Consider the following 115,343-nt stretch of genomic DNA (forward strand, 5'->3'; position numbering starts at 1 on the left):
GTCGGTTTGATGGTGCTGCTGAACCCGCTGAGCGGGCTTGAAACGATCGGTTGGCTGCTGGGCATTTTCCTGCTGTGCTACGGCGCGTTTCTCTGCATGCTCTCTTCGGTGCTGTTCAGGGTGCGCAAATAGGCTGTCGGCGTGCGGGATACGATTTTTGCCTCCGGAGCGCCGCCGGTCCGTTTTCAATTCGATGAGCAGGTGGCCGGTGTCTTCGACGATATGATCCGGCGTTCGGTGCCGGGGTATGAATACGTGGTGGCGATGTGCGGGCTGTTTGCCGGCCGTCTGGCTCAGGCCGGAGCGAACTGTTACGATCTGGGTTGTTCGCTCGGGACGACGACGTTGGCGATGCGGTCGCGGATTGCGGTGCCGGACTGCCGGATTGTCGCGGTGGACAATTCGGCGGCGATGGTGGAGCGCTGCCGGTTGAAGGTGGCGGCAGACGCCAATCCGGTGCCGGTGGAGGTGGTGGAGGCGGATATCCGCGACATCGATTTCGAACGCAATATTCTGACCGTTTCCAATTATACGCTGCAATTCCTGGCGCCGGAAGACCGGATGCCGCTGCTGCAGCGAATCTGGGACAGCATGTTGCCGGGAGCGGCGCTGATTCTGTCGGAGAAGGTGACTTTCGAAGCGTTGGCCAACCGGGAGTTGTTCCGTGAAATCTATCACGACTGGAAAGCCGGCAACGGTTACAGCCGCCTGGAAATCAGCCGCAAGCGCGACGCGTTGGAAAATGTTTTGATTCCCGATACGATCGATTGTCATCTGCGTCGTTTGCAGTCGATCGGTTACCGGCAGGCGGAAGTCTGGTTTCAGTCGTTCAACTTTGTTTCCATCGTCGCCTTCAAATGAACCACGTCCACTATGAGGATTTTCTGGCTGCCGCCCGGAACAGTAGACTGGCCCCCTGGGCGGAGGAGCTCTATTCCCACGCCTCGAAAGGATTGTTGGCGGCGAATCACGGCGATTTTCCCCGTTGGCTGAGCGCCTTCGAGGCGCTGCCGGAAATCCATTTCAGCGAGTATGCGCTGGACAGCGCCGTAGTCCGGGCCGGCCGGCCGGGCGATTTATCGCCGGAACAGCGGAACGTTCTGACGGCCGCGCTGCAGAAACTGCACCCGTGGCGGAAGGGGCCGTTCGAGATCGGCGGCGTTCTGATCGATACGGAATGGCGTTCCGACTGGAAATGGGAACGACTGCGCCGGCAGATTCAACCGCTGGCCGGACGGATGGTGCTGGATGTCGGCTGCGGCAGCGGTTACCATGCCTGGCGAATGGCCGGCGCCGGCGCGGAATGGGTGGTCGGCATTGAGCCGGCGCTGTTGTATGTCATGCAATTTTTCCTGTTGCGCCGCTGGTTGGAGCCGCGGGAAAATGTCCAGGTATTGCCGTTGGGCATTGAAATGCTGCCGCCGCGGATGCGGGTTTTCGATACGGTCTTTTCGATGGGAATCCTGTATCACCGGAGGTCGCCGCTGGATCATTTACTGGAATTGCGGCAGCTGTTGCGGCCGGGGGGAGAACTGGTGCTGGAAACCTTGGTCGTCGAAGGGGATGACGATCGGGTGCTGGTGCCGGAGGAGCGTTATGCCAGGATGCGGAACGTCTGGTTCATCCCGGCTTTGCCGCTGCTGGAACGCTGGTTGCGGCGCTGCGGCTTTTCGGCGGTCCGGACGGCGGATATCAGCGTCACCAGTGTCGAAGAACAGCGCTCCACCGCCTGGATGCGTTTCGAATCGCTGGCCGATTTTCTGAATCCGGAAAATCCGGCATTGACGGTGGAGGGGTATCCGGCGCCGCGGCGGGCGGTGCTGTTGGCCCGAGCCGATTAACCTGAATATTGATGTACAACAGAAACGGGAGGATGCAAGCATGGAAGGAACGAAAGCAAGTATTTGGGCCGGATTCGATGTCGGCAAGGCGAATTTTTCAGTCGCGCTGGATCAATTTACAGACAACAAGGCAAAGATTACCTCGAAATTTTAAACGCACGCCGGAAGGCGTCAAGCAATTCTTTCTGTGGGCAAAGAAAACCGTTCCGGAATATGATATTCGGATCGTAATGGAAAACACCGGCTGTTATTCGCAGCATTTGAGCGACTGGATTAATCAACTTCATAAAGTCTGAACTTGCCGCACAAAAGATAAGCTTGATGCATAAGCCATAGCCCGGTTCGGTACGGAACGCCGGCCCAAGCCTACGAATCGCCCGTCAAAAACGCTTCTGACCATTCGCGAACTTTCCCGCGAACGAACTGCTTGATTAAAGCTCGCGTCAATCTTCAAAGCCGCAGGATACGCTGACTTCTCCGATCGTTCGCAAAATCAATGCCCAGACGTTGGCGACTCTGACTGTTCAGATTGAAAAAATCGACAAAGAAATCAAGGACTGTGTGGTTCAAGATGAAGAGTTGTTTGTCGAAGTCCACATCATGACGACCATGCCGGGCGTGAGCTTCATTTCCGCCTGCAGCATACTCGCTGAAATCGGCTCGCTGAGACAGTATTCGGCGAAGGAACTTTCCTCTTTATCCGGCTTGGCGCCTCGAATTGTGGAATTCAGTTCAAGCGTTCATTCCTCTTATTTGAGCCGAAGATCATCAGGACGACTTCGGCAGATCCTTTATCGGGATTTGGTTCCCGGAGTTCCTAAAATTCCGCTTCTTCAGGAATTTCATCAGCATTTGATCGCCAAAAGCAAGAAAAAAATGACCGCTCGGTGTGCTTGCATACGGAAGATGCTTCTGATGCTTCGCTCAATGGTTGTTCATAAGACGCCATTCGATGAAGATTTTTCAAAAAATCATCAAAGAGCCCTTGACTTTGGATACACTATCTTTTGTCTGGAATACCGATGTTCAAAAAAATACCGGCCGGATGGAAGAAATCAAAAACAATACTGGATTTTTTTAAATAAAAAATAGTGGAATAAGCAATTTTTTTCAGTTTTTTTAGTGAAAAATAGTCGAAAAATACAAAAAACGCTCAGGAAAAATCCCTGAGCGTTTCAGTCGAAATACTTTTATCTTTTTTCGAGAACGGCCTGCAGCACTTCCGTCGGCACTTCGCTCAGCGCTTCGATTTTTTCCTGCAGATCTTTCTGTTTGCCAAGGTCGCTCAGCAACTGCTCACGATACTCCCGGAATTTCTTTTTGTTTTCCAGGGATAAGCCGGCCAGCATCGACGTAAAGGCCTTGTTACGGAAAGCCGTCTGTTCCTCACTGGACAACTCTTTGTAAGCGGCAAAAGCTGTTTTCAACGCTTCCGACTCTTTGACTCGTTTTCCTCTCGGCATGATTCATTCTCCTTTTGAAGGTTTAAGCTGATTTACTAATATCACTGAAACGAAATTTTTCAAATTTTCTTTTTCAGATTGAAAAAAATAATTGATTTGACAGGATTGCATAATCTATAAACGGCATCAGGTTCCGTCAATAAAATTTGCCGTTTAACAACATTATTTTTTTCTTTTGCCGCTGCAAGCAGGACCGGTTATCTGCGGACAACGGCAAACCGACTGAAACTTGCGTTGCCGCAAATTTTCCGGGCTGTAAAAGAGAACCGGCGTACACGTCCGACCATCAAAAGAGGCGATTATTCAGACTTGTTCCAGCCAAAGAGAAGAGACTGCGTTCACCGAACCAAGCGGAGCTTTGACCCGGAAATCAGAACTGCATCAGCAATGTTATCCAAGCTTTTTCCCGTGGCTATCGCTACAAATTTTATCAGGACTGCCGAATTATCGGCGAGGTGATCTTTTCGGGTGCGATGTCTCAAGCTCCGCGATATACAGGATAACGGTATTTGTCCTCTTCCGTGATTTTTCTCATCACTCTGCAAGGAACGCCAACGGCAACGACATTGGCCGGGATGGATCTGGAAACCACGCTTCCCGCTCCGATTACGGAATTGTCTCCAATCGTTACGCCGGCAAGAACAGTTGTTCCGGCTCCAATCCAGACATTATTGCCGACGGCAATCGGTTTGGCGATTTCCAGGCCCATCCTGCGCTGTTCCGGATCAATGGCGTGTTCAGCGGTCGTAAAGCAACAGTTCGGGGCAATGAAAACATTGTCTCCGAATGATACTTTTGCCCCGTCCGTGATGATCAGATTGTGGTTTGAATAAAAATAATCGCCTACAAAAATGTTATATCCGTAATCGCACCAGAACGGCGGAGTGAAGATGACGTTTTCTCCCATTTTACCCAATATTCCGGCAAGCATCTGGCGTTGAGTTTCCCGATCGTTGGGATTCAGTTGATTATAGCTGTAGCATTTATCTTTGCATTTACTGATTTCCGCTTCGAATTCAGGATTATAGCACCCCTGGAACAAACAATTTACAGGAACTTGGACTTTCATCATTTATCTCCTTGTGGCGAACTTGGTTTGGTCAAAACCTTATGTGTTAAATTGTTGTTATTGAAAGAGAAAGATCAAAATATCACCTTCGCCTTAAAAATTTTCAAAAAAAACGGGATAAAAAGTTCAAGTGAGGCATTTTTATTATTCGCAAAAACCCACAAAAATGGAAATTCACTTGAAAAAATCATTGATTACTATATCATACGGCGCCGGAAGAAGCAAACCGCCGCTTGCCACGGATGACTGACGCATGCAAACCAGCCGCCGAAAGCATAATTTCCGACAGCGGGTGAATCGTTTAGGCCAGTGATCCGGTTTCGCTTATTTGATAAGACAAACCGTTTATTCTTGAAATAGCAAATATGTAATGCTATTTTAGTGTAGGGAACAGATGCTTATGTAATACTGTATCTGATTGACTGCAAAATTATTGAAAAGAGAAATTTGTAGCTCGTTTTTAGAATTGCAGAACTCAGTTATGGCCACTCATGATACCGGTAATGGAATATTTTTGAGCTGTTATATGAATGTAGCGCAGGGCAGACATTGAATGACAGGCCATAGAACAAAGATTGCAGAGGAAAAGCGACAGTTCAAGCGTAAAATCTTCATGACAACCTTTAGGTTGTTGTGTATCGTAACTGTGCATTGTCTTGCCGTTGAGGCAGAGGAGGAGTTGTCACAGGAGAGAAATTTCATGACAGATTGAAGAATATTTTTCTTTTGTTCGAGAAACGATTGATAAACATTTGGCTGCGGTGGAATATTCTGCGGACTATGAAGTTTATGTTGCAGGAATGATGGTCGCTTCTGTCGTATGGGGGTATGATTTTGACAATGAGACCGGAGATACCCCGGCGGAACGCGGGAATCGCTTATTGGGTTGACTGATGAAATCCCCGAGTCTTACAATGCCCGGAAAGTAAAGGTCTTGTGCGATCACGGCAATCGCGAATTATTAACCGGTCTGATGAAAAAATACGGCAATCAGGCCGAATGGGGGAAAAACTTTTTTGAAAATGAATTTAAAAGCTATTATAATAAATGATTTATGGAGATAATTAACGTGGTTGAATTTATTTGCAGAATTCTGTTTATTGCGTTAATTGGAAATCTCTTTCTCCAAGCGAACGCATATGATCAACTCCAAGAATATAAACCATATTTGAAACAGTTGCAAGAATACAAGTATGCCTTTCAACAGATTCATGGAATTGATGATTTTAATTTGCGGATAATTAATATATCTGTGCCGCAAGGCAGAGAGAAAGCAAAACTTTTATATGGAAAAGAAAGAGAAATAATATTTGGAGGATACGAACTGAATTGCTACTTGATTGATTTACCAAAATCTCTTGTACAAGAATATATAAAGCAGAGAGATTTTGATGAAGATCATCGTAAGTGTATGACATATGACCCAGAATATCAAGAGCATCTTGATGCTTTAAAAATTCCGTTCTATTATATGGATTTTTTAGAAATAAATTATTCTTTTGATCGTTTTATCGCATGGAGTAAGGGGTATTATGAAAATACTGATAATTCATTCTATACCTATCTGTTGATGAATTACTTATGTTCGGCAACCCGTGCTTTTGAATTGCCAAATGATTTTGCCGGGAAAGAAGCATTGCTTCAGAATTCTCCGGACCTATGGTGGAGCCGTTGGTCAGAGATCAAATTACAACTGTTGGATAACGATGGAGGATATATTGGACAGAGTGCCCGTTTTTTATTTTTGGTTAATTTCCCTCAAGAATTGCAAAGTCATTTATTTGATGATAATGAAGCAGATGACTTATTCCTAAGTGAATTTTGTCAATTGGATGGTCGTGTTTTATCCGGTATTGAGAAAGCAGCCAATATTGAGCCATTAGAAGTTAAACTATTATTTGCTTACTTGTTGAGCGATTATATCTTTGAAAGAGACTATCACTATTCAATGCCTTATAATCGAAAAATAAATATGGATCGTTCTTTGAAAAGAGAAATAAATCGAACACGCCCAGCTTTAAAGCTATTACCATTTAAGGATCGATTTGCTTTTGTACAGACAGTTATTGAGAAACGACTGATCGATATGGAATCTTCAGAAGAGTATGATGTATATACTGCCGGTTTGATGACTGCGTTCATAGTGTTAGGTTATGATTTTGAAGAGGAAACTGACATTTATATACCTAATGAACGGGGACAATTATTGTTAGATCTTATGATCAGATACCCGAGCACTTACAATGCCCGGAAAGTAAAGCTCTTGTACGACCACGGCAATCGCGAATTATTAACCGGTCTGATGAAAAAATACGGCAAGCAGGCCGAATGGGAAAAACTTTTCGCCGGAGCGGCGTCGGAAGAAACGACGAAATAGCAAGACACTCTAAGAAATTGTCAATCAATAAATAATCATCTAAATCCTCATGACTTTCTTCATGATCATCATCGCGGCCGCCCAATGCAGCAAGTCCCGGTATGTCATGTACGTTTTCTCGTATCGGACGAGGAGTTTTCTGAAACGGTTGAACCATGAGTGTGCGACCTAAATAATCCACCTATTTGGCTTAAAGTCACGCAGTTAAATGGTTTTATTCGCTTTTTCGCAGGGGACTGAAAAAAGCCCGCAGGCGATTCTGGTTGCCGCGGGATGTGCAGAATTCTGGCCGTCTTGCCCAATGGAACGTTTTTCAACGAGTCAGTGCAGTATAAAAAACCGGAACCGGAGAATTATCCCAGGTTCCGGCTGCTGTTCTCTGCTCCCGGCGTTTACAGGGTAATTGTCCCGGAGGCCACCAGGCTGATGGCAAGTACGTCCAAGGCAAGCAGAATTGCCAAATACCATTTTTCGGAGGTTAAAAATATCGGCGTATTGTCGCCCCGGGCAATTTGCTCTTTGCGCGCCCAGAAAAACAAAGGCACGCCGACAGTCAGGAGTACTGGAACCATTGCGACATAATTGAGCCCTCCTGCGTAAAACATGAACAGGCAGAATAAAAAGCCGATGATCCCGCTGATGGTCGCCAGAATGATTCCTTTGGCGGCATATTGGCGATATTGTTCCGTCCGGCAGAGCTTGAACAGGAACAGGGTCGTGGTCAAATAAGCCGGCAGCATAACCAGTGAGCTCACGCTGTACATTGCCTGCCACGCATTGTTGGCGAAATAGACGACCAACATCGCAATTTGCATGATAATTGTACTCACCAGCAGGCCGACTCCGGCCGTGCCATTTTTGTTGATTTTGCTGAATACCTTCGGGAAAGTCCCATTCTGGCCCGCGGCCATGGGGATTTCCGCGCAGAGCAATGTCCATGCAATCCAGCTTGTCAGAACGGAAATGATCAGTCCGATGTTCATCAGCCATTCTCCCCATTTTCCAACAACAATGGCCAATACACCGGCGGTTGACGGATTCGCAATGCCTTCCAGCGTGTGCTGGGTGGTTACTCCGAACGGCAAAATGGACAGCAACATATAAAGGCAGAGAGCAATCAGGAACCCGACGGTCGTAGCTTTGCCCACATCGGTCGGATTTTTGGCTCGGCCCGACAACACGACGGCGCCTTCCACCCCAATGAAGCACCATAAGGCGACCAGCATCGGAGCTTTGATCTGCGCGGCGACCGAGCCTAAATCCTGAGAAGCGATTTTGGCTGAATTTCCCCAGAAGTTCGCATCGAAGAGAGCAAACTTGAATGAAAATATCAGAATGATGATGAACAAGAAAATCGGTAACATGTTACTGAATGTTCCAATCAAATTCACCAGGCTGGCCCGCTTCACTCCGGCTAAAACCAATATATAGTAGAACCAAATCAGAATTGATCCGCCAATGATGGAATTTAAATTATTCCCGCCGGTAAAAACACCGGGGAAAAAATAATCCAGGGCATCCATCAAAATAACGGCAAAAGCCACGTTGCCGAAGATGGTCATCAGCCAATATCCCCAGGCGGTGATAAAACCGACAAATTTACCAAAGCCTTCTCTGGCATACATATAGACGCCGGTTTTCAGATCGGGTCTGATGTCCGACAGGATTCGAAAGGAATTCGCGATGAAGAACACGCCGAAACCGACGATCAGCCACGCAATGATGACAGGGCCGGCCGCGGATGATTGCGCCGTGTTTTGAGGCAGGCTATAAACGCCGCCTCCCAGCATTGAACTGACAACAACAGTGACCAGGGCAAAAAAACCAAGTTTTGCCGTGGTACTTGTTTTGTCTTTGTTCTGATCTTTTTCTTGTGACATAAAATTACAACTTTCTTTTGAATTTTTTCAGACGGCAAGTCCCTGCCTCTCGATTGCCATACAGGACAGGACCGTTTGGGGCGGCTGCCCGCGAAGCGGCTCGCCGTTATCTGGCGAAAAATCCCCCCGAGGCTTGCCTCGGGGAACAGGCCTGGCCGGACGCGAAAATTTATTTACATCCGGCCCTTTTTAATGGCGCTGGATACCTTACGCGGCTTGAAGGAGGTTTTCTTTGACGCCGGAAGCTTTTTCGCGTCCTCGATAATTACCCTTACCCAGAAATCTCCATTTTCATCCACGTTTACCCCCTGGATTTCATGCTCAAAGCCCGGGAAGTTTTTATCAAATTCCTGCAGTGCTTCAAGATATCCGATAATTCCTTTGTCCTTCTCGGATATTCTTTCTCCGGGCATCAGCATCGGAATGCCGGGCGGATAAGGCACCAGCATGCTGGCGGCAATTCTGGATGGGTACTCTTTGAGTTTGACGTGTTCCACCTTGTACCGCACCACCTTCTGATAGGCTTCCGCCGGTGAAAGAACCGACTCCGGGTCAGCATTGGCGGCTTTATCCAAAAGATCGATGAGTCCAAGTTTGCTCATCATATCATGCATGGATTGGCACAACTCTTTCAAAGTCATCTGCGCGTATTTGGGCGAAACTTCAGCCAGGGACGGTATCGCGTCTGCAACCGGCGTCCCATTGTCATAGAGACGTTTGAACTCAAGCAAACTTTCGATCAAAGTACCCCATTTGCCTTTGGTCGTACCGACCGAGAACAAAATCAGCAAGGTGTAATCCCCGGTTCTGGCAATTTCCGTTCTTCTGTCATCCAGAAATTTGGTCATAATATAGCCGGGAATGCCCATTTTCTGATATTTGCCGTCCGGGGTGATACCGGGGCAGGTGACGGTAACCTTGACCGGATCAAGCATGCAGTCCGTATCGGCGATGTCCTCCCTGGCAAATCCATGCCACTTCGCATCGGGATCCAGCGCCCAGCAGGAAGGTTCGCGGCTCAGCAGCGAGACCGGGGCCTCTTCAAAGGAATATTTTTTGCCCGTTCCGGGATCTTCGACTTCGGTCGGCTGCAGCACGTCGAAGAACCAGTCGCCGGGGGTTTTTTCCTGAATTTTGCGTTTGATACTGACGACCGCTTTGCGGAAAGCGATGGCGTCTTCGATGGATTCCTGCACGAGATAACGTCCGGAATTGCCCTTCATCATCGATACGGCGACATCAATTGACGCGATGATGGGATAATACGGAGAAGTCGTCCCGTGCATCATGAAGGAGTCATTGAAATCGTCAAAATCAAGAGGGGCGCGATCGCTTTTTTTGACGTGAATCATTGAGGCCATCGAAAGGGCCGGAAGCATTTTATGCGTGGACTGGACTGCAAAAATGGTCGGCATATTCTTGATTTTATCGCTGACGCCCATGGCGAATCTTTCCGCATAAATCGGATGAAATTTTGCGTATGCATACCATGCCTCATCGAAATGTATGCGCGGAACACTGTCTTTCAGGGTATCGACAACTTTACTGGCATTGTAGCAGAAACCATCATAGGTGCAATTGGTTACCACCGCATAGCTGGGCTCTTGCGATACGGCGTTTTGGGTGATCCGGCTGTTTTTAATTAAATTTTTAATATGCGCTTTCGACATGCGTTTGGCCGGAATGGGGCCGATCAAGCCGTAACCGTTTCTGGTCGGCTTCATATAAACGGGACGCGCCCCGCAAAGGGTCAAACCATGATTCAACGATTTATGACAGTTTCTGTCAACCACGGTTATCTCATTGGCTCCGACGGCCCCCTGCGCAACGATTCGGTTGGAACCCGATGAACCGGCGACGGTATAAAACGTCCAATCCGCTCCGAATATTTCAGCGGCAATTTCCTCGGATTTCTTGGATGGGCCGGCGTGGATCAGATAATCGCCCATTTCCGATGTCGCCACGCCGATGTCGGCACGGAACATATTTTCGCCGAAGAAGTTAAAAAACTCCACGCCGATGGGATGTTTCAAATAGGCCATCCCTCCCATATGTCCCGGACAATCCCAGTAATAGTCGCCATCCTGGGTAAAATCCTTCAAGGTTTTGAAGTAAGGCGGCAAGAGGTGTTTGTTATATTGGAAAATAGCGGTGAAAATTCGATTGGCGGTAAACTCAGGGGTTTCGGAAAAGAGATAAATGTACTCTTTAATTTCACGGATTAAATCGAGCGGCAATGTGGAAATAAGATCTTCTCTGGTCAATGCAAAAATCGGCAATGTTTCGGATACCGCGCGAATTTCCTGGATAAGCTGCAAAGCCTCTTTTTCCGTATGGCTGTTTTCGGCATCCAAATAGATTCCGACGGCACTGTATTTGGGGCTTTCGCCCAAAAGCGTGATTCCGTTTTCCAGCGACCAGGCATAGTGCACATCGAGGTTCAGATCCGTCAACGCTTTTCCCAGGTTTTCAAGTGCTACGACAGCCGGATGCTCGTCTGCCCAATTGGCAGAGTTCGCGACAAACAGAATGTTTTTATTGATTTTCATTTTCTCCTCCTCAAGATTGTACTTGCAAATTATTATTTTATTGACTCCTCTCCTCCAATCAACAACTATCCTCTGTCAATTTTCATGTCTTCTCCTCCTTAAGCATGCAAAATATTTTTATATTGAAGCTTTTGATGCAAAGACAGTTTGCACCCCAAGACGTACAACCGCAGTCAATGGTATAGTTGAAAAAATATTAGTATTGAATTTTCGAATCAGGAATGATAGTCCCAAACCATACCGACACGATAAAAAGGCAAGAACAGGCACATCATAATTCATCCTCCTCATTTTTTGGGAAAAAAACCTGAAATACTCCTCTATAAAACAATTATACCTCTCCTTTTTCTTATTTTCAAGAGGATATATTCAATTTTTTTTCTTTAATCTTATACGCTTTCCGGTTTGTAATATTACAAATAATGACATGCGCAAAGCTTTTTCAAGGTATTCCGTGTCAACATTCGAATGGCACCATTGACAGCTTGGTAAACTTCTCCAAATTGAGCGAAGTCGGTGCCGCGCTGAATCAAAACGGCGTCAGAACGGAAATGTTCTGGGATGGATTTCTGGATAAGGCCGGACAATTCGACGGTTTCGTCTTCGGTTCTCCAGTGCATTTCGTCGCAATATCCGGCACGATGAAATCCTTTATGGACAGGGCGTTTTTCAGTCCCCTCCACGACAATCCGTTTCAGGGGAAAATCGCGGCAACTGTCGTCAGCGCCCGGCGTTCTGGAACCACGTCCGCATTGGATCAGTTGAACAAGTATCCGGTTCACCGCGGCATGCCGCTGGCATCCTGTCAATACTGGCCGAAAACAATGCCGCCAAGTGATCACTCCGCCGGAACGATGGACGGTTCTTCCAGCAGAACTTTCGGATTGCAGCGGTCCGCGCCGTGCCCGGCGAGAAGCTCTTGATAGTGCTGCTTCTTATACGCGAGAATGTCCATTTGCTTTTTCAGCATCTTGAGTTGTTCCCGCAGGACTTTCTCCTGTTTGAAGATCAGTTCGGCGCGTTCGGGAATGGTGGATTCTCCTTTGAGGCACATTTTGATGTAATGCCGGACTTCATCGATGGGCAGCCCGGTCATCCGCAGGCAATGAATGAGCTGGAGCCACGCCAGATTGTGGTCGGAGAACATCCGGATGTTGCCGCCGGTACGGTCGACGCCGGGAATCAGGCCAGCATTGTCGTAATAGCGGACCGTGTAGGTGGTCATTCCGAGCTTGTCGGCGACCTCTTTCACCGTGTATTTCGGGGTGCGGTCGGAGAGACCTTCAAAGGGTGACGGCTTTTTCACGGGCAAAACCTCAATATTAATGTTACTCTAAGTGTCACTCTAATATATGCATGATTCGTGAGGAATGCAAATTTTTTGGAAAAATCATGTTTTTTCTGCGGATCGGCATTGACTTATAGTTACTGTAACGTTTATGGTAAATAGTAAAGACGAACGGGTGAGCAAACGAATTGAAAAGTAATGGAGACAATGAATATGAACAGGCGTGAATTTCAGAAAAGCACCCTGACCGTAACCGCGCTCGGTTCGGGCGCACACCTCGCCGGAGCCGCGGAAAACCCCGGCAACATGGACAGGAAAACCGGCGAAACCGGACCGCAGGTGACGCGGCGTCCCTACAAAAATACCGGCATGACTTTGCCGTTGCTGGGTTTCGGGCTGATGCGACTGCCGCAGAAGGACGGCAAAGTCGATTACCCGACCGCCGAAGCGATGGTTGAAAGAGCGATGAAAGCCGGCTGCAACTACTTCGACACCGCCTACATGTATCACGACGGCGAGAGCGAGAAACTCGCCGGGGAGGTTCTCGCGAAGTATCCGCGCGACAGCTACTGTCTGGTCAGCAAGATGCCGATCATCATGATGAATTCCGAAGCGGACAACACCCGGATCTTCAATGAACAGCTCGCCCGCACCAGGGCCGGGTACTTCGACTTCTATTTCCTCCACTGGCTGAATGAGGCGCATTGGGAGAAAGCGCAGCGGATTAAAACACTCGAATTCATGAAGCAAATGCAATCCGAAGGCAAAATCCGCCGCCTCGGCTTCTCCTTCCACGGCGAGCCGGAAACGTTGAAAAAAATCGCGGAGGCGCATCCGTGGGATTTGGTGCAGATTCAACTGAACTATCTGGACTGGGAGCTTTGCCGCTCCGGGGAACAGTATGAAATTCTGACCCGGCTCGGCATTCCGGTCTCCATCATGGAGCCGCTGAAGGGCGGAACGCTGGTCAACCTGACGCCGGAAGCGAAAAAGGTCTTTGGAGATGCCGATCCGAATGCCAGCACCGCCTCGTGGGGGTTGCGCTATGCGGCGAGCCTGCCGAACGTGCAGGTCGTGCTTTCCGGCATGTCTGCGCCGGACCAGATGGAGGACAACCTCAAGACCTTTACCCCGTTCCGGCCGCTGACCGACGCGGAACGGCAGACCATTGCCGAGGCGCTGGCGGCCTACCGCAAATCGGGCGCGGTTCCCTGCACGGCCTGCAAATACTGCTCGCCATGTCCGGTCAGGGTGGATATCCCGCGCAACCTTGCGTTGCACAATCAGGTCAAGGGCGGGCTCGCGCTCTTCCACGCAAAACTGGTTTACGACGCGATGCCGGAAGAACAGCGCGCCTCGTCCTGCGTCCGCTGCGGCGCGTGCAAAAAGAAATGTCCGCAACAGATCGATATTCCGGCATTCATGACGGAAATCGCGGAGGAGTTCAAATGATTTACCGTGAACTCGGGAAAACCGGAATCAAGGTGAGCGCCGTCGCGCTCGGCTGCGAGGGCTTCGCCGGAAAAACGCGCCCGGACGCGCAGGCGCTGATGGATTGCGCCGTCGCCAACGGCGTCAACTTCATCGACCTCTACGCTTCCGAGCCGGAACTGCGTTCGACCATCGGTGCGGTTCTGCGCGGGCGGCGGAAAGGGTTTGTGATTCAGGGACATATCGGTTCCGTCTGGAAAAACGGCCAGTATGAACGGACGCGCGATGTAGCGGCGTCCCGGGCCGCTTTCGACGACCTGCTCGAACGTCTTGAAACCGATTATCTCGATGTCGGCATGATCCATTACTGTGACCAACTCGAAGACTTCCGCCGCATTTTCGACGGAGAATTCATTGAATACGTCAAAGAGTTGAAAGCGGCCGGGAAAATCCGTTCCATCGGAATCTCCAGCCACAATCCGGCCGTCGCCAAAATGGCGGTCGAAACCGGCCTGGTGGAAGTCCTGATGTTCTCCGTCAATCCCTGCTACGATCTGCAGCCGCCGGATGAGGACGTGGAAAAGCTGTGGGCGGACGAAGTCTACGAACAAAGCTTCCACAATTTCAATTCCGAGCGGGAAGCGCTGTATGAACTCTGCGAACGGCGCGGTGTCGGCATCGATGTGATGAAAGCCTTTGCCGGCGGCGATCTCCTGAAAGCCGACCAGTCGATGTTCGACAGGGCGATGACGCCGGTTCAGGCGTTGAATTATGCGTTGACCCGTCCGGCGGTCGCCGCGGTGATGGCCGGCTGCCGGACGATTCCGGAACTGGAGGCGGTGCTGGCATGGTGTACCGCAACCGAGGCCGAGAAGGATTATTCGACGGTGCTGGCCGGGCTGGAAAAGTGTTCCTGGTCGGGACACTGCATGTACTGCGGCCATTGCGCCCCGTGTCCGAAACACATCAGCGTGGCGGACGTGAACAAGTATTTGAATCTGGCCTTGGCGCAGGGCGAAATCCCGGAGACTGTCCGGGAACACTACCGGCTTCTGCCGCATCACGCATCGGAGTGCATTCAGTGCGGCGCATGCGAAAAACGCTGTCCGTTTCACGTCCCGATCCGGGAAAAGATGAAGCAGGCGGCGGGCCTGTTCGGGATATAGCCGGAAGTCAAAATATAAAGGACATACAACATGGCCGATGCCTTGCTGTCTCCCGCCCGCTGATGGGCGTGGCGGGAGCGTTTGTGTTTGCCGCGCAGATATCACTTTTCGATTCCGGGGACCGGATTGAGCGGTCACATCGGCGAAACGGTCCTGCTGGCGGCGCTGCGGGGGCCGTCCCCGGCGTTCATTGTGATGGCGGGCGTGCTGCTGATATCACCGCCATCGAAATTGAAATTCTGCTTTTCTGTTTGCCGGACCTTCAAAGAACGAACTTGATGCACTACATTTTATCACAGACAGATATAGAGGTTATAATGCAGCTTGTAAGCTACTACAATATAATATCTTAATCGATATTTTTGCTTCTTTGCTTTGCGAAATTTTATGCAATATTCAGGTTGAGATCTTCATGGCCGGCAACCAACCCGAAAACTCGTTGACGAAGCATGCTCAGATAGGAATGTTCAACTTTTCCGGGCTGTCGAATATCAAAAGAATCCAGCAGGCGCGCCGGGTCAAACCGGGTTTGCGGTCGAATTCTTTAACAAAAAGCAACCCGCCGTCACTGCTGATATCTCCACCGGCGAAATTGAATTCAATTTTTCTGCTTTTCGGACCTTGAAAGACCGAATTGGAAATACTACATTTTGTCATTGGCAGACCTCGGCATTATATTGTGATGTAAGATATTACAATATAATATGTTAGTCGAGAATCTGCCTCTTTGTTTTTGAAAATTTACGCAATATTCAGGCTAAAGAGGCGGAACGTCGATTAACGTATTATATTTTAACAGGTTGATTTGCATTATGGCCTCAAGGTCTGCCTCGGACAAAATGTAGTATTTCCAATTCGGTCTTTCAAGAGCCGAACCGCAAAAAAATCGAATTCAATTCCGATAGCGGCGCCATCAACCGCGACGGAGGTTTACTGGCAGTCAAGGAATTTGATCGAAAACTTGATCTGTTGATATTCGACAACCCCGGTATGCGCAGATCAATTGCTTGCAGTTTACCTGCGGTCATCAAAAATTGATGGAACCAAACATTCCTGTCCGAACTGCATTCGCATATAATTGGTTCCGGACATCTCTTGAACCATGGGAGGGACAAATTGTGCGGTGCCCCGGTGTTGTTCACTCAGTCACCGGAAACGATAAGAGCGTTCTCTCTTTTGGAGAGGAAGCCAATCGCCCGCCGGGAAAATTCCGACGATTTATATTCCCGGCGGGCGATTGGAAAGATTCCGGCATCGGTTCCGGCAGGTTGAAAAAGCGGTCTCACCGCAGTTTGTGATCCTGCGTCGTATAACCCGAATCGCTCCACTGATACACCCGGGCAGTGACCGAATCGCCTGCGACGAAGAACTTCACGAACATCTTCAAGCCGATCCACTCCTGCGCCGTGCACAGTTGCCACAGAGCGCCGTCCCTGATCAGTCCGTAGCAGTGGGTGTGGCCGCAGACATAGGCGACCACCCGTTCATCCGACTGCAGAACTTGCCAGAAGCGTTCCCGCTCGCCATCCATGCGGTCCGCCGGATCGATCGGTGCCGGATCGGCGCCGGGTTGTGCCACGCCGTCGAACGCCAGCGCCGGTTCATGGCCGAAAACGAAAATCAGCGGTTGCTTTGTCGCCGCCAGATCGGCCTCAAGCCAGTCGACCAGAGCGGGATCCGCCTGTCCCAGGGTGCGGTTTTCGAAATCCCGCGCGCTGTAGAAGTCCAGAATCACCAAATGACAATTGCTGTAGTCGAAGGAGAACGTAGTCCATTGGGCACCGTCCGGCTTGTACTCCTCCAGACTGGACCGCTCCGCTCCCGGGCCGGGCGTGATCACCGCCTCCATCTTCCGGTTGCGGGCAATGATGTCCTTGATGTTGCGGCCGGAGCCGTCGTTGTTTTCTTTCCAGTTGTTCGCTGTCCACTCCGGATCATGGTTGCCCACCGCGGCGAACCAGGGATAAGCGATTCCGCGTTCCCGCAACGGCTGCAGCAGATACTGCTCCATCGCCTTTTCGGTGTTGGGAAAATTGTCGTAATCACCGCCGGTGATGATGAATTCACCGGGTCCGTCCTGCAGCAGCCGCGCCGCCGAACCCTGCAACGCTTCCTCCGGCAAACCGGCGATGTGAAAATGCAGATCGCTCATGAAAACAAACTCGAAAGCCCCTTGGTCCGTTCCGGCTCGAAGCGTCGCTCCGACCGAAACCAGACAGAACAGGGACACCAGCCCGACAATGGTCCGATTCATAATTCGTCTCCTTCTTCTTCTTTTACCATGACGATTCGGTCGAAACGCAACGTGTTCACCGCCGGATTGCCGGCCGGAGCGACCCAGATCACGCAATAGGCGTCCAGATCATGACTACCCAGATCGAAGACCCGGTAACCGCCGCCGCAGGCGGCGGCCAGCGGCACGCCTGCCGCTGTGGTATGGCCGGTTCCGGTGTGATGGCTGCCCGCCGAGAAAGCATTCCCTTCTCCGGGGTCCCCGTCGACCGCTGCGACGGCATAAAGCCGCCATCGTCCCGCTTCCGGCACCATCGGCCAACAGAAGGAACAGCTTGCCGCCCAGCAGAAAGGGGCATTCCGCATTTCAATTGCCGCTCCGTCCGAGGCTTCGGGATCGGCGATCCGGCTCACCTCCGGTTTCTTTTCCAGGGCGAAAAAGCCGTCCTGCAAGTCAAATATCCGGTCGGGCGGCACCGCCGCGAACTCCGGCGGCAGCGGCGATACCGCTTCCGCCAACTGCCGAAAGGCGCCGACCGCTCCCGACAGGGGCGCATTTTCCCGCACCATGACACAGCCGTTGGTTTCGGCCCGGGCGATTGCCGCCTCGGCAAATGCCGCCATATCGGCAACCGGATAACGTTCCGGGGCAAAGCCCGGCTCCCGGGCAGCCCGCGGATAATTCAGAATCAGCGCGAAATCCAGAGGCAACCGGGCCAGCCGCACCCGCTCCAGCTCGACCGGGTCCTCCGCAACTGCCGCCTCGGCGCGATCGAACGCCGCCGCACACCGGATCATGCCCGGCGTCGAAAGAAAGTTGGCCGCATAATGGTAACAGGGCAACGCCGCACCCGAGGCCGCCAGTTCCGACTCAAGAATTTCCAGATATTCCGCCAGGTGGGGTGCGGCAGCGCCGTAGTACCCGTGGAGGAACTCGGCAACCAGTTCGCCGGCGTCAGCCTCCGGATTCCACAGAAGCTTCGACAATACCCAGGTTTTCAAGGCCGACAGCTCGCCGGTCCGCGGCGATTGATAATCGCCCTGTTCCAATACGCTTACTACCTGGTGCGCCGCAAACAAGCGCAGATTGGGCCCCAATACCGGCAGATTCGGGTGCGGCACCAGATAATTGCTGAAATTGGAGACGTAATCCCAGACGGCCAGTTGCGGTGCAATCCGGCTCCACTCTTCCAGGTCCCGATAGAAATCGGCATTCGCCGGATCGTCCAGCGGGCGCCCGAAGTCGCATTCAATGGAGCAGAGACGCACCAGTACGTTGCCGCGCGGCCGCACTGTCTTCGGCGCCTGCCGGGTGTACTGGTAAGCCAGCGTCTCGACCAGGACGCCGGGAAACTCCGGCTCCACCGCGGCCGCGACCTGATTCACCGTATCGATCATCAAGCCGGCGGGAGAGCCCTCGCGTGCATCGAAGGCAGCGCATTCCGGACAACGGCAATAGTGGTAATTGTCATTCTGGGAGACCGAAATCACCGTTGGATTGTCGGCGGAGCGCAGCCATTCCAAACTTTTCTCGATCAGCAGGTGCCGAACTTCGGGCCGGCTCAGGCAGAGCTGATCCGGTACCCGCCTGCCGTCGACCAGGGCGAAATATTCCGGATGGGGCTCGAAGTACTCCTCCGCCGGGATCAGTTTGCCGATGGTATGCACGAAGCCGAGCGGCGAATGATTGCCGCCCCATTCCGGTCCGACCGTGGTATTGAAGCCGTTCAGACGCAGCTTCACTCCGAATTCCGGGTGGGACGCCACATCGCAGAACATCGCATTGCGGTCCCGGATGGGCGGCGCATAACGGAGATTCAACTGCGGCAGCGCGAGCCGTTCCAGTTGCGGCACCGTACTCTCGCTTGAAGTCCACCAGCGCACCCCGAGCTTTTCGAGAAACTCCCAGACCGCGTAGAGCGTGCCGCGCGGCCGTCCTCCGGCCAGCACCAGGTCGTCCCCGACCGTGCGCAGCACGATCTCGTCGGCCTCCAGCGCGTCGAAGTCGAGGTCGGGCAGCAGCCGGCGCGCCTCCGGCCCCGGACCGACGTAAATGACATGCGGCGCTTCGCCGGACCGGGGCGGGCTTCCGCAGATCGCTTCCAGATAACGGATCAGTTCGGCGGCGGCGTTTTTCTCCGCCGGAGTCGCGTTTTCAGCCACCCGGACGGCGTAACGGCTGATTCCCTGTTCCGCCAGAAATGCCTCCGCACCCCGGAGAGAAAGAACCGTCAAGCCGATTCCGATCAGTAAGGTCGTCAGTTTCAGTTTCATTGTACGTCGTAGATCACATTGTTTTTATTGCCGTCGTTCAAGGTTTCGACATGACCGTCGAGCATTAGAATATTGTCCTTGTTGCCGTGATGCAGGTAAACCGTATTCACTTCCCATTGGTCGGCGCGTTCCGAATCGCGCATCAGGCAGGAACGCGACGGCTCCTTGACCTTGCTTGAAGCAATTGCGCAGAAACCGGAAGGTTCGTAGCCGATGTAGGCATTGTAGCTGAAGCCGGTCATCGCCTTGTCGCCCTGGAGCTGTTGCGAATAATCATCGTCCGACCAGGCAGGATTTTTGACCGGCGTGTATGCCGGACACATGAAAATTCCCGGCATCTGCTGGTTCGACGAGAAAAAATCCGGTTGAAACATGTCGGTCCCTCCGGCATATACCAGCAGATACTCGTACCACATCCGGAAGATGCCGCCTCCCGCCGGGGAATTGGTGGGCTGCCGGATCACCGCATACGGCAAATGCTCCTCGTCGTTTTCAAAGAGGACGCAGGCTACCCCCAACTGTTTCAGATTGCTGGTGCACTTGATCGACTGGGCGGCCATCCGCGCCTTGGACAAAGCCGGCAACAGCATACTGGCAAGGATGGCAATAATTGCAATCACCACGAGAAGTTCTATCAGTGTGAATTTTGAGGTGTTCATTTTTCTTCCTTTCAGTTATTTGGGTTGAGTGATGGCATATCCTCTCTGCTCCACGCCGCCGGGACGTCTCCCGGGGGCGGTTTGCGGAAATGAGGCGAAATCACGATTTCATCGGCGACGAAGCGCTCGTCCAGCAGCGCTTTCGCCGCGATCCGTCCGATCGCCGGGGTATCGAAGACCACCGACGGCAGGCACGACTCCTGGAATGACCGCTCCGGCATCAGCCAGCCGATCACCACCTTCACCGAATCGGGCAGACCTAAGGTATAGTTGAAGTAAACGCCGGAATCAGGTTCGTCGCCGTCGCGCGGACACAGCACCAGCCCGTCGAAACCGGTTTCGGCGTGGCGCCGGGACAGAATACCGGGCAGCCAGGGCCAGCGCGGCGCCGCATCGGGCAGCGGAAAAATCAACGGCTGTTTCTGCCCGAAACGGCCGGCGGCCTCGAGATAGCCGTTGCGCGGCGGGTTGTAAAGATCGTCGACATAAGCGGGTGCCGCCAGCGCTACCTTGCGGCAACCGGCTTTGTAGAGCTCGGTCGCGGCCAGTTCAAAAGCGTACCGGTCGTTGAAGATCACCTTCTTCGCCGTCGCCGGCGGCCGGGGCCGGGGCATGCCGTTCAGCAGTGGAGTTTCGACTATGTAGCCGCCGACGAAAACCATGCGGCAGTTCAGCGATTCCAAATACGGAAAGACCGGCTCAAACCACGCCGACTGGATCACTACCCGGCTCTCCGGCTCCAGATAGCGCAACTGGCGCAGATCAATGTGGCGGTTGTCGTTGTCGGCGGAAACCGCAATGGTGGAAACCCGGCAATTGCGCTGGTAGCATTCGGTCATCACCCCTTCGAAAAGCTGCCGGTTGAAAACCGGAACCACCCCGCGCCGCGACAGGAAATCGGAACAGGGCAACAGGAAATTGATCACCGGCGGCCGTTCCCGGCGCTCCGCCACGAAGGTGCCCAGACTGCGCCGGCGGTCGATCAAATTCTCCGCCTCGAGCCGTTCCAGCGCCCGGCGCAGGGTTTCGCGCGCCACGCCGAATTCGCGGCAGAAATCGCTCTCCTTCGGCAACTGCCGTCCCGGTTCCAGGCGCCCGGAGACAATCCGGGCGCGCAGTTCACGGTAAATCGTCTGACTTTTTCCCGTTTCTCGAATCATGACCTGTTCCCATATTTCCAGCTTGCTATTTTATAGTATAGGACTAGGTCTAGTTTTCTGTCAATACCCTTGAAATAAATTTGCTTAAAAAATCATTTGGAAGGATCCGGTTCCGGCCGAACTCCGTCACAACTGCCGACGCCGACGCACGATTCATTCGACGCTTCCGGCGGCATTCCCGCGGTTCCCGGCTGAAATCATTCCCGTCCGGAGCCGCGGTTCAATTCCTCGATCATCCGCCGCCGGAGCTCCCGGTAGGAGGTATTCGGGTAGTCTGCGAGCAGTTGCTTGAGGAACGCGGTGCGGCCGGCGGCCTGGAGCATCTTCAGCATGGCGAAGTCCTCGTAGGTTTCCCGGGCCGTTTCGGATGAAAAGGTCGGGACCGGTCCGCTGACACCGGGATAAAAGATTTGATAATCCAAACTGAGCCCGTCGTAATCATTCCAGGGATTGCCGTTGAACGTCGAATAAGAGTAGACGCCAAACCCGTCGAAGCCATTTTGGAATGCTTTCCAGGCCAGCCAGCGGTCCTGCCACGGGAAGAGGTAAAACGCTTTGCCTTTATGCTCCGCATCCCACAGCGGATGCGGCCGGCGGTGGGCCTGGTCGAAATAGAGCGCGAAGAGCGGAACGGAATAATCGACCAGCGGGTACCAGTCGCCGAAATTCGCGAGAATTTCTTCGTCGGACGAGTAGCCGGTATTGGTCCAGCAGGCCGGATTGCAGAAAATTTGCAGTTCCGGCCGGCCGGCTTTGATAAACTTGATGCACTCGCCCATGAAACGGGCGTTGGCACCGGTTTTCGGTTCGTCCCACAATTCGAGCATGTAGCGTTCCGGGCCGATGTGGTGGGCGGCGAGGTCACCGGTGAGGCGGTCGAGATAGGCGTCGATCTCCCGTTGCATTTCGTCGGTGAGCGGCTGGTCGGCGTCGCCTTGGAGGCTGTAGCCGAGCTGGACGAGCCGGCGCGGCAGGCCCATCAGGTGAAATTTGACTTCACGGCGGGAGGCGAGGGCGCGTCCGAACGGATTGTCCAGCGGATTGAGCATGAAAAAATTGACGCCGAGCGATTGGCAGTAATCGGCCAATTTTTCATAATAATCGGCCCGGTAAAACGGAAACTGGTGCGGCTGGTAGCCGATCCAGGCATCGAGAAAAAGATTTTCCGGCGCGGTCAGATTGACGGCTTTGACGTCGACGGCGATCGGGACGCGGTGTGATTGGCCGCCGGCGCTCAGCATCAGTTCATATCGCCCGGCGGCCTCCGTCCGGCTTTTCAGATTGACAACGACTGCGGCTCCGCCGCCGGGCGGCAGGTGCAGGCGGGGAAAATCGGCGATTTCCGGGCCGTTGACCAAATAGCGTGCCATCAATTCCGGATTCATCAGGTTGTCTCTGGAAAACAGCGGCCGCAATACCGTGCCGTCCGAACGCAGGTTGACGATGCCGGCGGCCAGGAGTTCGGCTTGCAGGCGTTCGTTGCCGCCCTGCAGCTCCAGTTCCAAATCCAGCGGCCGCGACTCGGAGGTGTTCAACAGGAAAAAGAGCAGATCTTCCTGTTCGTTGCCGAGCATAGTCAGCGATACCGGCTGGTTGAGGCGCTCCGGCGGCGGAAATTTGGCGTGTGCCGGCGTCCAGGCGTCGAATGGAACATTGGAGAAGACGAAAGGCGGGAGCGTCTTGAAGTTTTGTTTCAACTGCCGCTGCCACGCTTTGAATTCGTCCGGGGTGTAGCGGGTGGTGAAGATCCCGGTCAGAATTTCCGGCTGTGGCACCGCCGGCGGCAGACTGGAACGCAGCAGAGCGAATTGATCCGGGACATATTGCGTCCCGCCCGGAATGGCCGGAAAGGTGGTGATCCGGGTGAATTTGATCGAACCGTCGGCGTTTTTCAAATAGCGTTTGCGGCTCAACTCCAGCCGCCAGTCACAGGCGGTGAAATTGCCGTCGGCGGTCAGTTCCGCCAGCGGAATCAGAATTTCCGCGCTCCAGCCGTCGTCGTCGTCAGCGACGGCGGAGCGAATGTCCAGCGCCCGGCCGCTGCGGGTCGGATCGACGACCCGGGAGGCGTCGAATTTGACTTTTCCGTCGGAATTGAGCAGGAAATCGAAATAATGCATTTTGTACAGATCGGCCCGGTAAAACATCACTTGAACCTGGTTTTCGTACCAGTCGGCCTCGCCGCCCGGCCGGGCGATGAAACGCGCCGCCATTTCCGGTTCCCGGCAATCGAAAGCGATGTACAAGCCGTCCGGCGTCAGTGCAGCGTATGCCCTGGTCAATTCATCCGGAGTCTGGTCGTTGTAAACGTCACAGCCGGTGGTCAGCGTCAGCGGCGGCAATTGCGAAAGCAGCTCGGCGGCCGGTTTGCCGTCGATGCGCGGGGTCTCCGCCAGGACGGTGCTGGGCAACAGTTCCGGCGGCCGGGCCAGTTGAGGCGGTACGCCGGGCTGAACCGCCGGCACGGCTTCGGCTTCGCCCCAGATATACACTTCATTGCAGCCGAATTCGCCGCCGTGGTTTTCGATACGCAAATATCGTCCGGGCGCCGCTTCGGCAAACTGCCAGTGCAGCAGCGTCTGCAGTTCGTCGAGCGCCATGCCCGTGGTTCCGGCTTGAACGCGGTGGAATTGGCCGTCGTCGCCGGCAGTGAAGAATTGAACTTCCAGTGTCGTGCGGGCTTCATCGAGCAGGGCGCTCATCGATACCGCCTGAAAAGCCCCGGCCTGCCTGAGGTCGAATTCAATGATTCCCGGCGCGTCCGGCGAATAGGCCGGCAGGATGATCCGGTAATATTTGTACATTTCGCCGTTGTTCAGTTCGTCCGGCAGTCCGTAGGAACTCTGGCTGACGAGATTGCGGGTGGTGAATACGCCGTCGGTTGGAATGGCGTTTTCGTCGAGCAGGGTCGGATTGTTGGACAGCAGTTTGCCGGGCAGCGTGCCGGATTTGCTGCCGTCCGGCCAGCGGTAATCCGCCGCCCGGGCCGTTCCGCAGAACCGGCAGAGAAGCAGGCTTCCCGCCAGGAGCAGAGAGAGTCGTTTTAAGTGTCCGGGTGAACGGCGGCGGCAAACGTGAAGCATCCGGCGGACGAGGAAAGAGAGGTGTGGAGTTCGCATCGGTTAATTTTCCAGTGGTTCGGAGTTATGTCTGATGGAGAATTTTCGCAGGTCGCCTTTGAAATATTGCGTCGCCGCGCCGACCGGTCCGTTGGGGACGGTAGTTCCGCCGAAAGCGGAAGGCTTGACGGTATAGCCGCGGCTGAAAAACGGAAATGTCTTACTTTTTTCGTCGACGGAGAACTTGATTTGTTGGTGGTCGTAGTTGACTTTTATCCGGCTCCAGCGATTGCGGGGGATGGTCAGCCCGGTTGCGAACGGCTGGTTCCAGGTGCCGACCGCATAGGAGGCAATCAATTCGTTGTCCCTGGACTGAACCAGTTGCAGCGTGCCGGCAAAATCATAGGCGAAATTCCGGAAGAGCACCTGTTCGCGGTCGCCGGGCGTCCGCAATTCGATTTCCAGCGTGAAGGGGCCGCGCGGCAGCGCCGCCCGCGGAAAATTGACGTAATTCGATACTCCGTCGAAGGAGAGGTAAGCCGCGCCGTCCTCCTCCCGCCAGGCCGGGGCGAAGGACCGGTAATCGGCGGGCAACAGGCTGACGGGAGTCTTGTGCATCGGTTCCAGGTAGGAGAAACCGCCGCCAAGCTGGGCGTCATAAAACGGTTCGAAGGCGTTGCCGAGCATGGCGCCGCGGTTCGGACCGAATTGGTAATCGAGCTGCGGAATCGTTTCCGAGGCGATCTCAACCGGCACGACTTTGCCATGAAATTCCGAGAATACCGGCAGGGTTTCGACTGCTCCGGCCGGCCGACGAGGCACAATCGGCCGGGAACGGTAGATTTTGCCGCTGTCGGTAATGGCCCGCAGTTGAAAGACCGGAAAACGTTCCGGAGAGTGCAGCACCGCGTCAAGCCGCCCGTCCGGGCGGTTCAGCGGGGCTGGATAATCGACCAGCCGGTCGGCCCGCTCCAGATCCAGCCGGATATTGCGGTTCAGACTCTTGGCGAGTTTGCCCTGTTCCAAGATCTCCCGGATGGAGAAACGGTGGCAGCCGACGCCATCCGGATAATCCAGTTCGAGGATGGCCCGGTCGGCATACTGCCGGGGAATTTTCAGAATGAATGTGGAGCGCATCCACCAGAAATAGGTGTAGACCCGGGCTTCGTCCGGTGTTTTCGCCGTCACCTCGCATAAACCGTGCGCCAGGCCGTCGGAACGTACCTCCCAGTCCTTGGCGTTGAGGACCCGGAAGGTGCCGGTCGTTTTGAGCAGTAAGTCCATCGACGTGAAGGTGCCGAGAATCACCGCGCATCTGTCTTGGTTGAATTCATCGGCCGAATCGGCGGCGGCCGCCTCTTCATGCCGGTTGAGCACTTCCAGGGTCCGCAGGTTCTCGGCCGTCCGGAGATGGGCGCCGATGGTGAACGTGCCGTCCGGGTTGGCTGTCGCCTCAAAGTCATTTTGCGATGGAACGCACAGATCGCGCAACGGCTGATGCGTTTCCTTGTAGCGCCAATTTTCGGTCGGCCGCAGTTCCGTGTAATCGAAGCCGGTGTAAACCGTCGTTTGGCCGGCATTGTCAGTCACGTGCAGTTCCGGGACGACGGCGGCCTGGCCGGCAAGCGTTTCGGTCGCCACCCGGTAACTGATCGCCATCAGCTTTGCGGTTTCGACGGTTTCGGCCGGAAATTCCATCAGGAGTCCGCCGTCGGCGTCGCGCAGCAGCAATTGCACCTGCAGGGACGCGGCGGCGGTTCCGTCCGGGATATTGAGAATTTCATAATTGATCAATTCTCCGAGCCTGGCGCGCTGCCGGCTGGAAAGAACCAGATTGGGGACGGCGAGATCGTCGCCCGGCATCGGCGACGGCGGTTCCCCCCGCAACCGGCGGATATAGTAGCGTATCAGGCGGGCATAAGTATAACTGTTGGCCACCGTCGGCTGGAAACTGGTGTTCTCGTTGGCTTCATTCCATTCGAAAAATACCAGCAGATCGGGGGCGGCGCGCAGCGCTTCGTCGAAACAGAGCCGAAACTGGCGGGTGCCGTATTCACCGACGTTGTTGCCGGACATCGGGTTGATATAGGCATGCTGCAGATAGGCGCCGAGCAGTTTGCCCCGATATTCCGGCCGGTCCAGCTCGGCGAGGATGATCGGCAGCATATAATCGCGATACCAGGGCAGCACGACGGCTTCGTCGAGCATTTCACGGGACGATGATGCGATATCCTTGACCTGCAGAATCAACCCATCGGCGGCGTCCAGCATTTCCCTGACCGCGTTGCGGTACGCCGTCAGAAATTCCGGCGGCGGGGTTTGGCCGGCAGCCGCATAACGGGCGAAATCGGCATGGAATTCGTAAAACGGCATATCGCCGAACAACAGGAACCGGTCGCCGATTTCCGGATCGCTTTTCAAGCGTTCGGAGAGCTCCTTCAGCTCCTTCGGCGTAGCGGCGCCGTAACGGAAGATGACCGCCTTGCCGCCGATGCGCGGCGATTGCGGCGCATTCACCGCCACCTTGAAATATTCACGCAGCAGCGCATAGTCGTCGGGATAATAGTACATCGGCGCGACCGGCAGATGAGTCAGGCCGTACGGCTCGAACTCTTCGCGGTGCTTGGCTTCGATGGCCAGCTTGTTCCGGTAGGCGTCCAGATAATCGAGCGAAGCGAAACCGTCGATGCCGTAATTCTGCAGCAGTTTCACTTCCCGGAGGTAGCCCTCTTCGCGGCCGTCCTCGCGGCCGCGAAGGGTGACGTCGGTCAGCAGAGGCCGGTCGATCCAGTAACCCATGAAGTTCTGCATCAGTTCATACGGTTCCCACTGCGCGTAAAAGAAGGTCCTGCCGCCGGCCGGAGTGCGCGCGGGAGGTTCGTAAAAAGAATACTGGACATCGCGGCGGTAGGCCAGACTGCCGGCTCCGGCCGGGGAGAGGCAGCCGGCGAGAAGCAGCCAGAGTAGCCCGCTCCGGAGCCACCCGGCCGTCATCGGCAGCCATCCCGGGCGGACCGGGAGGCGGAATACTTCCCGGCAGACATGGGCAATTTTCGGCAGCCAATCCGGCGGAATGTTTTTCATCGCTTTTTCAATCTTCCCAGTTGGTGCTGTACGAATAACCGCGGCCGTAGTAACCTTCCTTCTGGGTGCGGCTTTCGACATGGCCGTCGAGATAGAGGACATTGGCTTTGTAAAGGCCGTGCGAACTTTCGGTGGCGCTGTCGACGGTCGGGTAATCGACCATCAACGCGCAGCCGCCGTTGTCGCTCAACCGGGCGCGGGAACCCTTGTCATAGGTCCAGGTCAGGCTGTTGTGGAAGCCGCCGAAATACAGATAGCTGGAATACCAGGTGCCTTCCCAGTTGGCATGCCAAGAGTCGACGACGCTTTCCGACAGCGGACAGAAGAACAGTTCCGTCGGTTTCTGGTCCCAGACGAACGGAATGTATTCGGCCGAGATCAGCAGTCCAAGCCCGGAGTACCAGCCGGAACCGACCCGGATGACCGAAGTGTCGACCTGGCCGCCGGCGTCGGTATTGGTGTACGGGTCGACATTGAGATTCTGGCGCTGGTGCGGAATCAGGTCGGCGTTGTCGTTGCCGTACAGATTGATATACAGCCCCAACTGCTTCTGGTTGTTGGTACATTTGATCAGTTGGGCGGTGCGTTTGGCCCGGGCGAGGGCCGGCAGCAGCATGCTGGCAAGTATCGCAATAATTGCAATTACGACCAACAGCTCGATCAGTGTGAATCTTTGCTTCATGATGGAATCCTTTCCGGTTCGTTTTAAGTTGTTCCCTGGAGAAATATTTGTTTTTCCTCGGCGATGGCGACGGTTTCGTCGACGGTCAGCAATCCGTTGGCCAACTGCTGCAGTTCCCGGTACAGCCGCGCCTGCAGTCGGTGGGCCAGCGGCTGATTGGTGAATTGCCGGTGCAGTGTGATGAATTTTTCGCATTCATCGAGCGTATATTGCGGAAAAAGCCGCTGGAATTCCGGCAGGATGCTGCGTTTCAGCGGGATGACATTCATCATCGACAGAATATTGTGCTGAATGGCATCGCTGAACAGAAAATGCAGAAATTCCTGCGCCTCTTCCCGGTGCCGGCTGAATTTGCAGATGCTCAGAAAACTTGACGCGCAAGCCGAGGCCAGATTGCCAGGTTCCGGCCAGATCGGCGTCTGCCGGAGCCGGGTCGGCAGGTTGGGCAATTTTATCAGCAGGTAGTTGCTCCAGGCCGGATACAGTAGCTGCGTGCCGTTGACGAAAGCGGCAAACTGGCTGGTCAGTTCGTTTTGGATGCCGTAGAAAATATTCTTGAAGCGGCTCAGAGCCCGGATCGATTCGCAATCGCGGCGGAAGGTATCCTTGGTATAGCCGGCGTGAAATCCGCGTCCGGCCAGGATGGCGCAAGGCGTTTCCGCCAGGAAAATATCTTCCGGCACCCGTTGGCGGTAATGCGGCAGAACCTCCAGCAGATTCTGTTCGCCGCTGTGCTCGAAATCGCCGAGGCCGCATTGTTCCCAGAGCTGGAGGTTGGCGAACAATGACCAGAAGACGATGTAAACCGGAAAGTATTTGTCGAGCAGTCCGGCCGGCGCGTTTTCCAGGCATTCGCTCCAGCAGGAGGACGGATCGGCCAGTTGCCGGACCAGCTCAGGCGGCAGCGGCGCCAGCAAAGCCGGATTGGTCAGGTGGTACGAGCAGCTCTGGACCAGGTCGCAATTCATGCTTTCCGCATAATCGGGTGCCTGCGCCAGACTCAGTGAACGCGGCAGATAGACGATTTCCGCCTGGTAGTGCCGCTGGTGATTGAACAGCCGGACGCATTCGTCCCAGAAATTTTTCTGTGACGGTAAATTTTCAAACAGCAGGATGCGCAGTTGCTGCGTAGCGCCGAATTCATAATACCCGTTGAAATTCAAAGGGTAAACTTTGGAGAAATCCAATTCCGGCAGCGGTGCTCTGGATGGCTTGTCCGGTTCGTCCGGGGCGGTGAAAGTGCCTTTCCGGCCGTTGCGGACGATCAGTTTTTTGTCCAGAAAGTAATTCAGCGCCATATTGACGGTTTGCCGGGAAATGCCGAGTTCTTCCGCCAAATCCCGTTCCGACGGCAGCCGGGTGCCGCCGGGGTTGGTTTGGATAAACTCTTTCAGACACTCCTGCAGTTGCTGGTAGATCGGGGTGATGGAATCCCGGTTCAACTGCAGACGCGCTTTGATTGCTTTTACCGACATGGTTCGTTCTTTTCAAATCTCATGGTTGATTGATGCCAATACAGTCCAATGCTTGCCAATGTGAATAGTATAGCAAAAAAATCATCAGAAGTCAACCCTTCCCGGCTTTTTTTTCCGAATTTTAATTGTAAATCAACACCAGGTGCAGATTTTGGGCCTTCTCGGCAGCGCCACTTGCCGGAATAGCCCCGCGTCCGGCCCGGAGCAGATTGGGAGAAAGTTGCCGGAAAAAACGAAATCGTCTTGATTTGTAAAGCCGGACCGAATACAGTAGAGCTTAAAAAAATGGAAAGCTATGGCCGGTGAAACTGAAAAACGCGTGAAAAATATCATTATCATCGGCGCTTCGTCCGGCATCGGCCGGGCGTTGGCGTTGCAGTACGGCCGGAATCCGGAAATCCGGCTCGGGCTGGCGGCCCGCCGGGAAGGGGAGTTGCGGGATGCGGCTGTCCGTTCGGCTGCCGGTTGTGAAATTCAAACGTTCGATCTGGAACAACGCGACCGGGCGGAACGGCTGGACGCGCTGCTGGCGCGTTTTGACAGGATCGACCTGGTGATCTATTGCGCCGGTTTTGGAGAGCTCAATCCGCAGCTCGACTGGGCGCTTTGCCGCCGGACGCTGGAAGTCAATGTCACCGGCTTTACCGAAGTGGTCAACCTGGTTTACCGCCGCCTGGCGGAGCAGAAGCATGGCCAATTGGCGGTGATTTCGTCGGTCGGCGGCTGGCGCGGGTTTGAAAACGACAGCGGTTATTCCGCTTCCAAAGCCTATATGCGTTATTATCTGGAAGGGCTGGCCCGCAAAGCGAACCGGGAAAAAAGCGGCGTACGGTGTGTGACCATCCTGCCGGGCTTCGTCGATACGGCGATGGCCAAGGGAGGCCCGTTTTTCTGGATGTGTTCGCCCGAAACTGCCGCGGCTCAAATCATTGCCGGTTTGCGACGCCGGAAACGTTATCTTTATGTGACCCGCCGCTGGCGCCTGGTCGGCTGGCTGTTGAGATTGCTGCCGTATCCGTGGTTCGAGCGTTTGTAGCCGGCAGGCAAAACTGCCGCCTCCGGGAGGAGAGTCCGGGGGCGGCGGGGAGTGAATTGGTTCGTTCGAGTTTTCTGCCGGGGAGACGTTGAATTGCCCGCCGGCGGACGCGGGGGCAATTAGTGTCCGCCGCCGGCGTGACAGGCAGTCAACAGCCGGGCGATGGCCTCGCGGGCGGCTTGCAGCTCCTGCGGATCGACGGTGTGTTCATCGAGCGACCGGGCCAGCGTTTCCGGCACCTTCAGCAGCGCCTCGGCGTTCTCCAGCCAGGCGGCATCCGGAGCGGGTGCTCCCTGTTTCACGGCGTCGACCGCCTCGGCCAGCAACCGGAAATACCAGTAGTCCTCAATTCCATCGCGGATCAGTTTCAGGCGCAGCGAAGGCACCGGTCCGGCGGCGGCGGTGTACATCAGGTTGCCGTCGCCGTTGGTGTTGAAGTAGGTTGCCGGCGCCCAGTTGGTCAACGGCGCGCCGTCGAGGAAGGCCTCTTTGCTCCACAGCAGATAATAGTAGAGGAAGCCGTCGGTTTGATATTTCCAGGCCTGCACGCCCATCAGCAGCCGTTGCGCCAGCCCCGGATTTTCGATGAAGAAGTTGTACGGCTTGTACGGGGAGGCGTAGATGTACCACCAGACCTGCTTGCCGCGGGCCCGGGCGGCGGCGATTTCGGTCGGATGCGCTTCATAAGCCGGCACATCCGGGACCCAGATGTCGATGCAGTCGTCCAGGTTGCTGTCAAGTCCGAACGAGTAATCGCGCGCCGTCGTCATCTGCGGGATATTGGGATAAGTCCGCTTGATTTCCGACAAGATTTCCCGGGCGGCCGCATAGAACTCTTCGGAAATTTCATCGAAGGAGTAAATATAACCGCGGTCGAGCACGCCGGCCGCTTCGTATTGCGGGACGAAGGTCTTCAGTTGTTCGTCCATGATCCGGTTGCGGGCCCAGGCCGGATAGTGGTTCAGATCGGCGTCGTTGCGCCACGGCTGGACGTAGGTCAGGTTGAAGCGGCCGGCGCCGTGGTCGAGCCGGAATTTGACATCCTCCGCCGGACGGGGACCTTCATAGATCGTATCCGGATTGACCCGGTGGGTCAACGCCAGTAACTGGCATTGCCGCCGGTAAGCGTCCCGCGCCGCCGGATCGGCGAAATTGTTCTCGACCGGTCCCATCGACAGTTGAGTCGCAATCGGATAGGGCGACCCGGGCGGCAGGGTGAAATCATACACTTCCACGGTCAACGCCAATTCCCGTTCCGGCATGCCTTCCGCCGACAGTTGCAGTTTGCCCCGGTAAAGGCCGGCCGGCTGATCGGCCGGAATCGTGACGTCGACATAGAAGCTCTGGAACTTGAACGGTTCCAGATCCAGTTCGGCCACCTGTTCCAGCAGCGGATCCGGCCACCAGCCCGTCCGGCTGACTTCATAGGGCGGCAATGCGCAGTTGACATAGCCGATCGGCGCGATCGCAACGGCGGCGGCCGGCAATTCCGTGCCGTCCGATGTCTTCAGGGGGCCGGCCGTTCGGATTGAGACGCGGTGCAGTGCCTGCCTCGGCAATAATATTACCTGCAAGCCTTCCGCCTCGCCGCGGGCGGCGGAAATTCGGCCGGCTTCCGTCAGCGTTCCGTGGAAGGTCGGGCCGTCGCGGTGGACTTTTTCCGTCGCGTCGGCGAACGAAGCGACGCAGATTTCTTCCGGCTGGCGGTCGTGAAAGGCGTCGAGGGCGCGTTGATCATTCAGGGTCTGCACCAATTCGCGCGCCTCTTCCAGTCGGTCGAAACTGCCGGCCGGCGGAGAGAGCCGTTCGGTTGCCGGCAATTGATTCAATGCAGCCAGGCGTTGCTGAGCCGCCTGATAATTCTGTTCCATCGCTTTCTGCAGGAGAGCCGGCCGGTCGTCCCGGTCGGTCGGCGCCGCGGCCGCCAGCCGGCCGGTCAAATCCGCCAGCGGGGCGCTGAGCCGGTCGGCGGTCTCCAGTTTCACCGGGCCGACCCAGACGGTGATGTCTTCGGACGGTTCGCAGCTGAAGATATGAATTTCATTGACATGGCGCAGGTTCTTGCGGCGCAGAAATTCACTGTCCAGCACCACCTCCTGGTAGCCGGGCTGCAGCGAAACGTCGTATTGTCCCCAGAATTCGCCATCCCGCAACTGCAGGTAAATCGGATTGGCCTTTTCGGCGTAAAACCGGAAGATGACGCGTTCCACATTGCGCCAGTCGTCGTGCCGGTTGCCGGTAAAGACGATTGCCGGCCAGCGTTCGCCGGAGCCGTAACGTTCGAACACCAGCTTGCCGCAGCAGCCACCTTGGCCGTCCGGCCAATCCGACACCGTCCAGCGGGTGTTGTCGCGCACCGTCCAGGCGTTGAAGTCATCCTGGTTGATCAAAATTTCGGCGTTGGCCGTCCCGGTCCAGCCCAACAGCCAGATGCCGAGAAAAAAACTTAGCAGCTTCAAGGTCAGTTCCTTCCGTTGTTGAATTCCAGTTGTGCCGCCGCCCGGTTCCAGCCGCTGTCGACCGCCTGGCAGGTGACGATATGCCGTCCCGGCGCCAGGGCGCGGTTGTCGATGACGAATTGCGGTTTGACATCCTGCTGAATCAGATCACCGTCGATGAACCAGTCATACCGCTGAATCGAGCGGCCGTCCCGCGCTTTGGCTTCGGCGCGGAATTCGGTTTTCATCGCCTGTTCCGTGGCGCCGTAGGCCGGTTGAGTGATGATGACCTCCGGCGCCGGCGCGACGAAATAACGCCGGGCGATCGCTTCAGCTTCGGCCATGAATTCCGGGCTGCTGCCGCCGTAGAAAGCCAGCCCCGGCATCTCCGGCGCCGCCTGCCGGAACATTTTGATCAGTTCTTCGACTTCGGCGGCGGTCAGAATCTTTTCCGGATGGAAATCCGCCGTTTTTTCGAACATGCCGATCAGCGGGATCGTCCGCTCGATGACGCCGAGCCGGCGGGCATATTCGACCCGCCGCAGCATATCCGGCGGCTCGACGCCCCAGTTGATGTTGTATATATTCTTCAAATGGGACTGGCATTCGACGATCAGCAAATCCGGTTGGCCGGCTTCGATCAGCGGTTCGATCGAATCTTCGCCGCGCCAATAGACGGCGATAAATTGTTCCGGCCTGGCTTGCTTGGCGGCCAGGATGCCGGCGACGGAGTGGTCGATCTTGGCGTTGTTTTTGACGACATTCGGGTCTTCCTGCGCATTTATTTCTGCTCCGAGGCGGGTTTTGCCCTGCCACTCGTCAACCTGCAATCCCATCGCATCGCGGTAATCAAGGTAACACTTGATAAATTCGGCTTCGGTTTCGATATACGGGTTGTTCGGGCCGTATATCCACGACAGGGTCAGGTAGCCGGCCGACGGATTGACGCCGCTGACATCGCCGGAATTGATCAGCGAGTCGCGGTGTTGCTGCGGAATGCCGTTGAAAATATGGAAAATATAAGGGACGGACACCGGCGGCAGCAAAGCGGACGGATAGTGCCGGATGGCCGGCTGCAGCGGCTGTGCCGGCGTCGGCGGCTGGCCGTTCAGTTCGATGGTCAAGGTCGGTTCTCCCAGCGTTATGGCGTAATCGCCTTCCGACGGCGTGCCGTGAACGATGCCGCCGACCCGCAGGAGCAGGCCGTAATTGGGCCGGTCCATATAAAGCCAGCGCCGCACCTCGTCGGTGATATCGATGTTGTAAGTTTCCGCCTCCGGGTCGATGGTCCAGGCGGTGCCGCCGGCCCAGTCGAGGCTGTTGTCGATGTTGTAATATTTGTTGCGGTCGAGCGGCCAGCTTGTCCGGCCGTCGCTGAATTGCCAGTCGGCCCGTTCGTTCCAGGCCTGGCGGAGCGCGGCAAGTTCCAGCGGGGGCAGCGGACCCTTGCCGCCCTTGATCCGCAGGGAGCCGGACAGCGTCGCCCGACCGACATCACCGGCCGCCGCCGCATCCAGGCCGGACAGGTCGAATCGGATCAGTCCGCGGCTGGCCCGGTCATTGGCCAGCTTGACAATTTCCAGCCGGTTGGCGGCAAACGGCGCTTGCGACGAAACGGTTCCATACAATTCCGGCTGCAGCGCGGTCCGGACGGCGTCGCCGGCCCGGCAGAGGCCGGTCATGCCCAGTAGACAGCTCAATACAATCGCTTTGCCCGTCATAATCATCCTTTCTGTAAAGCGGCGTGGGGATCATACCCGGCGGAGTACTCAAAACCATCCGGAAGAGTCGTATTTCCGGATGGCTGGTTCAGGTTCGGCCGATCAGTTGCTGGTGGTTTCCTTGTTGTAGCACCACATCGAATAATCGCCGCCGTAATAGCTCAACACATAGTGCATCCGCAGTTCTTTGTAAAAATCGACGTGGCCGTCGGCGAAACCGATGTTGGTGCCGCCATGCCGCGCCGAAGCGCCCTGACCGCCGACATCCATCTGGTCCCAGGTGTACATGACCAATGTCCAGTAGCTGGATTTGTTGACCGTTCCGTCGACGAAAACGCCTTTGGTGCTCGGACTGATGATCGACGACATCTTGTAACCGGCGTTGCCGCCACTGATATCATTCTCCGTCATATGGTTCTTGGCGTAGGAAAAGGCCGGCCGGGTGCTTTCCACCGGACAGTGGAAGATCTGGTTGTCTTCCCAGGCCATGTTGTCACCCGCTTTGCCGCTGTTCGGGTCGACCGAACCGGTATACGGCCACAGTTGCGCGGTCCACCAGTCTTCGGCCACGCCATAAGCGCCGTCGCGCCACCGCCAGGTCAATACCATGTAGTCGTCATAGTCGTTGGAATACATGATGTTGGCCAGGCCGATCTGTTTGAGGTTGCTGATGCATTTGACCTGCTGCGCCTTGGCCTTGGCCTTGCCCAGAGCCGGCAGCAACATGCTGGCCAGGATTGCAATGATTGCAATCACGACCAACAGTTCGATCAGTGTGAATTTCTTGTTCGTCATCTTTCTACTCCTTGGATTTGTGGTTGGTTCAGTGATATTGGGGATAGAATGTCGTTTCTGGTATAAATCGGCTCCAGCTTCAGCGGCCGGCATGACGAAATGGTTTCCCGTTCGTGAATCCGCAGATCGATATAGTTGATCAGGCAGAAATCCTGGCTGCTCGATTTCTGCAGCAGAAACTGCCAGCTCATTTCCGAAATGGCCTGAACGTTGTTGTCAACGAAGGTCGGCTGCGGATAGAGATTCTCGGTGCCGATTTCCTCCGAAGCGATCACCGAGACGTCCTCGCCGATTCCGATGCCTTCCTTCATGCAGTAACGGTACAGCAGCGGCAGGCAAAGCGAGTGGACGATGATCGCCGTCGGCGCGTGCCCGCTGTGAAACAAGCCGTCCAAGCGCCGGAACAACACCTCTTCCTCACAGGAATAATGAACCGCCCATTCCGGATAAACCGGCAGCGCCTGTTCGGCCATCGTCCGGTAGTAGCTTTCACGCCACAGCAGCGCGATCTGCCACGGGAACCCCAGATCCACCGCATGAATGTAGGCAATGCGCCGATGACCGCGTTCGAACAGGTATTTTAGCTGCAGTTCAATCAGGTTCGGCGGGTCGATGACCGCCGGCCCCTGCGACGGCCGGTAGCGCGGCAGGACGACGACATTGTGAACGTTGCGGCTGTTGAACTCCTTGACGATTTCGTCGTTGGCCGGCAGCAACAGAAAAGCCTGGCGGATCTTTTTTTCTTCGATCAATTGGACGTACGCCGAAATTGTCGCGTAATAATTGACGTGGTGGAGGCGCATCGCGTAATTGTATTCGGTCCCCTGGGCGATCAGATGATTGACCAGCAAGGAGGCAAACGAGCGGGGATCGCGCAGATAATTGATCTCGCTGCAGGCGACGATGTCGACAATCCGATCCTGTTCCGGCAGTTCCGCTTCCAGATCGAGGGTGGTCCGGTAGATGCCGGAACGTTTGCGCGTTTCCAGCAACTGGCGGGCCACCAGGTCGCCGATGGCGTTTTCGATGACACACCGGCCGAGTCCGCTCTCTTCGACCATGGTCCGGATCGGCGGCAGGGCTTCTCCATGATTCAATGAATGGAAAAGGCCTTGAACGTACTGTTCCGCTTTCAATCGTTTTTTTTCCCGCAAACCCATTTTTTCATCCATTTTAAACCGGATGATGTCACATCCGATCGTTCCATTTTTATTCTGTACAAGTATTATAGCAAAAAAAATCACAAAATGCAATAGCTGTGCAAATTATTTTTCAAATTTTTTACACAAGATTTTTCTTGGTCAATTTTCACTTTGAGCTTAATCTGTCGAAATGCTCACCTTTTATTGGACAATCATCAATCGAAATTGTGCTTTAATCGATTGAAATAAAAGAAAACTGGCACAAAAAAGAATAAAAAAAATCCGGATTTCCCCGCAGACGGGGAAGATCCGGAGGAAGCCGGGCCGTTTTCGGCGTCCGGTGGTTCAATTGCACCAGGGCGTGTAGTATTTCTTGTAGAAACCGAGGTTGTCTCCGACCAGTTCGTTGAGCACCGCGCTGCTGGCCGAGCCGTCGCCCAGGACGTAATTCATCCGGTTGTCGTGGCGGAAGCGGATGCGTCCGGTGGTGTTGCCGCTCGCGTCGATGTCGGTAATCCAATGCGAGTCGTCCAGGAAGGTATAAGTGCCGTCGCAGAACAGAATCGAACTTGACGCATACGGCGCGCCGGACAGCGCTGCGGCGCTTTGATAGGATTCTTCGTGGGCCGCGCAAGCCGCGCAGTGATGCCAGGTCCCCCAGACCCGCAGGGACTTCATGAACGAATGGTTGTAACCATAGCTGAAGCATGACTTCGAGTCCGGCCAACTGCCTTCGGTCCAATCATCCGGCGGGGTGTCCGAATAGAATTGCGCCTGGTTGAAATCCGAATTGCTCGGGCAGCGATAGACATCCGAACCGGACAGATACCCCGAACCGTTGAGCAGGCCGACGACGGCAGTCTGCTGCATATACTTGCTTTCCTTGTACAGTTCGACCGGATAGCTGTTGAAATCGTCGGAGTACATGATCGTCGCCAGGCCCAGCTGCTTCAGGTTGCCGAGACATTTGATGGCCTGCGCTTTCGCTTTCGCTTTGCTCAGTGCCGGCAGCAACATGCTGGCTAATATGGCTATGATAGCAATTACGACCAGCAATTCAATTAGTGTGAAACTCTTTTTCATCGTCTGCCTCCTTTGATGTTGGTTATGTCAGGTATTGATCGAATCTTTCAGCCAGGTTTCATCGTAACGGACTGCGGCGCAGTCGGACAGCCGCCGGACCGATTGCCCTTCGTGGATTTTCAGGTCGATGTAATTGATCAGACAGAAATCCTGTTTGCGGTGTTTCTGCAGCAGGAACTGCCAGCTCATTTCGGCGATGGCCTTCACGTCGTTGTCGGCGCAGGTCGGTTGCGGATAAAGATTTTCGGTGCCGATTTCCTCCGAAGCGATCACCGAGATGTCCTCGCCGATCCGCAGGCCGTGCTTCATGCAGTAGCGGTACAGCGCCGGCAGGCAGAACGAATGGGTGATGATCGCCGTCGGAACGTGACTGCTGTGAAACAACGTGTCCAGCCGCCGGAACAGCACTTCGTCCTCCCAGGAGTAATGGACCGCCCATTCCGGATAAACCGGCAGCGCATGCTCGGCCATCGTCCGGTAGTAGCTCTCCCGCCACAGCAGCGCGATCAGGTAGGGAAAACCCAGATCCACCGCATGGATATAGGCGATCTGCCGGTGTCCCTGGGAGAAAAGGTAATCCAGCTGCAGTTCGATCAGATTCGGCGGATCGATGACCGCCGGTCCCTTCGACGGCCGGTAGCGGGGCAGCACGACGACGTTGTGGACATCGCAGCTGTTGAATTCCTTGGCGATTTCCTCGTTGGACGGCAGCAGCAGAAAGGCCTGTTTCAACTGTTTTTCTTCGATCAATTGGGTGTAGGCGGAAATGGCCGCATAGTAACTGACCCGGTGGAGCCGCATCGCGTAGTTGTATTCGGTTCCTTTGACGATCAAATGGTTGACCAGTTGCGAGGCGAACGATTTCGGGTCGCGCAGGTAATCGATTTCGCTGCAGGCGACGATGTCGACGATGCGTTCGGTCGCCGCCGGCTCCCGGTTCGTATCCAGGTCCAGCGTCGTCCGGTAGATGCCGGAACGTTCCCTGGTTTCCAGCAGATGACGGGCGACCAGGTTGCCGATCGCATTTTCAAGCAAACTGCGGCCGAGGCCGCTCTCTTCGACCATTGTCCGGATCGGCGGCAACGCCTCACCGTGGTTCAGAGAACGGAACAGGCCCAGAACGTATTGTTCCGCCTTCCGTCGTTTTTCTTCCCGTAATCCCATTGGAACAAACCTTTTATTTCATTGCTTCATTGATTTGTCATGGCTTTCTGGAATATAGTATAGCAAAATTTTTCACAAAAAGCAACAGTTGTGCGAATTATTTTGCATTTTTTTTACACAAATAAAATATTTATCCGGAGCGCCATGTTCTGTTTTCGGTGGAATCGGCACAAACCGCTTGCGCCGAACAATCGGACAAATCACACACGGAACCGGAGTTAGGCGGGAAACTCTCACAGTATCCCGGCCGCCGAAATCATTTCCTGTTCCGGTCTCCCGGCCGGTCCGGCCGGGAAATCCGCGAGAAACACACGCCGCTCAGACGACGGTGAATTGTGCTTCCCCGGCCGGCACCGGCAACGTCCGCCCGGCGACGTTCAGCCTGTAAGGCCGATTGCTGCTGGTCCGGATGTGGCCGTCCTGATAGACCAGTTCGGTGACGGTGTCGCCGAACGAATAATTGGCGATGCCGAGCCGGCCGGCGATTCGGGGCGGCAGCGCCCAGTCGATTGTGTCGGTAAAGGCGTTGGCTTGGTAGATGCCGATGACGTTTTCGAGAAAGAGCGCGATCGGTCCCAATGCCGACCAGCCGCAGAAATCCGGCCGGACCAGCTCCGTGCCGTGCTGCGCCGGTTCCGGCAGATTCGGGTGGTAGCATTCCCAGACGGTATGCGGTTCATAGTCGCGGTAAGTGCGGTACATGTGGTCGAGAATCCGGCGGGCGGTGGCGTTGGCCAGGTCGAATTTGCCGTAATTTTCCAAACCTTTGATTCCCATGTAGGCGGTCGGCAGCCAGATCGAGCCGCGCCAGTAATCGCCGGTTTCGGCGTTGAAGTCGGCATCGTCGCGGGCGACGGTCACCCACGGCACCGGACCGCCGAGCTTGGCCGGGCCGGTCAGGTAACGGCACATCCGGTCGACCGCTTCCGGGGCCGGGATGCCGGACAGCAGCGGCCAGAACGACGCCGGCGTCAGGCATTTGATCTTTTCCTGCGTATCGCCATTGATATCGTAATAGATGCCGTCGGCGTCGTCCCAGTAATGGCAATTGAGTTTGGCTTTGATCGCTTCGAATTTCCCCTGCCATTCGGCGGCCAGTTCCGGCCGGTCGATCAATTCGGCAATCCGGGCGATCCGGTGTGCGGCCAATCCCTGCTGGGCGATGGCGTCGACCCAGAGCATGCGCGGATGATTCGGCCGTTCCGTTTCGGCACGGCGACCGGTCCGGCCGCGCGGCGTGTTGTCCATGCCGCTGCGGCCGCCTTCCCAGAAATAGCCGTTCTCCCGTTTGACCAGGCAGGTGCGGGCCCGGGTGAACGGGGTTTGGACGCCCGGTTCGGTCAAACTGTCGAAAAAGGCGAAATGCTTCTGCAGATACTGTTTTTCGAGCAGCAATCGCTCCAGATGGGCACGGTCGCCGGTCATCAGCGCGTAACTGTATTCCGCCCAGGCGAACAACGGCGGGTTGTCGGAAATATGGATGCGGACCGGAACGGTTTCGCCGTCGTGACAACCGCTCCAGTCCGGTGGATTGCGGGTGACGATTTTCGGCAGCGGCACCCCATCGTACAGCGGCTGGTAGAAATTGTTCAACGTTTCGATGCCGGGAAAGACATTGGCGGCATATTTGCAGAAAAACATCATGAAGCAACTGTCCCAGATCCAGATGTCGCTGTCCAGAAAGGCTTCATCCATATAAGGCGTCTGCGGCATGCCGGGAATTGCCTTGACATGGTCGTGGGCGAGCTCCCAGGCGCGTTGGTAGAAATCCAGATAGGCCGGACATTCGTCGAAGATCGGCTGCGGCAGTTCGCGTCGCCAGCCGGTGTTGCGGATATCAAAATTTTTCGGTTTCATCGCTTGTCTTTCATTGGAATGGATTGAATAAACGAATGAAGAAGATACCGCAGTTTACCGGGAACGCAAATCCTTTGCCGGAAAATCGATGGTTTTTGACGGCGGTTTTCCTGAAATGCCGCTTCCGCCGGGAGGCGTCCCGAGGCTGAAATTCCGTATTTTAGGCGGTTGAATAATACCGTATTTGGGGCGGCAAGGTCAATCTGCCCCCGGATGAAATCATTGAAAAATTGATAATTTTTCGTTATTTTTATGAAAATATTTGCAACATGTTGCAGTGATTGGCAAAATGATAACCTGCTCAATTTTAAAGGAATTAAAAAATATTCAAAATTTTTCATTGAGGAGTTGACATTGTTTTTGTTTTTTGCTATACTTTATTCAGGACACTAGTTGCATTATTTTCAAAACATGGACTGAAGAACGAATGGATATCAGAACATTTGCAAAATTGTTGAACGTTTCCGAGTCGACCGTTTCCCGTGCTTTCAGCGGCAAATCGCCGGTACGCTCCGAGACCAAGCGCCGTATCTTTCAAAAAGCAGCCGAAGTCGGTTATCGTCCGAACGGTCACCTGGCCTGCAATAATATTCCGTTTGCCCGGGATCAGGTGGTGGTCATCCATACGCTGGCCGGAACGCAGCTCGGGCTGGACTATATGTTTGCCGAGATGTTCGAGGGAATCAATGCGGTATTTCAGACGGAGCAGTGGCAGGTCAGCCCGCATCTGCTGTTCAACGACATCCCGTTGCTCGACGATTTTTATTACGATGTGTTCAAGGCGGCGAACATTCACGGCATCATCTGCGGTTGTGAAACCGATTTGTATGAGTCGCTGAAAGAACGGCTCGACTTCTGGGCGAAACCGTTCGTGCTGATCGGCAACAACAATCCCCGCCACGACAATTGCGTCCGGGTGGACATCGAAGCCGGCGGCCGCATGGTCGGCGAATATTTCCGGCGGATCGGCCGCCGTCATCCGGCGGTGGTGCTCGGCGACTACAAACGGGAGTGCTTGGTCGATCTCGAACAACCGCTGTCGCGGGGCAAGGAACGCGGCTTTCTCGCCGGCATCGGGCTGCCGCGGGAGGAGGTCATCTGGATTCCGGGCGGTTACAGTTATGCCGACGGTTTTGCCAGTTGCCTGAAGCTGCTGCATACCGGGGCGCCGTTCGACTGCGTGTTCTGCGGCAACGACATTCTGGCGACCGGCTTCCTGGCGGCGGCCCATGCCAACGGCATCAAAGTGCCGGAAGAGGTGGCGGTATTCGGTTTTGACAATGTCGAAGTATCGCAATTTACCATTCCGGCTCTGAGTACGGTCGATTTGCGGCGGCGGGAAGTCGGGCGGGCGGCGGCCACCGGCTTGCTGGATATCATCAAGCACCGGGACAACCAGGTGAATATGACGCTGAAGCCCCAGTTGATTCTGCGGGAGTCGGCGTGACCTGTCCGGATCGGGGACGCTTTTTGCTTTGCCGCATACCCTGATTCCGGAAAATATCAGTCGCTTTTCTGGGCCGGTGAACGATTGGGGCATTTGCTTTTCCGCCGTTTCCGGAGTATGGTTTCCCCGTTTCGGAAACAGGAAGACGAAAATGGCCGGAGAGCTTACTGAATCATGGAAAAGAAATTGATTTTGCAGTTGGCTTCCCCGCCCGGGGAAGCGCTGTGGGAATTGTATGAAGCGTTGAATTGGAACCGGCATGTCAAGCAGCCGGCCGCGGGGCTGGAGCTGGCGCATCGGCAGGCGTTCCGGACGGCGGCGATGTATGACGGCGAAAAACTGGTTGGTGTCGGCAGAGTGGTTTCCGACGGCGTGATTGCCGCTTTGCTGTGCGGTCTCGGGGTGCATCCGGGATATCGGCGGCGCGGCATCGGCCGGCGGCTGGTGGGGGTGCTGGCCGCCGAATGCGCCGCGGCGAAGCTTCATCTGGAGTTGCTGTGCGAACCGGAGTTGTTCGACTTTTACCGCCGTTGCGGATTCGAACCGTTTCTGGCCGGAATGCGATTGAAAATTTGACTGCAAAATGAATTTGCCGCCTGCCAAAATTGCCGATCCAGCGATCCGCGCCCGGATTCTGTTGGTCATCATCTACATCGGTTTTGTCAGCCTGGGATTGCCGGATACGGTGCTCGGCGTGGCCTGGGACTATATGCGCGTCGACTTCGGCGAACCGATTTATTACGCCGGCTTTTTGACGATGCTGCTGACGCTCTGTTCGGCGGTGTCGAGTTTCATGAGCGGGGCTGTGCTGCGGCGGGTGGGAACCGGCCGGCTGCTGATGATCTGCGGCTACCTGACCGGGTTTTCGCTGCTGGGGGATGCGCTTTTGCCGGTATTCTGGGGGTTGCTGCTGCTGACCGTGCCGCTGGGGTTTGGGCAGGGGGCGGTCGATACCGGCATGAATTTCTACGTGGCCAAGCATTATTCCAGCCGGGACATGAGCTGGCTGCACTGCTGCTGGGGGATCGGGGCCAGCGCCGGACCGACCGTGGTGACGCTGGTCATTGCCGCCGGCTGGTCATGGCGGTGGTCTTACGGACTGATCGCTTCGATTCAAATTGTCCTGGCGACGCTTTTTCTGGCCGCGTTGGGGTTATGGCGCGAGTCCGGCGGCACCGCGGCCGGCACGGTGGAAGGGCTTGCCGCGGCCGGTGAAACCGTGACGCGTGACGTGCGCTTCTGGTGCTGCGCGCTGATTTTCTGGGCTTATACCGGCATTGAAGTGTCGATCGGTTTGTGGAGCTATACGTTGCTGACGACTTTGCGGCAGGTGCCGGCGGAGGCGGCCGGTTACTGGGTGGCCGGTTACTGGGGCGCGTTGACGGCCGGCCGGTTTCTGCTCGGCATTTTTGCCGACCGGATCGGCAACCGCCGCTTGATTCGCTGCAGCACGGCCGGTGCGATGCTGGCCGGAATATTGCTGGCCGTTCCCGGGGGGCGGTGGCTGGCGCTGGCGGCATTGCTGCTGGCCGGCTTTTCGCTGGCTTCGCTGTATCCGTGCATGATGCACGAAGCGCCCCGGCGTTTCAATGACGCGACCGCCGGCATTTTGACCGGTTATCAGGGCGGAGCCGGGGCGCTCGGCATTGCGATGATCCCGCCGCTGGTCGGTTATATCGCCGCGCGGACGACCTTCGGAATTTTGCCGTACGTGGTATTCGGCCTGTCGCTGGCAATCTTTCTGATGCAGGTCCGGGTGGACGGCTGGCGTTTGGCCCGCCGCTGAAATTGGCGGCGAAGACCGTTTCCGCAGGCCGAAGGGGCGCCGGAATTATTTTTTGGCGTTTGAGCGTCGAGCTGTTTTTCGTTTTTTTAGGCAATATTCCGGCGCGGCAGTTTTTTCTTCCGGCGCCGGAGCGATAAACCGGGGTAAAAGCAGAAAATGACAAATGTCGAGGTTCCGGCGGAAAACTGGCGGAGAAAAATTGCTATTTTCCTGACTGCCCAGACCATTTCCCTGTTCGGCTCCTCGCTGGTGCAATTTGCGATTATCTGGCATATCGCCTTGTCCACGCTGTCCGGCGCGATGATGACCATTGCGACGCTCTGCGGTTTTCTGCCGCAGATCGCGATCGCGCTGTTCGGCGGCGTCTGGATCGACCGTTACAACCGCAAATGGCTGGTCATACTGCCGGATGCGGCGATTGCGCTGGCGACGTTCGGGGTGGCGATCGCCTTTCTCGCCGGCTATCGGGAACTCTGGCTGCTGTTTGCCGTGCTGGTCGTCCGTTCGGCCGGAACCGGCATTCAGACTCCGGCGGTCAACGCCTTGATTCCGCAAATCGTGCCGGCGGAAAAATTGATCCGGATCAACGGCGTTTACAGCAGCATCACTTCGCTGATGATGTTTTTGTCGCCGGCGGCCAGCGGGGCGGTTCTGATGTTCATGACGATTGAGGCGACTTTTTTCATCGACGTGGCGACTGCGGCCGTCGGCATCGGCTTGCTGTTCACTTTCCCGGTGCCGGCGATCCGGGAAGCGGCGGAAAATCGACTGCAATCCAATTGGCGGAACATCCAGCAGGGTTTGGGCTATTTGCGCGATCACGCTTTTATCCGCCGTTTGCTGCTCTTTTTGTTTGCCGTAACTATTTCGATCAGCCCGGCCGCCTTTTTGACGCCGTTGCTGGTCGGGCGTTCCTTCGGCGATGAAGTCTGGCGGCTTTCCGCCAGTGAAATGGTCTTCAGCGCCGGCGCGGCGGCCGGCGGCATGTTGATTGCCGCCTGGGGCGGTTTCCGCAACCGGCTGCATACGACGATTCTGGCCGGTTTGCTGTACGGCGCGTTGATGATCGGCCTGGGCGTCGCGCCGGTTTTCTGGAGTTATCTGTTGTTCAATTTCCTGATCGGCATTACGATGCCCTGTTTCAGCGCGCCGCTGACCGCATTGCTGCAGGAGAAAGTGGATCCGGCGATGCACGGCCGGGTGTTCAGTCTGGTGCAAATCGCCAATTGCTGCGGCCTGCCGCTCGGGATGGTGCTGTTCGGGCCGCTGGCGGACCGGATCGCGGTCGGAAGGTTGCTGGCCGGGGCCGGGGTGCTGGTGATCGCTCTGTCGTTGTTTGCATTCCGGAGCCGGGAATTTACCGGTGCAGGGATCACGGCCCGGCCGTCCGGCGGCAAAGATGGCGAGTTTTCCGGATCGCCGCGTTGACAGTGCGGCCTTTCGCCGATATAATATTTTCTCGTAGCGGAATCGTTTATGAATGACACAGCAAGGACGGAAAAATGATGCATTACAAGACGCGCCGGGGAATGGTGCTTGAATTGGAACAGGACGGAATCGCTTATGCGTTTCACCAGGCGGAGTCGCCGTGGCGTGGCCGCTGGCTGTGGCGCGTCGATGCCGGGCCGGCGGAATATATCGAATTGCGCGGCAAGGCGGATTGTTACAGCGGCGGCGCCAAAGATATGCAGTTGCAGGTGAGTTATCAGGTTTGCGACGGCGGGTTGGAGTGCCGGGTGCAGTTGACCAATGCCGCTTTGCTGGTCGGGCACCGGGTGGATTTACTGCGCTGGCAGGTCGGGGTGGATTGCCTGATGCTCTCCTATCCGGAATTTCTCGATAAATTTTCTCCGTCCGGCGCCCGGGTGGAGAACAGTCATTTCTGGTGCGCCCTGGCGACGCCCTCCGGCAAACGGTTGGCGGTGGTTTCACCCGATCGGGTGGCCGGCTGGCGGGGCTTGTACGATGACCGCCGGGCCGGGTACAGCCGGGGCGACCGGCCGTCCGGCGGCCATCAGATCGGGACGATCGCGGTCGATCTGCTCAATGCCGGGGAGAAATTGCCGGTGCGGGTGACGCCGCCGCCGGTGGAATTGGCGCCCGGCGAACAGCGGGAATGGCGTTTTTATCTGATACCCTGCCGTTCCGAGCCGGAGATGTGGGCCCGGACGGCCGAATATACCCGGGCCGCCTGCGTGGCATTTGCCGCCAGCGGCAATGAACCCGGCCGGTTGGCCGGCGGCCGGATTTTTGCGCCGGCGGGTGAAACGCTGACGATCCGCTATCCGGAGGAGAAGTCGCTGACTGCCGATGAAATCCGCATCGATGGCGAGAACAGCTGGATCGGCAGGGCGCAGCCGACGGAGATTGCCGCGGTTGCGGTGCGAGATTTTGCGCTGCGGCTGCCGGCGCGGAACGAATTCGGCAATTCCTATCAGTTCAGCATCGAGTGCGGCGCCCGGACGACGACCGGCAGCATTTACAGTTGGGCGGATTGGACGCGTTATTTGCTGAGTGCCGCCAGCTATGCGAAAAGCCGGCCGCCGCGCGGTACTCATGTCATGGAAGCGTATATGCCGGTGCTCGCCTGGATTGCGGCGGAAAAAATTGACCCGCTGCCGACCCGGCGGGCCAGGATCGAATCCTTTTTCGAAGAGGAGTTGTTCAATTGTTCCTATACGCCGGACGGCGAACCGTTGTGTTTTCCGCACCGGATTCAGAATCATGCGTTCGTCATCGATTTGTGCCGCGAGATGTACGGGCTCGACGGCGATTTGAAATGGCGGCGGCGGGCCGACCGGCTGGTCACTTATCTGCTCGGCTGCCGGGGTGCCGACGGCGGACTTTATGCGCACCACGGCCGGCAGCATTATACTTCGGTGATTTATCCGGCCCGCTCGCTGTATGAATATGCCGAATCGTTGCGGGCCGACGAGCCGAAACGGGCGGCGGAAATCATCGACGCGCTGCGGCCGGTGTTCGCCGATTTGCTGTGCCGCCGCGACAATATCGGCACGGAGGGCGCGCCCTGTTATGAAGACGGCGCGATCGCCTGTACGGCGCAGCAGTTGGCGTTTTGGGCCTGGAAGGAGAAGGCGCCGGAGTACCTGCCGGCGGCGGAAGCGGTGATGCGGGGGCACGATTGCGTCGAATGGCGCGGTCCGGATGCGACGACGCACGGCGCGTCGGTGCGTTTCTGGGAGACCTTCTGGGCGATCGGCTGGCGGAACTGCCTGAATACGCCGCACGGCTGGAGCGCCTGGACCGGCGAAGCGTATTATTTCCTCTATCTGGCTTCCGGCAAGTTGGAATACTGGCGGAAATTCCTGATGAATCTGACCGCCTGCCTGCACCTTTTCGAGCTGCGCAGTTCGACGCTTTATTTCTGTTATTCGCCGGAAAGCGTTATTTTCGACGGCGTCGACCGGCAATGGTCCGGCGAACGCTATCTGGAGATGGCTCCGACGCCGGGCAACTGGGAGGAGGGCGGTTGTGAATCGCACGAAATTACCAAGATGATCCAGGATTTTCTGCTGTATTCCGCTTATGTCTGGGAGGAAGATGGCAAGGTGCGGGCGTTGAATGCCACGGTCGAAGCCGGCGGCAAAGTCGTTGCGGCCAATGCCCGGATCAAGCAGGTTTACGTCAACCGGTCCGTGCAGAAAAACTTGACCGCGGCTTTGCCGCTGATCTATCACGGCAATCCGGCGGGAGAAGGAAAATAACCGGTTGCGAGGCCGGCGGAGCCGGGATGGAATTCCGGACATAAAAACGATTTCGCCGCCGGCGAACCTTCCCGGCGGCGAAATCGTTGGTTGTTGCAGTTTCAGCGCCGCAGGGGGCAACGCTGCCCTGCGCTGACCGGGCAAAAGATTGAAGCGCCTCCGTCACGGCTCCAGGATCTGGTTTTGCGGCGGTGCCGTCAGGGCATCGCGGACTGACCGGGGGGCAAGGGCGGCCGGTGAACACCGGTGTTTGACCGCCAGCGCCGCCGCCACGCCGGCGGCCTGGCCGATGTTGCCGACGATCGGCATCACCCGGTAGGAGCTCATGGCGATGTGCGAGCCGCTGATGATCCGGCCGGCCAGCAGCAGGTTGTCGACCCGCAGCGGCACCAGGGACCGGTAGGGAATGCCGTAACCGTTCCACGGGGCATGGCAGCGCACCTCTTCCCCCCAGATGTCCAGTTCGTATTTGCCGACCGCAACGGTGTCGTCCGGGAACTGGTTGTTCATCACCTCTTCGCTGGACAGGACGTGCAAGCCCTTGACCCGGCGTACTTCCCGCAAACCGATTTTCGGCGCCAGCGTGACGGTATAACCGTTTTCCCGCAGCAGGGCGTGGTCGCGCTCCATCAGTTGCAGGGCGGTCTGCTGGGCCCGGCCGACGGCGACGCTGTCGCGGGTATCGGCGCATTCGGTCCGGCAGCCCCAGTGCAGGTAAATGCCGTCGTTGGCGGCGACCGCCTTGGCCGGGTCGGCATGGAACCAGTAATCCTCCTGCGGCAGCACGCCGAGCCTGACATTTTCCAGCCGGGTCATATCGAACGGCGGAAAACCCGGCAGTTTCTGCGAAATATACATCCAGGTGACCTGCTGGACCTGGTTGTCGCGTTGTGCGGGCGCGTGGCGTTCCCCGAAGTCGCTGCGGGCGTCGCGGCCGTACATGATCTCGCAACCGGCCAATTCGGCGAACCAGCCGGTTCCGGTCGCTTCGATGAACATTTTAGCGGTGATTTCCCGCCGGATTGATTCGCAGTCGACTTCGATGGCGTCAATGTGACCGCCGTCGCCGCGAACGCCGGTCAGCCGGGCGCCGGTCATGATTTCCAGGTTGGTTTCCCGGCCGCAGATAGCGGCGATGGCATGCAGCCAGCCGGACGGCAGGAACCAGTTGACGCCGTGCTGAAGCGCATGACGGGAGATGCAACGGTTTAGAATTTCCAGCAAAATACCCCGGGTGGGCTGGCCGCAGAGCATCGCCACAAAGTAGTCGGTCAGCGCCCCGCCGAGCACCAGGTCTTCTTCCACCAGCAGTGTCCGGGCGCCGCTACGGGCCGCCGCCACCGCCGCGGTGATGCCGCCGACCCCGCCGCCGGCCACCACCACATCGTATTGCACCGGATGTTTGATTGTTTTCATGGATGGTTCCCTATTTGGTTTTGGACAAAGAAAGATGGATCGGGCGAAAAAATAGCATCGCCCGATTCGGTTTTCAAGGCGGGATCGCGGCGTCAGATGCAATAATCGAAAATACCGTCATCGGCATTGCGGCGGTGATACCGGCCGATGATGTCCTGCAGTGTGACGGCGGCCAGGCTCTCTTTGATTTTGGCGTTCAGTTGCATCCAGATGTCGTGGGCGGCGCATTGCAGGCTGCGTTCGCAATAGGTCGGATTCTGCACACAGTCGACCAGCCGGACCGGCCCTTCCATGATTTCGATGATCGACAGCACGCTGATTTCCTGCGGCGGCCGGGCCAAACGGTAGCCGCCTTTGGCGCCGCGGATCGATTTAACCATTCCGGCGTTCCGCAGTTCGAGGATCAGCCGGCCGATGTATTTTTCCGATAGCTGCTGAGATCGGGCGATGTCGCGAATCAGGCGCGGCGCGTCGTTTTCGTGCACTGCCAGATCGAGCAGGATGCGCAACCCGTAACGTCCTTTGGTGGAAATTTTCATATCTGCTTCCTCGACGGATAATAAATAAAATCTACTGAAACAGTAGTTAAAATGCCTCTGGAATTGTGGTTTGTCAAATTCGGTTCGGACTTTTTTATCGGGACTGCCTGGACGGTCGTCCCGGCGGCTGTCGCCGGAAGAAGGCTGGCTTCGAGCCGGTTGAGGAGTGACAGCTATTTTTTTATGTTTTTCCTCCTGCGGCGATTTGACATTTTCGGCTTGGCGCAGTAAGCTAAAGATATTAACAATACTAAAATGGTAGAGATTTTTTATTCAACAATTCGGGGAAAGGAGTCAATTATGAGTGGAATCGTCAATAACATTCTGGAAACAATCGGGGAAACGCCGCTGGTGCGGATCAATAAACTGAATCACGGCCGGGCTGAGGTGCTGGTCAAGGTGGAGTATTTCAATCCGGGCGGCAGCGTCAAGGACCGCATCGGCCTGGCGATGATCGAAGCGGCGGAAAAAAGCGGCGCGCTGCAGCCCGGCGGCCTGATCATTGAGCCGACCAGCGGCAATACCGGCATCGGCCTGGCGTTGGCGGCGGCGGTCAAAGGTTACCGGTTGATTCTGACGATGCCGGAAACCATGAGCGTCGAACGGCGCAAACTGTTGTCGGCTTATGGGGCGGAATTGGTGTTGACCGACGGCGGAGCGGGGATGAAAGGGGCGATTGCCAGGGCTGAGGAGCTGCACGCGCAGCATCCCGGTTCGATCATTCCGCAGCAATTCGAAAATCCGGCCAATCCGGCCTGCCATCGCGCCCATACCGCGGAGGAAATCTGGCGTGACGCCGGCGGGCAGGTGGATGCGTTTGTTGCCGGCGTCGGCACCGGCGGCACTTTGACCGGCGTCGGCGAGGTGCTGAAGGCACGCAATCCGCAGGTGGCGCTGGTGGCGGTGGAGCCGGACGCCAGTCCGGTCCTGTCCGGCGGCAAGCCCGGCGCGCATAAACTGCAGGGCATCGGCGCCGGGTTCGTGCCGAAGGTACTCGATACCGGGATCATCGACCGGATTGTCCGGGTTTCAGCCGAGGACGCCGGTCGAACCGCCCGGGCGGCGGCCGGAGAGGAGGGGCTGCTGATCGGCATCTCTTCCGGAGCGGCGCTTTATGCGGCGCTGCAATTGAGCGAACGGGCGGAGTTTGCCGGCAAGCGTATCGTAGCGTTGCTGCCGGATGGCGGGGAACGTTATCTTTCCACCTGGCTGTTCGACACCGGGGCGTGAAAAGAGGAGTGACGGTTTATGAGTGAAAAAAAATATCATATTGAAACGTTGGCGCTTCATGCCGGCCAGGCGCCCGACCCGGCGACCCGGGCCTGTGCGGTGCCGGTTTACCGGACCACCGCCTATCATTTCCGCAATTCCCGGCACGGCGCCGATCTGTTCGCGCTGCGGGAAAGCGGCAATATTTACGCCCGGCTGATGAATCCAACCAATGAGGTGCTGGAGCAGCGTCTAGCCGTCCTGGAGGGCGGCAAGGCGGCCCTGACTTTGGCCAGCGGCACGGCGGCGATTTATTTTGCCGTTACCAACATTTTGAAGCAGGGTGACGAGCTGGTCGCCGCCAACAATCTTTACGGCGGTACGTTCACGCAGTTCGATGCCATTCTGCCGCAGCAGGGCATTCATGTCAACTTTGTTCCGGTCAACGATTTTGCGGCGGCGGAAGCGGCGGTCACCGACCGGACCCGGGCGATTTATATCGAAACGGTCGGCAATCCGGGGCTCGATGTGGCGGATATCGAACAATACGCTTCACTGGCGCACCGGCATCACCTGCCGCTGATCGTCGATGCGACCTTTACGCCTCCGACCTTGCTGCGGCCGATTGAGCACGGCGCCGATATCGTCATCCATTCGCTGTCCAAATGGATTGGCGGCCACGGCACCGGCATCGGCGGCGTGGTGATCGATGCCGGCAAATTCGATTGGAGCGACCCGAAGTTCACTTTGTACAATGAGCCGGACCGCGGGTATCACGGCTTGCGCTTTGCGCACGATTTGGGTGAGTCGAATGCCCTGGCGTTCCTGCTGCGGCTGCGGATTGTCGGCTTGCGCAACCAGGGACCGACTCTGGCGCCGGATGCCGCCTGGCTGTTCCTGCAGGGGGTGGAGTCATTGCCGCTCCGAATGAGGCAGCACAGTGAAAATGCGCTGAAAACGGCGGAATTCCTCCAGCGCCATCCGAAAGTCGCCTGGGTACGCTATCCGGGATTGCCGGCCGATCCGGCTTTCCGCCTGGCGCAAAAATATTTACCGGACGGCTGCGGCGGCATGGTGGTTTTCGGCGTCAAAGGCGGCAGCGCCGAAGGAATCAAGCTGGTGGACAATATCGAGCTGTTCAGCCTGCTGGCCAACGTCGGCGACGCCAAAAGCCTGATTATTCATCCGGCCAGCACGACCCATTCGCAGTTGAGTGATGAGGCGCAGCGCGCCGCCGGCCTGCAGCCGGAACTGGTCCGGCTGTCGATCGGCCTGGAGCATAGCGACGACATCATCGGCGCATTGGGCGAGGCGCTGGATTCGATTTGACGGCGGTTGCCGGTGTGCGATAATGGAGACAGCCGGATTCTGAGCCGAGATGAGTTCGGTCCGGAATCCGGCTGTGATGTTTTTCCGGTTCAGACATGGCGTCCGGGCTTGGCGGATGGTTGCTCCGGTTTCGGCGATAGGCGCATCTGGTTTCATCCCTATGAGAGAAAACTTTGAAAAATGTAACTTATTTGTTGATGAGCTCTTGACAAATGAGTAATTTTGTGGTATACTGAAATAATCATTATAGCGGAATTGTGTTTGAGGGGGGACGGTAATTGCCGGTCGCGCCGTCGATTGACGCCGCGGAGGCCCGGAAACCGGTAAAAAGAACAGGATCAGTTGATTGGGTAAGGAAACTGAGCGGTGTTCTTTCTTTTTTTCGGTTTTGAATGCAGAAACACCTTTATTTGTGAATAGTTGTTAATTGCCATGAAGCGTTTTCAAAAAATACCGGCAACCCTGTCGCCGTCATTGGTGGAAAATTTCCGGGCTGGAAATGGTGGGTGGCAGTCTGACGGGTTGTGTGCGAATGGTGGCGCCGGAAGGAGAAGAACTGGCCGGCGGGGAAGAGCTGGGATATTTTTCGTTCTTCTGGCGCCGGTCTCGGTTGGGCGATCGTCCAGCGGCTGGTGATCCAGATGGGCGGGAATATTCGGGTGGAGAACGTGTTGGGACAGGGCGGTACTTTTGTCATCGAATTGCCCGGGACTGCCGTGGCGGAACCGGTTTCGCCGCTTGCGTCTGCAGCTCCGGGACACTATATTGATGAGAAGAAACTGCAAGTGCTGGTGGTCGACGATGTGGCGATGAACCGCAAGGTGCTGGCCGCCATGTTGAGGAAATTGCAGATGGCGCCGATTGTCGCCGAAGCCGGACGCGAGGCGCTGGATATCCTGCAGCGGACCAGGCCCGATCTGGTGCTGACCGACTTGTGGATGCCGGAGATGAACGGCGACGTGCTGGCGGCCGCCATTCACGGGCTGGCCGGGTGTGCCGATTTGAGCATCGTGGCGGTGACGGCGGATACCGAAGCGGAGGAAAATTTCAATACCGAACATTTTTATGATATTTTGTTGAAACCGGGGAATCTGGAAAAACTGGAAAACATGTTTGCCAGGCTCAGGGGAGAACATTTGATTGCCTCGTGAAGGCGGAACTGCAAATTGCAATTGTAAGGGAGAATGACCGATCCGTGAGGGCGGTCGAAGGCGGAATGCTGACAGATGAGGTAAGACGGAAACTTGGCGTGCCGCCGGTCGGATGGCGGAAATTCCTGGCGGTCATCCTGCTGGTGCTGGCCGGCTGGTGTGCCGGTCGGGCGGCCGGGGAGACGGAAGCGGTTGCCTTGACCACCAACAAGAATATCTTATTCATCAGTTCCTGCAATGCGTCGCAGCGCTGGACGAATGATGTGATGGCCGGTTTTCGCGAATACTTTCACCATCTCAATCTGCCGGTGGTCATCAATGTTCAGGAATTGGATGTCATGGGCAACCCCAGCCTGCAGCCGCGGGAACGGGAACTGGCGTTGTTGCGCGAGCAGTTGGCGATCGGCGGCTACGATCTGGTGGTGACGCTGGACAATCCGGCCGCTGATCTCTTTTTCGACGATGTTCTGGAGGTGCCGTCCGGAACGCCGTGGCTGTTCCTCGGCTATGACTGTCCCAATGTCAACCGGCGTTCCCAACGTCCCGGCGTGACCGGATTGAGCATGCCGTTGAGTGCGTTGTCGACCTTGGAAATTGCATTGCAATTGTTGCCGGCGACGGAGAAAGTGGCATTCGTGCTCGACGGCAGGGCGAATGGGTTCAGCATGATGCGGTGCATTCTGGAGGAATGCGACCGGGTTCCCGGCGTGGAATTGCTGCCGATCTGCGGCCGGGAATATTCTACCGAAGAAATGCTGGCCGAGATTGCCGGGTTGCCGAAAAATTCGTTGGTTATTTTCCACAGTTGGGCTTCCGTCAAGGAGCCGGTCCAGATCCGCCAGAAGCAAATCGTGGAGAAGATCAGGCAGATTTATGCCGGGCCGATTTTTTCGACGCTGGACAACGGCCTGGATGACGGAGCCATCGGCGGCGTAATTACCGTCGGCCGGCAACACGGCCGGGAAGGCGGTGCCGTTGCCGAACGCATTTTGAACGGCGAAGCGCCGGAAGCGATCGCCTTCCGCCGCGGCGGAGACCGGGCCATCTTTGATTACCGGCGTTTGCTGGCGGCCGGGTTGTCGCCGGCGTTGCTGCCGGCCGGTGCCGAGCTGCGGAACCGGCCGGTTTCTTTCTGGCAGCAATACCGCGATGAGTTGTTCTATGGCGGTTTGGGGGTGCTGCTGGCGTTCGGCGGGGTTGCCGCCGGTCTGTTTTTTTATTTCTGGCATTTGAAGCGCTTGAATATCATCTTCAAGGCGATGCCGGCCCATGCGGTGGTGGCCGACGCGGCCGGCCGCATTCACTTTTTTCAGGCTGATTTGCCGGCTGGTTCCGGTGAAATCCGTTTTTTTACTGATTTGCCGGAGGACGTGCAGCGTACTTTTGAAGAGCCCATTCGGGCCGTCCTTGCCGATGGCCGCCCGATGACGGTCGAGTACCGTTATATGAATCGCTGGCGGCGCGCCGAACTCGTCCGGTTGCCCAAAACGGTTTTCGGCGTCAGGGCCGTCATGTGGACTTCGGTGGAGATCGACGAATTGCACAATCTGGCCGAACGGTTCCGGCTGACCTTGAATTCCATCGGCGACGGCGTCATTGCCGTCGATGCCGACGGCCGGATTACGCTGGTCAATCGGGTTGCCGCCCGGTTGACCGGTTATCGGAAAGAGGAATTGACCGGGCAGTTGCTTGAGGAGAAGCTCCAGGTGCTCCGGTCGGGAAAGGCTGCGCCGCTCCGGGAGGCGCTGGCGGGGAAGTGGCCGGTTGATACCGGCGGGCCCGCCGAACTGGTGGCCAGGGATGGCCGGCGTTACCACATCGCCGACAATATCTCCCCGATCCGGGACGATTCCGGGCAGGTGACCGGGGCGGTCATCGTTTTCCGCGATGTGACCGGGGAGTTGGCCAAGCAGATTCGTCTGGAGCGGCAGAATGTCTTTTTGCAGACGGCGGCGGAAGTGGCGGAGATGACTTATTTCGCCTGGAGCGAGGATGGCACGCCGCCGGACTGGGAGGTTGGCGGCAATTGGGGCCGGCGGGAGGACGGGACGGTATCGACGACGGAAGAGTGGGTTGCGCCGAAAGATTTGGCCGCATTCCGGGCCGCCTGGGACGAAATGCTGGCGGGGAGGCGGGATACGCTAACCGTCGTCTATGCCGCCGGCAGCGAGAATAAGGATCGCATCTTTGAAATGCGTGCGGTCCGGAAACGGCTGGAAGAGGACGGGCGGGTGGAATTTTTTGGCATCATCCGGGATATTACCGCCGCGACCCGGGCCGAGCAGCAGCGCAGCAATTTATCTTTGATGTTCCAGGCTTTATTGACCAATTTGCCGTGCAGCGTTTTCGTCAAGGATATCGCCGACGACTATCGCTTGATCATGTGCAACGAGGCCAGCGGGAAACTGCTCGGCCGGCCCGTGTCGGAGTTGATCGGCCGGACTGCTTACGACCTGCTGCCGCGCCGGCAGGCCGAAGAGATTGCCGCGCAGGACTGTGAAGCGGCGGAACTGGGGACGTTGACGGAGCGTTTCGCCGAATTCACCGACCGGCAGGGGAGTTTCCATAAGGGCAAATTCCTGCGCCGGGTGGTCGTCAGGGCCGATGGCAGCAAAGTGCTGCTGAGTGTCTGCGTTGATGTCACGGCGGAAATGCGTTGGGAAAAAGAGATGCGGGAGACGAATCACCTGTTGAATCTGATCGTCAATTCACTACCCTGCATTTTATGGATCAAGGATATCAGCGATATGCACCGCTATCTGCTGATCAACAACTCTTACAGCAAGTTGATGCAGACGCCGGCGGATGACGTGATCGGCAAAACCGATTTCGATCTGCATCCGGTCGAATTTGCCCGGAAATATGTCGAAGACGACCGGGCGGTGATTGCCGCCGGCTGTCCGCAGGAATACGAAGAATATCTGCAGGGCAGGGACAGGCGGCTTTCCATTCGCACGGTGAAAATTCCGCTGCAGAATTACAAACCGGGCCGGACGCTGCTGCTGGGAATGAGTTTCGATGTCACCGAATTGATCGAGAGCCGCAATCAGTTGCGGGAAACCAACAATATCCTTCAGGGGATTCTCGACGAACTGCCGGCAATGATCATGGTCAAAGACATCAAAAACGATTTCCGCTACATCCAGTGGAACCGGATGGCGGAACGGCTGACCGGCACGTCGGCGGCGGAAGCGCTGGGACGGAACAATGCCGAAATTCCGGCTTTCGCCGAATTTGCCGAACAGTTCCGGCAAGCAGAGCAACTGGCGGCGGCCAGCGGCAGTGCCGAAAGCCTCAATACTTTCCGCGGTGGCGATGGTGCGCTTCATATGGTCAGCACCCAGCAACTGCGGATCAGCGCCGGCAACTCTTCGGACTGGCTGTTGCTGGACATGAGCATGGACGTCACCGAGGAAAAACGGCTGGAAGCGGAGCGGCAGCGGCTGATGAGCGAATTGCAGCATTACGCCGAACAGGAGCACCTGCTCAGCAGTTGCCTGGAGGCGATCATGTTGCATGAGGATGATGATACGGCGATTCGGATTGTGTTGCGCGCCGTCGGGGAGCATCTGAACGGTTCCCGCAGTTATATCATGCGCTACGACTATGAGCGGCAACTGGCGGTTCCATTCCGCGAGTGGAATGCGCCCGGAACGCAACCGGCGATTGCGGCCGGCCGGATCGCGCCGCAGCCGTTCCGACAGACTGAAAAGTGGTTCCTGAAAATCAAGCGGGAAAATTTCTGGGGTGCCGGGGATACTGCTTCGCCACAGGCTCAGGAAGAGTTGGAAAGCTGGGGGCCGGTGGTGCTGGAGTGGGACATGCGGTCGATCTATTTTTGCGCCATCCAGCTCGACAACGAGCATTTCTGGGGGCATGTCGGCGTGGTTTACGAGGATCGGCCTTATGTCTTTTCCGAACACGACACCCAGCTTTTGCAGGTGGCGGCGCATTTGATCGAGATCATTCTGGCGCGCCGGGAGAAACGCATGGAGCTGGAGCGCAGTGAGTATGAAAAGCTGCTGATCATGGATACCATTCGCATTCCGATCCTGCTTTTCGACGCGCGGATGAATCTGATCCGCTGCAACAATGCGGCGCTGGAAATCGCCGGTATTCCGGAGGAGCAGGTGTACCGCCAGGCGTGCTGGGAAAGTTTCTGCGGCGAGACTGCCCGGCCGGCGGCCTGTCCGGTTCAGTTGGCGCACGACGACCAGTTGGAACATACCCGGGAGCTGGAAGTCAAAGGCCGGCTGTTCCAGTTGCGGGCTTATCCGATTATAGTCGACGGTAAATTGCTTTACATCATGAAAACCATGGTCGATATCACGGCGCTGCATGAAACCCAGCAGCAGTTGACCCGGGCGCTGCTGGAAGCGCAGGGCGCCAGCAAGGCGAAAAGTTATTTCCTGGCGACGATGAGTCATGAATTGCGGACGCCGTTGAATGCGGTCATCGGTTTCAGCGAATTGCTGCAGAACAGCAGCCTGCCGCCGGCAGAGCAGTTGGAATATTTGAAATCGATCAATCTGGCCGGCAATTCGCTGCTCTGTTTGATCAACGATGTGCTGGATCTGTCCAAACTGGAAGCCGGCCAGACGGTGCTGGAGAGCAAGCCGACCGACCTGATGGTATTGTTGCGCGAGATTCAGTCGGTGTTTCAGTACAAGGTGCGGGAGAAAAAATTGACGTTCCTGCTGGAAGTCGAAGCGAATTTGCCGATGCTGTATCTCGACCATTTGCGGTTGCGGCAGATTTTGTTGAACTTAGTCGGCAATGCGGTGAAGTTCACCGACCAAGGCGGCGTCACGGTGTCGGCGGCGTTCCGGAAAAGCGATGCCGAACGGGGGAGCTTGTCCATCCGGGTCAGGGATACCGGCATCGGCATCAAGCCGGAAGCGCTCGATAAGATCTTTCAGCCGTTCGGCCAGCAGGACGCGGCCCGGGATACTCATGTTTATAAGGGAACCGGCCTCGGTCTGACGATCTCCCAGCGGTTGATCGTGCGGATGGGCGGAACCATCGGCGTGGAGAGTGAAGTCGGCCGCGGCAGTTGTTTTACCATCGAGCTGCCGGCGGTGAAGTTTTCCGGCATCGTGCAGGCCAACGCCCGGCCGAAGGAGCATCGGCTGATTTCGGGAGGGCAGATCCGCATTCTGGTGGTGGACGATGTGCCGATGAATCTCAAAGTGTTGTCGGCGATGCTTCGAAAACTGGACGTGGTGCCGCTGCTGGCCGGTTCCGGCGAAGAGGTATTGCGGATTCTGAGCCGGGAGGAGAAAAAACCGGATCTGGTGCTGACCGACATGTGGATGCCGGGGATGAACGGCGATGCGCTGGCGGCAGCCATTCACGCTCTGCCCGGTTGCGCCGGCTTGAAGGTGGTGGCGGTGACGGCGGATACCGAGGCCAATCAAAATTTCGCCGTCGAAGAGTTTGCCGAAATATTGCTGAAACCGATCACGCTGGAGAAGCTGACCGCTCTGCTGGCCGGCTTCCGGGATGCTTCCGGAAAAGATGAAGAATAATGCCATGCCCGATCTCGACGGGTTTCGAAAACATCTGCGGCCGGAAGCGGCGTTTCCGGCGTTGGCGGCCGCCAGCCGCCGGGAGGAAATCGAAGTCGGCGGTATCGTCGTTTCCGGTTCTTTTGCGGCCGGAGATTTCAGCGGATTAGCCTGAATGTTGCATGAAACTTTCGAATCGTCGAGAAATGTTCAGAAGATTCGGAAGTTTTTATTTTCAGAGTCGGATATTGTCGTTTTTTTGCAAATTGAGCATATTCCCCCTTTCCCCCGTTGTTGTTCGGCGAGCCGGGGACAGCTCTCCAAGGTTTTATTCCCAAGCGATGATTTTCGCAGCGATCAAGCGGAGGAGTTCCTGATTTGGACAAGCACTTGAAAGAGCAACATAAATTTTTCTGGTATTCCGCCGAATAATGGCACCGATTTTCACCAGGTATAAGCGAATGCTGCCGCAGGTAGCCTCGGCAAATTGAGTTCCTGTCAACAACAATGCCCGAAACCGTTCCATGAGAATATAAGCCAAACTTGAAAGCAGAAGCCGGAATTGATTTGCCGCAAAGTCATGGCAGCTCGTCCGATCAGCGAAAAGATCCAGCTGCTGTTCCTTGATCCTATTATGAAAAAGTCAAGAGACTGACTCTTTCTTTGTTTGTATTTTTCCTGTTATTTGTTGTTATTTGCGAAACTCCGCCTCAAAGGGCAGAGGACTTCCATCTGTAAATATTTTTACAGTCTTCCAATTAAAGATTATCTTCTGGTTGCGGTTCGGGCAAAAATCGGACACTATTATTGACGACAACTCTTGAATGAATTCAAGGTTTCGCATTTTGCTGTTCCACTCTGAAATAGCACTCGCAAACTGTTTTACATGATCCCCTCGGATCAAGGAGCAAACGAACGACGTGCTAAAAAGAACCGAATTTCACAGTCACAGCAAACAGAATCTCCGAAACTACTTAAATCTTATTCACTTGCGGATACCATGTAATCACGTTCCTGGAGCCACACGGCCCGAAGCGCATAGAGCAATTTCTTGCCGATGATCGAAATAGCCCGTTGTGGACTGGCCCCCTTATGAAGCAAGGCTCCATATCTGGCCCGAATCTCCAGATTGTACGACACCGACCTCCACGCCGACTGGATCAGGATGGCATGCAGTTGCTTTTTCTTGCGATTCCCGGCGGATTTGACGGCCTCGTGTTCGCCGCTGCCGACCAACCTCGGTGCGAATCCCACATACGACCTCAGCGAATCCTTGTCTTCAAAGCGCAGCAAGCCCCACAATTCGGCCTGCAGCATCACCGCCGTATGAAACCCGACGCCAGGTATACTCTGTAGATGCTTCTGTACTTTGTCGCGCTTCAAACGCTTCAGACACCGCCGTTCATCGCGGATCACATGCAGTTTCTCTTCTCTGAGAAAACGCAGTTCCCGCAACATGCTCTGCAAGGCATAATCGTAACGCTTTGCCGCGTCCGCATACATCATTTTCAAAGAACTTCCAGACCAACTTCCAAACTTCAACCCCATGAAATTCAGGTGTCCTTTGATCCGGTTTTTGACCCTGGTTATATTGCCGGTCAGTTTCGTTTCACGTCTGACCAGGTTTCTCAATTCCAAATTATCTTCAGGCGGAATATAGATCCCTTCCAATGTCCGGTTCTCCAGTTCCCGCGCCAATTTTCGGCTGTCCACCGCATCGTTCTTGCGGTCGCGCTCCTTGCCGCTGGTCGGCACGTCCGCCGGGTTGATTACGATATTCTCAATCCCGAGCTCACACAATCGCCGGTGCGCCCAGAATCCGCTGAATCCTGCCTCGTAAACGCTCCGGTACTCGGCGCCCGGATAGTTCATCTTCAGATACTTCGCCAACATCTCAGGGCTCGGATTCATGCTGAACTTGTCCAGTTCACGGTGGCAATGCCGCAAATTCACCACCCAACTTTCCTTGTGCACATCAATTCCGACAAATATCACTTGACCTTCGAACGATACCGTGCTACATTTTCTCATGGCTGATGTCTCCTTTTGTGATGTTTTAACTGTCTGCATGACTCTGTCCGTCAGAGCCGATGTCTTATTTTACAGTATCACATCTTTGAGAATCAGCCTCTTTCATTTCATAACCGCTACCTCATTCCTTTTTACCATAGCAACTGTTTTCCATCTCACCTCGGGCGCAATAGACTTTTTCATAAAGATATTGTCCATCATCATCAAGATTGGTGACGATAAAACGATTATTCGGTCCGGGGGAGTTGAATTCCGCTTTGGCAATCACCCGGCGCGGGTATTTCCAAGTTCCTGCCGCATATTCGAACTGAGTAAACAGTTTTGCTTTTTCATGTGTTTCGTTGTAAAGTGCTTCCGCTTTCACTTGAAGATCTTTTGATAATTCCAGCAAACGTGGATTTTTCGCCAATCCGACAATATATTTGACCTCATTTTTATCACACCAGTTCAGCATTTTCTGCCGACAAAAGCCACTGTCTCCCCGGAAAATAATCTTAACCTTCGGCCATTTCTGCCGAAAGCGCTTTACCAGTAGCGAGAGAATCGCCCAGGCATGCTTGGCCGCATCAATTTTTGATGGACGCAAATAAGCCACAAGCAATTGATCCCCGCAGAAAACATACAACGGCAAAAAGCAATAGTGGTCATAATAGCCATGAAAAAAGCGATTTTCCTGCATCCCGTAAGTGAGGTCATCGGTAGCATCGAAATCAAGAATCAATTCTCGAGGCGGCGTGGAAAAACTTTCGATAAAGAATTCGACAAACAATCGGCTCAAATCTACGCAAGCACGACGATCGATTCCATTTTCGAATCGACATAAAGTGCTTGGAGTGGCGAGTTGACGATCACGACCGACAACAGTTTGAATCAGCGGATCAGTTCGCAATTCATGATGGTCATTGAGATCTTCATGGCCGGCAACCAAACCAAAAACTCGTTGACGAAGCATGCTCAGATAGGAATGCTCAACTTTTCCGGGCTGTCGAATATCAAAAGAATCCAGCAGGTTACCGGCGCGCCGGGTCAAACCGAGTTTGCGGTCGAATTCTTTCACAAAAAGCAACCCGCCGTCACTGCTGATATCTCCACCGGCGAAATTGAATTCAATTTTTCTGCTTTTCGGACCTTGAAAGACCGGAATCGAAACATTACATTTTGTCATTGGCAGACCTCGGCGTTATATTGTGATGTAAGATATTACAATATAATACGTTAGTCGAGAATCTGCCTCTTTGTTTTTGAAAATTTACGCAATATTCAGGCTAGAATTCGCCGTTGAATTCGACTTCCAGCCACATCCGGCGGTAGATTTTCGGGTATCCCTCGTAGGCGTCCAGGCTTCGCAAATGGCGATCCGTGATGAGGTAAAGCACGCCGTCGACGCTTTCGCCCTCCGCAAAGTCAATGTCGGCGTAAAGGCGCTCCGTCAGGCGGTAGTTCGGCAGTCGCGCCGCGCCCAGTGCTCGCGCGCCGGGACATCGTTTCTGCATGCGCACCGGCTCCATGTTGCTCCCGTAGGCAAGGTACAAAATCAGGCTGTTCATCGTGGCTCCGTGTTTCGCCGGCAGGGAAATCCCCGCCGGCATGATGTTTTGATCAAAATGCAACATACTTCCAGTCGGGCGGTGGAAGCGGATTTTTCTTGAGGTCGACGAATTCGACGTTGCGCGAAAAAAGGCATCGCGGAACCTGCGCGTCGGCAAAATCGCCGTCCTCGGTGGTCGCTACGATCAGGGCGTTGCCCGCGATCACCGTCGGTCCGGCGAGCCGGAATCCCCAGGTCTGCGGCTTCAAGCGCGCTTCTTCGTCGCAGACCAAGGTGTGGTTTTCACCCAGATCCACGCACTGGATCATCTCGTATCCGATCTGTTGGTAAAAAGCGTGCAGTTCGTTTTCGAGTTGGATTTCCTCCACCTTCTGTTCCATCGCGTTGATAAAAATCGCTCTCATTTGGCACCTTTTCGATTTGGTTTTCTGAACTGTCATACATTGCCATGAAAGTCCTTGAATAGCAAGCGCATATAAAACTATAATTCTTTTATTATCAAGGCTTTTCGATTATTCCATTGGTGTCGTTGTCCGTTGTCTGCAAATCGGCGTCCTCCAGCTCGTAATGGGCGAATCCGAGGACGGTCAGCCGTTGCAGGAAAAGTTGCGCCGCCTTTGCTGGATCGGCGGGAAGTTCGTACTTTTCCTGCCCGACAAAACTCAGCGTCTGGCGCATGAACGCCACCGGCTCCAGATGGCTGTTGAACGGGTTCTGCTTCATCGCTTCGACGATTTCAAACGCGGTCGCGCCGGTGAAAAACTCGCCGGTGCATTCGACGGGATTGCCTTCAAAATCGGTGTCGTGAATTCGGATTTTCATCATTCGCTCGCTCCTTACGTTGGGCGACGTTTGCGCACATTCGCGCCTGTCGCCGCGGTTAGCTTTTTTCTGATCCAGCGGGGGTTCTGCTCGATGCATAAAATCGAACGTTACCCCTTAACTTCGCAACCGTAGTCATATTTTTTATTACCATTGCGTGCGGTTGCCTCATAAAAAATCTGCGATTTTGGCGAGTTCGACTTCAACGGCGACTTGCTATCCAAGTCAAGTCGTGCTCAGTCAAAACCGCGAGATTTATTCCAACTTTATTGTCAAACAGCGGCTTGCTTGTCAGGCAAGCCATGCTCACTGCAGAGCGGGCTTTCGCCCGCCCGCCTGCGTTCCTTTTTTACTCCGGTCTGCCGTTCTTCCAAGCGGCGCTTCCCGGCATCCGTTTCAAAAGGTGCATCCGCACGTTTTTGAACTCGTCGCCGATCATCCCGAGGCGCAGGAGGAACACCCGCGTGTCGTACTTGGCGCTTGCCTCGTTGTAAGGGCGCTGGTTTTTCGTGCTCGCCGCGCGCGCGGTTTTGGCGAGCGCCGCAATCCCGAGGCAAAGGGCGATGTGCGCCTTGACCTCGCCAGCGTGCGTCGTGCCGTTGAAAAGGCGGAACTCCACCGTGCCGGTGCGCCACACGTTGTTGAGGTTGATTGCACGGTAGCGGGCGCTGTCATAATGGCTCGGGTTCGGGTTTTCGTAACCGAATCACGCGCGGTTCAGCGCTTCGCGGCTTTGCGGTTTCGCCGCTTCGAGGCGCTCGATGAAACTGCGGTTTGTCCGGCGGGTGTAGTTGTTGATCCGGCGCTGAAGCGTTCCGGCGGCTTTCAAAATCAGCTCTTCCTACTTGTAAAAAATCCGCGCGAGGTTCGCGATCTGGCGGGCGGAAAATTCGCTGACTCCGACGTGGACGTGCTGGCTGGTGCATTCCGGTGTTTTTGCGCCCGCTTTGCGAAGCTCGCGCACCACTGCTTGGAGGGTTTCGAGGTCTTCCCATTTCAGGATCGGCGTCACCACTTCGGCGCTGGTCGCGCAGCTTCCGAGGCTACCGTCGGAAACCGCTTTCCATTCGCGCCCGTCGGGTGCGAAAACCCTCCAAGTGTCGTAAGCGCCGCCGGTGTACCGGACGCTTCCGCCGACCACGCTGTGGATCGCTTTTGCCGCGCGCTCGCGGGAAATTCCGGTGTACTCCAATTCCGTCCCGAAGGAAAGTTCCTTCGCCGTCGCCATCGTGTTGTTGCTCATTGTTGCCTCCGTTGTTAGGTCTGAGCTTTTTTCGTCGTCCCGCGCAGTTCCAAGCTCCGCACTTCGTACTATTCATAACTTACCATGGAAAGCATTTATAGCGAGTAATTTATGCAAGATAAGCCGATAATAAACATTGATAATAAAGACGTTGCATGCTTAATTTTCGGCATGTCTCCGATATGGAATTATGCAAGCGAAATCCATGAAAATATCAAAAAAAGATAATTGGCATTCTCCCGCAGAGAGGTAATAAAAATATGCCCACATTTGCGCACTAAGCCCCCAACGTTCGCTGATCTAGGGGCGGTCTGAACCGCCCTGATGCTGAGTAAAAATAAAAGCCCGGCAAAGGGCGATTGTGCGCGATTGTTGAGGGGATGACGTTGCATGAATACATCTTTTCATTGATAAGTATAGCCGAAAACAACACAACCTTTCAACAAAAAACTTGACTATTTACAAAAACACGTTACATTATTGACATGTTGGACCGACATACGGTGCTACTTTTCAGTGAAGTGAGGTATTTTATGATAATCAAACGGGATCAATATCTGCAAAAACTTATTAATCGCCAATGGAATGGTCTTATCAAGGTCATTACCGGAATTCGTCGTTGTGGCAAGTCTTACCTTTTGCGTAATATTTTCAAAGAATATCTTTTGTCCCAAGGGGTAAAACCAGAACAGATTATTCATTTGGAACTAGATTTGACCAGCAATATTCGTTACCGCAATCCGCTTGAGCTGGCGCAGTATGTTCATGATCGCATTGACGGGAAAAACGAAAAGTTTTATCTCTTTATTGATGAAATTCAGATGTCCGAACCGGTAAAAAATCCATACCTTCCTGATGGCAAGAAAATAACATTCTATGATACCTTGAATGATTTTAAAGCAATGCAAAACCTTGATGTCTATGTCACTGGCAGCAATTCAAAGATGCTTTCCACTGACATTCTTACCGAATTTCGTGGTCGTGGTGATGAAATCAGGATTCATCCGCTTTCCTTTGCTGAATTTTATTCTGCAATCGGTGGCGATAAACAGGAAGCATTCAAACAATATGCTTATTATGGCGGAATGCCGCTGGTTCTCATGCAAAAGGATGATGGGGAAAAATCAGCATATCTGACTTCGCTTTTTTCAGAGGTTTATTTGAAGGATATTATTGAGCGTAAAAAGATTGAATACCCGGATGAACTGTCGCAAATTTTAGATTTGCTCTGTTCGTCTATCGGATCGCTTTCTAATCCCTCTAAAATCGCCGATACCATTCGTTCGAGAAAAGGGGTAAAAGTCTCTGCAAATACATTAAAGAGTTACTTGGAATATCTGAAAGATGCGTTTTTGTTCTGCGAGTGCAAGCGTTATGATGTAAAGGGAAAAGCATACTTTGAATACCCCATGAAATATTATTGTGAGGATATTGGGTTACGCAATGCCAGAACTGGTTTTCGCCAAATGGAAATGACTCACATCGTGGAAAATATGATCTGTTCGGAATTACGGCAGAGAGATTTTAATATTGATGTCGGCATCGTCTACAAAAATGGAAAAAGTAAAAACGGATCCAATATAAAAATTTCGCGTGAAATCGACTTTATAGCATCAAAAGGTAATAGAAAATTTTATATTCAGTCTGCCTTTGCGATGCCAGATGAAGAAAAAAGGGTAACCGAATTAAAACCATTTTCGTTAACTGGAGATTCATTTCCGAAAATAGTTGTTCGTCAGGATATCGGAAATCCATGGTATGATGACAGTGGTTTTTTGAATATTGGGCTGATTGATTTTCTACTCGATACATCCTATCTGAATTGAAATTGGATCTATGACAAAAAAAGCGCCCGGCAAAGGGCGTTTGTGCGCGATTGCCGGGCTATGCGTTATTCGGGAACTTCGACGGCCACGTCCTTGATCGACAACTCGGTCAGCTTTTTCTGAAGCGCGTCATACGACTTCTTGGCGGCGGCTTTAAGCTGTACTGCCTGTTCGTGCGTGATTTTTCCGTCGGTCACCATAGCGTCGATTTTCTGTTCGACGAGGGTTGCGCCGCCTGCGGTGTAGGCGATGTCGAGCACCGTGCCTACGGTTTTGTGGATCGCGGCGACCTTTTCCTGCGTGAAGTAACTGCATCCGCACATGGTTCCCATGCCGAGGGCAAAGGCGATGAGGAGAGCAAAAACGGCGGTGATTTTCTGGGTTTTCGTGGTCATAAAAATTCCTTTGTTTTGAGTTAGAGACCGAAGAATGACACGGAAAACGATTTGTTGTCCGACCAATTCGGCGCTCTGATTTTGGTGGCTTCGGCTTTGACAGCGCCTACCGTTGTGCCGTTATTGCGCTTGAGTGATTTTTTTTCGTTCGGCTCGTAGAATTCGCGGTAGACGATATTCTGAGCACATCCGGCGGTGAGCAAAAAAAACACCACCCCGATTGCGGGGATGAGCCGCTTATACATCCTGAATCTCCTTCTTTTTCCGGCATACGGCACAGTCGCATGGGGCAATCCAACCAGACCAGCCAAAGTGTTGGCAGACATTCCCGAAGCGGCGCGCCTGATTCATCACGATCCAACGGCGCGGATTGTACCATCCGAACTGCGTCTTGGCGACGCGGTAGCCGTTGCGTTTGAAGCGGTCGTTGGAGGCGGTAAACTTTTCTTTGCTCTGATCGCTTTCGTGCTACTCAATGTCGTGGATGAACGCAATGACCGCGAGGCTCGGATGCAGTACGAAAATGGCGTTTCTCAGCCATTCGGGGAAAGCGTCCGGTCCGATGCCGTTGTAGATGGAGCAGAGTTCCTGCATATTGTATTTTGCGATGATTTCACGGTTTTCTAGCTGAAACTCCTCAGCAAGACGCTTCAGCTCTAAAATCTCTTTGAGTCGATTCATGAATTGATTACTCCAAGGTGAATTTGGGATCGATATAGAGGAATCCCGCCTGCGAATACCAGTTGAAATGGATTTTTACATCGATGGCGGCGGTCGTGTGGATGGTGACCGGGATTGTTAGCACGTACTGGGTCAAGCCGGAATCGTTGTTCCACGTGCTGACGGTATCCGGCGACCAACTGCCGTCGGTGGAGCTGTAATACACATCCGCGCCGTCGCCGTTGGGGACGGATAACTGCACAATCAGTTTTTTGTACAGCTCAGTTAAGTCGCTCAGATTTTTGGCGGCGGCGTAGATTTTCAACGTCTTGACACCGGTTGCCGTTGGGGTGATTTGAATTCCCTTGAACGGCGCACGTCCCAGCGACAAATCGGTGGTGGCGTTATAGCTGTTATTCCAGATTTTCAAACTCGCCGGTGCTCCGCCGGTGCGATAAACATTCCACGTGTCGCAGATGCAGTTTTCGGTGCGGTGGACGAAATGCCCATCATCAGTTTCGCTTCCGCAAATGATGCCGTAGGCGTTGTTGGTGGAGCTCGAACTGATAGTATTACTGCGAAGCGGCGCATTGGAAGCGTCAACATACAAAAAACAGTAATCGGAATAGCTGGACGCGACTCCAATATCGTTGACATCACACCGCCGCAGGCTGCGGCGTTTTCTTTGCCCAGCGTCAACTGGCGGACTCGCACGGTCGAATTGTCTTTGACATAGATAGCGTACCCCGGATACCACGTCGCCACGGAATCCAAATCCGCAACCATGCCACAACAGCGCACCGAACCCTTAAACCGGCTGTTTGCCATTTGCAAATTGCTTCCATAAAAGGCGCCGCCGCGCGGATGGTTGACAGTAATATTGTCCGCCAGCACACTCTCCGCGCCGCCGTAATAACTGGAAAAATTCAGCTCCAAAGCGGCGTAGTAATTCAGATTTGAGCTGCTTTTCAAAGTGCTGTAATACATGCCGTTGCCGGAGGAGTCCAAGCCGTTGGTTTCCGCCATTTGAATGGTCACATTCTGAATGACTTTCTCGTAACCCGGAACACTGTTGCCGCTTCCCGCCATTCCGCCGGAGGAACTGCCGCTGAAGCTGAACACGCGACCGGCACTCTCAATCAGCCAGCATTCCGGCAGATTTACAGTGATATTTTCCACGCGAAATTCATCGGCATTGGCGCAACTCATCAGGGGCGACGCCACGGATAATTTAGCCGGAGCGCTTCCGAGCTGACGCACGGTTTCAACCCGGATATTGCGCATGCACACATGGCTGTAGCCGGAACCGGAAAAAAGTTGCGGCAGATATTCATAAGTGCCATTCAAAAGCAGATTGAAGGTGATGTTTTCAAACGAGGCAAACATCCCGCTCCCCGAATTCGACATTTGAAGCGGAACACCCACGGAGCCGCTTGGACCGCCGGAACCGTATTGCGAAGTCGTCACAAAGACCTGCACATTGCTGACGGCGACATAATTTGCCGTTTCGAGGTAAACGCTGTGGATACTGCCGGAACCGTAGCCGCCCGAATTGGCAACATGGTTGATGATGGTGTTTTTCAAACTGAACACCCGTGCCGATTTGACATGCACAAAGGCGCGGCTGTAACTGGTGGTCACCGGTGTAGTATAGCTGGACAATTCAAGATTGACGCCCTTTGCGCCGAATTTACAGTGGTCAACCGAAATCGCGCCAATATTCGTTGTATTGGTGAACGCAAATACCGGTTGAGTTGCCATGGTTGCATCCCGAAAAAGGTAGATGAGGTTCAAGGCAAAGTTCTTGATGTTCGGCAACGAGAGATACTCACTGGAGGTCACCGCTTTGACATTGGCATATTCGGCACTGTCAGCGCCCCATGCGCTCTGCCCCGCCGACGGCATCAGTTTATAAAAATGGTCAGTCGCCTTGGGCATGCCGATGAAGAGTAAATTTGCTACCGAGCAAGTTCCCACCGGCAATGTCACCGCTGAAGTTTCCGCCGTGCGTCGGATCAGATAGCAGGTGTTTTCCGCCAACGCCGAAGATGTTGCCGGCAGAGTTTTCAGCGCTTTCGCCGGCGTTGTGCCATTGCCGGCAGTGGCAATCGACGGGTCGACGTAAACCACATTAAAATCAATATTGGAAAAGTACATATCACTCCTTAACTGAAAATTTGATACTGAGTTTCGGCATTGATTGGCGAGGCGATTTCAGCAGGCGGAATTTGGGTCAGTCCGTCACCGGATGAGCCTCCTGAAATGGAGCTGGAAGACTCCAGTTGATCCGAGAATACTGCATAACTGGTGGCTTCCACAGCAATGCCACTTCCTCCTGAAACGCTTCCCCATACCAATGCGCCGTTTTTAACGGTTAAGACTTCTCCCTCCGCGCCCATCGGAATCGACCGGATCACGCCGTTGATGGTATAAAGCACAGCGGGCCGGGTCGATAGCGGTATGGATTCGGCATCAAACGGACTGGAGGCAACTTGAATGCGTGAACCGTTGTGATCGACATAGATTTCACGCTGGTCGGTTACCACAATAAATTGTCCGTTTGACACCGAGGTGCTGGAGAGTTGAGCCTTCGTCCCGATTTTAGGTCTGAAGACTGCCATGAATGATCCTTACCCCAAGGTTTGCCAGGTCAATGCGGCGGCGACAGCGGCTTCGGTTGCCAGCGTCGAAACGCTGGGCGTTGCCGCGAGCGTTGCGCCGCCAATCTTTTTGCCACTGGCGGAGGCGTCGCCGGTGGCGCTTGCCACAATGATTTGTGCGCTCGCAGAGGCGGCAACCTTTGCCATTTTGCCGTTCGCCGTTGTCTGGGCGGTGTTGGCGGCAGTTTGTGCAGTGCTTGCCGCAGTTCCGGCATTGGTGGCCTTGGTGTCAATGGCACTGGTCACGGCACTTACAGCTTTGGTTGTCAGGACATCGGTATCCAGATTGGTGAGCGTCGTCACAATTTTCTTATCGATACGCACGGCGTTGCCGGTCGCATCGCCGGTCAGAAGAGTTCCGGCAGTACCGGCAACTTTACTCATCTTGGATGAAATATAGATTCGGCAATTAACATACGTGCAATATTTGCTTGATGGTGTATATTATCATCATGGAAACTCAAGATGCCCGAAAACTCGATAAGGTCGCTCTTGAAGAGCGGCGCAAGCAGGCCGTGAGATTGTATCAAAGCGGCAAATGTAATAATTGTACAGAAATCGGAAAAATCGTCGGAGCGCACCGCAACACGGTGGGCAAGTGGATAAGCAGGTGGAAAAAAAGCGGCTTGCCTGCTTTGAAAGTAAAGAAATGCGGTCGTCCAGTCGGCTTTGGACGCCGTCTGCTTCCGCATGAAGAGAGTAAGATACGGAAAGATTTGGTCGATCATTGTCCGGATCAGTTAAGATTGCCATTTGCGCTCTGGACTCGTCAGGTGGTACGGTTGCACATCAAAATTTCCTTTGGAATCGAAATACCAGTCCGAACCATGGGGGAGTACTTGAAACGCTGGGGATTTACGCCGCAAAAACCAGTTAAGAAAGCTTATCAGCGCAATGAGGCGCACGTTCAAAAATGGCTGATTGAGGAGTATCCCCGAATCAAAAAGCTGGCAAAATCAGAAGATGCGGATATCTTTTGGGGGATGAAACAGGAATTCGCAATGACGAGGCCAAGGGCCGCAGTTATGCACCGAAAGGCAACACCCCGGTGCAAGCAGTCAATCCGGTACGCGAACAAGTTAATATGATCAGCGCGATTACCAACCAGGGGAAAACTCATTTCATGTTTTACAGCGAAACGATGACGGCTCAACTCCTGATCCAATTCATGGAACGTCTGATTCGTCAAAATGAGCGGAAAGTGTATTTGATTCTGGATAACCTGCAGGTTCACCACAGCAAAACGTTGACTGGTTTTCTGCAGGAAAACGCGGCTTTCATCAAGTTATTTTTCTTGCCGAGCTACAGTCCCGACCTGAACCCGGATGAATATCTCAACCGCGACTTGAAATCAAATCTGAGCAACAAGCCCTTGGGGCGCGCCAAAGGAAAAATAACCGAACATGCCAAGCAACATATGGAAATGATAGCTGAACAGCCGGAACGAATCAAGAAATTATTCCATTCCAAGACTGTTTTATATGCAAGTTAGTTAGTTGCCGGTACAATATTGGGTAAATATCATGCCGTTTGTATTTAAAAAATCACACAAATGTTTGTTCCCGGTCACCGGACAGGAGGGCGTTTTTATCCGGTGGAGATGAAAAAGAACGCCAATCACGGACAAGGACGCGGCAAAGCTCTTTTCCAAGCCGGGGAGGCCGGGGAACATACCGGCGCCGGTGCGCTCCGGCCGGATATGAAAGGATGCAAATGCCTTTCCCTGAAAAACGGAAATTCAAAGCATCCGCATTTGAAACGGAAGATGCGCTGAAAGTCAGGCTTCAGCATTGCCGACGCTTTTTCCCGGCCTGTCTGTCGGGCTATGGCTTGTCTCCGCTCCCGTTTCCCGAGGCTTCACTGTGCGCCGGGGGCGTGATGCCGGCCGGATCGGATTTGCAGTAATGGTCGATGATCGCCTGCAGGGTACGCAGCGTGATCGGTTTCAGCAGGATATCCTGGAATTCCTCCGGTTTCTCCCCGACGATCTGCGAGTCCGCCGTTACTGCAATCACCGGAATTCCGGCGGCGCCCGGCGCCGCGTGGATTTTCTGCGCCAGCTCGTCTCCGTTCATTCCGGGCATCCAGAGGTCGGTCAGTACCAGGTCGAATTCACAATCCCGGGCCAGCAGCGCCAACGCTTCTTCACCGGACGTCGCCAATACGCATGCCGCCGGTACTTTGCGCAGCATCGCCTGCAGCACCTTCAGATTCATCACCACATCGTCGACCAGCAGTATCCGGACTCGATCAGCTCCGGTGAACTGCCCGTCCGCGGGGGAAACCGCAGGCGCAGCCGTTTCGCCTTTTTCATAGCGGATGCCGGCCAACCGGATCGTAAACGTGCTGCCCTTCTGAGGAACACTGGTCAGGTCGATGGCGCCGTTCATCTTTTTTACCAGCCGTAAAGAAATCGCCAGTCCGAGGCCGGTGCCTTCGTAAACCTGATTGCCGCGGGTGGCGTAGCTCTGGACAAACGGATTGAAAATCGCCTTCTGGTCTTCCTCGGAAATCCCGATCCCGGTGTCGGAGACCTGAATGATGAGTTCTCCGTTTTCCGCGCCGTCCGGAACAAACACCACCTTTACGCCGACCTCTCCGCGATGGGTGAATTTCACCGCGTTGCCGATCAGATTGAGCAGCACCTGACGCAGGCGCAGGGCATCCACATAGAGAACCGGGGGCAACTCGGTGCTGCTGACGTTCAGGGCGATGTCCTTCTCCTTCGCCTTGAGCCGGAACACCGCGGTCATCTCCGCCAGCAACGCCGCCACATCGGTTTTGCCGGGAATGACATTCAACTGGTCGGCTTCCAGCTTGGAAAGATCCAGCACGTCGTTGATCAGGTTCAGCAGCGCGGTTCCGGCATAGTTGATCGACTGCAAATATTCCAGTTGTTCCTCCGGAGCGACGACTTCGGTCTGCAGGAGTTCGGAAAATCCGATCACCGCATTCAACGGGGTCCGCAGCTCGTGGCTGATCGTCGCCAGGAAGAAGCTTTTGGCGCGGTTGGCGTTCTCCGCGTCTTTCAGCGCTTCGGCCAGCTTCCGCTGGATTTTATTGAATTCGGTGGTTTCCACCAGCGTCGCCAGCACATTGACCAGCTTGCCGTCGACGATGATCGGATAGGCGGTCATCTGGTAGTCGCGGCCGTGCAGTTGCATATTTTTGGCATGCTCCCGACGATCGGCGCAGCAGAGCAGGATCGGGCAATCCGGCAGCGTTTTCGGCTGGCCGCAGATGGTCAGCGAAAACGGCTGTGAATACATTTCCTCCTCGGTGGCGCCGGTCAACTCGAATGTGGCGTTGTTGACCCGGACCAGGTTGTTTTCGGCATCGAACAGCATGACCGGGATTTTCATTTTGTCGAACAGCAAAAGTTTTTCCATTTCACTGCTGCGCAGCTGTTCGCGGGTGCGGCGGCGCTCCAGGATAATCTGCACAATGTGCGCGATCGAGGTCAGGAGATTCCGTTCATGCGGATTCAACACCCGAACCTCGCCCCGAAAAGCGATGCCGATATACCCCCACAGCCGGTTATCCAGCCGGATTCCGGCGTCAACCAGTGAAGTCACTTTCGCCTGCCGCATGTATTGCGCCCACTCCGGGCCGATCGCGTCCCATTCCGCCGGATTGAAATTCGTCTTTTCATAAATCCGTTCGTTTTCCAATTCCCGGCGCCGTCCCGCTTCATCGGCCAGCCCGACTTCCGGAAGCTCCATCTCCGCTCCGGGAATCTGGTATTTCGCCGCCGGAACCGGCCGATTCGTTCCGTCGTTGAAGCGGAAAACACAGGCGCAGAACGCATTCAGCGAAGTGACGGCTTCCGCCAGCACCAGTTTCAACGCTTCTTCTTCGTCCGCTTCGGCGGAAAACCGCTCAAAAATACCGTTGAGCATACGTTCTTCTTCAGCATAAGACCGGACATCTTCCAACAGCTTCCGCATCTGAAGCTCCTGCTGCTTCTCCTCCTGAATGTCGCGGATGATGCCGAGAAATTCCGGCCGGCTCCCCGCGTCCGGCGTATATCGCTTCACGCGCATTTCATAATACCGGCAATCACTGCCGGCTCCCGCCCGGTAGCAGAGTTTGATTTCGTCGGTTTCCCGTCTCTTCAAAGACTGCCAGGCGGCATTGAATTCATCCTGGTCTTCGGGGACGATCCAGTCGCGCATCGGCAGCCATTTTCCGGCAGCGTCTTTCCCCCAATAATCCGCGAGAAGGCTGTGGTGAAGCGGCCGGCCGTCGGAATCGGCCTGGAAATACCCCATATGCACCATATCCGCCGCATGGCGCAGAAAAGCGTTTTGCGTGTCGATGTAGTCGCGTTTTTCATACTCGGCGGTCACGTCGCGAAAAATCAGCACGCCGCCGGTGATTTCCTGTTTCTGGTTGCGGATCGGGGATGCGCAGTCGGCGATATGCCGCCGGGAACCGTCCCGGGCGATCAGGTCGGTATGGTTGGCCAGTTCCCGGACTTCACCGGTGCGCAGAGCTTCCGTCAGGGGAGACGTCACTTTGCCGCCGTCGATATAGCTGACGATATTGAAAATCCCATCGAGTTTCTTTCCCCGCGCCTCGTCCAGGGAATAACCGGTCAACATGCCGGCGACCGGATTCATGAATGTCACATGTTCCTCCACATCGGTGGCGATTACGCCGTCGCCGATGGACTCCAGTGTAATGCGGAGCTCTTCGGCGATTCTCCTGACTTCCAGATGCGCTTCGTGGAGCTCGGTATTGTTGCTGCCGATCTTCAGGAACGTATCTTTGCCGAACGGGTTTCCGGACGGCAGCGGCAGCACTTCGACGTGTCTGAACTGGTTGTTCCATTCGTAATCGAATTCCACATGCCGGTTCGAATCACGGGCTTCGCGAATTGCTTCCTGCAGCCGCTTTTCCGCGGATTCCGGCCAGGCGATATCGCAATCCGAATTTTTTTTGATCTCATTCGCATACAGTTGCGTTCCGGAACCATCGTAAACCGCGATGCGCAACGGCAGATTTTCAAAAAGCGTCACCATCTTGCGCTGGGAAATGCGGCGGTAAAGCAGAAAGAGGACTCCGCCCGACAAAAGGATGAAGACGATGGCCCCGCTCCACAAAACCTCATTGCGATACCGGGTGAGAAAATCGGGAGGAATATTCACGAGTTCAACGTCTCCGGGCAAAGCGGTTTTCCGAATGCCGTGCCGTTCCAATGCTCCGTAATCGAGCATTTTGTGGGATTTGCCGGTTTGAAACGGAATATCGGAGGCGCGTTCTCCGTTCAGCAGCCTGATCGCCATCAGTGCGGCCATACGGCTGTCTTCGCGGCCGATGCTCATTACGCCGCCGTCGACTCCCATTCGCATATAGCTATCCAGCCGCCCCAGGATCAGGCCGGGAAAGACTTCCTTTATCTGCTTCATGATGGTTCCGGCAGTCCCCGCCGCCCCGTCTTTGGAAGAACTCCACGCATGGTAGATCAGAATGGAATCCGGCGGCAGAGCCGCCACTTTTTCCAGCATTTCCCCGGTGCTGAACTCGGAACCGCTGATGATCAGCGTTTTTTCCCGCAGATCTTCCGGCAGGTTGCGGAATGCCTCCAGCTGCCGCCTGCCGCTGGCGGAAGCTTCGAGCAGAACCGCGAATTGCCGGGTATTAGGCAGGAGCCGGGCGCCGAACTCGATATTGCCGAATTTCCTGATTTGGCCGAGCAGCCCGGTGACATTCATTCTCTGCTGAATATCCGCCGGAAGCGCGCCGTTATAGCGCAGCAGCAGCAGCGGCACATCCTTTTGCAGCTTGAGTTTTCCGTCGATAAACAGATCGCCGGCGTCATTGTTGGTGGCCACAACCAGATCGTACCGGCCGGAATCAAGCCGGGCCTGCAGAGCCCGGATATCTTCGGCAACCGGCTTCACTCCGGGCTGGTAGCGGACTCCCAATTGGAAGATTTCATAGTTGACCATCCGGCCCGCGTTGCTCAAGGTCTGCCGGAAAGTATGCGACAGCTCACTCACCCACGGATCGGCAAACGAATAGCTGTCGATCATCAGTACTCCCCGCGCCCGCTCCGCGGACAAGGTAAGTGTGAAGAAAAATAAGACCGCCAATATGGCCGGCAACCGGGGAATCTGTCTGGACCTTGTCATTTGTGTACGACCTTTCCGATCATTGGTTCATGGGGAATGGCGGGAAGTGGAGTCCGACGGCCTGCCGGATTCCATGTCCGGAGTAGAAATGCATAAAAAAATCGCAGGCGTTTCCGGATTTGCGGTTCCGCTTCAAAGCGAAACGGGGCAGGCAATGGAGAAAAGATTGGTGAACATGGTAACGGGAAAGTCTGCGGCTGATCGATGAATTTTTCCGTCGTGTTGCGATTATTGCAACAATGCCGCATGAACCTTCCTCATTATGATAGCCCGGGCTTCGTCCGGAGGTATTCCTCCGGATTGAAGCATTGTTTAATATACAGTCCGAATTGCGCCGGGTCAAGCGGCGCACCGCTGAACTTACGGATTGCCGTCAGACGCGCCGGGCGTAAATTCAACTTTTTCCGCTCACATGAAAATCATTCATAAAGCAGAAAAACACCCGGTTCCAGTTCCATGTATTCGACCAGGGGAAGCGATTTGATTCGCCGCGAATCATTCGAGCAGAGCGCCAAGGCGGTTTCAGCTCCCCGGCGTCCGATTTCGTGCAGACTGTACCGGCGTATGACAATGCTGGAATCCACGTCCGGGCCGTTGCCGGCCACCAAACTCCGCGACGGAAAGGTCTGCACATATTTGAACACATTTTCGGTTTCAATGGCGCACACGCTGTCGATGTGAAGCTTGCGCCGGCCGGAGTCTTTCAGCAACAAGTCTTTGATGGAGTTGATGAAAGGAATGTAGTGACAAGCCCAGACTCCCTCCGTGTCCTTATCTTCAAATGGAGCAAGCAGATCCGGCAACGCCGCCGACCAGACGGGCATTTCCCGGATATTTTCCGGCAAGACGCCGTTGTTCAGCAGTGTCTCGCGGTAGCCGCGCGCCATTTCCCGGTTCATCAAAGTGGTGTGGGAAACCATAATGATGCTGAATTTACGGCATCCCAGGGCCAGTTGGCGCAAAGCGGCTTGCCGTCCCGTTTCGTAATCATGGAAGCGGAGCTGATAAAATCCGGGAAGATCGGTTCCGCCGTACATCGTGACGACCGGCGGATGCTCCGGATATTTGGCGACCAGCTCCTGAATATGCCGGGTCGTATACGGCTGCTCATGCAAATGCAGGGAAGGAATATAGAGAATGGCGTCGACATGCTGGTACAGCATTTGCTCGAAAGCTTCCGCCTCCGCCTCGAAAGTGCTCTCGCACGGCTGGATGGAAAGACATTTGCCATGTTGCTTGAGTACTTTGGAAAGGCCGAAAAGCACCGGTTCGGTGAGCATGGGAAAACAGTGTCCGATCACGAAGCCGATGCAGCCGGAATTTTTAGAATGCAGGGCTTTGGCATGATAATTGACCTGAAAATTCACTTCCTCCGCTTTGGCGCGGATCCGGTCATAAGTGGCGCGGCTGACGTGCGCCTCCGCCTGCGGGTAATTCAACACGCGGGAAACGGCGGCATGGGAAACACCGCATAATTTTGCAAATTCACGAATATTCATCGCGCCGGGTTCTCCTGATACGACATAACTCTCCTCCCTTATATTATATTCCACAGATTTCCTGAAATCAACTCCTTTCTTTGGTATTTCGGCACAAACCATCAGCAAATCACAGGAATGAGGAAAAAATAAAAGAAATTATTGTACCGGCAACTAACTAACTTGCATATAAAACAGTCTTGGAATGGAATAATTTCTTGATTCGTTTCGGCTGTTCAGCTATCATTTCCATATGTTGCTTGGCATGTTCGGTTATTTTTCCTTTGGCGCGCCCCAAGGGCTTGTTGCTCAGATTTGATTTCAAGTCGCGGTTGAGATATTCATCCGGGTTCAGGTCGGGACTGTAGCTCGGCAAGAAAAATAACTTGATGAAAGCCGCGTTTTCCTGCAGAAAACCAGTCAACGTTTTGCTGTGGTGAACCTGCAGGTTATCCAGAATCAAATACACTTTCCGCTCATTTTGACGAATCAGACGTTCCATGAATTGGATCAGGAGTTGAGCCGTCATCGTTTCGCTGTAAAACATGAAATGAGTTTTCCCCTGGTTGGTAATCGCGCTGATCATATTAACTTGTTCGCGTACCGGATTGACTGCTTGCACCGGGGTGTTGCCTTTCGGTGCATAACTGCGGCCCTTGGCCTCGTCATTGCGAATTCCTGTTTCATCCCCCAAAAGATATCCGCATCTTCTGATTTTGCCAGCTTTTTGATTCGGGGATACTCCTCAATCAGCCATTTTTGAACGTGCGCCTCATTGCGCTGATAAGCTTTCTTAACTGGTTTTTGCGGCGTAAATCCCCAGCGTTTCAAGTACTCCCCCATGGTTCGGACTGGTATTTCGATTCCAAAGGAAATTTTGATGTGCAACCGTACCGCCTGACGAGTCCAGAGCGCAAATGGCAATCTTAACTGATCCGGACAATGATCGACCAAATCTTTCCGTATCTTACTCTCTTCATGCGGAAGCAGACGGCGTCCAAAACCGACTGGACGACCGCATTTCTTTACTTTCAAAGCAGGCAAGCCGCTTTTTTTCCACCTGCTTATCCACTTGCCCACCGTGTTGCGGTGCGCTCCGACGATTTTTCCGATTTCTGTACAATTATTACATTTGCCGCTTTGATACAATCTCACGGCCTGCTTGCGCCGCTCTTCAAGAGCGACCTTATCGAGTTTTCGGGCATCTTGAGGTTCCATGATGATAATATACACCCTCAAGTAAATATTGCACGTATGTTAATTGCCGAATCTATACAGTTATGTTGCGTGTTGGACAAATGAAAACGGAAATTTAACAATCGAGGTGTACTATGTTGGCAGTCGTGAAAACGCCCCATACTGAGATTTCGATTAATGGCGACGGGGCCGTCAGTATCTCAAAAAACAGTTTTCCGTGGAGATTCTGTGCGCGGACGAGGACGACGAACGTCTGGTAAACGTCCGGGACACGGATTACTGGAAAACGCAGGTTACTCCCGGCTCTCTGCTTATGGGTTTCCGGCTCAAGCATGATCTGACACAGAGCGATTTAGCGGAACGTTCCGGTATTTCGCAGGTTATGATCAGCGACTACGAGACTGGAAAGCGCAAGTTGACTATGAAAGCCGCGACAAAATTTGGCACGGCGTTGGGCGAAACTCCGGAAAAGTTTTTCCCGTAATCTGCTCGATTAAATCATGAATCTGCCTAATTTCTTATGCGAGGTAGGCAGATTCATTTTTTTGTGCAAAACACATCCCTCAGCACCGTCAACGGTGCTTTGATCACCGTTTTCGGCTTAATGCAGTAGGGATTGAAGTCGGCGGATTTCGCCGGTTTACTCTTCTTGGGGTTGCGGACTAAATTCACCACCAGCGCCATCAGACTTGCGGTCTGCTCCCACTCGAACCTGCCGCGCGCCTCCGCTAACGCGGCAAGCTCCCGGAGCGTCAGGGGATCGGGATTGACTCCGGCGATTCCGGCGAGTTCGAGGATGATTTCGTCAATGCTTCGAGCGCATCGTCGATTTTGCCGTCCAGTGCCGGGTCGTCCAGCAACGCTGTCAGCGCCTGTTTACCTTTCGCTTCGAAGCGCCGGGTAGCCGCCAGAATCTTTTGAAATACCCGACGCTTCACTTCGGGGAAAAAATCAATGATCTCGTCCAGCAGAGCGGAAGTCGCCAATTCAATCGCATCGCCTGCCATCGCCCGCCCGAACTCTTCGTCGGAGACATTTTTGGCGTCGGCCTCCGATTTGCACACGGCGTAAAGCACATCGACCAGCAGGACGGGATCGCTGGCAAGCCGTTCCAGCAGATCGACCTTGGGCGTTTTGCCCGGTTCCAGCGTGATGATGTTGGCGAGATCCACACCGCATAGGGCGCGCACCCGCTTGATTGTCCCGACATTGACATTGATAATCCAGGCGCGCCCGGTGTTGTCAGTAAATGACTTCATCTTTTCCTCCAAATTTTATTTCCACTGCGGGGCGCGGGTGGAGGCGGTGGGTTTCACTGTAACGTTCACGCTCAACGCCTCTTCCAAAGGCTGTTCAATCGAAAATCCGGTGATCGACCAGTCGGCATCCAAGCGCCGCCCGCGCCGTCCGTCACAAAGAGCGACAGCGCGGTATTGCCGAAATACGCCGCCTGAAACGCCTGAAAATCGGCATCCTCCGTGTCGTAAAGAATCGCAAATTCAAGCGATGCTTCTTTCAATGCCGCCACGGAAGCACGCCAGCCTTTGGTCGCCCGCGTGGTGACATCGGCTTCGCCCGACTCAAGATTCAAGGTCAAATCTTTGACGTTTTTGACCTCCGTCGCGCCGGTCGTCCCGGCGGTTCCGCGCAGAAGTTTGGCATCCAAGCCAAGTACAATTGCCATAGATAAAATCTCCAATTTTATGAGGTTTGGGGTTTGAGGTTTGGGGTTTTGGGGTTGAGCCGTGAGATAATGCAATTCAAACTTCATTGCTCACATCTCAAACCTGTGGTTCATCGAACTGATTTTTCCCATAAGGATGGGAGTTTGCTTGCCGTCCGTTCCAAAGTCGGCGCCATCGGCGGGCGTTTGGGGTAGCGGCGTTTGCGGTATTTGCCGCCGAATTCGTGTGCGGTCATCGCCGTGCCGATCATGGACGCCGCTGGACCAATCACCACCGACTGCCGTTTTTTCTCCACTCCGAAGAGAAGCGAGTTTTTCAACAAGCCGCGCCGGGTATTGGGTGGAGCGCCGGGAGCGGAGGCATGTTCGGAAGTGGAAACTTGGTTGCGCGCCGCTTTGCGGATATAGGCTCCGGCACGGCAGAGAGCCGTGTTGTTTCCGCGCTGAACCGCGAGCAGAATCCAGCGTTCGGCGAATTCAATCCGGCACTTCATTTGATCTTCTTGAAGGTCAACTCAATAACGCTGGTGAATTGGTTCCGCTCGCGCAGATGATCGGCACTGTAAATGGGGTTGTAGGCAACCACCAGACACGTCGCGTCCAAAATTTTCTGGTTCAGAAAATCCAGCCCCAGTTTCTCGGTGAAGCGCAGGAGTTCCGTCAAATCATCTTCGGTTGCCCGTTTCAAAATGCCGATCTGCACCTTCAACAGCTCCTCGTGATTGGCACGGGAAAGTGTCTTGTACTCCGTTGACAACGGCACCACCACCACTCTCATCTCCTCCAGATCGCGCAGTTCAAATTCTGGTGCAAACTGGACTTCCGCCTGATATTCAGCGAGTTGATCGGCAACGGCTTCCGCTATCTTCAAAACTTCACTCATCTGTGTTACCTCCGTATCAATGCAATCACAATATTTCCGATGGCGGCTAAAAGTGCAATCAACGCCGCGCCCTACGCCGACATCATCGTTTTTTGCATATCAGCGGCGGGTTTACAGGGTGGATGGTGATGCTCACTTGCCTTGAAATGCATATTCAGCATCCCGCGCAATTCTGCAATATCAAGACGTGCCTGATTGAGGTTGTCCCAGATGTCGCGATGATCGGGATTATCTCCATTTGCCATCAAATATCTCCCATCTCTTTTGTATGAACACGACGTGTCCAGTGATATGTCCCGCATCAGCGCCAAACCGATTCGCCGTTGGGGGCGAGCACCTCGTAACGGACACCGTCATAGATGACGGCATCTCCGCGTTCGGGATTGTTTTGCAGTTCCGAACCGGCGATCAGGAAATCACGGCTTTCGGTGCGAATTGTGACTCCATATTCATTTTCTGCCCGGAACAATGTTTTTCCACGCGTCACATTGACCTTGATTCTTTCGCCGCTCCGACGCACATAGAGGGCGGGAACGGAAAGCTCCTGCAAACGCTGGTACTCCAACCATTCCGATGCCTGTTTCAGGGGTCCCATTATTGCTCCGCAAGAATGCCGTAAGACCGAAGTGCCGTCAGAATTTCATTGAGTTTACTGCTGAGTGACGCAACGGCATCGCGCGTGCCCAAATCGGTCAATGCCGGAATGATGTTGGAAGGCAGAGCTGCCGGAATTGTCCACAATATTGGGAATCATTCCCACCGCCGGCGTGGAAGAAGAGCCCCCCGACGCAATCGGCGCATTCAAAAGCACACGCACCGATTCATCCCCCGCCTCCACATCGGCAATCGCTTTACCGAGATAATGATTGGACGCAGAAAACAGCGTCGCTTGTTTTGCTCCGGCATCCCAGTAAAGCGTCGAACCGGACGGGATCGCCCCGGCAGCTTTGACCACATCAAACACACCGACCACAGCAAGACTACCGAGCGTTCCCGCTTCGATGTCAAGTCTGGCAATGCCAACGAGATCGGCAAGGACAATCACATCGCCGGCGGCAACGGCTTCATTCGGGCGATAATCAATCGAATCGCCCTTCTGCACATATTTCGCGTACATCATAAAATTCTCCGAATTTTATAGGTTTGAGATTTGAGGTTTGGAAGATTTGGCGTGGAGTCGGAAGTTTTTCAAACCTCAAACCCCACATCTTCAAACCAAGACTCAGGCGGCGCCGTTGGCTTTGAGCATGCCGCGGTGATCCTGTTCGCGCACGCCGACGTCGAAATAGACGCGGAACCACATGCCGAGCACGTTGAAATCAAGGTCGCCGCGCTCCACGGTCGGGGTGCGCTTGCCTTTGAGATAGCCGATCTCAAACGTATCCACCTGTCCCGGCGCGCCAAAGAGATACCACGAATTGGCACTGGCGCCCGGATACGCGCTGTTGGCAAGATACGGGGAACTTACCACCTGCAAATTTTCGTCGGCAAGCACATTCACGGAGGGACGGACGGTGTTTTCGGTGCTGCCGGACATGATGAGCGTCGCGCCGCGCGTCAGCTCAATGGCGAGATACTTGAGCGAAGTCGGTACCACCAAGTAGCGCGGTTCCACACTGATCGGTTGATTGTCGCCGTCAATTTGGTCGAGATACATCTGAATCGCCTTTTTGAGGCTGTCGCCGGAGAGTGTGCTTGCGGCGCCGCCGAGCAGGTTCTTGTGGGCGTTGTGGAAAAGATTTTTCCCGTCCGCCTGAACCGGATTTGCCAAAAGGCGGCTGAAAAAGAGCTGGTCGATCAGCCGCGCCGCGCGGTTGCCCATGGCGACGGGGACTTTCATGAACGCGCCCAGATCGTCGTTGATGATCATGCGGCGGGTCAGGCAGAACTTTTTCCCATAGGTGTCGAGCTGATTTTTCGCGCCTTCTTCGATCAAGCCGCCGTCCTTGATTTCTCCGTCGGGGGCGACCGGCAGGAGGTCTCCGACATCGGTCAGGCGAAAGCGGTCATTCTCCTTAAAGTCATTCAAATCACCGGTGGAGCAGAGTTTCAATGCGGTAATCGGCTGTGCTTCGTAGCTTTGCAACAGCTTCTTGTTGTCGACGTTGGAGAGGATTCCGGGCAGGCTCACGGTCGAGAACGCCGCCTGAATCGCCGCATTGTCGAAGCTCCGGGGCACGCTCATTCCCTCAATGCACATACATTCAAGCATCAGGTTCTTGAGCGGCATATCCATGTCCGGCATCGCGGCTTCAAGAGTCTGTTCGCCGTAGGCTTTGAGCATCACATCTTCAGCAATGCCCGCACGCAAACACATAGCCGCCTCCAAAGTTTTGCGGGTGGCGGGAGCATCGGTTTTGACGACGATGTTGACATCGGCACTTGGTTGTTTGGCGCGGTAGGCGGCAAGGATGTGCTCCGACGCGGTGGCGGCATCCCAGCCATCGGTGATGGCTTTTGCCTCGACTTCGGGAAATTCGCCGTTGCAGAGCGTGTGGATTTTGAGCACGCGCTCCCGTTCGGACTGCATGGCGGCGTTCGCCGTGTCGGGGGCGGGAGCCGGCACTGCCGCAGTTGCCTGGACTTCCGGCGCGGCTTCGATTTTTGTTTCGGTTTCATTCATCTGAATCATTTCTCCTTTGAGTTGCCCCAAAAAGTTGCCACCCTCGCTCACGGAGCTCGGGTCTTTTTGCGTTGCAAAAAGCTTCGGGTACTTTTCGGGGACCCCGCTCTCCATCATTCCGTGCGGCTTTGCCGTACTCGTGACTTCGAGAGAGGTATTTTTGAGTTTAAATTGTGCGGTAACTTTCATCTGGGTGGAGGAATCCGCCCCGACTGCGACGACCGATACTTCCCGGAGCGTCGATTTTTTGATGTGGTAAAAGGGTCCGGCATGTTCGATGCCGTTGACCGGACGTTTGCCCTGCACCAGCTCGGCGTCTTCGACTTCCGCTCCGATGGAGAGTTGCCAGTCGGCACCGGCTTTCGCCTGTGCGACAATGCCGTCGGCTTTATCGCCCTCCGCGACGATTTCGCCGGAGATGGTGAGCTGGTTTTCCGCGACGGCGGCATGAACCAGACCGACCCGGCTGGAAGTGTGGTTTTCGTGATTGGTGAGCAACGGCACGCTTTCAGGGATGCTCATTCCGGCAAGGTCTACCACTACCGGATGCTTCCAGCCGGGGAGTTTCATTTTGCCGCCGGAATACGCCAGCCCGTTGACTTTCGGGCGGCTTCCCGCGGCTTCGATCAGGACAAATTCATTCATCTGATTCCTCTTTCTGTTGCGCCGGAGCAATTTGTGCTTCGGCGGGCGTGATGCCCAAGGTTTTCATCAATGCTTCTTCTTTGGCAATCTGTCGAAGCTCGCTTTCCCAGTCCTTGCCCTGCTTGGCGTACTCGACGGCAAGCGTCGTGGTGCGGTTGCGCAACCGTATTTCCTGCGCCGTTGCCTCCTTCTGCGGATCGACGTGCTCCACGCCGTCCCAGAACCAGGTGTGCGGGATTTCCAGCTCGTCGATTTCGATCGCTTTGGCAAGGCGGTATTCGCGGAGCCACGCCTGGAAAATCCGGTCAAGTACCGCGCCGGCGGTAAAGGATTGATCCACACGGATGCTTTTGTAATAAGTCTGGTGGTCAAGCCTGCCTGATGCGTAATTGTAGCCGCTCGAATTGCCGGCGGCGATGTTGTACGGCATGTTCAAACAACGGGCAATTTCATTTAAAATCTCGTGTTTGAACTCTGCGTAGGTCGTCGCCGGCTGTTTCGGGTCGAGCTGTCCCATCTTCCAGCCGCCCGGAATGGTGAGGAGCATGTTACGCTCCAGTTGGATGTGATCCAGAGGCTCCACAGAATCCGCTTCGCCGTTCGCCGGAGCGTCGGTGTAGAGGATGCCGGCAAAGTCCGCGGCGGCTTCGGCGGCGGCAAGTACCGCCAAGGTAAAGCGGCGAAGCTGGGCGAAGAGCGGTAGAGCCGGCGTGATTTCCGGGATGCCGCGGTGTTGTTCGGGGCGGTCGGCGCGGAAAATGTGAATCATATTCTCCGCCGGAATCTGCATGGTTTCATACCCGAACGAATCGCCGCCGGGGTGGTGTTTCAACACCCGATAGCCTGCCGGATTGCCGAAACGGTCAACGGTGATGCCGTCAATGCAGTTGGGATCGCTGTTGAATTGTTCGTCCGTAACCCGGTCGGCTTCGATCAACTGCAAATCCAGCTTCACCAAATCATACTTCAAATTCGGATTCTGCGCCAGAAGCACAAAACCTTCGCCGTCCTGACAGCGCGCCATGCGGAGCGTGCGGAGTTTTTCCGCCAGACGCACCACCTGCGCCTAGTTGTGAAAATCAGTTTCCACACTCCGGTTCAACGGTTCGTCATCGCTCAAGAGCTGAAGCCGCGGACCGGTTCCCACGCTGTCGTTGGCAAGCGTCAGCACAATGCCGCGGGCGTAGGAGTTGTTGTTGATTTCGTAGCGGGCACGGGTTCGCAGAATGCGGCGCACGTCGGAACTTGCCTCGGCGTCGGCGCTCAGGAATTCGGCACTGCTCCAATGGCGCGCATTGTCGGGGTTGGTTGACGCGGCATCAAAGCGACCGCGCACAAACTTCAGAGGAGCGCGGGGCGCCTTGGGGCGGAAAATCGCCGGCAGGAAGTTTTTCATTGTGCGCCTCCTGCGTGCATTTTGCTGATCTTCACGCCCAAGCCCCGCCGCGTCGCCTGCTTTGCCGAAATGTAGCGGTCAAGCGCGATCTGGTCTTTCAGCGTATGCTGTTCGATCTTTTGGTTGTCAATTTCGGCGGACTTGGGCGAATCGCCTTTGGCTTTCAATTTCTCCGTATCGTCGTTCATCTCTTTTTCTCCTGAAATGTTCTGCCTAGTACATTCACGAGAATCGGGCATTTCATCGTAATTTTTCCGACTTTTTTTCAACTTTTTTCTTCTGGAGCTCGGAAAGGCGGATTTTTGCGCGCGGCGCACTCCACGGCGTATCGGTTCCCGGCAGGACTGCGCCCGACATGGAGCCAGCCACAGCACAGCCGACAATACCGTCAAACCAGTGATTGTCGTTGGATTCGGGGCGAAGTTTCCACTCGTCCACGCTTCGCCCGCGCCCCTCGGTGCGGACGCGGTATTCGCTGGTCATGTGCTCGGCAAACAGCAGATGCCGCTCCGGTTCGCGCCCCCACAAACTCAAACAGCCGCGGTCGCCCATTGAAACCATGAAGCGGGCGTGAATGAAGGTTTTCCAGTAATTCGCGTCGAAAACCACATGCCGCACCCCACACCTGCCAGCCACATTGGGAATGCGCCAGTTGTGCCCGACGCGGTCGCCGGCGGTCTTCTTGTATTCGCTCATCGGTTTGGAGCTTGCCCCGATGTAGCGCCCATGGCTCGGAATCACGATTCCGGCAAAGGGCGACTGGCGGCAGAACTGGTAAACCACCTCGGTGCTGGCACCCCAGTTGGCGTCGATCAGGCACTTGGAAATCTTCATTGCCGCGCCGTCGTCGCGCCGGAACTCCATGGCAAGATACTGACTGGTCAGCGCCTCCAAGCCGGAATAAATCGCCCCCTCCAAACCGGCGCGCGGGAATGTGCTTTGAAGCATCGGAGTGGCATCCGCAAGCGAGAAATAGCGCCGTCGCTGATCGGGATACGCGCCGTAATCGACCACATAGCCGGTAAAATCATCCTCCCACGCGCAGACGGTGTAAAACAACAGCACTTTCTGAATGTCGATGAACATGGTCAAGTGATTACAGCCGACGGGGATTTCATGTGTTTTGCGCCCGTTGAGTTTGTGGATCACCAGATCAATGGAGAGCTGTTCTTCGCTTCCCAAATTCTCCGGCAATGGCTCATTCTGGTATTTGCTCCAGAACGCCACTTCATCCTGCAGGTTGAGGTTCATCGCGTGTTGGACGGCGGAGATTTCATCGTGGTTGAAGCGCTCCTCCCACGCGACAAGGGCGCCGGTATCCATCGCTTCGCGGTGGGCGGCGTAGAAGTCCGTCGCCGCCTGGATATTCCCCTCGGTACGCAGAGATTCGGCGCGGATTTCTGCATATTCCTCCCAAAGTTTGGTGTTCTTCGGGAGCTCGTAAAGCATCTGGGTGCGTTCGCCGTTCCATTCGGGGTATTTTTCTTTGGAGAGAATCTGCTCCGCCATATCACCGGGTCGGATAATGGTACACGGCATGATGCCCGATATTTTTTCACCGGGTCCGGAAAGACCAAGGATGTCGCCGGCAAGCACACGGACACGCTTGCGGGTCTGCTCCAAACTGCCGGCGCTTTCACTCGTCTGCGGGTCGTCGATAATGACCAAACTGGGGCGGATGGTACGCCCGTCCTGCTTTTTGAACTTCATTCCGCGGATTCGCCCCGTGATGCCGGAAACCCGCACTACCGCGCCGGACGCACGGCTTCCGGCGATGGTCGGCAGGACAATCTCGCCAGACGTCCACGAAATGCGGGTGCGTTCGCCCTTGTAGAGCTGACCGGCGCACCGGTTGGCAATCCCTTCCAGCGCTTTGATGGGGTAGATGACTTCAGGAAAATCCTGTTCCAATAGTTCGTTGACTTCGAGTTCGGTTTTGATTGAGTCGAGCATTTCCAGTGCTGCCGATTCCGTCGCCCCGATCAGGGTCACAAACTCGCGGTGCCCGTAAAGCATCGCCCACAAACACGCCGCTTCCGCGAGCGTCGATTTACCCGAACCGCGAGGCATGGCAAGCGCGAACAATCCACCCTGCAGAACCGCGGTTTCAATTTTCCCAATCGCTTTCAGGTGATCCGGCGACCAGGAGAGATGAAAGACTTCGGGAAAATAGGATTCGCAGAAAAAGCGGAAATTTTTCTCGCCCGCCGCTTTGCGTTCACCATTCGCCACGTCCGGCAGAGCGCCGATGTCGCGCCCGCTTACGGACTGTTCCGCCTGTCGCGCCCGTTCCGCTTCACGGCGTTCATCGTAGGAGCGTGCGCCGGCAGTCACTGCTGGAGCGTGCAGTTCGTCGCAAAGATGCGCGATGTATTTCAAAAGATTGATGTTGCGCGGATTGTCGGTGGCGGCAATGCGGCATCCGGCGCGGTTGAAGTCGCGGTAAAGCTGTCCCTGCGACAGCACAAAGCCGTAATCGGTGGAGTTCAACAGCCGCGCCACATCCACCACGCGCATACTACTCGGATTGATTGGCATCTCCGCCTCCATTCTGCTTCGCCAGCCACGCGGCGTATTGGATCAAATTGAAGGTACCGTCGGGATTCTGCGGCGCGCCGGCTTCCACGTCGGCGGCAAGGACGCCGTCGGAAATGGTGCGCGACCCCGCCTGCGTCAGCAGAAGAATGAGCTTTTCGCGCGGAAGCGCGGTCAGCTTCAAAGAATCTTCCATATATAATTCCTTTATCTTGAATAGTTTGGTGGATTAGTGAAAACTCCATGCTTATGTATGGCTAACCTCAACGAAAGGAGCCTGTTATGTGTGAAGAAAGCATCTGTGTCGGAGCTGTCGCCGAAGTAAAAATCGGACGACACCTCGTTACCGTCGAAGTTACCGAGATCCTCGAACACGGTTGGCGCGTCCGAAGCCAGTCCAGCGGCAAAGAGTTTGAAGTCAGCCGGATCGACCGGATTGTGAGCGAGCCGGAAAATCCCGCGCCGGAGTGCCGCACGCCCAAGAAGAAACTGTCGCTCTTTGAAGCGTGCATCGCCTATTTCCGCACCCAGCCGCGCGACCGCGTGCTCTTTCCCATCTGCTGCAAAAGTATATGAATCTCCTGATGGGGCCGCTGCTGATTCTGGTCGCAATGGTACTTCGGCGGCTCTCTTCTTCGGGAGCCTGCTCCCGCTGGCGATCAAGTTCAACTCCGGGCTGTTGCTGCCCGCGATCTACGGAACGGCAACCGGTTTGCCGGTTTTGTTCTTTGCTTTTCTGCTGGCATTTGGAGTCAATCAGCTTGGCAGGACATATCACCGGCTGGCCATGTTCGAACTCTGGGCTCAGCGGATTACCGGAATCATATTCCTGCTGATCGGACTTTACTTCACGTGTACTGTAACCATGGGGATTGCGATATGAGTTGCGCCAATGTCAAAGAATGCGCCTGTCCGAAGAAGAGTTGTCCGAATCATGGCGTCTGTTGCCGCTGTGTCGTCAAGCACCGGACAACGGACAGCCTGCCGTATTGCCTCTTTCTGGATAACGAGGGCGATAAGAGCGTCCGGAACTATTACCGCAAGCGAAAGAGCGATTCGAAGACGAAGAATGAAGAGGCGTTTGCCGGTAAATAGGACTGGATCGTTGTAATTATCACGTCGGAAAGTCGTTTCAGGCAAAGAAAGTGAAAAGCAGCCTTGCCGGTCAACCATCGACCGGCAGGTTGCTTCTTACCAAAATAATATTCGCCTGAAACAGATTGATCTGCGCGACAGCAGAAAGAATAGCCGGACAAGCATCCGGTACACGCTTGACTTATTGCTTTCAGGTGGTTATAGTATCAATAAGCCGTGTTGCCACGGCTGTGCTGTTTCCCGATATACCGTATTCTTTTCATCAAGTGTATCCCTAAAACCCGCCAAGTTGAAAGTACATTTGACCCAGTCAATAAGGCTGTTGAAAAGAACGCCGGTAGTCGATTTGTGTCTTCACATCTTCGACTTCCGGACGCTTCTTTTTACACTTATTGACGGGTTCTTGGCGGGACCTTAGGGATTGTAACTGGAAGCGTCCTCTTTTTTTGTGGCGCTTCCCAACCAAGGAGGTCGCCCATGCCATATCCGAACTCACCCTCTCCACTGCCCAACGTGCCGCACCGGAACTGCCACTGCCACAGGGGTACTGTTCCATATAATCCTTGGCATATAAACCACTAATACCACAGAGGAGAGCAGAAATCATGGGAGCATTCTTTGATCAGGACCTGAGTCCGGTACTCAGGATGGCGGACAACCAAGACCTTGAATTCCTGGTGAATTTACTCCAAAAGCAACTCACGAGTACCCTGGGGGCGTATGAGGCTTATAAGAAACACCACCCGAACCACCGGATGTATGCGGATGCCATCGCTGCGGAGCTCTGCGAGTTCGGCGGCAACAGCTTCGCGAATCTCTACCGAGGCCAGGGACCGGCCTATCAGTCCATTGTCTGCGACGTTGCGGCGAAGTTGAAAGTTCCCTACAACAAGAAACAGTCCGCAGAGATGATAGAAGATTCCATTCTCCGCGTGGTGCTGGAGAAAGCCTTGGAGCGAATGAGCGATGAAGAGAAACGCGAACTATTAAAAGCATCAGGCGGTACATTTCATTTCTCCGCGAAGGGGGCGGCACTGACTGCGGCGGTAATAGCTCTGTTCCGCGCAGGCGGTTTCAAGTCGTATCAGATCACGGTGATTCTGGTTTCTGCTATCGCAAAAGCCATCCTGGGACATGGCTTGGCGTTTGGCACCATGGCTACAATCACCTATGCGGCTTCTATTATGGTGGGACCGGTGGGCTGGGCGCTGACTGGAATTTGGACTGCTGTAGACATTGCCGGTCCCGCCTATCGGGTTACAACGCCAGCCGTCCTGTATGTGGCAATGCTGCGTAAGAAGATCGCCTTTGAATCCGGAAAAGGCGAGAAGGAATGCATACAGTCTGATGATGATCTGATCTTCTTCAGAAAGAATCTTGTCAGAACGCTGGACAAGTATGGAATCTTCGTACTGGACCCCTTTCGGCCGTTCGTGAATCGTTCCTATTGGGAGGAGATCGTGAGAAAACTTGCGAAATGCGATCTGACCCCGGATGAACAGCGCTTGGTGGCGATCATCCGCAAGCAGTTACCTCCTCTGCCAAGCCAGGAAGACGATAGAGAAAGAGAATCAGACTGAGTGATCTGAGGAGGACGGAATGCCTCTCCGTCCTCACGTACGCCAAGTTCGGCCGCATATCCGGAACAGCTTAACGCGCCGAAGTAAGCATCTGGTTTTAAATAGCTCTTCCGGTACCATGATCGCACGGGATGGAGACCTCTGAGGCTGCCTGTTTACCGGGAAGCTATACAGGGATATGGAAGGCCCCAAACGGCATTAGCCTTATCTCCCGTTAGCAAAAAACAAATGGAATATCGAGCAAATGACGTTCGAAGAAGTACAACAAGAGGGAGTATCATGGATACATTCAAAGAGAAGCTGAATCTATTATGGGGAGAAGTTCTGGTTCCGGTCTACTTGGGAGAGATCGAACAAGTAGCGGTTGCATTCCGTAACGGTGACTTTGATCACCTCACCTCCCGTCCGGATAATGATCTCATGACTGAGCTGGTTTACATCTTCACCGCTGAACCGGAATGGCTCCAATCATTCACACATTGGGACTGGTTTGAGGCAAGAGACTGGGCGCAGCTTTTAAGCAAGCAACCGCAGTACGCGTCAAGGTTTGATAAATGGAATGAGTTGGAGCCTCATGATTGGGTTGTTCTTCTATCTGATCAACCGCAGTACGCGTCAAGGTTTGATAAATGGAATGAGCTGTTCAGTAGTGATTGGACTGAGCTTCTATGTAATCAACCGCAGTTCGCTTCAAGGTTTGATAAATGGAATGAGTTGAACAGTAGTGATTGGGTTGAGCTTTTGGGAAGGCAGCCGCAATTTGCAGATAAGGTTTCCGACTGGAAGGGACTGAGTTCTTTCTGGCATCTCATTGTTTCGGAACAGCCGCAACTATATCCTTATTTTGACCAGAGGGTAATGAAGTTACTACTGGGATGGGCTTGGGGGTTTGTGTTACAACAGCAACCTCAGTTGGAACCCCATTGCCCATGGGAGTTGTTCACAGAAAGCGATTGGAATAATTTTACCGACAAATGCTCGCTTTTTGTGGAGAAACTCAAGTTGGAGGTACTGCACGCAGAAGCCTGGAGTAAGCTGTTACCCGAACACCCGGAGCTTGCCGATCGTTGTTACTTGTGGGATGAGTTCTCGATCTCCTATTGGAGCTCCCTCATGGCTGCACAGCCACAATTCATTTCGAAGTATGAAGAATATCATAAATGGAGTGAATTGAGCGGCAGTGACTGGGCGAGGGTTCTGAGTAGCCAACCTACCTTGAGCGGGGAGTGTGACAAGGTAAACGGGTGGTTGAAGATGAATGGGCGAAATTGGAGCAATCTTTTGATACACCAACCTCAGTTCTCTCCCCGATGTGACAAGTGGCACGAGTTGAATGGGATAAACTGGGCTTCGTTACTTCATTACCAGCCTCAGTTTGCGGAGAAGCGCCCACCGGAAAACACGGAAAGTATCGCTGAGTATCTCCGAACGATGCCATACGAGAAAGTACCTCGTCCTGGCCGTTCGGAACGCCTCACGCGCATCTTGGGACGCATTGAGAATGAGAAAGAGGATGCCAAGCCGGAGCAGGACTGCGAGTGATTTCCATGACAGCCGGTTTAGGTTGAGATTTGCGTCGGCTTGCTGCTCAAGAAGCCCATGTGGGGAATATTCCCATACCTGATCATGTGTGTCTGCTGTATCTACTGGTTCCTGACAGCCAAATGAAAGGATGAGGCGTGAGCAGGAAAAGAAACCTGGTAACTTGTCGTATCAGATGATGATTCCGGTTCAACCTTCCATGCAATAATAAATGAGTGAAGATATACAACTGAGTCCGGAGCAGGAGAAGGCTTTACGCCTGATGCTTTCCGGCAAGAATGTCTTTTTGACCGGGGAGGCCGGAACCGGGAAATCCACTATCCTGCGGGAATTCCGGGAGCGATGTACCCGCGAGTGCGTCTTTCTTGCTCCGACCGGTATTGCCGCCATCAATGTAGGAGGTGCTACCTTACACAGTTTCTTCCTGCTGAAACCGGGATTGATGACCCCGGATTCCATAGAAGAAGTCGGCAGCAAGTCGCACCGGGCGCTGATCCGTAAGGTCAAGACCATTGTGATCGACGAGGTTTCGATGGTACGAAGCGATATCTTTGCCGCGATTGATTTTCGTCTTCGCTCTTTGGCCCGTGGCGGCAGTCAGCAGAAACCGTTCGGCGGGAAACAACTCATACTGGTCGGCGACTTCTTCCAGCTGCCGCCTGTGGTAAAGACGGAAACGGAAGATTCCTATCTGAATCACGAATTAGGTGGGTATTATGCGTTCCAGACCGCTTTGTGGCGACAGGCGAACTTCCACAATATCTTCCTGAAGACGGTACACCGTCAGCAGAACGACAATCTTTTTCTTTTAATCCTGAATCATATCCGGCACGGCGAACTGGAATCCCCGGATATTCATTTGGACGGTTCGACCGATGGAATGAATGTCTTGGAAGCATTGACGAAGCTCTGTGCCAATCAGCCGCCGCTGGAACCGGAACCTGTCTATCTTTGCACCACCAATCGGGAAGCGCAGACCTTGAACATGGTTCAGAAGAGTCTGCTTACCGGTGAGAACTTCATCTTCCGGGCGGTGGTCACCGGGAAGTTTCAAGAACGGGATTATCCGACCTCTCCGCTTTTAGAGCTCAAGATAGGAGCACGGGTGATGGTGCTCAACAACAAACGTACCCCGGACGGCGAATTTGAATATGTGAATGGTGAAGTGGGGGTGGTTGAAGGGATCACGCAGACCTCGACTCCTGCCGTGCAAGTCTTTCTGGATAACGGAAAACATGTGTCGATCCAGCCGACTCAATGGACTAATATGGAGTATGAGCTGGAAACGGATCGGATCAGCGGAAAAGAGGTGATCCGGCAAAAGGAGGTTGGAACTTTCGTCCAGCTTCCTTTGAAGCTCGCTTACGCGATCACAGTGCATAAGTCCCAGGGCCTGAGTTTGGAACGGGTTGCTTTGAAGCTCGGAAGCGGCTGCTTTTCTCACGGACAGCTCTACACCGCGCTCTCCCGCTGCCGCAGCATCAGAAACCTGCGGATTGACCGCCGGCTCTACGCGGAAGATGTCATTCTTGATCCGGCGGTCATTGATTTTTACAGGCAACTGGAAAAGCCGGAGCCGGAACGCAAAGAGATCACGCTGACGATTCCGAAGGAGCATGAAGCCGCTGTCATGGCGCTGTTGGCGCAACTTCAAGGAAAAACGCTCCCGTCTGCAAAGGCTCCCGCTCTGCCGGAGTTTCCGCTTTTCTCCGCTTCAGTCGAAGAAGAGCAAAGGATCACCTCACACTCGGATATTGACAAGTTGCTGATTGTCTACCGAAATCAGACCGGAGAGGAAAGATCCGATGGAAAGACAAACCGCAAGAATGGAACCGGCTTCAATAAAGCAGATGCGCCGACCCTTTCCGGGCTGGCAGAACAATATTTGTCCAACGGTTTCCTGACGCAATCAGAACTGAAGGAGGTCGGCAGGAGGATTGCGAAATACAAAAAGCAATGGGAACCCATGACTGAAGATCGACAGGATTATCTGTTTTAAGGGCTCTGGAATCAGGAAACCGATTTGCCGGGTCAAGGGCATTATCCTTCAGGCAAGCGTTGCCGCCTGCGAACACATGGACAAAGATGCCGGTGCGGCCTGTTCAAGAGATTGCAGTCTGGTTTCACTCTGCCGATACCATTCCGTTCATCCATCAACGCCAGAATCCGGTCAGGACGCGACAATGACTACCGGCTTTTCAATGAATAAGAGACCGTCGCCCCTGTTGGTGATGGTGTCGTAAAGCTTATGCCGGAGATCGGGGCCATTCACGGCCCCGCTCTCCGGTAATCATCATGGTACAGACCCAGAGCTTTCCTTACGGAAGATAGCCGGGAGCGGACTTCAGAAACAATCAACTCCATACATAAAGGAAGGGTTATGCTCCAACCGCCGATATTCCCCATGACAGCCAGGCTTCCGCAAGCCGGGAATGCCCTGTTTTGATGCCTCCAAGCCGGGTATATTGACAGGCTTCCAAAGTGCTGATGTTCCTTGTTCATGTCGCGGGGTGGAGCAGTGGCAGCTCGTCAGGCTCAGAATCGGGCTTGACTTTAGAAGCGTTCCCCGCTATATTTGATTACACTTTGATTACACTTTCCAGTGTTCAAAGGCTCCGAAACCCCGTCATCCGGACGGGGACGGACAGGATCAGCAAGAAGCAGAACAAAAGCTCCAGCAAGGACTATTGAGCTGTAATCACTTCGTAATCAAGACAAAAATAAAGCGGACTCAGCACTGAGTCCGCGGATTTCATTGGTAGCGGGGGTTGGAATCGAACCAACGGCCTTCAGGTTATGAGCCTGACGAGCTACCACTGCTCCACCCCGCAACATGGAATCGGTATAAAAATAGAATATACCAGCCTTGCGGGTTTTGTCAAGTATGAATTACCGGTTTCTGGCAGAATTATGAGGATTTGAGGGCGGTTGCTTGACAAGGACTGGCTGGCGAAATCTGAATTTTTCATGGACGGTCCGTTGTAATTGGCTGAAAACAAAGCAATATTGATGCGATACGGCAGTGGGAGTGCGAAAAGAATTGCTTTTTGAAAAAATATTGATACGGAACGTGAGGTGGCTTGAATGGAACGACTGAAGACGGAAAGATTATTTTTGCGAGGATTCCGGAAGAATGATTTGGCGGATCTTTATGCTTATGCCAAAAATCCGCACGTCGGTCCGGCGGCCGGCTGGAAGCCGCATGCCGATATTACCGAATCGGCCAAGTGGCTGAAAGAATTTATCGACAAGCAGGAGGTGTGGGCGATTGTCGAAAAGATATCCGGCAAAGTAATCGGTTCGATCGGACTCCATGCCGACCGGAAGCGGAACAATGAACGGGCGGGGATGCTTGGCTATGTGTTGGATGAACCGTATTGGGGCAGGGGGCTGGCGACCGAAGCCGCCCGAAAAGTGATTGAATATGCTTTTCGGGTACGGCATTACGAACTATTGTCGATCTACCACTATCCGTTTAATCGCCGTTCCGCCAGAGTGATCGAAAAATGCGGTTTTCATTACGAAGGAACCTTGCGGCAGGCCAGCCAATTGTACAGTGGTCTCATCCATGATGATGTTTGTTATTCGATGACCCGGACAGAATACGACGCCCGCTTTGTTCCCGGTGAGTGACAGCGGGAATGCAAGGCGGAAAATGGTTTTGCTCCGACGAAGCGGAGCGATCAGCGTTGCGGGGAACCGTTTGCCGGGTATCAGGAGACAACTTTGTCCAAGTACTGGATGACGGCCAGTGCAACGCCTTTGCTGGAGTGCGGGTTCTGGCCGGTGATCAGCGCGTCGTCGGTAACGACATGGGAACGGCCGGGCAGTTCGCTGCTGTAGACGATTCCCGCCGCCCGCAACCGGTCTTCCAGTGAAAAGGGGACGAGCTTATCCAGTTTGACCAATTGTTCTTCGTAATTGGAGAAACAGGTGGCCTTGCAGCCGGCAAATAATTTGGTATTTTCACCGAAAGCAGCCGGACCGTGGCAGACGGCGGCAACCAATTTCTTTTCGGTGATGAATTCCCGCAGCAGGCGAGCGTTTTCGGCATCCTCTGCTAAGTCCCACAGCGGACCGTGACCACCGGGATAAAAAACGGCGTCGAATTCTTCCGCTTTTAAGTCCGCCAATGGTAGCGTATTGTGCAGCATGCGCTGATTTTCGCCGGCGCAACGCCGGTTGTATTCATTTTTATCGCTGTTTTTCAGACTGGACGGATCAAGGGGAATCGCGCCGCCGCGCGGGGAGGCTACCGTGATAGCGTAACCATGATCGAACCACAGATAGTAGGGAATCGTGAATTCCTCCAGCCACATGCCGGTCTTATGGCCGGAATTGCCCATCCGGTCGTTATTGGTGGCGACGATGAGAATTTTTTTCATTTTTACAACTCCTCTGCTTTGATGAATCATTCTTGTGGATAAACGCAACTTGATCTCTTCTTGGTTATTACCTTAGTTCAAAACCGCGTGTTTGTCAAATGCGCAGCAGTGAATCTGCTTTAAATCGATATGCCGAGCAAGGAGCCGAGGCGGTGCTCATCCCCTGCGCCGCTGCTGATTCCGGCGAAAATCGTTCCGAACCATGCCAGGCAGAAAATGGAAATAATGAAAGTTTCCGGTCTCCGGGTTGCGGTTCGGCAATAACAGGACAGCAACCCGGAGGCTTGCTGCGGTTGGGTGGGTGAAGGATTGTGTGTTGCCGCGTTGGAACAAAATCAACTTCAGCCTGAGCCAGCTTTTCGCATTGATCTTGATTGAGTTTCATCCCGATGGTATAGTATTATATCATAATATTTGACCATGCTTGATTGTGCAACATCGGCATAGATCTTATACGAGGAAAAGGAGATGCGAGTATTGGTAATATTCTTGGCTTTTAAAAAAACTACTCGAATTTGCCAGAAAAGAACAGAATCTCACATCCGACGAATCACTGGAAGTCTATTTCTAGGATGAAGGAATCTTCGGACGCATGTCCAATCCGGTTCCCTGCTGGCGCCGCAAAAAATCCGCCCTCAATTACCTTCACAACGGATTCGTCAATACAGCTATGTTTATGCCGTCCTCTGCCCGAATACAGGAGACCTGTGTTCGCTGATCATGCCATATTCAAATACCGAAATGCACCCACCAGCCCAGCAACGACACCAGCGCCAATGCTCCGCACAACCAGTAGAGACGTTTCCCCGGCTTCATCGCGTCCGGATCCCGATGAATTTGTTGTTCTGATACACCAATTTTGTTGAGTTTTTCTTGACGCTATTAGCTATTATTTACTGACATCACGAATGTACAAATCAAATACCTCCGACCACTTGCCGACTTCTTCCCCGCTCTCCGTACGAATCCGCCAATAATAATCACCGGGAGGTAATTCCAAGCGAAACTGACGTTCCTGTCCTCGATATTCGTGTAATAACTCATGAAAATCCGCACTAGAAGAAATTTGAACATAGTAATTGCCATCTTCTGTTATATGACCATCCCAGTTGAACAAGGCAAAAAATTTGCTCTCTTTTTGCCAATTCAAAAAAATTCGAACTTCCTTCATTAACTCCCGTAACCGCGGAACAACCAATGGATTCTCCCGCCCCAATGAAGTTTCCTCCGGCAGATAGACAAACCAAGATAAAAGCGGCTGGGAAAGTGAACGAAAATCATGATCATACTTCAATTTTCGATTTAGAATAATACCAATACTTCTACCGGGTACATTTCCATCAGAAAATATTGTTTGAACTAAATGTTTCTGACGAAGAAAATTCTGTTTTGCCTCTTTCAGCTTATTGCTTGCAACAGCTTCTCTTATCATTACATCATCTTCGAATATTCCATTCTCCAAAGCCTGATGTTTGCTTACTGAAATAACTTTATCCATTAAATATGCACGATGCCCCCACTGAATATAATCTTCCAGATATTCACCCATACGGTCCCGACTGGAATACAACGCACATTCTTCCAGACAGTCATCTTGAAATGCTTCCGCAGCCCAGGGGGCGTCACACACCAGAACCTTACCTGTACTTTCCGGAGACAAAATATTTTGTTCGAGCTCTCCAAATACAACGACAGCTGTTTCTCCCGGCAACAATACGGTTTCCGGAGGAAATTCGTAACAATGCTCCTCACTATCCCACAACGTCCAGCCGCTGATATCGACCTCACTTTTGGCGGTATTCTGCAGCTCAACCATCATCGGACCGGCATCGAGAGTCGGCTTCAACGTAATCTCACTCAAACGCACACCTTCTCCCAATAAACAGCATGCGCAACAAAGGACAGTCAACAATCCAATCGTTATCTTCATTTTTCCACCTCATAGCCAACATAATCAGGATGATCCGTCAAATATACGGAAGTATTCCAGTAATCAGCTTTCGACCACTCGCTTACGCCGGACGCATTTTCATATCGCACCCGCCAGTAGAAGCAAACCGGAGCAGTTTTAAAAATATATTCGGGAATATTAACTTTTTCCTCTTTCATTATTTTTTTAAATAATGGATCCTCTGCCACTTGTAAACGGAAGAAACCATCATCTTTCAATTTAAATGCACCATATTTCCACCTCAGAGGAATCGTAATTCTCACATGATCTAATTCTGATGGTGAAACTAAAACACTTTGTCCTTTAAAAGAATTAACAGATAGAGGACGGGGAATTGGATTAGTCTCCCCGATACTCTGGTCATCTTCCGAAGTCATATACCAATTTGAATATTCCCCAGTTTTCCGGTTACGATAACGCGCCAGATTACCGCCGACAAAGTATCCATGAAAGAGCATATTGAAACAATAAGGCTCTGGGGTATCGCTATTTTTGGCAATCCAACAGACCTTATCGATCAACTCCCCCAGCTGCCGGTCGGTACTCGAAGGCGAATATAACCGACAACTTTGTTCCGTCCAATTTCGAAACGCCTTCTCATAACCTTCCTGGGTACAATAAAGCCACAAGACCGTATCATTACCTTTTTCTTCTTCCGGAAAGCCGAAAACCACTACAGCCAGCCCGTTCCCGGCTATCACTGACGATGCCGGAAATTCGTAGATGAAGTCGTTTTGATCTACCAGAAGATAACCGGCCAGATCAACAGGGGCGGAAGAAGTATTTTCCAATTCAATCATCACCGGACGTTCTCCTCGCGGGAAGAAGACAACTTCACTCAGATGAATATCACCCGCTGAGGCATAAAAAATCGCCGGCAACCAAATGGCGGTCAGCAATTTTACGAAGAACGGCTGTTTTATTACCATATTTCTCCCTTTCCCGGCATGAGCTGCCGCCCGGGAATTTCCCGAACGGCTAAGACAATGAATTATCGATTGTTTTTTATATATTATATTTCACAGAAGTCTGGTTTTTTTAGTATTTGAAAGGCTGAAAATTATTCCGGGACGGCTTTTGGCAAGGAGTCAGCAGATTGACCCTGAAGGGTTGCGGATCGCTCCAGCGGCCTTCTCGGCCGGGTGAAATTTCACGCACCCGGTAATAGTATTTCCCATTCGGCACCTCGGGATACCAAAGCCTCTTTTGAGTAATTTTTTCTACCTCCCAAGCAGAAAAATCCCGAGCTTTACTGAGCTGATATTGAAATTCGCCGGCCGGCTTCAATAAACCGAAGACAAAGATAGAGACTCGCCAGGCGCCTGCAGATTCGTCAAACTGACGCAGAACAATCAGATTCTTATTCAGAGTCCGTTTGCGCCCTTTCTGATAAATGCGATGTCCCCACTGGACATAATCCTCCAATATTGCCGAAGAACGCCCGGCGGCGGAATACAGGGCGCACTCCTCCAGAAAACGATCGGACAGCATCCCGGACGGCAGCTCCAGGGACAGCACTTCGCCGCCCGCCAGCATAACCCCGTCCGGAATGACCAGGGAGTGACCGCGGCCATCCCAAAGACTCCAGCCGGAAAGAGCCTGCTCCGTTTGGCTGAGGTTCTGAAATTCTACTTTTGCGGTTTCTCCTTTGACAAACGGAGCGATCGACAGTTCTCTGAAACGGGTTTCCGCACCAGACAACCAGCAAACGGCAAACATCAATAAAATACCATAAGTCCACTTCATGACTTCACTCTTTCTCCGATAAGTCTTCTACTTCCTGCCGATCGGTTATACGGACACTCCCGGGGGCGATAGTCCAACTGCCATTTATAAATTTCTCTCGGTCTCGAATTTTCAAAACATCATTATAAGCCGGATATGATATTTCATTTATGTAAGAAGTGCGACTTTCATCATATAAAAACTCACCTCGCGGTATCCATAATCATCCGTATCCGATTTTTGCATAAGCGACGGATTGCTTGCTTCGAGGTCGGCATTACAGCATTTTTAACCTTGCGTTTCCGGGAGTGGAAACGGATGGATATGCAGCAGCTTTCGTTTGGGAGACAATAGGAGGGCGAGAGCCAGCATGGTGGCCGGCAGATTGGCGAATAAGGCCAGATAACGAGTATAATTCAATGCGAGAGGAACATTGCCGCCGCTCCATTGGACAAGGTAAACCCATGAGATGCAGAACAAAATGGCGAAAAATAACAAAAACAACAAATAACGCCAGAAAAAAGCCAACCAGATTTTGACTCGGATACCCAGAAGAGCCGAACAGGATGTCGGTTGCAGCAAACCGATTGTTCCGCATGGATAACCGAACAGGAAATGACACCCTAAAAAAGAAGAGAGCATCATTGCGGTCATGCATAATAAAAACAGGACCGCCAGCAGCGGCAGGTACGGCAGTCCGGTACGCTGGAGCCAATTGACCAATAAGCCGTTGCCCAGCAATAAAAACGTCAGAGTGACACCGAATTTCCAGAAGAAGCTCCACCAGAGTTGGAGAAACAGCCGTATGCTCAGTTGTGTCTTGGGAATGGCGGTCATGAGAATCTCCTTCGATCAGTCTAATGTTTCCATGTCGAATGCCCCCTGTTTTTCTTAAAATAGCTGCCGTGAAAAAGAAGTCAAATGAATGATCTGGTTTTTATAAGTATAATCGGATGAGTTCAATGGAAAAATAGAAGTCGTTGCCGGATTGACCCTAAAAAATATCGTGACGATCATCTTGGCTTGATAGATCAATTTTGAAAACTGTTTTCGTCGATTTTTGAGAGTGAAAATTACTGCCTTAAGAAATTTGTAAAGGCACAAAAGCGTGTTATCGTATCATAGACAGAGCTGGGATATGGGTAAATTCGAACGGGGGTTGACCGGGTGGGAAAAGGATGGGGACTGCCGGGAAATGCGGGGCGGATGGACTTCGCAGCCGGGGAAACAATGGGGCAGGGAGTGCATCTTGGGAAATTCTAAATGAATTTTGAGATTATCGAAATCGATGCGGACGGACATCTGAATCGTCGCTTCGGCGTGGCCGGGCGCCGCATGCTGCAATTGGGGGCGGAGCCGGAACCATTCAAAGACGATGTTTTAGCCGATTGGATTTTCGTTACCGGCAAATTTCCGGAATGCGTGGTGTTTGAAGTGGTGCTGCCCGGGATATTGAAGGGAAGCAATTTGCGACAGGCCCTGCAGTTTGAATTGGAGGCTCGTTTGCCGGTCGCGCTGGACCGGGTGGAGTGGGGATATCGGAGTTTCAAAGGTGATGGCCGGCATTTCCGGTTGTTTGCAGTCGGCAAACGGGTGTTGGAAAATGCATATGCGGCGTTGCGGGAGCAGAATTGGCGTTGTGATTGTTTGATTCCGACCCAGGTAATCGCTGCTGAAGCGCAAGAGCCCGTCGAAGCGTTGCTGCAATATCTCAAAGAGGATTTTGACCGGCGTCAGTTGTCGTGGGCCGCCGAAGTGATTCCGCTGGATTTGAAGCCGGTCCGTTACCGCCGCAGCCAGAGGATTTACTGGCTGCTGTCGCTTTGTTTGCTCGGTTTGGCCTTCATTTTCCTGGGGGGCAAATATCAGGATTTTCGACAGAAGCGCCAGGTGCTGGATCAATTGGAACAAAATTTGAAACGCGAACTGACCGCAGCCCAGCGCCAATTCGGAGAATTGTCGGCAGAGCATGAGTTGCTGCAGACATTGAAAGAGAGTAAAATCGGTCTGGCGGTTATGGCTCCGGTGCTGAATGACTGGAAAGACGTATTGCCGGAAACGATGTGGGTGTCGAGCGTCAGCCAGAGCGATGGGGCTTTTGATCTGGTCATTGTTTCCGCCCAGGATGATCCTGCTTTGTATAAGAAGCTGGAAGCGTTGCCGAATTGCGATCTGATCAATGTGCGCAAAAGCAGCGGCGGCGACCAGCAGATGTTTTATTATGTGAAATTATGGAGCCGGCGGCCATGAAGGAAAAATACAAGATGCCGTTGCTGTTGATGCAAGCGGGAATCGGCGTGTTGTTTCTGAGCCTGGGCATCTGGGGTGTGACTGCCGTCGGCGCTCCATTGCCGTTCACTTCCGGAATCCTAGCTGCTCAGGAAACCCGCATCCGTAATCTTCAGGACCGCTTGTCCCGAACGGTGGAAGCCTCCCAGCAATTGGCGGATGAGTTGGCGCCGATGCGGTCATACCGGGGGATGGCGCTGGCGGCGGATGGCGCGGTGGCGGCGGCTTCATTGCGTGAACGGGCGGAAAAGAGTTTTGGCCGGAATAACTTGCGGGTTCGCTCGATGGGGGATGTGCGTTGTCAGGTGCTGAATGACCAGGTGGCGCTGTATGAATTGGATTTCACGGCCGAAGGCACAAGCATGGAGTTGATCGGGCTATTGGAGGATTTTTACCGCTCGGCTCCGCGTCTTTATTGGCGCAGCAGCACGATCAAGCCGGCCGGACAGTTGGAGTCGGACCTTTTGACCGTCACTGCGACGGTCGCCATGTTGAACTGGATTCCCGGGGCATCGGAGGAAGGGAAGGAACCATGAACCAACGCCGGTTGAAAGCTTTTTGGTTGCTGCTGGCGAGCGTCTCGCTGGTCTTGCTGACGGCGGCGGTATTGCTGTCCCGCCGCGCCTCGATCGAAACGAGCAGCGAATTGCCGGTCGGAACGGTGATTGCCGCCGGCGACGAGGAAATGGTGGCGGCGGTATCGCCGGAAATGTTTGCCGCCGGCAATATTTTTCATCCTTTGCGGGGCAAAGCGCCGCCGGCGGAAACGGCGGCGGCCGGTGCTCCGGCGGTGCTGCCGACCCAGGTGCTGAAATTGACCGGCATCTTCGGTTATGGTTCGCAGGCCGGAGCGATCATTACCGGTGTCTCCGGCGCACCGGATGCCAAACAGAAGCCGCCGACGGTATTTTACCTCGGCGATCAAGTCGGGGATTATACGTTGTTGGAACTGACGGATCGTCAGGCCATTTTGGAACGGAACGGGGAACGCCTGATTTTGCCGTTGAAGGAAAAGCAGCCTTGATGAAAAGGAGCGCGGGGGGGAATGTTGGATAATTGTCTGAAATATTGTCGTATGGCGGCCTGCTGCCTGATTCTGGCCGGCTGTGTTTCTTCGGAAACGGAGCCGGCGAGTGAAGAGGCATCGGCTCAGACGTCGGAAGAGCAGCGCAATCAGTGGTTTGAAACGATGAAAGGCAAGCCGGACGAGCCGCGGGAGAACCTGGTGCAGGAAATGCTGCCGATGCCGGAGATGGTGACTCGCGACAATCCGCATATCGTGGCAGGAGATCCGATTTATCCGCCGGTTCTCCGGCTGCCGCCGGAACTGGAAAATAAAACATTGCCGCCGGTGCCGCAATTGGAGTTTGATGATCCGACGCCGGTGGAGGCCGAATTCAATTTCAATGCGGCGGCGCTGGCCGATGTCGTGCCGGTTTTTGCCGAACTGTTGGAGTTGAACTACCTGTTGGATCCGGCCGTCACGGGAACGGTGACGATCAATTTGAACCAACCCTTGAGCCGGAAAGAGTTGTGGCAGATTTTCAACCAGATTCTGAATCTATCGGGTGCATTTGCCGAGTATGACGGACAGTTGGTGAAGATCCGGCCGGCGGCGGCGCTGGGGCAGGTGGCCACCACCGCGTCCGGCGCTCCGGTGGAATTGGGAATCTTTCGGCTGAAGAATATTCCGGTCAAGGATCTGGCTGCGCAGATCAAGCCGTTTTTGAGCAAGGAAGTGACGCCGCTGGAACTGGAAAAGTCCAATTTATTGCTGGTGCCGGATTCACGGGAAGTTTTGGCGAAAGTGCGGGTGCTGATCGCCGAATTGGACCAGCCGGTCCGCAAAGAGTGGTGCAAGATGGTGTTGCCCTGTCGGCGGGTAGCCGCCAGTCGGCTGGTGGCGGAACTCAGTGAAATTCTACCGGTCCTGGGTTTTCCGGTGGTGACGGATAAGGAAAATCCGGCTCCGGAAGCCATTCAGTTGATCAGTCTGGACCGTCTGCAAATTATCGTGGCCGCCGCCGCCAGCCAGGACGCCTTGCTGGAATTGGGTACTTGGATGAATATTCTGGACCAAACGGAAGTCGGCGAACAGGAGCGGCTTTTTATCTATAACATTCAGAACGGCGAAGCCGGTGAGCTGGTCAAGGCGCTGTCGGTGATGTTTCCGGTGGAAGGCACGACGATGACGATGGAAAGTGCCGGCAAAGATACGGCGGCGGCCGCCGCGTCGACGGAGACAATTTCCAGCGAAAGCGAAGCGAAGAGTACCGACAAGAAAATCGACGGACCCGGCAGTGTGTTCGAAGTGCCGGTGAAGGTGTTCGGCGATGCGATTCACAACCGGCTGCTGATCCGGACTACCCCGCGCACTTATGCGATGCTCAAGGCGCTGCTCGACCGGCTCGATACGATTCCGGCGCAGGTGTTGCTGCAGGTGCTGGTCATCGAAGTGAATTTGAACGATTCGGTGAAATTCGGCGTGGAATTCATGATGCAGGGCGGTAACGGCAGCGTTGAAAACCTCGGCGGCACCAATTTTAAGAATCTGGCGCCCGGCACCGGGCAGGATTCCCAGTACGGCGCCAAATACTGGATTTTCAACCCGGACAATCCGGACGAAAAATACGGCTATATCAATGCGCTGGCCGGGCAGACCAATGTCAAGGTCATCTCCAGTCCCCAGGTGCTGATCCTCAGCCATAACGAAGCGGAGATTTCGGTCGGCAACAAGGTGCCGATCGTCAACTCGGAAATCACCAACACCCAATCGGTGGTGCCCAATCCGGACGACGCATCGACCAACCTGGTGCGCAATATCCAGTATCAGGATACTGGGATCATTTTGAAAATCATGCCGAAAGTGACCCGCGGCGGCCGAATTACCATCAAGATGGACCAGACCGTTTCCGAAGCGCAGGAGAACAAGACTTCCAAAATCGATTCCCCGGAAATCCAGGAACGGGTGTTGAAAACGGTCATGAACATCAAGGACGGCCAGACGATCATCTGCGGCGGCATCATCCGGGAGAAAACCACCGATAACCTCGACACGGTGCCGATCATCGGGTCGATTCCGTTCCTGCGGCGCCTGGTCGGCGATACCGATGTTTCCACCCAGCGCACCGAAATGCTGATCCTGATTTCCGGGCATATCGTTTCCGCCGAAACGAAACTGGATGATTTGTTGAAACGCTATAAGGAATCGGTCGACCGGCTGGTGGAATTTGAACAGGCCGCCGACTCGGGCAACGCCGCGAAGGCGGCCAAGCACAGCGGGAATGTGGACCAATGGTTTTTCGAATAACCCCGGAGCAATGTGCCGCATATCGTTCAAGGCTGGAAAAAATTCTGGCCGAACGGTGCGGTGACGAATATGAAAAACTGCGCCGGAATCTTCTGCCGCCGGCCGAAGCCGACCGGATGCTGACCGAACGCGGGTTGCTCAGCGAAAATGATTTGCTGGCGATTTACTGCCGGGAATTGCAGGTAGAGGCGCCGGACGAGGATGAGTTGGTTTTGCCGGAAAAGCTGGCGGACGTGAACGAAGAGTATTTGAGTTCCTATACCATTCTGCCGGGCCGCTGGGATGAAAATGTCTTGGAAATCTGGGCGGCCGACCCTTATTTGCTGGATCAGCACCGTTATGTTTTCGAACAGTTTTTTCATCGGGAGGTGGTTTTTCAACTGGTTCGGCGGACGCTGTTGGAGCGCTGGATTACCAAAGTTTACTGGGACGAGACGGAGAGTGCGCCGCAGGACGGTGAAAGTGAAAGTATGCTGCGGCAGTTGGCCGGCGAAGCGAGAATCGTGCGGCTGGTCAACGAGATGCTCAGCCAGGCGCTGGAGCAGTCGGCCAGCGATATCCATATCGAACCGGAAGAGGAGTCTCTGGTGATCCGCTTCCGGGTTGATGGCATTCTGCGCGAATATCTGTCGTTGCCGGTGAACGACTACCCGGCGATCGCTTCCCGGATCAAGCTGATCGGCGGCTTGAATATTGCCGAAAGCCGGCTGCCGCAGGACGGTCGGACAAAGTTCCAGATCGGACGGTTCGATATCGATATCCGGATCAGCACGATTCCGGTGATGCATGGCGAAAGTATCGTCATGCGGTTGCTGCGCAACGACGCAATGCGTTTCGATTTGCGGGAATTGGGGATGAATCAGGCGCTGCTGAATCGGTTCGGGCGGTTGATCCAATTGCCGCACGGTATTATCCTGGTGGTCGGCCCGACCGGTTCCGGCAAGACGACGACGCTTTACAGTGTGATGCAGCAGTTGAATGACCGGAAACGAAAAATCATTACCATTGAAGATCCGGTGGAGTATCAACTGGCCGGCCTGAGCCAGATGCAGGTCAATCCGAAAATCGGGGTGACTTTCGCTGCCGGGCTGCGGCATATTGTCCGGCAGGACCCCGATGTGATTCTGGTCGGCGAGATCCGGGACCGCGAAACGGCGGAAATTGCGATCAACGCGGCGCTGACTGGTCATCTGGTTTTGAGTACTCTGCATACCAACGACGCGGTAGGCGCGTTGACCCGGCTGGTCGACATGGGCATCGAGCCGTTTCTGATTTCGTCCGCCCTGTGCGGGGTGCTGTCACAGCGATTGGTGCGGAAAGTGTGTACCGTCTGCCAGGCCTCCGGCCATAGCGGCAGTCAGGACGGGCGCTGCCGGAATTGCGGCGGTTCCGGTTATCGCGGCCGCAGCGGCATTTATGAATTGTTGATCCTCGATGAGGAAATCCGGGCGGCGTTGGGGCGTAAGGAGCCGGGAAGCCGGCTTAACGAGATTGCCGTGTGTCATGGCATGATTCCGCTGCTGGACGACGGACGGGACAAGGTGGCGGCCGGTATCACGACCGAAGCGGAAATTTTGCGGATTGCTTCCAGTGTCAGGGAGGGCGGCGGTTGATGCAGCAGTTCCGGTATCTGGTTTTAAAAGGCGATGGCGGCGAAACGGAGATGCGGGTGGAAGCCGGCAGCGAGGCGGAGGCGCGGCGCAAATTGCGGCGGCTCGGCGCCAGGCCGGTGAGACAATTGGCTCTGGAAGAGGAGGGCGACGGCGGCGCAATCTGGAAGATGAGACGCTGCCGTTTCAATGTCTATGCGTTCACCAATCGGCTGGCACCGCTGCTGGCGGCCAACATTCCGCTGGAGAAGGCGTTTGCCGTCCTGGAGGAGGGGGCATTGAATGAAGCGGATTTGAAGGTCATCCGGCAGTTGCGCAAAGGCTTGCACGAAGGCCGGAGTTTTTCCGCGCTGGTCCGGGAGATGCCGCGCCATTTTCCGCCGCTTTACGGCAGTCTGCTTGAAAGCGGCGAGGAATCCGGTTGTTTGCCGGAAGTGGTGAGGGAGCTGCGCCGTTTCCTGAAAGACAGCAAAGAATTTCGCGATTTTATCATCACCAGTTCCATTTACCCGGTCATCGTCGTTTCGGTCACTTTTCTGGTGGTTATTTTACTGTTTACCGTTTTTATTCCGCGTTTTGCCAAAATCTTCGAAGATCTCGGCAAAGAGATGCCGCTGCTGACGAAAATGATGCTGGAAATCGGCAATGCCATTCAGGCGGTCTGGTGGCTGTGGCCGTTGCTGGTGATCGGCTTGATTTACTGGTTCCGGGCGTCGCGCCGCAATGGGCGTTTGAAAGGGGTTCATGACCGGGTGGCGTTGAAACTGCCGCTGATCGGGCCGATCCTCCGGTCGGTGGAAATCGGCCGTTTCGTCCGGACCTTGTCGATCATGACCCGCAATCATGTGCACATTTTGACGGCGGTGCGGATTGCTGGACGGGTAATCGGCAACGGTGAAATTGCCGGCAGTTTTACCGCGGTCGAACAGGAACTGCGCGGCGGCAGCCGGTTGTCGGGCGCCCTGGCGGTGAGTTCGTTCATGGATCGGAGCAGCCTGGCCATGCTGAAAATCGCCGAGGAATCCGGCGAACTGGGCGATATGTTGCAGCGGGTGGCCGAAGAACGGGAAGACGAAACCCGGGTCAAAGTCAAACGCCTGTTGGCTTTGCTCGAACCGATGGTGATCTTGTTTCTGGCCTTTATCGTCCTGCTGGTGGTGCTGGCCATTTTCTTGGCAATTATGGAGATGAACGTCATCAAATAAAAGGGAATACAATGATGAAATCGAACAGAAAAAAGTGGTTCACGATGATTGAAATGGTGGTGGTGATCGTCATTATCGCCACACTGGCGGCGGTGGCGACGCCGCTGTATTTCGAATATGTGAAAAAATCACAGGTCAGCGCCGCCAAATTGCAGATCGGGTTGATCGAGCAGGCGATTTTCAATTTCAGACTGGATACCGGCAAACTGCCGGACCAGAGCCGCGGATTGGAGAATTTGATCACCAACCTCGGCAATCATAAGAAATGGAAAGGGCCCTACCTGAAGGGCGGAGCCATTCCGCCCGACCCCTGGGGCAATGAATATGTCTACAAAAAACCGGGCGACCATGGTGAATTCGACCTCATCAGCTATGGTGCCGACGGACAGCCGGGCGGCTCCGGCGAGGATGCCGATATCGGCAATTGGACGGAAAAAGAACAGTGAAACGAAGCGGCCGGCAAACTGGCTACACGCTGATGGAGATGGTCAGCATTGTCGTGTTGCTGCTGATCCTCCTGAGCATCGTCATCGTTAAAGTCGGCGGCGTGCCGCTGGGAATCAGCCTGGCCGGCGAAGTGAACAAGTTGCGGAGCTTGATGGCCGAGACCCGCCGGGAGGCGGTCGGCCGCCGGGAAGCGATTGCCGTCGTTTACGATCCCGCCACGCGTGGCTGGAGCAATGGCCGGAAGAGCTTCGAATGGCCGGAAGGGGTAACCTGCCGTCGGCGGGAAAATCAGGAATTGACCGAAAAGACGACAATGGTCACTTTTTACCCGGACGGCCGGGCTGGCGAATTGACTTTGACGGTCGGCTGGGAGGATGAACGACGGCAATTGCTGGTGTCGCCGCTGACCGGAAGCGTTCAGGAAAGTGAAATGCCGTGAAGTGGTTCAGCCTGAAAATTCGTGGTTTCACTCTGTTGGAAGTGGTGGTGGCGATGCTGATTTTGAGCGGCGGCCTGGGGGCTTTGCTGTGGCAGCTGGCGTTGGCGTCGGAACGGCTGGAGGCGAACCGGCAGCAATGGGAAGCGGCGCATGAATTGGCGCAAGCGGCGGAGTATCTGCTGTTGTATGGCCCGGAAGCGACGGTAGACCAGCGCTTCCTGAGCGATGAATATCGGGTTTCCGCCGTGTGCAGCGAGGCGGAGGTCGACGGCATCATGCGCCGGCAGGGCAGCGGATGGCGTCTGCGCCATTTGAAAATCCAACTGTGGGATCGGGAGCGAACGCCATTGGAAGAGTTGAATATGGACGTGCTGGTATATGATGAAAATTAGCCTGATTCGCGACCGTTTGAGCCGGAAATGTATGATCAAACGGCAATTCACCTTGCTGGAAGTGGTATTGGCGGTGATGATCTTCGCCGTCATCGGGACGTTGACTTCGGTGGTGTTGTTCGGCGTCCAGCAGAGTTATGAACGAATTACGGCCGGCGGCCGGCAATTGGAAGCGCGAATGCGGCTGGACCGGATCGCCGATGTGGTGCTGGCCAATGCGGTGCCGTTTGTCTGGCCGGACGGCAACGGCAAGGACCGGTCGATTTTTTACGGACAGCCGGACCGGGTTATCCTGGGGTACCGCCATCGGGTGAACGGCGGAGAGGAAAGCGGTTTGCGCTTTATTGAATTGTTCTGTCGCTCCGGACAGTTGGTTGCGCGTTACCGGCAGCAGCCGATTCTTTACTGGGAGTCGGAACCCGGTCGGGAAGAAGCGACGGAAGAGGTGTTGCTGGAGGCGGTGAAGGAGGTGCGTTTCGAATACGCCGACCGCCGGAGGGAGAAAATCGATTGGCGGGGACGGTGGGATGAAAATGACGCACCGCGTTTCCCGGCGGCGATTTCAATGAAAATCATCGAATCGGACGGTACGGAATTGCAATATTTGCGCCGGACGGCCGGCAGTTCCCGTTATTCAACCTATGGAAAGCAGGATGAAACACTGTAACGAAAGCGGAATGGCCCTGATTACAACGCTGGCGTTGATGGCGCTGGTCGGCGTTCTGGTGGCTTCCGCCGTGGCGTTGTCGCAATACACTTCGGCGGAAATCGCCACGTTCACGTCGTTGACGGTCAGCCGCTATCAGGCGGAAGGGGCGGCGAATCGGCTGCTGTACCGGCTGTTGCAGGAGAGCAATCTGCGTTCCGGCCGGCTGCTGGGGGAGAAGGCGAACCCGTCGCGGAATCCGAAGCCGACCGAAGAACTGACAGCGGACGGTTCGCCGCTGCAATGGGACTGCTATGGAAAGGAGCTGACCGTCTGGCTTTACGATGCGGTCTGCGGCTATGCTCTGACCGGTTCGCAGCCGCTGAATTTGCCGGTGCATGACGCGCTGAAAATCGACAAAAGCGAATTTGACCGGTGGCGGAATATTCTGCTGGATTATATCGACCGGGACGATTTTGTTCGGGACGGCGGCATGGAAGCCGTTCATTACCGGCAGCGGAAACTGCCGGTTTTACCGCGCAACGCTCCGTTGCGATATCGGGAGGAAGTGTTCTGGCTGCCGGGTGCTGCGCGCTGGTTTGCGGCGGATGAGCATGGCGTCCTGACGGTTTTCCGGCCGGTTGCACCGGCCGGTTTGGCGGAATTGAACGGCCGGCCGAATTTATTCAGTGCGCCGCTGCCGGTAATTCAGCGGCTGGCCGGTTTGAACGACGAAGAAATCAAGCAGGTGAAGAGAGCGCTGGAAGGGTGGCGGGGGCAAAAAAAGCCGCTGACGGAATCATTGCCGCCCGGCATGATCAGCCGGCTGGGCATGGCCTTGAACCGGCAGGAGTCCGGCGTTTATACGATTTTGGTCGATGCCTCGGAGCCGGAGTTGCCCGGCAGCCGGTTGTGGCTGACAGTCCGGCCAAGGCTGGAAGAAAATGAACTGCATTATTATGAATTTCTCTGGCTGTAGGACGTCACTCCCCGGTTTCCGCCTTGGAACCGGTTGTCGCGGCCGGTTCGATGAGGTTGGCGCGCAGCTGGATGACTTGAGGCGGCCAGCCGGCCGGTTCGACGATTTTGACGGTGACGGTCGCGTCGAGTGAAGTTTCCGCCGGTTGCGGCGTCACACTGAGCAATAGTTCAAAGCGGCGGGCAGCGAGGGGACGCAATTCGGCTTTTCCGTCGGCGCCGGCATAAATTTGGGACTGCAGTTCCAGTTTGACTTCCGGCTGAACGGCTGTCAGGATAAAGCGATAACGGTAGGTCTGGCCGGTTTCCAATTGGCCGGCATAATGAAACGGGGCAGGGGTGATGTTCAACAACGGCCTGGCCTGGCCGCGGACGAGAAAGCGCAGGAAACGCTGGGAGGGGTCATTGGTTTCCAGATAGAGCACTTTGGAAAATTCACCGGAAACGGAATTGGCCTTGACGACGACCGGCAGTTCGGCGCTGTCGCCGGGTGCCAGCCTGGTTTTCGACAGTTTGCCGGCCAGGCAGCCGCAGGTGGAACGAATTTTTCCCAACTGCAACTCATCATCGCCCTGGTTGGTGATCGTAAACGCGTACCGTTTTTCCAGATTGGCCGGGAATTCGCCGAAATCATGGCTGGCCGAAGCAATTGCCGCCACCGGTTCGGCCGTGACCGGCAACATGGCCGCCGACAGCAGCATAACGGCGAAAACCGGGAAATGCCAATGGAGCATCGAATGGTTCTTCCTGTTATTTTCTTTGGGTTTAATTGATTTAGTCTGTTATTGTTCTCTTGGAATAAATTTAGCATTTTAAACCTTGAAATCCATATTTTTATCGAAAAAAGTGCGATAAAGCCTATGGAATATGGGAAAAAAATAGGAAAAAAAGTTTTAATTGAAGGAAAATTTAAAATTTCATGTTATTATAGTAATGCATTGACAAGGCAACTCAAGGCGAAGGGAAAGGGAAAGGGAATGAGATTGGGAAAAAAGCTGCTGCCATTGTTGGTAGTGCTGGCAAGCTGCAGTGGGGTGTATGGAGCCAATGACAACAATCCACCGACTTGTGATCATCCGCTTTCCAAGCGAGTTACGAAGTATGAGAATTTTCGGGTAACTTTCGCGAGCGATCCGCAAAATACTTGTAACGGCTCAAAAACTCTGGCTCAAATTAAAAATGAACTATTGGCGGGGACCCATGGTCAATGCACCAAATATACGGAGTGTGATAATCGTATCGATGGCCAAAGATGTGGAGTAAGAAATCCCGGGAATGACACAAATGTGACGATATCTCACTCGCCGACGATTGCCTCTGAAGTCCAGACCAAGCCGGGAGTATATTCGATAGTGGTATCCGTCACTTGTTCTCACCTTGCAGATGCCAAAAGCAAAACTTATACGATCAACTTGAATCATGATTTTCAGCTTCAGGCTTCCGATAAATGCAGTTTCAATTTGCAATGCAAGCCGGTGTCAACCAATGCGCAATACGTTCAATTGTCGAGTTTTTCCATCCCGGTCAATGAAACGCATCTTTACGGAGTTGAAGACAAAGGAAGCACCGGGGCGTCGGCAGTGACCTTGAAATGTGCGAGGTGTCCAGCGACGCATCAGGAGACGGTATCCCATGCCAAAAGTCTTTCAGCCCCGGAAACCAACGGAGTTGTTGCCCATAATCCTAGCGGCCCGGAATATAGTATCACCTTTCCTTCCGCCGGTTCCTTTACCGTCAAATTTCATGCATCCTGCACAGTTACGCCGAGTAGTTTTATCTTTGATGGTAAGACTTATACCATCTCTTCTTGCGGCAGCAGGGATTTCACCTTTAACGTGACCAGTGCAGAAGTTGCGTCATTGACCGGCACTGCCTCCCAGATGTTCTCCGGAACGGCGACGATCAATGGCGCCACCAGACCGGTGTTGTATATCAAGCCGTTCAGCCGGGAAGGCTCTTCTCAGCAGAATCCGCTCAATTTGACCGCGGTCGCCACCCCCGGCGGCCAATGGCCGACTAAAAATCCGGTTACGAAGGCTGACTTTACCGGCGAAGCTTGTTATCCGAAATGGTCAATTGCCAATTGGAATGGCGGAGCGGTTGCCAATGCCGACAGCATTTTTTTTCCGTCCGCTTCCAATCCGCGTCCGACGGCGACCTTGAAGGCGACGAGCGGAGAATTCAAGATCACCGCGTCCTGCGGCAATTCGAAGGAAGTTTACGTGAAGGTGGTCAATCCGACGACGTCGGTAGATTTCCAGCCGTTGCCGCCGGGTAGCTGGCCGGCTTCCTGGCGCGCGAAGGGCGACGAGCCGCCGCAGAAAAGCCTCATGGCTTCCGGGACCAACGGTTGGCATCCGATCCGTTTGATATTGGGAGCCGATGCGGGAGGATTGCCGAACAAATCGGTGACCCTGACGATTAGGGGGAAGGAAGAAAAATCGTTTGCGGTGTTTTCCGATGCGGCCTGCACGCAGGTGTTCATGGCGCCGGGTCAGACGACGAAGACGTTCACGTTTCCGGCCAATCAGACCTCGCAGACTTATTACTTCGTCGGCCTGAAGGGCGATGAGGAAGTCGATGCCAAACTGGATTTCAGCAGCGGTTCGCTGTCGGTGGACGATCCCGGGGAGGACAAGGTGGAGATCCTGCCGCTTTGCCAGGCCTGCCAGAACGGCCTGTGTCTGCCGGGCGAGGGGAATTATGCGATGAACGAGAATGGTATCGATGCCGATTTTCCGTTGGGCAGCGAGGATTATGGATCCGGCCGGGCGTCGGTGCGGCTGCGGGCGCCGGAGATTTCCTGGGATATGCTGGACAAGGATCACTTCCGGGTTCAGAGTTCCCCAGGCGTCAACGTCACTTATGATCCGGATGGTTATCCGACCCAGGTGATCAGCGGCGGAGAAAAGACGACGTTCGCCTATACGCGTGGTGCGGTCGAAGATTCG

The 115,343-nt window shown here is 54.5% G+C and carries 105 protein-coding genes, 1 tRNA gene and 4 pseudogenes (2 of these 110 cut by a window edge); 45 read left to right on the top strand and 65 right to left on the bottom strand.

What is annotated here, in order from left to right; genetic code table 11:
- The 4 genes from HWX74_RS15440 to HWX74_RS15455 all read left to right on the top strand — a co-directional run.
- Positions 1-132 carry the 3' end of an HdeD family acid-resistance protein gene (locus HWX74_RS15440; protein WP_176014391.1) on the top strand. Its footprint begins 423 nt before the window's first position, so 132 of the gene's 555 nt are visible here — the last part of the coding sequence; its start codon lies beyond the left edge, outside the window; the stop codon is at positions 130-132.
- A 9-nt stretch (positions 133-141) separates the two neighbouring features.
- Positions 142-861, top strand: coding sequence for a carboxy-S-adenosyl-L-methionine synthase CmoA (gene cmoA / locus HWX74_RS15445; RefSeq protein ID WP_176014392.1), 720 nt, complete (start codon positions 142-144; stop codon positions 859-861).
- Positions 858-1,841, top strand: a complete 984-nt coding sequence (cmoB, locus tag HWX74_RS15450; protein ID WP_176014393.1) for a tRNA 5-methoxyuridine(34)/uridine 5-oxyacetic acid(34) synthase CmoB — start codon at positions 858-860, stop codon at positions 1,839-1,841. Before cmoA ends, cmoB begins: the two co-directional genes overlap by 4 nt.
- A 507-nt stretch (positions 1,842-2,348) precedes the next feature.
- Positions 2,349-2,933 (top strand): transposase, encoded by a 585-nt coding sequence (locus tag HWX74_RS15455; protein WP_176014394.1) that lies wholly within the window; start codon positions 2,349-2,351, stop codon positions 2,931-2,933.
- A gap of 98 nt (positions 2,934-3,031) precedes the next feature.
- Here HWX74_RS15455 and HWX74_RS15460 read toward each other — a convergent pair whose 3' ends face one another.
- Together HWX74_RS15460 and HWX74_RS15465 are read right to left on the bottom strand one after the other, a co-directional pair.
- Entirely contained in the window at positions 3,032-3,304 is a 273-nt protein-coding gene (locus tag HWX74_RS15460; RefSeq protein WP_176014395.1) for a hypothetical protein, read from the bottom strand.
- Between the two features lie 478 nt (positions 3,305-3,782).
- Entirely contained in the window at positions 3,783-4,376 is a 594-nt protein-coding gene (locus HWX74_RS15465) for a sugar O-acetyltransferase (protein WP_217704976.1), read from the bottom strand.
- 883 nt (positions 4,377-5,259) lie between these two features.
- On the opposite strand from HWX74_RS15465, the gene HWX74_RS15470 reads away from it, so the two are divergent.
- Positions 5,260-5,424, top strand: a complete 165-nt coding sequence (locus HWX74_RS15470) for a hypothetical protein (RefSeq protein WP_176014396.1) — start codon at positions 5,260-5,262, stop codon at positions 5,422-5,424.
- Between the two features lie 18 nt (positions 5,425-5,442).
- Positions 5,443-6,750 carry a hypothetical protein gene (locus HWX74_RS15475; protein ID WP_176014397.1) on the top strand — a complete coding sequence of 436 codons (1,308 nt, stop codon included), beginning with the start codon at positions 5,443-5,445 and terminating at the stop codon, positions 6,748-6,750.
- A gap of 392 nt (positions 6,751-7,142) precedes the next feature.
- On the opposite strand, the gene HWX74_RS15480 is transcribed toward HWX74_RS15475, so the two are convergent.
- Together HWX74_RS15480 and HWX74_RS15485 are read right to left on the bottom strand one after the other, a co-directional pair.
- Positions 7,143-8,630 (bottom strand): basic amino acid/polyamine antiporter, encoded by a 1,488-nt coding sequence (locus tag HWX74_RS15480; protein ID WP_176014398.1) that lies wholly within the window; start codon positions 8,628-8,630, stop codon positions 7,143-7,145.
- Positions 8,631-8,803: 173 nt separating this feature from the next.
- Positions 8,804-11,179, bottom strand: coding sequence for an Orn/Lys/Arg decarboxylase N-terminal domain-containing protein (locus HWX74_RS15485; RefSeq protein ID WP_176014399.1), 2,376 nt, complete (start codon positions 11,177-11,179; stop codon positions 8,804-8,806).
- 551 nt (positions 11,180-11,730) lie between these two features.
- Between HWX74_RS15485 and HWX74_RS20730 the strand changes: the two genes are divergently transcribed.
- Complete coding sequence (locus tag HWX74_RS20730; RefSeq protein WP_368506832.1) at positions 11,731-12,102, top strand: flavodoxin family protein; 372 nt, start codon at positions 11,731-11,733, stop codon at positions 12,100-12,102.
- On the opposite strand, the gene HWX74_RS15495 is transcribed toward HWX74_RS20730, so the two are convergent.
- Positions 12,018-12,485 (bottom strand): MerR family transcriptional regulator, encoded by a 468-nt coding sequence (locus HWX74_RS15495; RefSeq protein ID WP_176014401.1) that lies wholly within the window; start codon positions 12,483-12,485, stop codon positions 12,018-12,020. The genes HWX74_RS20730 and HWX74_RS15495 overlap by 85 nt on opposite strands.
- Positions 12,486-12,680: 195 nt before the next feature.
- Between HWX74_RS15495 and HWX74_RS15500 the strand changes: the two genes are divergently transcribed.
- The 3 genes and pseudogenes from HWX74_RS15500 to HWX74_RS20735 form a co-directional block, all read left to right on the top strand.
- Positions 12,681-13,919 (top strand): aldo/keto reductase, encoded by a 1,239-nt coding sequence (locus tag HWX74_RS15500; RefSeq protein WP_217704977.1) that lies wholly within the window; start codon positions 12,681-12,683, stop codon positions 13,917-13,919.
- On the top strand, positions 13,916-15,064 hold the full coding sequence (locus HWX74_RS15505) for an aldo/keto reductase (RefSeq protein WP_176014402.1): 1,149 nt from the start codon (positions 13,916-13,918) through the stop codon (positions 15,062-15,064). The genes HWX74_RS15500 and HWX74_RS15505 overlap by 4 nt, the downstream gene beginning before the upstream one ends.
- Before the next feature lie 56 nt (positions 15,065-15,120).
- Positions 15,121-15,280: pseudogene (locus HWX74_RS20735) on the top strand (energy-coupling factor ABC transporter permease); the annotation flags it as partial.
- Between the two features lie 237 nt (positions 15,281-15,517).
- On the opposite strand, the gene HWX74_RS15515 reads toward HWX74_RS20735, so the two are convergent.
- From HWX74_RS15515 to HWX74_RS15555, 9 genes are all read right to left on the bottom strand, one after another.
- Positions 15,518-15,721, bottom strand: coding sequence for a transposase (locus HWX74_RS15515; RefSeq protein WP_176014403.1), 204 nt, complete (start codon positions 15,719-15,721; stop codon positions 15,518-15,520).
- A 625-nt stretch (positions 15,722-16,346) separates the two neighbouring features.
- Positions 16,347-17,318, bottom strand: a complete 972-nt coding sequence (locus HWX74_RS15520) for a metallophosphoesterase (RefSeq protein WP_176014404.1) — start codon at positions 17,316-17,318, stop codon at positions 16,347-16,349.
- Positions 17,315-19,570: a DUF4838 domain-containing protein gene (locus tag HWX74_RS15525; protein WP_176014405.1), complete on the bottom strand. Its 2,256-nt coding sequence runs from the start codon at positions 19,568-19,570 to the stop codon at positions 17,315-17,317. Before HWX74_RS15525 ends, HWX74_RS15520 begins: the two co-directional genes overlap by 4 nt.
- Positions 19,567-20,229, bottom strand: a complete 663-nt coding sequence (locus HWX74_RS15530; protein ID WP_176014616.1) for a DUF1559 domain-containing protein — start codon at positions 20,227-20,229, stop codon at positions 19,567-19,569. Before HWX74_RS15530 ends, HWX74_RS15525 begins: the two co-directional genes overlap by 4 nt.
- 11 nt (positions 20,230-20,240) lie before the next feature.
- Complete coding sequence (locus HWX74_RS15535) at positions 20,241-21,389, bottom strand: GntR family transcriptional regulator (RefSeq protein ID WP_176014406.1); 1,149 nt, start codon at positions 21,387-21,389, stop codon at positions 20,241-20,243.
- A gap of 197 nt (positions 21,390-21,586) precedes the next feature.
- Positions 21,587-24,508 carry a hypothetical protein gene (locus HWX74_RS15540; protein ID WP_176014407.1) on the bottom strand — a complete coding sequence of 974 codons (2,922 nt, stop codon included), beginning with the start codon at positions 24,506-24,508 and terminating at the stop codon, positions 21,587-21,589.
- 3 nt (positions 24,509-24,511) lie between these two features.
- A complete protein-coding gene (locus tag HWX74_RS15545) occupies positions 24,512-27,532 on the bottom strand; it encodes a hypothetical protein (RefSeq protein ID WP_176014408.1) in 3,021 nt (1,006 codons plus the stop codon).
- Positions 27,533-27,539: 7 nt separating this feature from the next.
- Positions 27,540-28,214: a type II secretion system protein gene (locus tag HWX74_RS15550; RefSeq protein ID WP_176014409.1), complete on the bottom strand. Its 675-nt coding sequence runs from the start codon at positions 28,212-28,214 to the stop codon at positions 27,540-27,542.
- Between the two features lie 23 nt (positions 28,215-28,237).
- Positions 28,238-29,689: a GntR family transcriptional regulator gene (locus HWX74_RS15555; RefSeq protein WP_176014410.1), complete on the bottom strand. Its 1,452-nt coding sequence runs from the start codon at positions 29,687-29,689 to the stop codon at positions 28,238-28,240.
- A gap of 319 nt (positions 29,690-30,008) precedes the next feature.
- On the opposite strand from HWX74_RS15555, the gene HWX74_RS15560 reads away from it, so the two are divergent.
- Complete coding sequence (locus HWX74_RS15560) at positions 30,009-30,725, top strand: SDR family oxidoreductase (protein ID WP_176014411.1); 717 nt, start codon at positions 30,009-30,011, stop codon at positions 30,723-30,725.
- A 119-nt stretch (positions 30,726-30,844) separates the two neighbouring features.
- Here HWX74_RS15560 and HWX74_RS15565 read toward each other — a convergent pair whose 3' ends face one another.
- The 8 genes from HWX74_RS15565 to HWX74_RS15600 all read right to left on the bottom strand — a co-directional run bounded on the left by HWX74_RS15565 (position 30,845) and on the right by HWX74_RS15600 (position 41,266).
- Positions 30,845-33,184, bottom strand: coding sequence for a DUF4091 domain-containing protein (locus HWX74_RS15565; RefSeq protein WP_176014412.1), 2,340 nt, complete (start codon positions 33,182-33,184; stop codon positions 30,845-30,847).
- Positions 33,185-33,186: 2 nt separating this feature from the next.
- Positions 33,187-34,884, bottom strand: a complete 1,698-nt coding sequence (locus HWX74_RS15570; RefSeq protein WP_176014413.1) for an Ig-like domain-containing protein — start codon at positions 34,882-34,884, stop codon at positions 33,187-33,189.
- Between the two features lie 102 nt (positions 34,885-34,986).
- A complete protein-coding gene (locus HWX74_RS15575; protein WP_176014414.1) occupies positions 34,987-35,679 on the bottom strand; it encodes a prepilin-type N-terminal cleavage/methylation domain-containing protein in 693 nt (230 codons plus the stop codon).
- Entirely contained in the window at positions 35,676-36,839 is a 1,164-nt protein-coding gene (locus tag HWX74_RS15580; RefSeq protein WP_176014415.1) for a substrate-binding domain-containing protein, read from the bottom strand. The genes HWX74_RS15575 and HWX74_RS15580 overlap by 4 nt, the downstream gene beginning before the upstream one ends.
- 327 nt (positions 36,840-37,166) lie before the next feature.
- Positions 37,167-37,904 carry a type II secretion system protein gene (locus HWX74_RS20065; protein WP_217704992.1) on the bottom strand — a complete coding sequence of 246 codons (738 nt, stop codon included), beginning with the start codon at positions 37,902-37,904 and terminating at the stop codon, positions 37,167-37,169.
- Positions 37,905-37,931: 27 nt separating this feature from the next.
- Positions 37,932-39,068, bottom strand: coding sequence for a substrate-binding domain-containing protein (locus HWX74_RS15590; protein ID WP_176014416.1), 1,137 nt, complete (start codon positions 39,066-39,068; stop codon positions 37,932-37,934).
- Positions 39,069-39,386: 318 nt separating this feature from the next.
- Entirely contained in the window at positions 39,387-40,925 is a 1,539-nt protein-coding gene (locus HWX74_RS15595; RefSeq protein ID WP_176014417.1) for a trehalase family glycosidase, read from the bottom strand.
- Positions 40,922-41,266 (bottom strand): hypothetical protein, encoded by a 345-nt coding sequence (locus tag HWX74_RS15600; protein ID WP_176014418.1) that lies wholly within the window; start codon positions 41,264-41,266, stop codon positions 40,922-40,924. The genes HWX74_RS15595 and HWX74_RS15600 overlap by 4 nt, the downstream gene beginning before the upstream one ends.
- 86 nt (positions 41,267-41,352) lie before the next feature.
- Here HWX74_RS15600 and HWX74_RS15605 point away from each other — a divergent pair, with 86 nt between their 5' ends.
- From HWX74_RS15605 to HWX74_RS15625, 5 genes and pseudogenes are all read left to right on the top strand, one after another.
- A complete protein-coding gene (locus tag HWX74_RS15605; RefSeq protein WP_176014419.1) occupies positions 41,353-42,372 on the top strand; it encodes a LacI family DNA-binding transcriptional regulator in 1,020 nt (339 codons plus the stop codon).
- Positions 42,373-42,546: 174 nt separating this feature from the next.
- Entirely contained in the window at positions 42,547-42,948 is a 402-nt protein-coding gene (locus HWX74_RS15610) for a GNAT family N-acetyltransferase (RefSeq protein WP_176014420.1), read from the top strand.
- 7 nt (positions 42,949-42,955) lie between these two features.
- Entirely contained in the window at positions 42,956-44,158 is a 1,203-nt protein-coding gene (locus HWX74_RS15615) for a sugar MFS transporter (RefSeq protein ID WP_176014421.1), read from the top strand.
- Positions 44,159-44,314: 156 nt separating this feature from the next.
- Positions 44,315-45,496 (top strand): annotated as a pseudogene (locus HWX74_RS15620) (MFS transporter); the annotation flags it as partial.
- A gap of 164 nt (positions 45,497-45,660) precedes the next feature.
- Positions 45,661-47,883: a hypothetical protein gene (locus HWX74_RS15625; protein ID WP_176014423.1), complete on the top strand. Its 2,223-nt coding sequence runs from the start codon at positions 45,661-45,663 to the stop codon at positions 47,881-47,883.
- Between the two features lie 162 nt (positions 47,884-48,045).
- Here the strand turns inward: HWX74_RS15625 and HWX74_RS15630 are convergent, their stop codons facing one another.
- The gene (locus HWX74_RS15630; RefSeq protein WP_176014424.1) at positions 48,046-49,299 is read right to left on the bottom strand and encodes an FAD-dependent oxidoreductase; all 1,254 of its coding nucleotides are present in this window, start codon (positions 49,297-49,299) and stop codon (positions 48,046-48,048) included.
- A 92-nt stretch (positions 49,300-49,391) separates the two neighbouring features.
- The gene (locus HWX74_RS15635) at positions 49,392-49,838 is read right to left on the bottom strand and encodes an Rrf2 family transcriptional regulator (protein WP_176014425.1); all 447 of its coding nucleotides are present in this window, start codon (positions 49,836-49,838) and stop codon (positions 49,392-49,394) included.
- 300 nt (positions 49,839-50,138) lie between these two features.
- Between HWX74_RS15635 and cysK the strand changes: the two genes are divergently transcribed.
- From cysK to HWX74_RS15660, 5 genes are all read left to right on the top strand, one after another.
- Positions 50,139-51,068 (top strand): cysteine synthase A, encoded by a 930-nt coding sequence (cysK, locus tag HWX74_RS15640; protein ID WP_176014426.1) that lies wholly within the window; start codon positions 50,139-50,141, stop codon positions 51,066-51,068.
- 18 nt (positions 51,069-51,086) lie between these two features.
- The gene (locus HWX74_RS15645; RefSeq protein ID WP_176014427.1) at positions 51,087-52,376 is read left to right on the top strand and encodes an O-acetylhomoserine aminocarboxypropyltransferase/cysteine synthase family protein; all 1,290 of its coding nucleotides are present in this window, start codon (positions 51,087-51,089) and stop codon (positions 52,374-52,376) included.
- Positions 52,377-52,900: 524 nt separating this feature from the next.
- Entirely contained in the window at positions 52,901-53,527 is a 627-nt protein-coding gene (locus HWX74_RS15650; RefSeq protein ID WP_176014428.1) for a hybrid sensor histidine kinase/response regulator, read from the top strand.
- A gap of 65 nt (positions 53,528-53,592) precedes the next feature.
- Positions 53,593-59,055 (top strand): PAS domain-containing protein, encoded by a 5,463-nt coding sequence (locus tag HWX74_RS15655; protein WP_176014429.1) that lies wholly within the window; start codon positions 53,593-53,595, stop codon positions 59,053-59,055.
- On the top strand, positions 59,045-59,209 hold the full coding sequence (locus tag HWX74_RS15660) for a hypothetical protein (protein WP_176014430.1): 165 nt from the start codon (positions 59,045-59,047) through the stop codon (positions 59,207-59,209). The genes HWX74_RS15655 and HWX74_RS15660 overlap by 11 nt, the downstream gene beginning before the upstream one ends.
- A 153-nt stretch (positions 59,210-59,362) precedes the next feature.
- Here HWX74_RS15660 and HWX74_RS15665 read toward each other — a convergent pair.
- The 9 genes and pseudogenes from HWX74_RS15665 to HWX74_RS15700 form a co-directional block, all read right to left on the bottom strand.
- Positions 59,363-59,668, bottom strand: a pseudogene (locus HWX74_RS15665) (transposase); the annotation flags it as partial.
- A gap of 347 nt (positions 59,669-60,015) precedes the next feature.
- The gene (locus tag HWX74_RS15670; RefSeq protein WP_176014431.1) at positions 60,016-61,065 is read right to left on the bottom strand and encodes an IS110 family transposase; all 1,050 of its coding nucleotides are present in this window, start codon (positions 61,063-61,065) and stop codon (positions 60,016-60,018) included.
- A gap of 121 nt (positions 61,066-61,186) precedes the next feature.
- Positions 61,187-62,230, bottom strand: a complete 1,044-nt coding sequence (locus HWX74_RS15675) for an IS1380 family transposase (RefSeq protein WP_176014432.1) — start codon at positions 62,228-62,230, stop codon at positions 61,187-61,189.
- 100 nt (positions 62,231-62,330) lie between these two features.
- Positions 62,331-62,675 carry a gamma-glutamylcyclotransferase family protein gene (locus HWX74_RS15680; RefSeq protein ID WP_217704979.1) on the bottom strand — a complete coding sequence of 115 codons (345 nt, stop codon included), beginning with the start codon at positions 62,673-62,675 and terminating at the stop codon, positions 62,331-62,333.
- Positions 62,665-63,018 carry a DUF3846 domain-containing protein gene (locus HWX74_RS15685; RefSeq protein WP_176014434.1) on the bottom strand — a complete coding sequence of 118 codons (354 nt, stop codon included), beginning with the start codon at positions 63,016-63,018 and terminating at the stop codon, positions 62,665-62,667. Before HWX74_RS15685 ends, HWX74_RS15680 begins: the two co-directional genes overlap by 11 nt.
- A 94-nt stretch (positions 63,019-63,112) precedes the next feature.
- A complete protein-coding gene (locus HWX74_RS15690; RefSeq protein ID WP_176014435.1) occupies positions 63,113-63,439 on the bottom strand; it encodes a hypothetical protein in 327 nt (108 codons plus the stop codon).
- 346 nt (positions 63,440-63,785) lie between these two features.
- Positions 63,786-64,109: pseudogene (locus HWX74_RS15695) on the bottom strand (amidoligase family protein); the annotation flags it as partial.
- Positions 64,110-64,142: 33 nt separating this feature from the next.
- A complete protein-coding gene (locus HWX74_RS20545; protein ID WP_303048115.1) occupies positions 64,143-64,265 on the bottom strand; it encodes a hypothetical protein in 123 nt (40 codons plus the stop codon).
- Between the two features lie 12 nt (positions 64,266-64,277).
- Positions 64,278-64,679 carry an amidoligase family protein gene (locus tag HWX74_RS15700; protein WP_176014436.1) on the bottom strand — a complete coding sequence of 134 codons (402 nt, stop codon included), beginning with the start codon at positions 64,677-64,679 and terminating at the stop codon, positions 64,278-64,280.
- A gap of 533 nt (positions 64,680-65,212) precedes the next feature.
- Here HWX74_RS15700 and HWX74_RS15705 point away from each other — a divergent pair.
- On the top strand, positions 65,213-66,505 hold the full coding sequence (locus HWX74_RS15705; RefSeq protein ID WP_176014437.1) for an ATP-binding protein: 1,293 nt from the start codon (positions 65,213-65,215) through the stop codon (positions 66,503-66,505).
- A 65-nt stretch (positions 66,506-66,570) separates the two neighbouring features.
- Here HWX74_RS15705 and HWX74_RS15710 read toward each other — a convergent pair whose 3' ends face one another.
- The 7 genes from HWX74_RS15710 to HWX74_RS15740 all read right to left on the bottom strand — a co-directional run bounded on the left by HWX74_RS15710 (position 66,571) and on the right by HWX74_RS15740 (position 70,604).
- On the bottom strand, positions 66,571-66,900 hold the full coding sequence (locus HWX74_RS15710) for a hypothetical protein (protein ID WP_176014438.1): 330 nt from the start codon (positions 66,898-66,900) through the stop codon (positions 66,571-66,573).
- Positions 66,901-66,920: 20 nt separating this feature from the next.
- The gene (locus tag HWX74_RS15715) at positions 66,921-67,145 is read right to left on the bottom strand and encodes a hypothetical protein (RefSeq protein ID WP_176014439.1); all 225 of its coding nucleotides are present in this window, start codon (positions 67,143-67,145) and stop codon (positions 66,921-66,923) included.
- 223 nt (positions 67,146-67,368) lie between these two features.
- Positions 67,369-67,581 (bottom strand): hypothetical protein, encoded by a 213-nt coding sequence (locus HWX74_RS15720; RefSeq protein ID WP_176014440.1) that lies wholly within the window; start codon positions 67,579-67,581, stop codon positions 67,369-67,371.
- A 7-nt stretch (positions 67,582-67,588) separates the two neighbouring features.
- Complete coding sequence (locus HWX74_RS15725) at positions 67,589-67,990, bottom strand: hypothetical protein (protein ID WP_176014441.1); 402 nt, start codon at positions 67,988-67,990, stop codon at positions 67,589-67,591.
- Positions 67,987-69,717: a hypothetical protein gene (locus tag HWX74_RS15730; RefSeq protein ID WP_176014442.1), complete on the bottom strand. Its 1,731-nt coding sequence runs from the start codon at positions 69,715-69,717 to the stop codon at positions 67,987-67,989. Before HWX74_RS15730 ends, HWX74_RS15725 begins: the two co-directional genes overlap by 4 nt.
- Positions 69,718-69,725: 8 nt before the next feature.
- The gene (locus HWX74_RS15735; RefSeq protein ID WP_176014443.1) at positions 69,726-70,181 is read right to left on the bottom strand and encodes a hypothetical protein; all 456 of its coding nucleotides are present in this window, start codon (positions 70,179-70,181) and stop codon (positions 69,726-69,728) included.
- A gap of 9 nt (positions 70,182-70,190) precedes the next feature.
- Positions 70,191-70,604, bottom strand: coding sequence for a hypothetical protein (locus tag HWX74_RS15740; RefSeq protein WP_176014444.1), 414 nt, complete (start codon positions 70,602-70,604; stop codon positions 70,191-70,193).
- Positions 70,605-70,672: 68 nt separating this feature from the next.
- Here HWX74_RS15740 and HWX74_RS15745 point away from each other — a divergent pair, with 68 nt between their 5' ends.
- Both HWX74_RS15745 and HWX74_RS15750 read left to right on the top strand, forming a co-directional pair.
- A complete protein-coding gene (locus HWX74_RS15745) occupies positions 70,673-71,308 on the top strand; it encodes a winged helix-turn-helix domain-containing protein (RefSeq protein ID WP_176014445.1) in 636 nt (211 codons plus the stop codon).
- On the top strand, positions 71,197-71,712 hold the full coding sequence (locus tag HWX74_RS15750) for an IS630 family transposase (protein ID WP_176014446.1): 516 nt from the start codon (positions 71,197-71,199) through the stop codon (positions 71,710-71,712). Before HWX74_RS15745 ends, HWX74_RS15750 begins: the two co-directional genes overlap by 112 nt.
- 331 nt (positions 71,713-72,043) lie before the next feature.
- On the opposite strand, the gene HWX74_RS15755 is transcribed toward HWX74_RS15750, so the two are convergent.
- The gene (locus HWX74_RS15755; RefSeq protein ID WP_176014447.1) at positions 72,044-76,258 is read right to left on the bottom strand and encodes an ATP-binding protein; all 4,215 of its coding nucleotides are present in this window, start codon (positions 76,256-76,258) and stop codon (positions 72,044-72,046) included.
- Between the two features lie 37 nt (positions 76,259-76,295).
- Between HWX74_RS15755 and HWX74_RS15760 the strand changes: the two genes are divergently transcribed.
- On the top strand, positions 76,296-76,565 hold the full coding sequence (locus HWX74_RS15760) for a hypothetical protein (protein ID WP_176014448.1): 270 nt from the start codon (positions 76,296-76,298) through the stop codon (positions 76,563-76,565).
- A 211-nt stretch (positions 76,566-76,776) separates the two neighbouring features.
- Here the strand turns inward: HWX74_RS15760 and HWX74_RS15765 are convergent, their stop codons facing one another.
- The 3 genes from HWX74_RS15765 to HWX74_RS15775 form a co-directional block, all read right to left on the bottom strand.
- Positions 76,777-77,856, bottom strand: coding sequence for a LacI family DNA-binding transcriptional regulator (locus HWX74_RS15765; RefSeq protein WP_176014449.1), 1,080 nt, complete (start codon positions 77,854-77,856; stop codon positions 76,777-76,779).
- A 157-nt stretch (positions 77,857-78,013) separates the two neighbouring features.
- Positions 78,014-78,529, bottom strand: coding sequence for an IS630 family transposase (locus HWX74_RS15770; protein WP_176014450.1), 516 nt, complete (start codon positions 78,527-78,529; stop codon positions 78,014-78,016).
- Positions 78,418-79,053, bottom strand: a complete 636-nt coding sequence (locus HWX74_RS15775) for a winged helix-turn-helix domain-containing protein (RefSeq protein ID WP_176014451.1) — start codon at positions 79,051-79,053, stop codon at positions 78,418-78,420. The genes HWX74_RS15770 and HWX74_RS15775 overlap by 112 nt, the downstream gene beginning before the upstream one ends.
- 292 nt (positions 79,054-79,345) lie before the next feature.
- Between HWX74_RS15775 and HWX74_RS20740 the strand changes: the two genes are divergently transcribed.
- Entirely contained in the window at positions 79,346-79,516 is a 171-nt protein-coding gene (locus HWX74_RS20740) for a helix-turn-helix domain-containing protein (RefSeq protein ID WP_368506833.1), read from the top strand.
- 53 nt (positions 79,517-79,569) lie between these two features.
- On the opposite strand, the gene HWX74_RS15785 is transcribed toward HWX74_RS20740, so the two are convergent.
- From HWX74_RS15785 to HWX74_RS15850, 14 genes are all read right to left on the bottom strand, one after another.
- Positions 79,570-79,716, bottom strand: a complete 147-nt coding sequence (locus HWX74_RS15785; protein WP_176014453.1) for a hypothetical protein — start codon at positions 79,714-79,716, stop codon at positions 79,570-79,572.
- Positions 79,717-79,784: 68 nt separating this feature from the next.
- Positions 79,785-80,291: a hypothetical protein gene (locus tag HWX74_RS15790; RefSeq protein ID WP_176014454.1), complete on the bottom strand. Its 507-nt coding sequence runs from the start codon at positions 80,289-80,291 to the stop codon at positions 79,785-79,787.
- A 71-nt stretch (positions 80,292-80,362) separates the two neighbouring features.
- Positions 80,363-80,803, bottom strand: coding sequence for a hypothetical protein (locus tag HWX74_RS15795; protein ID WP_176014455.1), 441 nt, complete (start codon positions 80,801-80,803; stop codon positions 80,363-80,365).
- A gap of 23 nt (positions 80,804-80,826) precedes the next feature.
- On the bottom strand, positions 80,827-81,210 hold the full coding sequence (locus HWX74_RS15800; RefSeq protein ID WP_176014456.1) for a hypothetical protein: 384 nt from the start codon (positions 81,208-81,210) through the stop codon (positions 80,827-80,829).
- A complete protein-coding gene (locus HWX74_RS15805; RefSeq protein ID WP_176014457.1) occupies positions 81,207-81,599 on the bottom strand; it encodes a hypothetical protein in 393 nt (130 codons plus the stop codon). The genes HWX74_RS15800 and HWX74_RS15805 overlap by 4 nt, the downstream gene beginning before the upstream one ends.
- A gap of 71 nt (positions 81,600-81,670) precedes the next feature.
- Positions 81,671-81,844: a hypothetical protein gene (locus tag HWX74_RS15810; protein WP_176014458.1), complete on the bottom strand. Its 174-nt coding sequence runs from the start codon at positions 81,842-81,844 to the stop codon at positions 81,671-81,673.
- A gap of 56 nt (positions 81,845-81,900) precedes the next feature.
- Positions 81,901-82,194 carry a hypothetical protein gene (locus HWX74_RS15815; protein WP_176014459.1) on the bottom strand — a complete coding sequence of 98 codons (294 nt, stop codon included), beginning with the start codon at positions 82,192-82,194 and terminating at the stop codon, positions 81,901-81,903.
- A gap of 54 nt (positions 82,195-82,248) precedes the next feature.
- Positions 82,249-82,719 (bottom strand): DUF2190 family protein, encoded by a 471-nt coding sequence (locus HWX74_RS15820; protein ID WP_176014460.1) that lies wholly within the window; start codon positions 82,717-82,719, stop codon positions 82,249-82,251.
- Positions 82,720-82,821: 102 nt separating this feature from the next.
- Positions 82,822-84,867: a hypothetical protein gene (locus tag HWX74_RS15825; protein ID WP_176014461.1), complete on the bottom strand. Its 2,046-nt coding sequence runs from the start codon at positions 84,865-84,867 to the stop codon at positions 82,822-82,824.
- Complete coding sequence (locus HWX74_RS15830) at positions 84,860-85,924, bottom strand: phage portal protein (protein WP_176014462.1); 1,065 nt, start codon at positions 85,922-85,924, stop codon at positions 84,860-84,862. Before HWX74_RS15830 ends, HWX74_RS15825 begins: the two co-directional genes overlap by 8 nt.
- Before the next feature lie 9 nt (positions 85,925-85,933).
- Entirely contained in the window at positions 85,934-86,263 is a 330-nt protein-coding gene (locus HWX74_RS15835; protein WP_176014463.1) for a hypothetical protein, read from the bottom strand.
- Positions 86,260-86,451 carry a hypothetical protein gene (locus HWX74_RS15840; protein WP_176014464.1) on the bottom strand — a complete coding sequence of 64 codons (192 nt, stop codon included), beginning with the start codon at positions 86,449-86,451 and terminating at the stop codon, positions 86,260-86,262. The genes HWX74_RS15835 and HWX74_RS15840 overlap by 4 nt, the downstream gene beginning before the upstream one ends.
- 52 nt (positions 86,452-86,503) lie before the next feature.
- Positions 86,504-88,801, bottom strand: a complete 2,298-nt coding sequence (locus HWX74_RS15845; RefSeq protein WP_176014465.1) for a terminase gpA endonuclease subunit — start codon at positions 88,799-88,801, stop codon at positions 86,504-86,506.
- Entirely contained in the window at positions 88,782-88,994 is a 213-nt protein-coding gene (locus tag HWX74_RS15850; RefSeq protein WP_176014466.1) for a hypothetical protein, read from the bottom strand. Before HWX74_RS15850 ends, HWX74_RS15845 begins: the two co-directional genes overlap by 20 nt.
- An 86-nt stretch (positions 88,995-89,080) precedes the next feature.
- Between HWX74_RS15850 and HWX74_RS15855 the strand changes: the two genes are divergently transcribed.
- The 6 genes from HWX74_RS15855 (at position 89,081) to HWX74_RS15880 (ending at position 95,014) form a co-directional block, all read left to right on the top strand.
- Positions 89,081-89,374 carry a hypothetical protein gene (locus HWX74_RS15855; RefSeq protein WP_176014467.1) on the top strand — a complete coding sequence of 98 codons (294 nt, stop codon included), beginning with the start codon at positions 89,081-89,083 and terminating at the stop codon, positions 89,372-89,374.
- A complete protein-coding gene (locus tag HWX74_RS15860; protein ID WP_176014468.1) occupies positions 89,298-89,681 on the top strand; it encodes a hypothetical protein in 384 nt (127 codons plus the stop codon). The genes HWX74_RS15855 and HWX74_RS15860 overlap by 77 nt, the downstream gene beginning before the upstream one ends.
- Positions 89,678-89,893, top strand: a complete 216-nt coding sequence (locus tag HWX74_RS15865) for a hypothetical protein (RefSeq protein ID WP_176014469.1) — start codon at positions 89,678-89,680, stop codon at positions 89,891-89,893. Before HWX74_RS15860 ends, HWX74_RS15865 begins: the two co-directional genes overlap by 4 nt.
- 605 nt (positions 89,894-90,498) lie before the next feature.
- Positions 90,499-91,473: a YaaW family protein gene (locus HWX74_RS15870; RefSeq protein ID WP_176014470.1), complete on the top strand. Its 975-nt coding sequence runs from the start codon at positions 90,499-90,501 to the stop codon at positions 91,471-91,473.
- Positions 91,474-91,752: 279 nt separating this feature from the next.
- Positions 91,753-93,015: a hypothetical protein gene (locus tag HWX74_RS15875; RefSeq protein ID WP_176014471.1), complete on the top strand. Its 1,263-nt coding sequence runs from the start codon at positions 91,753-91,755 to the stop codon at positions 93,013-93,015.
- 211 nt (positions 93,016-93,226) lie between these two features.
- Positions 93,227-95,014: an ATP-dependent RecD-like DNA helicase gene (locus tag HWX74_RS15880; RefSeq protein ID WP_176014472.1), complete on the top strand. Its 1,788-nt coding sequence runs from the start codon at positions 93,227-93,229 to the stop codon at positions 95,012-95,014.
- Positions 95,015-95,771: 757 nt separating this feature from the next.
- On the opposite strand, the gene HWX74_RS15885 is transcribed toward HWX74_RS15880, so the two are convergent.
- Positions 95,772-95,846: transfer RNA gene (locus HWX74_RS15885), tRNA-Met, on the bottom strand.
- 253 nt (positions 95,847-96,099) lie between these two features.
- Between HWX74_RS15885 and HWX74_RS15890 the strand changes: the two genes are divergently transcribed.
- Positions 96,100-96,648 carry a GNAT family N-acetyltransferase gene (locus tag HWX74_RS15890; RefSeq protein ID WP_176014473.1) on the top strand — a complete coding sequence of 183 codons (549 nt, stop codon included), beginning with the start codon at positions 96,100-96,102 and terminating at the stop codon, positions 96,646-96,648.
- Positions 96,649-96,728: 80 nt separating this feature from the next.
- Here the strand turns inward: HWX74_RS15890 and HWX74_RS15895 are convergent, their stop codons facing one another.
- The 5 genes from HWX74_RS15895 to HWX74_RS15915 form a co-directional block, all read right to left on the bottom strand.
- Positions 96,729-97,400 (bottom strand): type 1 glutamine amidotransferase domain-containing protein, encoded by a 672-nt coding sequence (locus tag HWX74_RS15895; RefSeq protein WP_176014474.1) that lies wholly within the window; start codon positions 97,398-97,400, stop codon positions 96,729-96,731.
- An 889-nt stretch (positions 97,401-98,289) separates the two neighbouring features.
- Positions 98,290-99,330, bottom strand: a complete 1,041-nt coding sequence (locus tag HWX74_RS15900; RefSeq protein WP_176014475.1) for a lamin tail domain-containing protein — start codon at positions 99,328-99,330, stop codon at positions 98,290-98,292.
- On the bottom strand, positions 99,327-100,280 hold the full coding sequence (locus HWX74_RS15905) for a lamin tail domain-containing protein (protein ID WP_176014476.1): 954 nt from the start codon (positions 100,278-100,280) through the stop codon (positions 99,327-99,329). Before HWX74_RS15905 ends, HWX74_RS15900 begins: the two co-directional genes overlap by 4 nt.
- A gap of 109 nt (positions 100,281-100,389) precedes the next feature.
- Positions 100,390-101,097, bottom strand: coding sequence for a lamin tail domain-containing protein (locus tag HWX74_RS15910; protein WP_176014477.1), 708 nt, complete (start codon positions 101,095-101,097; stop codon positions 100,390-100,392).
- A 267-nt stretch (positions 101,098-101,364) separates the two neighbouring features.
- A complete protein-coding gene (locus HWX74_RS15915) occupies positions 101,365-101,913 on the bottom strand; it encodes a hypothetical protein (protein ID WP_176014478.1) in 549 nt (182 codons plus the stop codon).
- A gap of 426 nt (positions 101,914-102,339) precedes the next feature.
- Here HWX74_RS15915 and HWX74_RS15920 point away from each other — a divergent pair, with 426 nt between their 5' ends.
- The 11 genes from HWX74_RS15920 to HWX74_RS15970 are packed head-to-tail and all read left to right on the top strand — an operon-like array spanning position 102,340 to position 112,393.
- The gene (locus tag HWX74_RS15920) at positions 102,340-103,326 is read left to right on the top strand and encodes a hypothetical protein (RefSeq protein ID WP_176014479.1); all 987 of its coding nucleotides are present in this window, start codon (positions 102,340-102,342) and stop codon (positions 103,324-103,326) included.
- On the top strand, positions 103,323-103,901 hold the full coding sequence (locus HWX74_RS15925; RefSeq protein ID WP_176014480.1) for a hypothetical protein: 579 nt from the start codon (positions 103,323-103,325) through the stop codon (positions 103,899-103,901). Before HWX74_RS15920 ends, HWX74_RS15925 begins: the two co-directional genes overlap by 4 nt.
- Entirely contained in the window at positions 103,898-104,389 is a 492-nt protein-coding gene (locus tag HWX74_RS15930) for a hypothetical protein (protein ID WP_176014481.1), read from the top strand. The genes HWX74_RS15925 and HWX74_RS15930 overlap by 4 nt, the downstream gene beginning before the upstream one ends.
- Positions 104,390-104,410: 21 nt before the next feature.
- Entirely contained in the window at positions 104,411-106,675 is a 2,265-nt protein-coding gene (locus tag HWX74_RS15935) for a secretin N-terminal domain-containing protein (RefSeq protein WP_176014482.1), read from the top strand.
- The gene (locus tag HWX74_RS15940) at positions 106,660-108,288 is read left to right on the top strand and encodes a GspE/PulE family protein (RefSeq protein ID WP_176014483.1); all 1,629 of its coding nucleotides are present in this window, start codon (positions 106,660-106,662) and stop codon (positions 108,286-108,288) included. Before HWX74_RS15935 ends, HWX74_RS15940 begins: the two co-directional genes overlap by 16 nt.
- The gene (locus HWX74_RS15945) at positions 108,288-109,490 is read left to right on the top strand and encodes a type II secretion system F family protein (RefSeq protein WP_176014484.1); all 1,203 of its coding nucleotides are present in this window, start codon (positions 108,288-108,290) and stop codon (positions 109,488-109,490) included. The genes HWX74_RS15940 and HWX74_RS15945 overlap by 1 nt, the downstream gene beginning before the upstream one ends.
- 11 nt (positions 109,491-109,501) lie before the next feature.
- Positions 109,502-109,936, top strand: a complete 435-nt coding sequence (gene gspG, locus HWX74_RS15950; protein ID WP_176014485.1) for a type II secretion system major pseudopilin GspG — start codon at positions 109,502-109,504, stop codon at positions 109,934-109,936.
- The gene (locus tag HWX74_RS15955; RefSeq protein WP_176014486.1) at positions 109,933-110,376 is read left to right on the top strand and encodes a GspH/FimT family protein; all 444 of its coding nucleotides are present in this window, start codon (positions 109,933-109,935) and stop codon (positions 110,374-110,376) included. The genes gspG and HWX74_RS15955 overlap by 4 nt, the downstream gene beginning before the upstream one ends.
- Positions 110,373-110,768, top strand: coding sequence for a prepilin-type N-terminal cleavage/methylation domain-containing protein (locus tag HWX74_RS15960; RefSeq protein WP_176014487.1), 396 nt, complete (start codon positions 110,373-110,375; stop codon positions 110,766-110,768). Before HWX74_RS15955 ends, HWX74_RS15960 begins: the two co-directional genes overlap by 4 nt.
- Entirely contained in the window at positions 110,755-111,435 is a 681-nt protein-coding gene (locus tag HWX74_RS15965) for a type II secretion system protein GspJ (RefSeq protein WP_176014488.1), read from the top strand. The genes HWX74_RS15960 and HWX74_RS15965 overlap by 14 nt, the downstream gene beginning before the upstream one ends.
- Positions 111,422-112,393, top strand: a complete 972-nt coding sequence (locus tag HWX74_RS15970) for a hypothetical protein (protein WP_176014489.1) — start codon at positions 111,422-111,424, stop codon at positions 112,391-112,393. Before HWX74_RS15965 ends, HWX74_RS15970 begins: the two co-directional genes overlap by 14 nt.
- 4 nt (positions 112,394-112,397) lie before the next feature.
- Here the strand turns inward: HWX74_RS15970 and HWX74_RS15975 are convergent, their stop codons facing one another.
- Positions 112,398-113,126 carry a DUF1573 domain-containing protein gene (locus HWX74_RS15975; protein WP_176014490.1) on the bottom strand — a complete coding sequence of 243 codons (729 nt, stop codon included), beginning with the start codon at positions 113,124-113,126 and terminating at the stop codon, positions 112,398-112,400.
- A gap of 1,101 nt (positions 113,127-114,227) precedes the next feature.
- On the opposite strand from HWX74_RS15975, the gene HWX74_RS15980 reads away from it, so the two are divergent.
- On the top strand, positions 114,228-115,343 hold the 5' end (the start) of the coding sequence (locus HWX74_RS15980) for an RHS repeat protein (protein ID WP_176014491.1). It continues 4,527 nt past the right edge of the window; the window shows 1,116 of its 5,643 coding nt (coding positions 1-1,116); the start codon lies at positions 114,228-114,230; the stop codon falls past the right edge of the window.

It is taken from the genome of Victivallis sp. Marseille-Q1083, assembly GCF_903645315.1.
GTDB lineage: Bacteria > Verrucomicrobiota > Lentisphaeria > Victivallales > Victivallaceae > UMGS1518.

Excerpts from the sequence above, each read along its gene's own strand:
- HWX74_RS15850 (WP_176014466.1), bottom strand. The coding sequence starts at position 88,994 with ATGGAAGATTCTTTGAAGCTGACCGCGCTTCCGCGCGAAAAGCTCATT.
- HWX74_RS15530 (WP_176014616.1), bottom strand. The coding sequence starts at position 20,229 with ATGAACACCTCAAAATTCACACTGATAGAACTTCTCGTGGTGATTGCA.
- HWX74_RS15550 (WP_176014409.1), bottom strand. The coding sequence starts at position 28,214 with ATGAAGCAAAGATTCACACTGATCGAGCTGTTGGTCGTAATTGCAATT.
- HWX74_RS15905 (WP_176014476.1), bottom strand. The coding sequence starts at position 100,280 with ATGGTAATAAAACAGCCGTTCTTCGTAAAATTGCTGACCGCCATTTGG.
- HWX74_RS15580 (WP_176014415.1), bottom strand. The coding sequence starts at position 36,839 with ATGGGTTTGCGGGAAAAAAAACGATTGAAAGCGGAACAGTACGTTCAA.
- HWX74_RS15910 (WP_176014477.1), bottom strand. The coding sequence starts at position 101,097 with ATGAAGTGGACTTATGGTATTTTATTGATGTTTGCCGTTTGCTGGTTG.
- HWX74_RS15800 (WP_176014456.1), bottom strand. The coding sequence starts at position 81,210 with ATGAAGTGCCGGATTGAATTCGCCGAACGCTGGATTCTGCTCGCGGTT.
- HWX74_RS15685 (WP_176014434.1), bottom strand. The coding sequence starts at position 63,018 with ATGAGAGCGATTTTTATCAACGCGATGGAACAGAAGGTGGAGGAAATC.
- HWX74_RS15935 (WP_176014482.1), top strand. The coding sequence starts at position 104,411 with ATGTTGGATAATTGTCTGAAATATTGTCGTATGGCGGCCTGCTGCCTG.
- HWX74_RS15870 (WP_176014470.1), top strand. The coding sequence starts at position 90,499 with ATGGGAGCATTCTTTGATCAGGACCTGAGTCCGGTACTCAGGATGGCG.
- HWX74_RS15795 (WP_176014455.1), bottom strand. The coding sequence starts at position 80,803 with ATGAAGTTTGAATTGCATTATCTCACGGCTCAACCCCAAAACCCCAAA.
- HWX74_RS15900 (WP_176014475.1), bottom strand. The coding sequence starts at position 99,330 with ATGAAGATAACGATTGGATTGTTGACTGTCCTTTGTTGCGCATGCTGT.
- HWX74_RS15555 (WP_176014410.1), bottom strand. The coding sequence starts at position 29,689 with ATGTCGGTAAAAGCAATCAAAGCGCGTCTGCAGTTGAACCGGGATTCC.
- HWX74_RS15705 (WP_176014437.1), top strand. The coding sequence starts at position 65,213 with ATGATAATCAAACGGGATCAATATCTGCAAAAACTTATTAATCGCCAA.
- HWX74_RS15920 (WP_176014479.1), top strand. The coding sequence starts at position 102,340 with ATGAATTTTGAGATTATCGAAATCGATGCGGACGGACATCTGAATCGT.
- HWX74_RS15465 (WP_217704976.1), bottom strand. The coding sequence starts at position 4,376 with ATGATGAAAGTCCAAGTTCCTGTAAATTGTTTGTTCCAGGGGTGCTAT.
- HWX74_RS15545 (WP_176014408.1), bottom strand. The coding sequence starts at position 27,532 with ATGAAAAACATTCCGCCGGATTGGCTGCCGAAAATTGCCCATGTCTGC.
- HWX74_RS15540 (WP_176014407.1), bottom strand. The coding sequence starts at position 24,508 with ATGCGAACTCCACACCTCTCTTTCCTCGTCCGCCGGATGCTTCACGTT.
- HWX74_RS15735 (WP_176014443.1), bottom strand. The coding sequence starts at position 70,181 with ATGGCAGTCTTCAGACCTAAAATCGGGACGAAGGCTCAACTCTCCAGC.
- HWX74_RS15480 (WP_176014398.1), bottom strand. The coding sequence starts at position 8,630 with ATGTCACAAGAAAAAGATCAGAACAAAGACAAAACAAGTACCACGGCA.
- HWX74_RS15740 (WP_176014444.1), bottom strand. The coding sequence starts at position 70,604 with ATGAGTAAAGTTGCCGGTACTGCCGGAACTCTTCTGACCGGCGATGCG.
- HWX74_RS15635 (WP_176014425.1), bottom strand. The coding sequence starts at position 49,838 with ATGAAAATTTCCACCAAAGGACGTTACGGGTTGCGCATCCTGCTCGAT.
- HWX74_RS15925 (WP_176014480.1), top strand. The coding sequence starts at position 103,323 with ATGAAGGAAAAATACAAGATGCCGTTGCTGTTGATGCAAGCGGGAATC.
- HWX74_RS15825 (WP_176014461.1), bottom strand. The coding sequence starts at position 84,867 with ATGAATGAATTTGTCCTGATCGAAGCCGCGGGAAGCCGCCCGAAAGTC.
- HWX74_RS15815 (WP_176014459.1), bottom strand. The coding sequence starts at position 82,194 with ATGGGACCCCTGAAACAGGCATCGGAATGGTTGGAGTACCAGCGTTTG.
- HWX74_RS15975 (WP_176014490.1), bottom strand. The coding sequence starts at position 113,126 with ATGCTCCATTGGCATTTCCCGGTTTTCGCCGTTATGCTGCTGTCGGCG.
- HWX74_RS15595 (WP_176014417.1), bottom strand. The coding sequence starts at position 40,925 with ATGAAACCGAAAAATTTTGATATCCGCAACACCGGCTGGCGACGCGAA.
- HWX74_RS15675 (WP_176014432.1), bottom strand. The coding sequence starts at position 62,230 with ATGACAAAATGTAATGTTTCGATTCCGGTCTTTCAAGGTCCGAAAAGC.
- HWX74_RS15710 (WP_176014438.1), bottom strand. The coding sequence starts at position 66,900 with ATGACCACGAAAACCCAGAAAATCACCGCCGTTTTTGCTCTCCTCATC.
- HWX74_RS15520 (WP_176014404.1), bottom strand. The coding sequence starts at position 17,318 with ATGAATCGGACCATTGTCGGGCTGGTGTCCCTGTTCTGTCTGGTTTCG.
- HWX74_RS15940 (WP_176014483.1), top strand. The coding sequence starts at position 106,660 with ATGGTTTTTCGAATAACCCCGGAGCAATGTGCCGCATATCGTTCAAGG.
- HWX74_RS20740 (WP_368506833.1), top strand. The coding sequence starts at position 79,346 with ATGGGTTTCCGGCTCAAGCATGATCTGACACAGAGCGATTTAGCGGAA.
- HWX74_RS15840 (WP_176014464.1), bottom strand. The coding sequence starts at position 86,451 with ATGAACGACGATACGGAGAAATTGAAAGCCAAAGGCGATTCGCCCAAG.
- HWX74_RS15715 (WP_176014439.1), bottom strand. The coding sequence starts at position 67,145 with ATGTATAAGCGGCTCATCCCCGCAATCGGGGTGGTGTTTTTTTTGCTC.
- HWX74_RS15720 (WP_176014440.1), bottom strand. The coding sequence starts at position 67,581 with ATGAATCGACTCAAAGAGATTTTAGAGCTGAAGCGTCTTGCTGAGGAG.
- HWX74_RS15570 (WP_176014413.1), bottom strand. The coding sequence starts at position 34,884 with ATGACGGGCAAAGCGATTGTATTGAGCTGTCTACTGGGCATGACCGGC.
- HWX74_RS15765 (WP_176014449.1), bottom strand. The coding sequence starts at position 77,856 with ATGAATATTCGTGAATTTGCAAAATTATGCGGTGTTTCCCATGCCGCC.
- gspG (WP_176014485.1), top strand. The coding sequence starts at position 109,502 with ATGATGAAATCGAACAGAAAAAAGTGGTTCACGATGATTGAAATGGTG.
- HWX74_RS20065 (WP_217704992.1), bottom strand. The coding sequence starts at position 37,904 with ATGAAAAAGAGTTTCACACTAATTGAATTGCTGGTCGTAATTGCTATC.
- HWX74_RS20730 (WP_368506832.1), top strand. The coding sequence starts at position 11,731 with ATGTTCTGGGATGGATTTCTGGATAAGGCCGGACAATTCGACGGTTTC.
- HWX74_RS15930 (WP_176014481.1), top strand. The coding sequence starts at position 103,898 with ATGAACCAACGCCGGTTGAAAGCTTTTTGGTTGCTGCTGGCGAGCGTC.
- HWX74_RS15915 (WP_176014478.1), bottom strand. The coding sequence starts at position 101,913 with ATGACCGCCATTCCCAAGACACAACTGAGCATACGGCTGTTTCTCCAA.
- HWX74_RS15875 (WP_176014471.1), top strand. The coding sequence starts at position 91,753 with ATGGATACATTCAAAGAGAAGCTGAATCTATTATGGGGAGAAGTTCTG.
- HWX74_RS15775 (WP_176014451.1), bottom strand. The coding sequence starts at position 79,053 with ATGGAACCTCAAGATGCCCGAAAACTCGATAAGGTCGCTCTTGAAGAG.
- HWX74_RS15745 (WP_176014445.1), top strand. The coding sequence starts at position 70,673 with ATGGAAACTCAAGATGCCCGAAAACTCGATAAGGTCGCTCTTGAAGAG.
- HWX74_RS15460 (WP_176014395.1), bottom strand. The coding sequence starts at position 3,304 with ATGCCGAGAGGAAAACGAGTCAAAGAGTCGGAAGCGTTGAAAACAGCT.
- HWX74_RS15785 (WP_176014453.1), bottom strand. The coding sequence starts at position 79,716 with ATGGCGCTGGTGGTGAATTTAGTCCGCAACCCCAAGAAGAGTAAACCG.
- cysK (WP_176014426.1), top strand. The coding sequence starts at position 50,139 with ATGAGTGGAATCGTCAATAACATTCTGGAAACAATCGGGGAAACGCCG.
- HWX74_RS15880 (WP_176014472.1), top strand. The coding sequence starts at position 93,227 with ATGAGTGAAGATATACAACTGAGTCCGGAGCAGGAGAAGGCTTTACGC.
- HWX74_RS15610 (WP_176014420.1), top strand. The coding sequence starts at position 42,547 with ATGGAAAAGAAATTGATTTTGCAGTTGGCTTCCCCGCCCGGGGAAGCG.
- HWX74_RS15965 (WP_176014488.1), top strand. The coding sequence starts at position 110,755 with ATGATGAAAATTAGCCTGATTCGCGACCGTTTGAGCCGGAAATGTATG.
- HWX74_RS15575 (WP_176014414.1), bottom strand. The coding sequence starts at position 35,679 with ATGACGAACAAGAAATTCACACTGATCGAACTGTTGGTCGTGATTGCA.
- HWX74_RS15790 (WP_176014454.1), bottom strand. The coding sequence starts at position 80,291 with ATGAAGTCATTTACTGACAACACCGGGCGCGCCTGGATTATCAATGTC.
- HWX74_RS15505 (WP_176014402.1), top strand. The coding sequence starts at position 13,916 with ATGATTTACCGTGAACTCGGGAAAACCGGAATCAAGGTGAGCGCCGTC.
- HWX74_RS15805 (WP_176014457.1), bottom strand. The coding sequence starts at position 81,599 with ATGAGTGAAGTTTTGAAGATAGCGGAAGCCGTTGCCGATCAACTCGCT.
- HWX74_RS15630 (WP_176014424.1), bottom strand. The coding sequence starts at position 49,299 with ATGAAAACAATCAAACATCCGGTGCAATACGATGTGGTGGTGGCCGGC.
- HWX74_RS15660 (WP_176014430.1), top strand. The coding sequence starts at position 59,045 with ATGAAGAATAATGCCATGCCCGATCTCGACGGGTTTCGAAAACATCTG.
- HWX74_RS15625 (WP_176014423.1), top strand. The coding sequence starts at position 45,661 with ATGATGCATTACAAGACGCGCCGGGGAATGGTGCTTGAATTGGAACAG.
- HWX74_RS15945 (WP_176014484.1), top strand. The coding sequence starts at position 108,288 with ATGCAGCAGTTCCGGTATCTGGTTTTAAAAGGCGATGGCGGCGAAACG.
- HWX74_RS15655 (WP_176014429.1), top strand. The coding sequence starts at position 53,593 with ATGCTGACAGATGAGGTAAGACGGAAACTTGGCGTGCCGCCGGTCGGA.
- HWX74_RS15845 (WP_176014465.1), bottom strand. The coding sequence starts at position 88,801 with ATGCCAATCAATCCGAGTAGTATGCGCGTGGTGGATGTGGCGCGGCTG.
- HWX74_RS15600 (WP_176014418.1), bottom strand. The coding sequence starts at position 41,266 with ATGAAAAATTTTGAATATTTTTTAATTCCTTTAAAATTGAGCAGGTTA.
- cmoB (WP_176014393.1), top strand. The coding sequence starts at position 858 with ATGAACCACGTCCACTATGAGGATTTTCTGGCTGCCGCCCGGAACAGT.
- HWX74_RS15590 (WP_176014416.1), bottom strand. The coding sequence starts at position 39,068 with ATGGGATTACGGGAAGAAAAACGACGGAAGGCGGAACAATACGTTCTG.
- HWX74_RS15645 (WP_176014427.1), top strand. The coding sequence starts at position 51,087 with ATGAGTGAAAAAAAATATCATATTGAAACGTTGGCGCTTCATGCCGGC.
- HWX74_RS15515 (WP_176014403.1), bottom strand. The coding sequence starts at position 15,721 with ATGACAAAATGTAGTATTTCCAATTCGGTCTTTCAAGGTCCGAAAAGC.
- HWX74_RS15820 (WP_176014460.1), bottom strand. The coding sequence starts at position 82,719 with ATGATGTACGCGAAATATGTGCAGAAGGGCGATTCGATTGATTATCGC.
- HWX74_RS15700 (WP_176014436.1), bottom strand. The coding sequence starts at position 64,679 with ATGAGCAACAACACGATGGCGACGGCGAAGGAACTTTCCTTCGGGACG.
- HWX74_RS15525 (WP_176014405.1), bottom strand. The coding sequence starts at position 19,570 with ATGAAACTGAAACTGACGACCTTACTGATCGGAATCGGCTTGACGGTT.
- HWX74_RS15865 (WP_176014469.1), top strand. The coding sequence starts at position 89,678 with ATGAGTTGCGCCAATGTCAAAGAATGCGCCTGTCCGAAGAAGAGTTGT.
- HWX74_RS15835 (WP_176014463.1), bottom strand. The coding sequence starts at position 86,263 with ATGAAAAACTTCCTGCCGGCGATTTTCCGCCCCAAGGCGCCCCGCGCT.
- HWX74_RS15970 (WP_176014489.1), top strand. The coding sequence starts at position 111,422 with ATGAAACACTGTAACGAAAGCGGAATGGCCCTGATTACAACGCTGGCG.
- HWX74_RS15755 (WP_176014447.1), bottom strand. The coding sequence starts at position 76,258 with ATGATCGACAGCTATTCGTTTGCCGATCCGTGGGTGAGTGAGCTGTCG.
- HWX74_RS15615 (WP_176014421.1), top strand. The coding sequence starts at position 42,956 with ATGAATTTGCCGCCTGCCAAAATTGCCGATCCAGCGATCCGCGCCCGG.
- HWX74_RS15500 (WP_217704977.1), top strand. The coding sequence starts at position 12,681 with ATGAACAGGCGTGAATTTCAGAAAAGCACCCTGACCGTAACCGCGCTC.
- HWX74_RS15895 (WP_176014474.1), bottom strand. The coding sequence starts at position 97,400 with ATGAAAAAAATTCTCATCGTCGCCACCAATAACGACCGGATGGGCAAT.
- HWX74_RS15605 (WP_176014419.1), top strand. The coding sequence starts at position 41,353 with ATGGATATCAGAACATTTGCAAAATTGTTGAACGTTTCCGAGTCGACC.
- HWX74_RS15855 (WP_176014467.1), top strand. The coding sequence starts at position 89,081 with ATGTGTGAAGAAAGCATCTGTGTCGGAGCTGTCGCCGAAGTAAAAATC.
- HWX74_RS15670 (WP_176014431.1), bottom strand. The coding sequence starts at position 61,065 with ATGAGAAAATGTAGCACGGTATCGTTCGAAGGTCAAGTGATATTTGTC.
- HWX74_RS15810 (WP_176014458.1), bottom strand. The coding sequence starts at position 81,844 with ATGGCAAATGGAGATAATCCCGATCATCGCGACATCTGGGACAACCTC.
- HWX74_RS15535 (WP_176014406.1), bottom strand. The coding sequence starts at position 21,389 with ATGATTCGAGAAACGGGAAAAAGTCAGACGATTTACCGTGAACTGCGC.
- HWX74_RS15690 (WP_176014435.1), bottom strand. The coding sequence starts at position 63,439 with ATGATGAAAATCCGAATTCACGACACCGATTTTGAAGGCAATCCCGTC.
- HWX74_RS15890 (WP_176014473.1), top strand. The coding sequence starts at position 96,100 with ATGGAACGACTGAAGACGGAAAGATTATTTTTGCGAGGATTCCGGAAG.
- HWX74_RS15730 (WP_176014442.1), bottom strand. The coding sequence starts at position 69,717 with ATGTACTTTTCCAATATTGATTTTAATGTGGTTTACGTCGACCCGTCG.
- HWX74_RS15485 (WP_176014399.1), bottom strand. The coding sequence starts at position 11,179 with ATGAAAATCAATAAAAACATTCTGTTTGTCGCGAACTCTGCCAATTGG.